Below are 115,343 nucleotides of genomic sequence, written 5' to 3' on the forward strand. Positions count from 1 at the left end.
CTCGTTACGTATAATTTGAATTGCTTTATCGAGCACTTCGTCTCTTCCTTCTTTTATTCCCTTGATAGTTGGTTTTACTTCCACATCTGGAATAATTCCGATACGTTGCGTTTCTTCTCCATCAGGATAATACACACCAATACCTGAAATCCCTGTACGCAATCCGCCTGGCAAGTATATATAAGAAACATTCCCATCAGCACCAGCTGTAGTACTTCCCACAATAGTGGTATTGTCACCTGCACGAAAAGCCATTGCCGTAAATTCAGATCGACTTTGCGATCTTTCATTTACTAACACTACCAATTTGCCTTTGTACGTTTCTGCATCTCTTGGAATTTCTAACTTTCGGGTCATTACAAATTCACCCGGATTTTTATAATTCATTCGTGTAAACTTTACAAAATCTGTAGGTTTCGACACAAAATAAGAACCTAAAGAATATGGGACAAACGTAGCAGGATAATTGCGAATGTCAATAATGATTCCTTTAGTATTTTTAAAGAGTTTTTTTATCTCTGGCACATCTAGTTCTTCAATAACTTCAAGTGTTACATATCCAATATCTTTTCTTAATAATTTATAAGATTGTGTAGCAACTTTTTTGTAAACATTAAGTTCCTTAAAAGGATATAAAGGAAGTGCATGCTGTTGCGTTTTTCCGTCTGAAATATACGTAATTGCTATTTCTCTATCAGATGAACGTAATATATTTCTCGCAATATTTCGATCTTTCGTAGGCTCATTAGAAGCAGGATTGTAGTTGTACTGTTCTTCTTTTAATTGTGCTACAGTTTTACCATTAATATGAGTAATAACATCGCCTACTTTTACTTTTGAAACTTCTTTGTGTTCTGGATTGTAATATCTAACAACTACCAATTTATTTTCTACAAACGATACCTTAAATGGCGCTGTATTCGCTCCGATCATTGCTTCAAATTTATCATCACCGCTATATAAATTTGCATGTGTATCTTGTACATCTCCAATAATGTGAAGTGCGGCTATTTCAAATTCAAGTTCGGTTGAAGCATTGATAAATTTTGGAATGTATTCTTTTAAAACCCTGCTCCAATCTTTGTCTGTTAACTCCTTATATGGAAAATAATAATGTATCATATTCCAATAACGATACAAGGTCAATAAGCGAAAACCTGCATCTGGATAATTCATATCCGCATACTTTTTTTCGTTAATAAATTCTGGGTTTTCAATCCTTGGTGTTAATTTTACATAATAGTGCCTTCTTTGAAAACGATTCTTGTAAATGTATCTTAGTTTTGCTCGTACACTCGAACCAATATTCAATTCATCCATCCAAGCCATGTCTGGTTTTAAAATTGCCTTTTCATCTGTTTCTTTACAGTTTGTACACTTCTCAACGGTTCCTAGCTTTTCTATCCAACTAATTAGCACTTTATCTCTTTTTCCTTTTGAATTGGCTTTTAAAAACTTCGGTAGCACTCTAAACAATTCATAATCCCAATTGTAGTTTCCTTTTCCTATTTCTGGGTGATGATACTTTAAGAATCCCCAAATTTTCCCTAAAACTTCCAAATCATTAATCTTTGCTTCGGTCAATGCTGGAAATGTAATTTTAGAACCTTCATCAAATTCAGTATCTAATCGTGCTTTATATACTTTTTCTTTGGCTTTTTCGAGTGTTTGCACATCTTTCCCATCAATAGTTACTACAAAATCGTCAAACCATGCTACTCCTTCTCCTGAAAGGATACCAGCTACATAAATTTGTTCAGCATCTTCTGGATACTTTAAGGTAACTGTATATTCTCCCCAATCTTTAGTACCTTCAATTTTTCGCTTTTTCATATTGTCAAACGCTAAAACCTCACCATTTCCGTCTATACGTAATAACAAACCTGCATAGCCTTTTACATCTTGTATTTTCATATACCCAGTAAGCTTTATAGTAATTCCTCTATAATTCGCTGGAATTTTATACGTAATACAGCCGAAAGAGTCTTTTTCTCCATTAGAAACTACCTTTCCTGCATACGCGCCCGAATGTGCTATTGCTTCTTTTGTTACAGTATATTTTCCCCATTTAAACCATCCATCAGGTAAACTTTCTCCCGAATCATTCTTCTCAAAATTAAGATTGAATTTTGCTGTATTAGTAGCATTTTGAGCTGTTGTGTATTCTTGACAATAAATAAATAGCAATAGAAATACGAAAAAAGTGTTCTTCATAATCTGTAGTATATGTAATTTTTGGTTTGTGTAATTGTTTTTTTTGTGAGGGAACGACGAATATACTTAAAAATATGAAAATGCCTTTGGAATCAACACTGTTTTATTATGTTTTCAATACTATTGAAACGACACGTTTGTAGTATATATTCAGTGAAATTGAAAACTCTAACTGCTTTACTTCTTTAACGTATTCCACTCGTCTATTGAAAGTATATTAGAAAGTTCTAAAATCACGCTGCTTCCATCCTCAAAATTCTTCTCAGAACGTATCATACCTATATTTTTTGCATAGTGTATAATTTGATTGAATTTAAAACTTTCTTTTGTAGAAACCAATGTTGTTTTATATTCATCTGTAAATTTTAAAACATCATAGGTTTTCGAATTCACAGTCAATTTTTCTTTATCTGCAAATGTGCGCTTTTTTTGAAATAAAATTTCTCCATAATCTTCATCTATCATTGTAGAAGAATACATATAGGGTTTATCCGTTTTCCACAAATATACAGCTGTTTCAATCGGCTTGCGAACAAGTTTTCCCGGTTCTCCTCTTTTATTTCTTTGAATATAGGTTACAAATTTTTCCATTTGAAAACCTGTGTCGGTACGCTTTTCTTGAAAAAATTCAAATTGAAAAAAATGTGAATCAAAAGCTTCTGTAACAAACGTACTATCTGTTGGATTGTAAGTCAATTTCCAATATTGCGTTTTTGATGGATCTTCTTTACATGTATACGTGTAAACTTTACTTTCGGTAAGTTCTTTCACAGGGAAATAATACTCCTCAGCATTTTCGCTAGAAAATATAAATGACACTAAAATGACTGTGATGAGCTGTATGTATTTCATAAATTATGATTGAACGAATTAATTATTTACAAGTGTAGCCTTCGCAATAAAATCTCCATCCAAACTTTGAAGACGATAAAATGTTCCTGCGCCTCTACTCGCTTTTTGTATTCCTGAAGTATCTTTAGGAACTATTGTTTTGACTAAGATTCCCGTAGCTTTTCCTGTTTTAGGTGTATAAGTATCTCCTGTATAATCAATATCAATGCCTAATATTTGTGGAGTTTTGGTGTTTGAAATTTTTCCCATGATCGTAATTTTTTGTCCCACATATGCTTCAAGATTAGCTATAGAAGTTAACACACTTGTCTTTTCAGATTTTTCACCTACTGAATTACAACCTATTGCAAAAAAAATACAGATTAAAAATAAGTGTATATACTTTTTCATGAATTCGGTTTTAAATCTTTAAAATACAGAAAATATTTTATTTATGTTCAAAAAAAACCTCAACCAGTTACGATTGAGGTTTTTAGATATAGAGAATATGTTTTTATTTCTTTTTAGACTTTTTAATCGCCTGATTCAAATCAGAAATGATATCTTTTCGATCTTCAATTCCGACTGAAAAACGAATGAGTCCATCCGCAATTCCTTGCTTTTTGCGTTCTTCTGGTGTTAGCAATGCATGTGAAGCTGTTGCTGGTCTTAACACAGTACTTTCTACACCTGCCAAACTCATAGATGGTTTGATTAGTTTGAGGGATTTGAAAAATTTAGAAACATCATATTTAGGTTTTAATTCAAAAGACATCATTCCGCCAAAACCAGACATTTGCGATGTTGCCAATTCATAGTCTTCATGCGACTTTAAACCTGGATAGTATACTTTTACAACCGCTTCATGCTTTTCTAGATAGTTTGCGAGTTTTAATGCGTTTTTATTCTGCGCTGCAACCCGAATTCCCAAGGTTTTCATGCTTCTTTCCAACATCCAAACGGTAAAGTCACTTAAGCTTCCTCCAAGGTTTTTTCCTAGTTGAAAAATACGGTTTATATGTTCTGCGGAAGCGGCAACAGCACCAGCCAAAATATCACTATGTCCGCCAAAATACTTCGTTGCACTATGTATCATAATGTCAATTCCCATAGCACCAGGCAACTGATTTACTGGAGTTGCAAAGGTATTATCGATCATAGAAACCAAGTTGTGTTTTTTGGCAAGTTTGGCAACCTTTCTGATGTCTGTAATCTTCAACAACGGATTGGAAGGTGTTTCTATATAAATGACTTTGGTGTTTTTTCTAATTTCCTTTTTGAAATCTTTTATGTCTAAACTTTTCGTGAATGAATATTCGATTCCGTATTTATCAAATTCTTCCAATACCAAATTCATCGTTCCTCCATACAAAGCATTTTGCAATACAATATGATCGCCTTTTTGTAAAAACGCCAATAAACTCGTACTCACTGCTGCCATTCCACTTCCAAAAATCATGGCAGCTTCTGTATGTTCTAACGTAGCAATTTTTTTGGTTAGTGCTTCTTGATTTGGCGTATTAAAATATCGCGGATAACGCTTTACATCTACATCATCAAAAGCATACGAACTGCTTAAATAGATTGGCGAAATAGCTCCTTTAAATTGTGTATCTTTTACTTCTCCTGTATGTGTGCAAACTGTATTGAGACCTAATTTTTTATTTTTCACAGGTTTAAATTTTATTAATTATGAATGTTCGTTTTGCATCATAATTTTCGTTGCTCCTAATTTACAAAACTGCGCAATATAAACCTAGACTTTAACAGTCTTCCATTTTCCTCTTTTGAAAAGAAACATTCCTACAATGGCGATTAAAACTTGTGCAGCAGTAATTGCCCAAAATACACCTTTTGGACCCAATTCTAAACTGATTGCCATGAAATATGCAAAAGGCAACTGAAATAACCAGAAACAAAATAGATTAATATACGTTGGTGTTGTAGTGTCTCCTGCTCCATTGAACGATTGTATCACGACCATTCCGTATCCATAAAAGATATAACCTGCCGCAATGATTTGTAAACACAAAGCTCCGTTTTCGATCACAATTGTTTCATCTGTAAAAAAACCAATGATTTCTTTCGCAAATACTAAGTAAACAATAGAAACAATTCCCATAAACCACGCATTGTATTTTCCTGTTTTCCAAACAGATACTTCTGCTCTTTCCGGTTGCTTTGCGCCTAAGTTTTGTCCCACTAAAGTGGCTGCTGCATTACTCATTCCCCAACAAGGCAATAAGGTAAACATTACGACACGAATGGCGATTGTATATCCTGCTAAAACATCACTTCCAAATTCAGACATGATACGCATTAAGACAATCCAGCTTGAAGTTGCAATAATCAATTGTACAATTCCGCCCAGCGAAATTTTTAAAAGATCGATCATTATTGCAGTGCGCAATACCAAATCTTTAAACTTAATTTTAATAGTACTCCAACCGTAAAACAGTATAAACAACTGAAATAGAACAGCACTTCCACGTCCAATAGTTGTAGCAATTGCAGCTCCTTCTACTCCAAAAGCAGGAATGGGTCCGAAACCAAAAATAAATAGTGGATCGAGAATAATGTTTAATACATTAGATAAAATAAGTGCTTTCATGGCTACAGAAGCATCTCCAGCTCCTCTAAAAATGGCATTGATTAAGAAGAGTAACATAATAGTTATGTTTCCTCCTAACAGAATTTGCGTATAGCCAAAACCTTCTTCAATGAGTTCAGGTTCGCCGCCCATGAGCCCTAAAATTTCTTTTGGATAAATGATTCCGATGACACTCACAATACTCGCGATGAATACACCTAAAAAGATGGCTTGCACAGCTACTTTAGAAGCTCCATCTGGGTCTTTTTCGCCAATTCTACGCGCAACTAAAGCAGTCGCAGCCATACTCACACCTATAGCAACAGCATATACTAGTGTTACTACAGATTCTGTTAGTCCGATCGTTGCAACCGCATTGGTGCTAACTTGTGAAACGAAAGCAATATCTACAATGGCAAATATCGATTCCATCACCATTTCGAGAATCATTGGAATGGCAAGCATAAAAATTGCTTTTCGAATGCTTCCAGTAGTAAAATCGTTTTGTTTGCCTTTTATAGCGTCTTTAAAATTAGAGTATAGTTGTTTGATTGATAATTTATGGTCTTGTGACATGTTGTAATTTTATATATTGAAATGTAGCAACCTCAAGAAGATTGGGCTACTTAAAAGGGTCGAAGTACATCGACAGGTTCCGAATATATACTACTTACAGTTCCATAATGACACAAATATCGCTTTTTTTTCCGAATCTCCAAATTCTTTTAAAAAAGCGATATGTAAGTTTTTTTAGTTTATTATTACAAAATATCAGTTCGAGTATTATCGTAGATACCGAGTGTAACTCACGAGAACTCTTTGAAATATATAGCCATCTCGACTGCGCTCGATGTGACAATAATTCTTAAACTGACATATTGAAAAACTTATACTATTGTCCTTCAATCCAAGCTAAAACAGCTTCATCGTTTGGTAAGGTTTTTGGCGAAATTACTTTTTCCAATTCACCATTTTCGTTTACTAAATACTTCTGAAAGTTCCAAGCTACCTCAGAATCTTCCAATCCGTTCTGTGATTTTTGTGTTAAGAATTGATACACTGAATCCATGTCGTCTCCTTTTACAGAAATTTTACTCATCATTGGAAATGTGACATTAAATTTTGTTGTACAGAATGCTGCAATTTGCTGATTGCTTCCTGGTTCTTGCGCACCAAAGTTGTTTGCTGGAAAACCAACAATGGTAAAGTTTTTATCTTTATATACATCGTACACTTCTTGTAATTGCTCGTATTGTGGTGTTAATCCACATTCGGAAGCAGTGTTTACAATCATTACTTTTTTTCCTTTTAAATCGGCTAATTTAAAATCGTTTCCAGCAATATCTTTTACTGTAAATTGATGAATTGATCCTTTTTCCATAGTCTTTTCAGGTGTTGTTTTTGTTGCTATTTTTTCCTTTGTAGTTTCTTGAGTAGAAGCGGTTTCTTTTGCTTTTTCTTTCGGTTTCGATGTACAACTTACAGCACACACAACCAATAATAGCATGAATATTCTCATGAGGTTTTTAGTTTTATGTAAAAATACGAAAGTATTTAATTAGATATTGAATACTTCTATCACTTTACAGAAGAATCTTGTGATATTTATTTTTATGGTTAGAAAGTATTTGGTTAACTTTAGAATTAAATCGCCATTATGAAAACAGAACATTATATAACGGTAGCCAGTCTTATAGTTACTATTTTTCTTTTTTATATAGGACAGCGAAATCAGTTAAAGACGTTAGCAAAGCAAATTCAAACTCAGACAGAAGAAAATAAAGTACAGCATTTGTATTCTTTTCAAAATTCTTTTTGGCAAAAACAACTTGAACTGTATGTAAACACTACTACAGCTGCTGCTGAACTCACTCAGTTTGAATTAAATTCAGAATCCTATAAAAAGAGTCGTGAAACTTTTTACACCTATTTTTGGGGACCAATGTCTATTGTAGAAGATACAGACGTAAAAAAAGCGATGGAAAACTTTTCTAGTGCTTTGCGTGATTATGAAGAAAATACTTCTAAAAAATCTTTAGACCATTTAAAAAGACAATCCTACTTACTGGCAAAAACCTGTAGAAGCTCATCTATTACACGATGGGAATTAAAAGATTTTAAATTAGAATCTGATGAAAATTAGTTGAAAAGTTTAGATAGATTTAAATCTCCAAAAATCATGATTAGGCAAAGGCGCTTCGTAAGTTAGTGTTTCTTTTGTGCCAGATACTTCAAAGGTTAATTTCCAAGCATGAAGGCAAATGCATAGTGGCGCATATGTTGCATCCGATCCGTATTTTTCATCTCCAATAATAGGAAGTCCTATGTTCGATAATTGCGCTCGTATTTGATGGAATCTACCTGTTTTAGGCCTAACTTCTAACAGATATCCGAAATCATTTTTATCGATCACTTTATAGGAAAGCATACAATTCTGCGTGTCTTTTGATTTCGATTGAACAATCTCTGCTCTTTTTTCTTTGTTATTTTTTATGAGAAAGTTTACTAAGTTTCCTTTGTTCTTAGCGGGTTTGTTTTTAACAACTGCTAAATACGTTTTTTGAACTTTACGGGAACTAAATAGATTATTAAATTCGACTAGAATGCTTTTTTTCTTGGCAATAATCAATACGCCACTTGTCACACGATCTAATCGATGAATGATTCCGACGTATGGTTTCCGTTTACTTTTTAAAAGGTGATTAAAAACTTGTGTTTCAATAGTGATAGCCTCGTACGGACTTTGTTCAGTTATGAGTCCAGCAGCTTTGTTTACAACTAAATAATCGTTGTTTTCATGTATAACTTCAAGCGTAGGCATTCCTAATTTTCTTTTCAAATTTCAAAATAGTAGACACATTTAAAATAAAAACAAGCTTATAATTTAACGTCGCTTCTTTCTTGGTTTATGTTTCTTTTTACGACGTGAAGAATGCTTTGAAGGAACCGCATCATCAAAGGTGTTTTTTACAGCTTTAGGCTTAATACTTTTCCAAGAACTGTTTTCTTTTTCGGGCACTAACGCTTCTACCAAATCTTTTCTACCAAGTTTGTTCAACGTTTTTGTAATCCAACCTTTATTTTCCTTTTTATACCAAAAGAAGAAACGATGCTGTTCTTCCTTTTCTTTTCTAGATTTTGGAGTTTTGGTTGGTTTTAGTGTATATGGATGATATCCGCTATAATAAATAACCGTTGCAACCGTCATCGGCGTTGGAGTAAAACCTTGTACTTGCTCTAACTGAAAGCCCATTTCCTTTGTTTCCGCAGCTAAGTTTGCCATATCTTCTACTTCGCAAGCTGGATGATTTGAAATAAAATAAGGAATTAACTGAAGTTTCAATTTCTTCTTTACGTTAATTCTATCAAAACGTTCTTTAAACTTATGAAAATATTGAAATGAAGGTTTTCGCATCAACTTTAAAACAGGATCAGATGTATGCTCTGGAGCTACTTTTAAACGTCCAGAAACATGTTTTGTCATCACTTCTTCTGTGTAATCATCTAATTCTTTTGGATCTGCGTTCTTATTGAATTCTGGAACCAACATATCATGACGAATTCCACTTCCAATAAATGATTTTTTTATTTTAGGATGCTTATCTACAGCTTGATATAACTTTGTTAACGGTTTGTGAGATGTATCTAAATTACTACAAATCACAGGTGAAATACATGAAGGCGCTACACATTTATCGCAAATGGATTGTATCTTCCCTTTCATCTTATACATATTGGCAGATGGTCCACCAATATCTGACAAATAACCTTTAAAATCGGGCATGTTTGCAACTTTATCTACTTCTCTTAATATGGATTCTTCACTACGACTTGCAATAAATTTTCCTTGATGTGCAGATATCGTACAAAAACTACAACCTCCAAAACAACCACGATGTATGTTTATAGAAGTCTTAATCATTTCAAACGCAGGAATTGGTCCACGCTTATTATATTTTGGATGTGGTAAACGTGTGTACGGCAGATCGAAAGAGGCATCAATTTCCTTTTCTGTCATTGTAGGATATGGTGGATTTATCACCAATGTCTTGTTGTTTACCTCTTGAAAAATTCGTCTTGCTTTAAGCTTGTTCGATTCTTGCTCTATGATTTTAAAGTTAGAGGCAAACTTCTTTTTATCCTTTAAACAAACTTCATGTGATTGAATTTCGACATCGTCCCAATTTTTATTTTTAGGAATGGTTTCATCTTTGTTTACAAAAAAAGCGGTTTGCTGTATGGTTCTTAAACTTGAAAAAGGCACTCCTTTTTGCAATAACTTTACAACTTCTCGCAAAGGCTGTTCGCCCATACCATACACCAACATATCTGCTTTAGAAGTTTCTAAAATACTTGGCATTAGTTTATCGCTCCAATAATCGTAGTGTGTTACACGACGTAGCGAAGCTTCAATTCCTCCTATTAAAACAGGAACATTTGGAAATTTATCTTTTAAGATATTTGAATACACCGATGTGGCGTAATCTGGTCGAAATCCTTTATCACCATTTGGTGTATAGGCATCTTTATCTCTACGCTTTTTACTTGCCGTATAATTACTTACCATTGGATCCATACAACCACCTGTAACTCCAAAAAATAATTTTGGTGTTCCTAGTTTTGTAAAATCTTGCAAATCATCGGTTACACTTGGTTGTGGAACAATGGCAACTTTTAGTCCATAACTTTCCAAAATACGACCAATAACAGCTGGTCCAAATGAAGGATGATCTACATAAGCGTCTCCACTAAATAGAATAACATCTAATTCTTCCCAACCTCGAATTTTTACTTCTCTGTTCGTTGTTGGTAACCAATCTGAAAGTTTATTTGTTTGCATATCGGTGCAAAGATACGGTTAATTTAGTTTTACAACTCAATACTAAAATTCATCTTCTCAAATTTGTTGCATAATTGATTTAGAGTTTTAAAAAATAGAAGGAAAATATTTTCATACAGTTTCTATTTTCACTCCTTTTGTTATTACTTTAGATGAAATGAGAATTAACTATTTTTCAGCATGAAACGAAAACTCCTTATTATATCACTTTTGCTCATATTTTGTGTTGGCATAATGAAGTTATCGTTACATGTAAACATGAATCCATTTAGAACAGTTGGTGAAGAATTAGATTCTTTCAACAATGTTTCAGTCTATTATAATGGCGCAGTGAACAACGTGGAGAAACGAAATGTAACCAAAGACGGTTATAATTTAGGATTGCAATATCAATGTGTAGAGTACATAAAACGTTATTATTACGAACATTTAAATCATAAAATGCCTAATAGTTACGGGCATGCAAAAGATTTCTTCAATTCAACTGTAAAAGATGGAAAACTGAATACACAAAGAAATTTGATTCAGTACACAAATGGAAGTATTTCTAAACCAGAAACTCACGATATTTTAGTGTTTCAAGCTTCTTGGTATAATTCATTTGGACATGTAGCAATTGTTACAGAAGTCACAGAAAATTCAGTTACTATAATTCAACAGAACGCTGGTCCATTTAGCAGTACACGTGTTTCTTATGATTTGATTCTAGAAGATAATTCTTGGGAAATTTTAGATAATAAAATTGTTGGTTGGTTGCGAAAAGAATAATTTTACAGCAATGAAAACTAAATACCTAGAAGAGTTTAGACATAAAACAAAATCCGAACTTGTTTCTATCATTAACCATTCAGCTCAGTATAATGGTTATGAATTGGAAGCTGCGCATGAATTATTAAGAAAGAAGACTGCTACTTTTTCTGAATATAAAACATTAACAGGCGGGAAAAGTGATACTAACGACAGTTCTCCTAGTGCATTCTTAAATGTATTAAAATGGATAGGAATCATTCTTTTCTTTCCAGTTTCATTAGTAATTATTGGTTATTACAAAAATAAAAAAGCTAAAAAAGAATACTACGCAAACAATCGCCCGCATAGCGAGCGGAATAATTCATTTTAGATAAGATTCTTGTTGATTTAGACTAACCATAAAAACTTGTAAGTACTTCTCTAACTTGTATAGTTAATAATATTTTTTATATTTGCATAGGAAAATATTACCTATACAATGAAAAACAACAAAAACGTATATCAAAATGTTGCTGTAGAATTACTAACAACTCATAGTTGGTACATGCATCAATTGAAAACAGTTTTGAAACCCTACGATATTTCTCCAGCGCAATATAATATTTTAAGAATATTAAATGGTGCCGAAAATACGCCTGTATCTGCTTCATATTTAAAAGAACATGTTATTGATAAAGGAAGTAATATTACACGATTAATTGACAAAATGGAAATTAAGAACTGGGTTACACGTTGTCTTTGTGAAACAAATAGAAGACAGATGGATATTGATATTACTGCTGATGGTATAAGCGTATTACGTGAAGCAACGAAAGAAATCAATGAACTTATTAAAGTCCTCTACTCTATTACAGAAGAAGAAGCTGAATTAATTTCAAAAATTTTAATAAAAATTAGGAGTTAAAAAAATTTGATTAAATATTCTCCTATGCAAATATTACCTATACAATTATAATCATAAAATTAATATCATGAGTACAAACAACAGATTTACAGAGTTTTTAACAAAAGAAAATGCAGTACTAACCTTAATAGACCATCAAACTGGTTTGTTGGCAAGTGTTAGAGACATTGATCCGCTCCTACTTCAAAACAATTTAAAAGCATTGGCAACAATGGCTAAAGTAGCTGGAATACCCGTAATTATAACAACAAGTATGGCAGATGGTCCAAATGGTCCATTTTGGCAAGAAATAGTAGATATCGTACCAAACGCAACTATTGTTGACAGGCCAGGGGAAATAAATGCTTGGGATAATCCAGATTTTAAAGCAGCGATTGACAAAACAGGAAGAAAGAAAGTAATTATGGCAGGTATTGTAACAGATGTGTGTTTATTATTTCCAGCAATTTCAGCAGTACGTGATGGTTATGATCCGTATGCCGTAATTGATGCTTCTGGGACTTGGAATAAAATGGTACAGGATGTTACTACGCATCGTTTATCGCAAGCTGGTGCAAAAGTTTCAACTTGGGCTTCTGTAAATGCTGAATTAATGCACGATTGGAGAGATGAAAAATCTATGGAATTAGGTGGTGTTTTAGGTCAGTTTACGTCTTACGGATGGATTTACGAAAGTTATTTATCTTCCGTAAAACAACGAAAATAAACGAAAATGAAACGAAGGCATTTTCTAAAATTGAGTTCAACCATTGGAGTTCTATTAGGAGCTTCTGGTTGGACTTTAGCAAACATTTTTAATTCAAAAAATTCATCTAAAATGAAATTACATATAAAATCAAAACAGGAGCAACATAGTGTTTCACTTTTTGGTGGTCGTCTCCTTGAGAATAAGCCTTTATCTGGAGCGCCGGTATATTCCAATCTTATCTATTGGGCTAATTTAGAAGCCGTTGAAGAAGGAGCATTTCCAATGCATCCACATGAAGGTATCGAAATACTCACGTTTATTTTTGAAGGTGGATTGGAACATTATGATACTGCTACTAATAAATGGACTCCTTTACCTTCTGATGGTGTACAACATATCCAAGCTGGAAGTGGTTTACAACATTCAGAAAAGTATTGGAAAGGATCAAGAGCTTTTCAAATATGGTTTGACCCAGATTTTAGTAAATCATTGCATAAAACACCGTATTATAAGGATTATCAAGCAACTGATTTTCAATGGGAGCGCAAAAATGATTTTGAAGTAAAATCTTATGTAGGACAAGATGCGCCTATACAAACTGATGCTCCAGATATTTCTGCAAAACGATATAAATTACCAAAAGGAAATCACAGTATAGAGCTGGATAAAAATAGCTTTTCATCTTTATATTTAATGGAAGGTGGAATTGATATTGAAGGAAATGAAATACTAAAAGATAGTTTTACAAAAATAAGTGGTATCGAAAGAATTCACTTTAATGCAATTGTAAATAGTGAACTCTTCATATTACAATCTCCAATTAAAATCAATTATAAAAAAATTACGGATAGATAGAATGACCACAAATAAAGAACCCAAAAGATGGAAGATGGCAATCATAATTTGGATTGCCATTGTTCCTTTAATTTTTACTATTATGCCGTTTTTTAAACCAAGATTAGTAGCATTAGGATTGCATACAATTGTATCAGAATTACTTTTAACAACCGTTTTAGTACTCTTAATGGTTTATATAGCGCAACCATTACTTATGAAACTATTTAAGAACTGGTTAGATAAATAACTATAAGTACGCATAAAAATAGCAAGTGGTTTTACCTTCCTGGCTCGCAACATACATGATCTCCATCATCTTGAAACAAACAAAAAAGAGCAAGATTTACAAAACAATCACACTGATCTGGATCATTACAATTTTTATAACCTCCATTAATTGTTTTTTGTTCAGCTTTACTTAAAACTTTCCCAATACTTAAAAGTTGTTTTTTCATGAGTAAATAAATTTAAAATTATTTCCACAATGAACAATTAAAGACACTCATTGCTTGTGTCTATTTTTTTAAAATTCATTTTAGATTGCAATCATACTTAAAACCTTCTCTTTAATGGAGAAGGTTTTTATTCTATTTAGAATGGAAAAATGTCATCACATAATAAGATGTAATTACATGTTCCAATAACACGTCTGTAATAGCATCCTACTGGCGGTGCAGGTAACTGTGTTGGTATACATGGATCGGGCGCTCCTCCACTAATTGCTTTTTGTTCCGTTTTGCTTAAAGCTTTTCCAATACTTAAAATTTGCTTTTTCATGATTATAGTAGGTTTGAAATTATTGCTACAACGAACATTTAAAGACGTCCATTGTTTCCGTCTGTTTTTTTAGGAAATGATTGAGTTATCTTCTCGTTTAGATCGCAAAAATATCATTGCATATTAAAATGTAAGTACATGGTCTGATGCGTCTGTAGTAACATCCTTCTGGTGGTGGAGCTAATTGTGGTTCTTCACATGGAACTAATGGTCCTGGACTCACTGCACCACCATTAATTGCTTTTTGTTCCGTTTTACTTAAAGCTTTTCCAATACTTAAGATTTGTTTTTTCATGATTAAATAGGTTTAAAAATTAGTAGTTATCAAAACATTTGATCTAACAAATCAACACTCTAGAAAATGATTTTGCAATTTAAAAAAGCCCATATTCATGAATATAGAGTAATATAAAAGCTAGAAATAGTATTCTATTTAAACCCTGCTCCTAGTTTACGCCTAAAACTTTATATTTATATTTTGAATGAAATCAAAACCAATACCTACCAATGTGTTTTTATAATTTTAGTACGCTAAAAACTGACTTAACTATCCCGATTCTTAAGAAAACTCTATTTCAATTTATTTTTTTTCAATTCATGTTTTTTGCTGTTTTTGGGTATGGACAAGAGAAAATTGATGCGTTTCAACAAAAAACATTTAAGGAATTATATACGCTTATTAAACAATCTAAGACTGTCAATGAAAAAGAATTTTATACGAATGTATATGTAAAGAAAGCTAAAGAAGAAGCTAATACGAATGAGTTGATTAAAGCATATTATACATTATCTCGCATACACGGAAACAATGAAAAAACAGTATTGTATTCAGACAGTATTGTAGGCTTAACTGAAGCAAATGGAAATAAAGAATATCCTGCAAAAGCATATCAAAGAAAAGGAAATTACTATTATACAATAAGAGATTATAAAAATGCAATAGACAATTATCTCGTTTTTGATTCTTTAGCTAGAAAGTATAATTATAAAAAGAATATTTTTTACTCAAACTTAAACATTGGGAATTTAAAAAGACAAATTGAAGACTTTGACAAGGCGTTGAATTTATATCGAGAAAACTTTTCTTATACTCAAAAGGAGCAAGCTTCCACAAGCAATCGCAACCATTTAGCTTCTATTATTTCGTTAGCGAATGTGTTTAATGATTTACATAGTGTTGACTCTGCAACGCATTACAATTTGCTCGGAGTTAAGGAATCACTTAGATTAAAAAACAAATTTTATTTTGCGCTGTTTGCGCTGAATCAAGGTGTAACTCATTATTATACTAAAGAATATATAATTGCAATTGACAGCATAGAGAAGCATATTCCCTATTTTGAAAAAGAAAAACACCTCGAAGAACTTTCATTTGCGTATTTCTATCTTGGGAAGATTTATGTCGAGATAAATAATGAAGAAAAAGCGATTGGATATTTTAAAAAAGTAGATACTATTTTTCAAAAAACAAAAACTCTATATCCAACCATCAGAGAAGCGTATAAACATCTTAACAAGTATTATAAAAAACAAAAAGATTCACTACATCAAATAACGTATTTGACTCAAATTCATAGAATTGACAATACTTTAGATTCTATCAAAACATATTTAAACAGTGAAATAACTGAGAAATATGACATTCCAAAACGAATAGAACCTTTGCGTTCAAAAATAGAATTACAAAAAAGTGTTTTTAAAAAGACTGTTATAGTACTATCTGTACTCATTGGAATTTTATTGATTGCTTTTGGTATTCAATTTAAAAAAAGACGCCAGTACAAAAAACGCTTTCAGGAAATTCTTTCCAAAGAAAAAGAACTCAATAGCGAAACTAGAAATGTTGTAAAAGAAACAGATCCTACAACTATAAATGTTCCTGATAAAATAATACAAGAGATTTTATTAAAACTGGAAGTTTTTGAAGAAAACAATGCATTTACTGCTAATGGTATTACATTACATTCTTTAGCAAAAAAGCTGAATACAAATGCTAGTTACTTATCTAAAGTAATCAATCATTATAAAAAAACTTCGTTTACAAACTACCTTAGTAAGTTAAGAATAGAATATACGATAGAAGCGCTTCAAACAAACCCAACATATCGAAAATATACAGTGAAAGCTATTGCTGAAGAAGTAGGTTTTAATAACGTCCAATCTTTTGTGAAAGCATTTTATAATACCAAAGGGATTAAACCTTCTTTTTTTATTAGAGAATTAAAAAAGTTAAGTTGAATCCTAGTTTTGTATTTCTTAAAATTAGCACATATTCATGAATATGTGCTAATTTAAAACCTTATGATATTTTTTAACATCATGAATTACATACTTTTAATTTAGAAACCTATTTTAAAACTAATCAACATGAAAAATAGCAAATTAGACCTCAACAAAATCACCATCGTTCAATTGACAGATTCTTCAAAAATTAAAGGTGGCGCTGTGATAACATATACGCCCTGTTCTCCAATACCAACTAACTCTTGCAATACAGCGTCTGTACTTACAGAAGATGAAGACCCTGGAGATATATAAGATCCTTGTGAAGTTTCTGTTTTATAATTGCACGTGAATGTGATCGTCATGACGAACTGCATGACAACCGTGAAAACGTATTTTGGAATTCGTTAAATTCATCCGCGCTTTAAGGTGTGGCTCAATGAAAATCTTTTTGACTTTTGAGAAAGCTGTAAATTTTTGAAGCACTGCTTTTGTGTGCGCTCTGTCGAAAACATGATTTCCTTTTATTTCATGTTGATTGCTTTTTTCTTCCAGCCTATAAACGTATTACGACGTTTCAACCATAAATAGACAAGATACGCTACTCCGCCAACTTCCGTTAATAGTGTCAATATAATGACTATTAGAATCTTTAATACTATATAAAAATAGTACATCTGGCAAATTACAAACTGCCGACAAAGCCCTTAAAACCAACACCTTATAACCTTTTTCGGATTTAATATAGATCCTAATTTTGAATTCGTTTCATCAATTTCTCCAAATTAAAGTCTGCAAAAACTTAACGGTAAAAAATCCCCAATTCACCCTTTTTTAATCCCAATTCGGCAGAATCTGCTTTTGTAAAAGTTAATTCTGAAACATATTTGTACTATCAAATTAAACGAACAGTTATGTTAAAAACTTTACTCAACACTATTTTATTATTTGCAAGTTTCTCAATGCTTGCACAAAGTACCATTACAGGAAAAGTAATGGACGAATCAAAACAATTAGTAACTTTCGCTAACGTAGTCCTTTATGATAACGACAGCAATACAGCGTTGAAAGCGGTTATTGTTGAAGATAACGGAACCTATACATTTACCAATGTAAAAAACGGAAGTTATATTGTAGAAGCTTCCTTGTTTGGTTATAAAACCGAACGTTCTATTGTTTTAAATATTGATTCAAGCAAAAATGTCACTTTCGATTTTATCTTAAAAGAAGATATTCCCGAAAATTTAGGCGAAGTTGTAATCGTTGCTAAAAAACCTGTAATTACGCAAAATGCTGAAAAGTTAGTTGTGAATTTAGAAAACTCCGAAATGGTGAACTCTAATGTACGTGATGTCATGAAAAAAATTCCTGGTGTATTGATTACCAATGGAAATTTGAGTTATGCAGGACAAAGTAATATTCGCATTTTAATCAATGGAAAATCTACTAATTATATGGATATGGCAACACTATTACGTGAAATGCCTGCGGATAATATTGCCAAAATAGAACTCGTACAACAACCTGGTGCTGAATATGATGCAGATGGTTCTGGACCGCTGATTAATATCATTTTAAAGCGAAATGTAAAACTTGGAACTTATGGAACGGTAAAAACAATGGTTGGTCATGTAGATGATTTTATGTACAGAACAAGCGCTTCTATTGCTAGTTTTAAGGATAAAATTAATTGGCAAGCTAGTGCTAGTTATTCTAAATCTTCTTCTCGTGAAGACTTGCAACTTATTCGTCAGGTTGGAGATGAAGTATATGACCAAATTTCTCGCTCACCTTATGATCCAAATACATTAAGAGTTAGCGGAGGATTAGATTATTATATTAGTGATAAACACACTACAGGAATTAGCCTGCAACGCACAGGAAGTGACTCCGATAGAGTTACAGACAATGTGACCAACATTACAAGCAATGGAACTACAGAAATGTTAGTTACCGACAATAAATACGATAAAAACTGGTCATTGTATATTGTAAATCCATATTATGAATATGATGATGAAGTAAACAAGTTAACACTAGATTTTAATTATGTAAACTATAATTCTGATAATGAAAACAACTTGTTTCAAGTAGGACAAAGCAATGTTGCGTATGCGAATCAACGTTATTTTCAAGATGCTACTTATAAAATTCAAACCTATAAAGCAGATTATAAAAGAGTTTTAGGGAAAGACTTTACGATGAGCACTGGATTTAAATACTCGAATGTAGACTCTGATAGTGATTTACAATCATTGGTGCAGAATACTAGTGGCGATTTTGTAAATAATAGCAATCAAACCAATCGCTTTTTAATTGATGAAAGCATCATAGCAGCTTATTCAAAATTTAATTACAGTGTAGATAAATGGTCTTTTTCTGGTGGATTGCGTTGGGAACAAAGTAAAACTACAGGAACTTCTCAAAACCTAAATACTTCGTTAGATCGTACAATTTCTAAGTTCTTCCCTAGCTTGAGTGTTTCTCGCGAAATTACAGACGAAATTAGCGCAAACTTAGCGTATAGCTATCGCATACGACGTCCATCGTATGAATCACTAAATCCGTTTGTATATTACTATGATCCATTTACTTTTGAAGAAGGAAATCCAACTTTAAAACCTGCCTTAACAAATAGCTTGCGTTTTAACTTAACATACGAAAATCAACCCTTCTTTAGTGTTGGTTACAGTAAAACAGATGATGTATTGTTTCAAATTGTTTCTCAAAATGATGCTACTTCAGAAACCTCTCGTTCAACCATCAATTTAGCTCAAAACAAAAACTGGAGTTTTAGTCTTTTTGCGCCATTAAACTTTATAAAAGGTATTGAAGGATACACTGGAGTTATTGCAAATCATAACAGTTATACTTCTAAAAACTTAACTCCGCAATTAGACACGTCTAAATGGAGCGTAACGTGGTTTGCAAATGCTGAATACAAACTTCCTTGGAATATCAATTCGGAAATCTCTGGATATTATACTTCTGGCGGTTTAGACGGACAAATTGAATTTGATTGGATTGCAGGAATTGATATTGCATTCAGCAAAAAATTCATGAACGATCAATTAAAAGTTAGCTTAGAATTAGAAGAAATAGTTGATCGTAAGTTTATGGGAACTATCAATTATGACAATATCAATGCAAACATTATTAGCGATTGGCCAAGAAGAAACGTCTTTTTACAAGTAAGTTATAGCTTTGGTAAAAAATACAACAAATCTAAAAATAGAAAAAACAGTGCTGGTGATGAAGTTGATCGTATTAAAACGAAAAATTAATACTTTTTAACCTATTTTTAAAGTCTCATTATGGACACAAAACTGAACAGGTCGGATTTCATGCTTTTTGTTATTTATTATGGTATATCTACATTGATGACCGTATATGAATATTACAATGAAGAAAACTATCTAATCGAGTATTTTTTAGATATTTCAGCCTTTATTATACTAGATGTCGGAATGATTATGGTGTTCATGTATTGGTTGCTTCCTAATTATATTGTTAACAAAAAAAGATACATTCATTTTACTTTTTGGGCAATTATAACAATGGTTCTTGCAGGGTTTCTTGAACGTGTAGTGGGTATTTATAGTGGTGGTGGAGATTGGAGCAAGCTTCATTTTAACTTTCAATGGATGTTAAACTACATATCAAATACTGCAGAAAGTATTGGCTTGCCTTTTGGATTACTTTTAGCGAAAAAGTATTATGAAAATCAAATTATGTTTAGCACCATACAACAGAAGCAAAAAGAAAACGAATTGAAACTTTTGCGTTCACAGATCAGTCCGCACTTTTTATTTAATAATTTAAATACACTTGATGCTTTGATTGATAGCGATACGGAGAAAGCGAAAGAATATATAAATCGTTTGTCCTTAATATATCGGTATTTAATTCAAACCAAAGATTCGGAAGTGATGGAATTGACCCAAGAAATGAACTTGGCTGAAAATTATATATTTTTGATTAAGACTCGTTTTGGGAATGATTACGATTTTACAATCACCAAAAATGTATCGCTAGAAGATAAATTTGTTCCTACTGGCGCCATTCAAACCTTGTTGGAGAATGTTGCAAAACACAATCGTGCACAACATGGAAAAACCATCAAAGCACAATTGATCATTGATAAAGATTGGCTTACAATTTCCAACACAAAAAGTATGATAAAAACCAACAAAGATTCGTTAGGAACTAGCTTAAAAAACCTGGAATATCGATATCAATTACTTTCCGATCAAAAGCCTGTAATTACTGATACTTTGAACAATTTTTCAATCAAAATTCCAATTATTAAACTAAGTGACGAATCTTAAATTATAGTTTGATGCGTATATTAATTTTAGAAGATGAAATTCCTGCTTACGAGAAGCTTTTAGCCAATTTAGAAAGCTACTTTACCGAATCGTTTACACATGATTGGGCACGTTCCAATGATAAAGCACGTGAATTTTTAGCACAAGAAACTTATGACTTTATTCTGTCCGACATTCAATTGTTGGACGGAATTTCTTTTGATGTTTTTAATACCGTAAAAATAGAGTGTCCTATTATTTTCTGTTCGGCACATGATGAGTATTTGTTTGAAGCGTTCCGAACCAATGGAATCGCCTATATTTTAAAACCGTACACCAAAGAAGACATTAGTCAAGCATTGAACAAATTTCAATCATTCTTTAAAGCTGAGAGTTATCAACCAATTCACAATGATACAATCAACTTGTTGAAATCTGCGCTAAAGCAAGAAGAAGCGAACTATAAAAAACGTTTCGTTATAAAAAAATCAAAAGGAATTCAGTTATTAAATGTAAGTGATATTAGTTTGATAGAAGCTTCGGGTGATTTTTGTATGGCAATAGATGCTTCTGGTAAAAAACATCCGATTTCTCAGAATTTAGGAAGCATTCAACAGATGCTAAATCCTTTGAAGTTTTTTCGTATCAATCGAAGTCAAATTGCACATATAGAATACATTGAGAACATTGAAAGTCACTTTAAAAATCGTTTACTCATTGAGCTTACAGGAATCAAAGAAAAAGTAATGACGAGTTCGTCAACGACTTCCGATTTTAGGAAATGGCTTGAGTAGTTTGAAGTTTTAAATGATGAATTTTAAATGCTAAATGTTGAATTGCTGTGTTTTTAGAAACTCCTATACTTCGAATAACAAACCGTCTCTTTGAGTGAAATTCTAAATGCTAAATTTTAAATGCTAAATGTTGAATTGCTGTGTTCTTAGAAACTCCTATACTTCGAATAACGAATCGTCTCTTCGAGTGAAATTCCGAAAGAATTTTGTATCGAGAAGTACTTCGAAAACTAAACTTATAAACCAGTAAACTACAAGAAATCATAGTTATTCTCGATACAACAAATCGTAGATTTGCCACTCGAACTGACGTTATGAAAATTTTAAATGTTGAATTGCTGTGTTCTTAGAAACTCTTGAATTTCATAACTATTCTCAACTGCGCTCGAACTGACATTTGATAACAAATTAGGCTTTTAAAAACATAGAAATCAATCTCCGAAATAGTTTCATTACAGCATTAAATCTAGACTCATTTACTTTCTCGTAATGTACTTGATAACGCCAATACGCCAAAGCACCATACACAAGCCAAATGGTAGTTGCAGTGTATACAAATGGTAATCCTAAAACAGCGTCTCCTGTTGCATACGAGTGCAATCCGCTAAGGACAAAATTCACCCCAAAATACGTAAATAAAATAGAAGCAAACGCCGAAATAGACATCCAGTTAAAGAACCAACGTCCACGTAATCCTGGTACCAATCGCATGTGCAATATAAACGCATATACCATGATACTAATTAACGCCCATGTTTCTTTTGGATCCCATCCCCAATAACGTCCCCAACTTTCATTTGCCCACATTCCACCAAGGAAGTTTCCAATGGTTAACATGACCAAACCAACAGTAATCGCCATTTCATTAATGATAGTGATTTCTTTTAAGTTGATTTCCATACGTTTTTTGTTCTCTTTAGTTGTTAAAATAATCAACAATAAAGACACTACTCCAAGAATCATAGCCAACGCAAATGGTCCATAACTCGCTACAATCACGGCAACGTGAATAAGTAACCAATAACTGTCTAATACAGGCTGTAAGTTTGCAATATCTGGATCGAGCCAATTCATGTGTGCGCCCCATAAAATCATGGCAACGACAAACGTTGTCGCAGAAATAGTTAAATCAGATTTTCGTCCAAATAACAATCCAAATAACATGGTTGCCCAGCCTACATAAATCATTGATTCATAAGCATCACTCCAAGGTGCATGTCCAGATAAATACCAACGAACAACCAATCCTGCCGTATGCGCTACAAATAGTGCTATAACTAACCATTTAAAGACCGATATAGCAACGCGAATTCGTTTTCCATCTTTAAAAATTTGAGCAATGATAAGTACAAACATTAAGAAACCTATTAACAAATAATACATCATTAAGCGCTCAAAAACATTGACTTTGTTGTATAAAATTTCTACTTCTATTTGCGTATCAGAAGGCAGTACTGCGCCTCCCATTTCTTTCTGACGTTCACGCAAGTTTTTCACCATATCATCGGCCTGTTTGTAATTGCCCGATTTATGTGCTTCATTCAACATAAAGACATATACTTTCATCGCGTTTTTCACGTATTCCTCGTAACGCGCATCTTTTGGTTGAAAACCTACTCCTGGATTGTCAGTATACTCCTTATCAGAAATCCATTTGTTATTTTCATGATCTGGAAGCGGAAAAAGTTTAATGATATCACCTTGAATGGCTCTACTCAACAATCCTAACTTTAGATCGTATTCTTTAATTGCCTTTTGATATTGATTTGGTATGTTGGTAGCATACGCATCTTGTGTATATGCATTCAGTTTGTATTCGTTTTTTGGTGTGAAAAAATCCAACATGCTCGCATATTTATCACTTTTTTCAATACCAATGATGTTACGAATACTATCGTGTTTTTGACTTTTTACACTGATGATATTTGCACTATACCACATTTGTGGATATTGAATTATTGAGAGCAATACTTGTTCTGCAGATAAACCGTTGTACGTATTTGATTTGCTCAACTTACGAAGCAATTCTCGTGAGTACGTATGTGCTGGTTTCATTCGACCGTCTGTATCTTGAATGACCAAACGTGCAAATTTATCGGCGTGTTCTTGCGGAACTGCATTTGCAACAATGATAGAATCTATCTGCTCATCTGTGTATGATTTTATTTCATGTTCATGTCCTTTTCCTGGCGCATGATTGTGTCCTGCATGTTCATCTTTGACTTCTTTCGTAACTTCTGTTTGCGTAGTGTCTTTTGCTTGCGCTGAATTGTCTTGCGCAAATGTTCCCAAACTAAAGAGCAATGCTATAGTTGAAAGCAATTTTGCCTTTTTACTTTTGATTTTGTCCAATTGTTTTTTCAAAGCGCCAAAGCGTGTATTTTTATCAAATAGAATAACCATTAATGCTAAATACAGTAAAAAGTATCCTAAATACGTAATGTTTGTTCCCCAATAATCATGACTTACAGAAAGAATTGTTCCTTTTTCATCTCTATCAAATTGTGCTTGAAAGAAGCGATATCCTTGATTATCTAATACGTGATTCATGTAAATATCATAATCGTACGCTGGTTCTTTTTTATCTATCAACGTAACTCTACTCATAAACGATTTATAATTTCCGTCACTAATTGCTCCTGGATGACGTTCTGCTATAAAGTCATTGAGTTTAATACTGAATGGAAGTTTTAATCTTTCAGCTCCGTAAAACAGCCAAAAATCAAGTCCAGCCATGGTTATTTTCACAGGCTTCATGTCATATCCTTTTCCGCCCATTACACGTACTTCCTGTGTTTCGCCTTTACTAGAAACTTCTAAGATGACAGCATCAGCTTGGTCTTTTAGTTTCCCTGGAGTTTCTATAACACCTATTTTTCCTTTTACCGCTGGTTCAGGAATTACAAATTGCAATCCAGCTAAGTTGTATAGTGAAGCCAATTGAAATGGTTGCAAACTGTCTTTGTATACCGTGTTTTGCATACGAGTTCGCATCATCATATTTGTACCTTCAAACGGACTTTTTATGGTATAATTTCCATATTCATCAGCCATAATATTGATGGCACCATCTACAGGATTGTTGAACGTAATAAGAATATTATGTAAACTTTGCGCTTTTGCGCCTGCTTGTATGAAGTGATTGTGACGACTTCCTCCACCAGATTCAACAATCTTCAATAACTCTTGACCGTTTTCATCAGGTATAATTCCTTCTTCTGCACCTTCAATAAATCCTTTATAGTCAATCGTAAAATCTTGTCCATTAAAATCTCTATTCCAAGGAAAGCCTTGCTGTAACCAAGTTGTAGGTGCTATTCCTTCTGGAGAAATTAAATAATCACCTTTTAACGTACGCCTTTTTGGTTCACCATTAATTTCACCATCTACCCAAGCCTTGATGTATGTTTTTTCGGAAAGAAACGTGTTTTCTGTAGCTCCTTCACGAATTGGCATTACACCTTCATAACTAATATAGCGCGTAATAAACGCTCCTAGAATGATAAAAATAAATGACAAGTGAATGAGCAGTGTTGCCCATTTTTCTTTTCGAAGTAAGCGATATCGGAAGATATTTCCGAAGAAATTAATCATAAATAAAAGTATGATTAACTCAAACCACCACGTATTGTAGACATATATTTTTGATGTTATTGTACTGTATTCACTTTCAACAAAAGTTCCTATTCCCATGGCCAAAGCGAATGCAAAGAAAAGAAGTGCCATTAATCGTGTAGAGAAGAGAATATTCTTAATGAAATTACCCATTGTATAGCGTTATCGTTTAGATCAAAATTTCAGTATGCAAAAATACGGTATTTTACATAATTTAAAGTCTATTTAACATTGAATTTGCGCTTACATCTATTATAACTTGAAATTCCCTGAATAAAACACCCTTTTTCACTTTCTTCTTACTAAAAAAAGAAAGTATAGTATTAGCTATGCTTTCTTTTTGAAACTTGAAATCTTCTTTTACAGTAATTTAAAATTATAACTGGTAATCGTTACGAATATTTTAAGTGGAAGTATTTTATTTTGTGCTTCTAGCTTCAAACAATTTGATATAAATGAAAGTTCCAATTTTACGAGCTCTGTTTTTTGCAATGCTTACTTTTTCACCTTCAAAGAGTTCGTCTAAGGTTTGAATCCAGTAATTAAGCCATATTCCAAAGTGATGTTCATTTATAACATTACCAACTGCTACATCGACCTCAACATGCTTTTCTAAAGGATTTCCTTTGTATTTGTTGACAAAGAACAAGCTGCTTTCCCAAAAATCTGTCAAATGCTCTAAATGCGAGTTCCAATCATGAATACGGTTGTTGAATATTGGTCCAAGAACTTCATCCTTTCTAATCTTCACATAAAATGTAGTCACCAATAGATGAACATCTGTTCTGTTTTGTATGTCGTGCTTCATGAGCGCTTGGCTTGTTTTTTTATTTCATAAATACTTACCCACAATAATACAATTACTTTTATAATTTCTAGCAATACATAATTGATATGTAAAATTGAATCTTCTACAGGTTGATGCGCTACAATTTGTATAGCTCTATCGTCTAAAAAAGGAAGTAGTATAAATGTTTGAATCACTATAATAGCAATCAACATATGCAGTAAATAGCTTCTTTTAAAGTTTCCAGAAACCAATGTTAAAATAGTATAGATTACTAAAAAAATCACTTCTACTCTATTGAGCATCGTAAAAATGATTCTTCCAATACTAACACCTACACGTGTATCTACCAATTCAGATTGGAATTTGAGTGGCGCTTCCATAAAACTAATTGCCAATACCATTCCAACCCAAATTAGTGTAATTATGTATTTATGCACTTTTAAAAAATCCCACATTAGATGGATTGTTTTGTTGTATATATAACTACGTTGTTTTCAATTTGAAAAAACTAAATCGTATTAATCACAATGAACAACATATTAAACAACAAGCTCATTAATAATAAGTTAAATACAATTTTACCTTTTAACTGTGCTAAAATAGCTGCATTATAAAACGAAGTAAGTATCACACATAAAAATAGCTGTGCAAGACTTGAAATGGTGTCTAGTCCGTTCATTAAAATATACATAGTTGCAATTCCTCCTATACAACTTTGCAGTATAATTGTTAATGGGATGTACATAGTGTACTTCTCTTGAAATTCGTTGTAATATTGCGTATATAGTGTCATAATATTATATTTTTGTTTTGTTCTTGACAAATATCTACACTCTCAAAGTCTTAAAATATGATATTGGTCATATTTCGGTTTTTTACATGGTGAAATGTTTTGTGTTTGAGTTGCTTTTACAATCAATCTATAGAAAAGTAGGGTACGAATGTTTTGAAAACCACAAAGTGTTCTTATTTTTGCGGAATGGTTAAAGTAGTTATTTTAGGTGCTGGAAATATTGCACAACATTTATATACTGTATTTCAAGCTACAGAAAACATAACGGTTGTTCAGGTATATAATCGATCTGAAAAAGCACTAAAATATTTTAAAGACATGCAAACGACAATGAGTTTGAAAGATCTTGTTGAAGCGGATGTGTATGTAATCGCTGTGGCGGATGATGCCATTGCAAGCATTGCGAATAAGTTGCGATTTACAGATCGTTTGGTAGTGCATACGTCTGGAAGTGTTAGCATGCACGAATTACACAAAAAGAATAGACGTGGTGTGTTTTATCCACTACAAACCTTTACCAAAGGAACTAAAGTCGATTTCTCTAAGATTCCAATCTGTTTAGAAACAGGCGAAAAAGCTGATTTTAAAATTCTAAGAGCAATTGCAGATGCCATGGGAAGTACTTGGTATAAAATTAGTTCGGAACAACGTCGTGCATTGCATGTTTCCGCAGTATTTGTGAATAATTTTAGCAATCATTTATACCGAATTGCACATGAAATTTGTGAAACAAACAATGTTCCTTTCGAAATTTTAAATCCACTCATTCAGGAAACTGCAAACAAAATTAATACGTTAACGCCGTATATGGCACAGACTGGACCTGCAAAACGCGGCGATGATAAAACGATTAACGATCATTTAGCAATATTAGATACAAACATTCACAAAGAAATATATACATTGCTCACACAATCAATTTCAAAAACCTATGGAAGATAAAAGCTATAAAGAATATTTAAACCACATTACTACGCTTATTTTTGATGTAGATGGCGTTTTAACGGATGGAACTGTAACGGTAACCTCATCTGGAGAAATGCTACGTCGTATGAACATTAAAGACGGTTATGCATTAAAAGCTGCTGTAACTAGAGGTTATAATGTGTGTATCATTTCTGGCGGAACCAATGAAGGTGTTCGCAAGCGTTTACAAGGTTTAGGTATTACAGATATTTACTTAGGTGCGCATCAAAAAGTGGTGCAATTAGAAGAGTATCTTACCCAAAAAAATGTGAGACTTGAAAATGTATTGTACATGGGCGATGATATTCCAGATATTCCTGTACTAAAACAAGTTGGTTTGTCATGTTGTCCGCAAGATGCAGCCTACGAAGTATTGGAAATTTGCAAATACATTTCGCATGTCGATGGCGGAAAAGGTGCTGCAAGAGACGTCATTTCTCAAGTAATGCGTGTACAAGGAACTTGGGATAAGAATTTTGACGCTAAATACGATTAAATCAACAAGTCATGGCGAAGTTTCTTCAACTCATTCGTTTTCCAAACTTGGTCATGATTGCATTGACGCAATTCCTTTTTTATTACTATTGGATTCTTCCTTTTAACGATTGCTATATATCAACTAACTTATTTTCCTGTGTGGTATTTGCGACGATTTTGATTGCTGCAGGCGGAAATATCATCAACGATATTTTTGATGTAAAAACAGATCGCATCAACAAACCACACAAACTATTTATTGGTACATTTATCTCTAAGAAAAGTGCATATGTACTCTATTTATTGTTCACTTTCGTGGGAGTTGGCTTGGGAAGTTACGTTGGTTTCACAATTGATCGTTCGTGGATTTCTCTGATTTTCATCGGAATAGCCATATTGCTATTTATATACAGTTCGCATTTAAAAGGAATTCCTGTAGTCGGAAATATTGTAGTTTCGCTTTTGGTAGCCAGTAGTTTATTAATCTTGATTGCTTTTAACAAAGAACATACGGTTCGTGGTAAACACATGAATCTTTTCATTCCAGTTTCGCTCATCGCTATAAATGTGTACGCAAACTTCGCATTTTTAATCAATTTAATGCGAGAAATGGTGAAAGATATTGAAGACATTAATGGCGATTACAATGCAAATATTACAACTTTACCAATCATTTTAGGAAGAAATAGAGTCAATAAAATAGTAGCGGTATTGGCAGGTGTTTTAATCTGTTATATTTTATACATGACAAGTATTTATTTGGAGGGAAAAACGGTGACTACAATTTATGTGTTGTTTACCATATTATTACCTCTACTCTACTTTATCATTAAAATTTGGCAAGCAGATACCAAATATGAATACCGAATGTTGTCATTACTATTAAAACTAATTATGCTGTTTGGAATTTTGTCTACGCTTGTACTTTATTATTTTGATTCTGTTGATAAAATTGCGCTTTTATTACCATAAATTATGTTAGACACACTTTCTTCAACATACCATATCATTTTAGCTTCTGGTTCGCCAAGAAGGCAACAGTTTTTTAAAGATTTAGGATTGGATTTTGAAATTCGTCTAAAATCAGTAGATGAAATCTATCCTGAACAGTTGCAGCACCACGAAATTTCAGATTATTTAGCCAAATTGAAAGCGTCTGTTTTCAAAGAAGAATTAAAAGACAACGAAGTTTTAGTGACTTCTGATACGGTTGTTTGGCATGAAAATACTTCCTTAGCAAAACCACAAGATGCACAAGAAGCGTTTGACATGATTAACCTCATGAGTGGAAAAACTCATGAAGTCATTACCTCTGTTTGCTTTACCACTGCGACTTCGCAAAAAGTAGTGTATGAAGTTACCAAAGTGACTTTTGAAACCATGACAGACGATGAAATTTGGTATTACGTCAATAACTTTAAACCTTTCGACAAAGCTGGCGCCTACGGCATTCAAGAATGGATTGGTTATACCAAAGTTTCACGCATAGAAGGTTCGTATGCAAATGTGGTTGGCTTGCCAACGCATTTGGTATATAAAGTTCTTTCTGAGATTGAAACATTGTTTTAACGAATCGTCTATAAAAGTAAAAGTCGAAAGTAAAACTTCCGACTTTTATGAACTAAGGTATTTATCATATTATTTACAAGTACAAGCTGGATGTCCTAAAAAAGGATGGGAATCTTGTAGTATATAATATGTTGAATATAAATCGAAGTTCTTATTCCTCCCACTAGTTATTACCCTATAGCCAAGTTGGAAACTTTTTTACAATTATATTTTCTAATTAAATACAGCGTAAAATTAGTTGATAATGAATGCTTAAAAAAGAAAAGTCATTTACAATTCATAAATCATAAGCTCATAAAAACAAGTTTGTAATCGTTATTTATGAATTACGGTTCTAGTTTAGTATAAAAAAATGAAAGAGTTTCCTGTTTATTTTAATTTACTTTTTAACACGCTGCGTTCCTTGTTTTTAAAGGTAGTTTCAAGAGTATCCAAATATTCCAAGGCTTTTAAAGCTTTCTCGTTTTCGTCAAATTTGATATGAATCAACGCGCCATACCAATAAATTTGTGGTGCAAATCGTGTTTTTTTATGTTTTATTTCTCTAAGAATATCTAAAGCTGCTGTTTCCTTACCTAAATTGAGCAAACTCATTGCTTTGTAAAACAAAATGTCTGTACTTGGATTATCTAAACCAGCCAAGACTACATCAAACAACTGTACCGATTTCTCATAATTTCCTGATTCATAAGCTTGTGTAGCTTTAGAAAATACATCAGCATCTTGCTGCCCGCGTGTTATAGGTTGTAATGCATTCGGATACGGTTCAAAATACGTTGCATACAAGGTTTCATTCATATTTGCTTGCTGAATGATATAGTTTCCGATCAATCCAAAAAACAATAGTAATACAACAGCAATTGCCAAACGTATATTTTTATTGAATGGCTTTTTTGAAGTGTCAGATTCGTTCTGAGTTGCTTCCAATTGTTGCAAATGTGCCTTTAAATCGTCTTTTTCAGTTGCTTTGATAGCACTGTGCAAATTTTTGTGTTCAGTTACTTTTTGAGCAAAATCAAGATCGTTTTGTAACAATGCATCAAATTGTACTTGCTCCGCTGTATTCAACGTGCCTTGAATGTATTTTTGAATCAATTCTTCCTGTTCCATCAATCTTGTTTTATCAATGCTATTAACTTTTTCATACACCTAGATTTATGACTCTTTACCGTATTTGCATCTTTGTATTCTGTTTGACTCACTATTTCTTTGATGCTCAAACTGCGATAATAAAACAGTTTTAAAACCTGCTGACAGCTTTTGCCCAAATGACTAAAATATTTGCGCAATAGTTCTTGTTCATTAGTCAAAGTCGTTTCGTTCAAATCTATTTCCTCGTAATCATCTTCCACAACAATTCCGCCTACTAAAAGTTTTCGTTCTTTTAATCGATCATAAATTTTATGTTTTCCAATACTAAACAAATAGGTCTTTAATGTACTATTTTCAATATGTGTTTGCTTGGTAATAAAGTTTTGATACATGGCAATCACACTGTCTTGATATACGTCAATAAGGTCTTCTTTATCCAAATTGAATCGCAATCCATAATTCACAAAAGCATCTTTATAAGTCACGTACACTTCTTCCAATGCTTTTTTATCATCATTGCGCAGTCTCGATTGTAAACTTAATTGTTGCTTTTCCATTCAGTGTAAAATCAAATCAAAAGGTTAACGAAAAAATTTAAAAATGAGTTTTGTTAACCTTTTCCATTGTAAATATATAAAGAGGAAACGAAACGTAATAAATCATGAACACAATTTTTAAAACTTGCACTTGTATAGGCTTCTTTTTAGTGGCACAAAGTGCGAATTCGCAACTCTTAAAACGAATTCAAAACAAAGTAGAAAACAAAGTAGAGCAAAAGATAGAACAAAAAGCAACGGAAGAAGCTGAAAAAGCAGCCGACAAAATGCTCGATAAAGTATTGGGAAATAAAAAAAATAACAAAGGCAGCAAGGCTAGTAAATCGTACACATTCAATCAAAGCATTACACTAGAAATGCAAACAGAGGACAATGAAAAAGCGCAACTCGATTTTTTATTTGATAGTAAAAACGCAGAAGTCATCTGTATGAAATTAAACAATGATGGCGATGATTCTGGCGGAAAAGTATATGCAGTCATCACGCCTACGTCTAGTACAATGTTTATGGACATGCCAGGTATGAAGATTAAAAAGAAAGTTTCACAAGAAGAACTTGGGCAATTGGACTATTCAGATAAAATGCCACAACACGATGATTTGAAAAAAACAGGAAACACCAAAACGATTCTCGGATATACCTGTCACGAATATTCTTATGAAAATGAAGGTGGAAAAGTGCATGCTTGGGTTGCAAAAAACTTTCCGATCAAACAAAAATTTGTGCCAATTCTAGGGATGAAGAAAGAAGGTCCATTTGAAGGTTTTGTATTAGAATTACACTATAACGCATCCAACGAAAGTGGTACTATCAAAGTAATTAAAGTTGATACGAGCGCAACTGTAAAAATTGACGCAGACGCATATACTTCCATGTAAAACAAAACTTATGAAACATATATTTATAGCATTCCTATTGTGCAGCACAATAGCGTTTTCGCAAAGTAAAAAACATTTTATCACTATTACTTTTAGTGATGGACCTTTACAAGGAACACATACTTTTTATCCTGAAAAAGGAAATTACGCAAGTCAAGCAAATTTGGAATTATTTAAAGACGCTAGCAATGTAAACGCCTCTAAATTGATGACTAAAGATGGTTTTCAAGTACATTACATCAATCGTTATTTTATGGGCGAAGCTGTCGCTGGAACGCACAATCCTAAAAAAAGTACTTCGGGTTGCGGAAGCTTAAACTTTATTGACCTCAACAATAGCAAATCGTACAAACGTATTGATGGTGATTTTACTGGTTGCACGCAAACAACCATCACTAACGTATCTGCATGGAAAGACGGAATTGTCAAAAAACGCAGAACCGTTTCTGGTCATTTTGAAGATACACTTACCATGAAAATTAGAAACGACGATGGTTCCGAGCAAACGATAGAAACTACTGTAAAAGTTGAGTTTACCGTAAACGAATCTAGACGAAAATAATCTCAAAAAATACAAAATGAAAAAAACACTACTCGGATTTCTATTTCTTTTCGGGCTACAGGTAAACGCTCAATATACGTTTGAGCAAATCGATATCTGGTCTGGAAGCAATGGAAGTTCTCCAAAATATATAACCGAATTTAATGGCGAATTGTACTTTCAAGCTTTTGAAATAACGCCATCATTCAAAAAACTATACAAAAGTGACGGAACTGACGCAGGAACACAAATTATAGCTAGTAATTTAAATAGCGGTGCTGGTTATTCCCCTGAATCTTTATACGTAATGAACGGCGAATTGTACTTTACAGCTTTTGTTTCTGGCGTTGGTACAGAATTATACAAAACGGATGGAACTGATGCAGGAACGATTTTATTAAAAGATATTCGCGCTGGCTCATCTAGTGGTTTGGATTTTAATTCGAATGACGACAATCAATTGTTTGTAGAATACAATGGTGAATTATACTTTCGCGGAAGCACCAATTCTTCTATTGAACTTTGGAAAACTGACGGAACACCAACTGGAACAGTTTCCGTAAAGAATTTTGAAGATGCTACCAATGGTGCGCCTTCGTTTATTAGCACTTCTGGAAAAAGCATCCTTGGAACTGTGTATAACGGATTGCTTTATTTTTATGTGAATCGTGGCGGAAATGGCGAATTGTGGAAAACTGACGGAACAACTGCCAATACAGAACTTGTACGTAGCAGTTTGAAAAATATTGCGGAAATGATGGTGTTCAATAACGAATTGTACTTTGTTTCTGGTGATGATACTTTTACAGAAGGACGCGAATTGTGGGTTTCTGATGGAACTTTTGCAGGAACAACCATAAAGCATGATATTTTCCCAAACAACCTAAATCCTGCATTTGGTTTTGGAAGCAGCCCTTCTGATTTGACCGTTTTTAATAACGAATTGTATTTTAAAGCGAGAAGTTATAGCGGAACTTCTGGACAAATTATAGGATCTGAACTTTGGAAAACCAATGGAACAACCGCAAACTTGGTAAAAGATATTGATACCGACAATCTTGCTAGCGGATTGAATATGCCAAACTTCACCATCTACAACAACGAATTGTACTTTGCTGCTTCCGACAATACAACATCTGACTTTGAATTGTGGAAAACTGATGGAACAGAAAGTGGAACTGTAAAAGCCGTAAGTTCAACAGACACAGGAGAATCCATCGATTTTTCAAAAGCAATTAATTATGCAAACAAGCTATTTTACTTTGATTCACAACAATTATGGGTTACAGATGGAACTCCAGCAGGAACCGAAGTATTAACTGGAAATTCAGAAGAAATCTTATTAATTTCTACTTTCTCATTGATTGAATTCCAAAATAAAATTTGGTTCTCAGGAACAAAATCTGGAAACGGAAATGAGCTTACGAGTCTGCAAGATGCTAGTGTGTTAAGTAGTACCGATTTTAAGGTAGAAACGATGTCTATGTATCCAAATCCTGCTTCAAATACTATTCAGTTTTCGGGTATTAGAAATCGTTTGCAATATCGAATTTACAATACACTTGGAAATTTAATTGCTCAAGGCAGCATAGATAACTCTCAAAAATCTATTGATATTTCTATGATTACTTCTGGAATGTATCTAGTTGAAGTTACAGCCAATACACAATCAAAAACATTCAAATTATTAAAAAACTAGCTCACAAATGAAAACGCGATATTTAGTACTATTACTGATCATTTTTCATGTTGGAAATTCGTTTTCACAAACACGCGGAATCAATTACAAAGCAGTAATTACAGACAATAATGGTTCACATTTGGTCAATCAATCCATTACAATTCAGTTTACCATTCTGGAAGGAAGTATGGCAACCAATGAAGTATACAAAGAAACACATACAACAACTACGAATGCAAACGGAATTGTGATTGTAAATATTGGTGAAGGTGTAAATATTTCTGGAGATTTTCAAACTATAAATTGGGGATTTGATACACATTTTGTAAAAACAGAAATAAATATAGGAAGTGGTTTTGTCGATTTTGGTACAACCGAATTTAAAACAGTTCCATACGCATTACATGCAGAAACGGTAAGTTCGACAGAAGATGCGAGTCCTTTTTCAGAATCTACTCCAAATAGAATTACTGCCTCCAATACAAATGCAGATTTTGTCATAGGAAGCACAAACACTGAAGATGAAAATAATATCAATTTAGATAGTCGATTATTTTTTGACAAATCGAAAGTAGCGTTTAGAGTTGGTTCAGTAGATGGCACACAGTGGAATGATGCAAATCGTGGTCTATATTCATTTGCTGCTGGAAGAAATACACGTGCAAGTGGCGTGGGAACAACAGCTTTTGGAAAAGATACGCAAGCACTTGTATCGTATGCTACAGCTTTAGGTGATGGCACAATTGCCAGTGGATATGCTTCATTAGTTGTGGGTGTTGGTACAAAATCGAATAACTCAAGTCAGTTTGTAAATGGTACATATAACATAGAAGACACAAATGCTTCCTTAATTGTGGGAAATGGAACAAGCGATACAGAACGTCAAAATGCATTTGTTGTAAAAAGTAATGGAAGTATCATTGTTGGCTCCAATCAATTTGAAAATGATTTTTCTACAAATACAGATGACTCACGCTTATTTTTTGATAAAAGCAAAGGCGCTTTAAGATCGGGAACAACACTTGGTGGACTTTTTGATTCATCTTATTGGAACGATTCAAATATAGGCGCAAACTCTACTGCTTTTGGATTGAATACCATTGCTACAGGAGACAATTCTGTTGCTTTAGGGGAACGTACGATCGCTTCTGGAAATTCGGCTGTTGCTGTAGGAAGACATAATGTAGATGATATCAATGCAGTATTTATGGTTGGAAATGGATCTCCTGGACCTTTGGGCGCTTCGTTAAGAAATACAGCTTTTAAAGTAATGCGAAATGGTACTGTCAATATTGAAGACTTGTCTGGTACAGGAACGCGTGATGTAAAAGTAAATGCTAATGGTGATTTAGTAGTCACAAGTTATGTGACAAAACATTATTGTTTAAGTCCATATGACTTTGAAGCTAGTTTTCCTGATGCGGAAATGCGAAAAAGTTTAGTATCAGTATACTTACTAGACAACCTCCCAGAAAGAGCGATAACTTCAGCTATCCATTTACCAGATGGAGCTACTATTACTGGATATACTGCTAACTATTTAGATAATTCGACAAGTACAAATTTACAGTTTGTTTTATATCGCGTTCCAAATGATACTGGTAACTCAATAGCTACGCTAGACATATTTACAACTTCTGGAAATGTAAATAGTAATAGATCGGAAATTGTAACTGGACTCTCAGTAGTTATTGATAATGAAAACTATTCATATGTTTTAAGAGTTGTTCCTTCAAGTGGACAAAATTGGGATGTACCAAATACTCATGTACGATCTGTTCAGATTCAATATCAAGAAAACTAAAGTATGTATAGCATGAAAAATATAATACTCATAAGTACATTCCTAGTTTCTTATACTGTTTTTGGACAACAATTATTAAAAAGTAGTATTGACAGTGGTGGTGATTTGTATACTACAGGAAATCATCAAATAGTATACACTTTAGGAGAAACCTTTACAGGAGAATTTCAAGGAAACATCAACATTTCAGAAGGATTTATAAATGCACGTTTTCAAATTAAAATAAGTCCAATTGTTTTTTTGCAAGGCCCTTTATTCAGTCCAAACATCGCGGGCTTAATGAATGACGATTTACGTTCAAATAATTATATTCCAACGACAAGTCCTTATGCAGACAATGCTACCGTAGATGCTTCGGTATTTACCGTTACGGGCAACAATGCTATTGTAGATTGGGTTTGGGTAGAGTTAAGACAGGGAGATGATACTACAAAAATAATAACATCAACATCGGCATTATTACAACGTGACGGAGATATAGTTGCAGTAGATGGCAGCTCTACATTGGTATTAAATGCAGCATCAGGCAATCATTATGTAGTTGTTAAACATCGTAATCACTTGAGTGTAATGTCTGCAAATCCAATTGCGCTTGTAGAAGCTACCACAACGATAGTCAATTTTACAAATAGTACATTTTTAACCTTTGGATCTCATGCACAAGTACAATCAACCAATAATACGATGGCACTTTGGGCAGGAAATGTAAATGGAGATGATATTATACAATATTCAGGAACGAACCCAGATGTTCCTAGCATTTTGTCAGAAGTATTAAATGCTTCAGGTAACTTTCTTAATTTCCCAACATATATTGTAAGTGGATATAATACTCACGATATAAATATGGATGGCAAAACACAATACACAGGAACCGAACCTGATTCACCTTTTATTCTTCAAAATGTATTAGCGCATCCAGGAAACTTTCTAAACTTTAGCACTTATCAAATACAAGAGAGATTGCCAGAAAACTAAAAAAACATAAAACTATTACAATTATAAAAAACTAGCAATGTCGGTTTTTTACGTTTCGAGTTGTTACTTATATGAGCGGTTTTGAATTGAAAACAAACAATTCATTTACCGTTCATATAAAATTTAGTGCAATTCATACATTAAAAACGCAATCTCAGAAATAAAATTCGGAATCTTCGCTAACATTCTGTAAATTAGAGGAGATTCCCTAAAAAAAACAACCCCGTAAGTGAAAAAATTTATACCCTGTATTATTATTTCATGTCTTTTTTCTTCCTTGCAATTTGTGCATTCGCAAGAAAGCATACAAAATACACCCGAAATTGCAGAAGTTTCGTTTGATCCTGCGTTTGCATTTCCTGAACCTAGCGCATTGTTAGATAATGCAGTTGCATTCAATACTGCAAGTACTATTCAATTACAAGCAGAAACCTCTACTAATTTCGTGTATGTCATTGCAACAATTTTATGTCTTTTGATTATTATTATCATAAGTTTCAGAATTAGAAAAAATACATTGAAATTGTTTTAACACATTGTTAAAGCGTTGGCGATATCATCGTTTTTAAATATCTTTATAAAAAAACGATGAAATCTATTTCCCGACAACTTGTTTTAGCAGCAATTACTGTAGTTGGAACCGTTATCGCATGTTCTAATGTGAAAAATGAAAATGTAGCTTCAACTCCTACTACTCAAAAAGTAGAAATAAAACCAGCTGCACAAGCAACTTCAGAAGCATTCAATAAATATTGGTATGCTGGCAAAGCAGAACTTACTTCTTTTGAATTGGAACAAGTGCGCTACGGCGAAATTCACAAAGGAAAAGCTGTATTGGTATATGTTACCGAAGATTTTAACCCCGAAAAACAAGTGAAAGCTGATCAGCAACGCGCAAATAACGTTCCTGTTTTAAAATTAAATACTACCAAAAAGTTCTATACAGGTATATATCCATATAGTGTAATGACGAGTACATTTTATCCAGTTAGCAACAATGTACATGCTATTAAAGTGACTTCTTCTATGCAAGAATGGTGCGGACATGTATTTACACAATTGAATAACAGAGAAAAATTTGATATACAATCGTATTCGTATTTTGAAAGTGAATCTGACCAGAAGTTTTCTATCGAGAAAGAAATTTTAGAAGATGAATTGTGGACAAAACTCAGAATAGATCCTTCACAATTACCACTAGGAACTCTACAAATAGTTCCTGCTTTCGAAGTATTGCGCATGAAACATATTCCGCTAAAAGCGTATGAAGTCAACGCTACTATGAATACCACCGGAAACTATTCGATCTATTTATTAGACTATCCAAAATTGAAAAGAAAACTTGCCATAAAATTCAACTCTAGCTTTCCTTATGACATTATTGGATGGACAGAGACTACTACGGTAGGTCATGGAAAATCAGAAAAAAGAATGGCTACTAAAGCAACGAAGATCAAACAGTTAAAAAGTCCATATTGGTCTAAAAATAGTGCAAAAGACAGCATTCTTAGAAAAGAACTAGGGTTATAATCCTACAAAACAACAAAACATATCAATGCAATCAAGTAGTGGTTGTACGGTAAAACCGTAATTAAAAGTTTAGGAATTTCCCGAAATTGAAAGTAATAATCTGATAAATTATTTACTAAGTATATTTAAGTCATAATTCCACGCTTAACCTGCTGGCTTAGATATCATCTCATTAAAAAAAGGATACAATATGCCCTTATTGTATCCTTTCTTTTTTTTATAGATTTTTGAGCTCACCTCAATTGATTATACGAATTAGAAATTTCCAATATTTTATTGATAATCTATTACTACAATATATAGATCCATCATGCTAACTATGATTAAGAGTATCCAAAATTCATGAGATAAATTTGACTTTGAATAAGAATATTGTAGTTTTAACTTCAACTAGGCTCATAACTTTAAGAAACGAAGTAACAACGGAATCATTAAGAAACATATCTGTTACTTACTATTGTACAGCTGGCTAAAGCAATCTCTTTAATGAAAAAAAGTTTACAAATTATACTCCTATTCTCAGTATTGCTAACATGTATGTGCAAAAGCACCGTTGTCAGCGATCAACACACGGAAACCATTTTAATGGATATGGAATACCTAATGCGCACAAAAACCCGAATTGATGCTAACGATCCAAAATTAAAATATGCTTTTAACCAACTCATAAAGGAAGCAGAAGCTGCGCTTCTAAAAGGACCATTTTCTGTAACTGATAAAGAAAAACTTCCGCCTAGTGGAGACAAACATGACTATGCGAGTTACAGTCGTTATTGGTGGCCTGATCCTACTAAACCTGATGGATTACCTTATATTTGGCGTGATGGTGAAACCAATCCTAAAAGTCAAAGTTTAAAAAATTCTGACAGGCAAAGAATTGGAGCTTTAAGCTCTTGTACTGAAACTCTTGGACTCGCCTATTATTTAACTGGAAAAGAGAAATACGCTGTAAAAGCGGCTGAATTACTTCGTGTTTGGTTTCTTGACGCAGCGACTCGTATGAATCCAAATGTTAATCACGCACAATGTAGACTTGGTCATAATAACGGAACTAAATCTGGTGTACTAGATGGTCGTTTAATGATAGGCGCTTTTGAAGGTGCTATTCTTATTAAAGGTTCTACAGCGTTAAGTAATGCCGAACATAAAAAATTGAAAGATTGGGCAGCAGCATATTTTGAATGGTTAACAACTAGCAAAATGGCACTTGAAGAAGCCGCTTCAAAAAATAATCATGGTTCGTTTTATGATGTTCAAGCTATGTACTTTGCACTGTATTCTGGAAATAATGATGCAGCTACTCAAGTGGCGCAAAATTTTATTCGCAATCGCCTTTTTTCACAGATAAAACCAGATGGTTCAATGCCTGAAGAAATGGCGCGTACTCGACCACTTTTTTACAGTATTTATAATCTACATGCCATATTTCTTGTAGCACATTTAGCTAAAAAAGTTGGTGTAGATATTTATAATGCAAATGATGAAAATTCACGTCTACGAACCGGACTTGATTATCTTATACCATATACTGATCCGAAAAAACCATGGCCACATCCATCGATTAAAAAAGCTGATAGAATGAAAATGTTTATCATTCTACAGATGGCTGATCATGCGTATCCAAACCAAAATTATTTAAATGCAGCAGAAACACTACCATTTGATAAGCGTAAAATTCAGCGTAATAATCTAGCTTTTCCACTTATCAGATAATTTTTCGTCAATTGTTTTTAGAATAAAAACCTAAAAATCAATTAATTCAATCTAATATTCAGTAATTCTCCTAATTCGAAATTCCTAACATATCATCAATCGTATTTGCAGTAACCGAATGATAATTTGCACGTGCTTTTTCATAAATACGTTTTGCATCTTCCAGTTTATCATTACGCTTAAATGCTTTGTATAGCGTAGAAACATACCAACGACGACCAACTGTCATCAAAAAGTTTTCTATGTGTTGATCTACATTATTTGCATGATAATCATGATTAATAGCTTGTTCAAACCAAACCATTGCGATGTATGAATTTGTAGCTGTTGAAAATTGGCAAGCAGTATCTAAAGCTGTAAATTTTTCAATAGAAATTTCTTTTGGAATGTTTCGTATAAAGTGAATTTTTTGTTGAATATTCCAGTCTTTTTTACACAATTCCGTTTCGTTCAGTGTTCCTTTTTCCCATTTTGCAATAGCTTCTTCTACTTTTTGAAACTTATCGGATGTAATTGTAGCGGCATTCTTTGGAACTCCTGCTTTATAAACCCAATCTTTTACATTAAACTCTACATTATTTTTTTCTAACAATTCAGTATTCAAATACTTCAAAAACTTTTCTGTAGTCATAGTCGAAAACGAATGTCTATTAAAATACTCTTTTAAGAAAACATCCATTTTATCGCGCCCAACAGTTTCTTCTAAAGTGCGCAAAAACAAATATCCTTTATCATAAGCAATACTATTCATTCCATCATCAGGATTTTTCCCTTTCAAGTCTAGCTTTAAATGTGTTGCTTCTGGCTGATCGTGAAAACCTTCAATTTCTTCTGCTAAATCTTGTCTACCAATAGAAGCCAACATGTTTGCGTGTTCCTTTCCATATAAAGCTTCCATAATGCGCATTTCAAAATACACTGTAAATCCTTCATTTAACCAGAAATCGTTCCACGTAGCATTCGTAACCAAATTTCCAGACCAAGAATGTGCCAATTCATGTGCTACCAAGCTTGTCAAACTTCGATCACCAGCAATTACAGTTGGTGTTGCAAAAGTCAATCGCGGATTCTCCATTCCGCCAAACGGAAAACTAGGCGGCAATACCACTATATCAAATTGATCCCAAGCGTATTTACCATATAAATTTTCGGCAGCATTCACCATTTTTTCCATGTCTGCAAATTCGTAATGCACTTTATCAATCATTGACTTTTCGGCATATACTCCAGTTCGTGGGCTAATTTCTTTATACACCAAATCACCAACTGCCAACGCAATTAAATAGGGTGAAATTGGTTGTTTCATTTCAAAACTATACTGTCCAGTTTCATTCTTTTCTTTCGGGTTTTCAGCACTCATAATTGCCAACAATTCTTTTGGCACTTTTACTCTGGCTGTATATGTTAATCGTACTTGCGGACTATCTTGAATAGGAATCCATGTTCGTGTTAAAATTGCTTGTCCTTGCGTTAACAAAAACGGATGTTCTTTATCGGCCGTTTGCTGCGGATTTAAAAACTGCAATGCTTCTGTTTTATCGGTAGTTTCGTAAGTGATTGAAACCGTTCTGGAGTCATTTTTAATAGGAATCGACAATGGTTGTCCCAATACAGGATCATTCGCGCCAAGCGAAAACTTCACCTTTTCTCCATCGACAAAAGTTTCCTGAATTTTTAAATGTTTCGCATCAAATATAATTTCGGTAGCATTTGTACTTTCAATTGTATACCTCGCGGTTCCTTTGATGATTTCTTTTTCAAAATCTACGTTAATATCTAACAATAAATGTTTCGCTACAGCTTCGTTAGGTTTTGCATACGAATGCGTATCGTTTGCATACGAACTCGTTTTTCCCATCTCTTTTTCGGTATTTGAACAACTTACCACACATAAAGCAAGTAGTAAAAAAGCAGTTTTTTTAAAAATAGTCATGAATGTCTCTGTAATTATATGGTTTAATCGATTTTTTCAAAACTACATAAATTATTAAGAATATAACGAAATCAAAGCTGCTCAAATGTTAAGTAAGGCATTCCCATACTAAGTTTAAGTTCATTTTTTTTAAATTTTAAACGTTAACCAAAAAATTATAATCATGTTAAAAAACATTTCAAATTTAAAAGGAACGAAAGTTCTGAGTAAAAAAGCACAAAAGGTAGTAGGTGGAATGAGACCTAGGCCTATTTCACAGCCATGTGGTGGAACAGGTGGAATACCGATTAGCTGGCCGCAAGATCGTTGTTTTGGCTGGGGAATTGTTTGGTATAATAACCAATGTTATGCATGTTACTAAAATTATTTAACTCATTTAAAACAGTTTACCATGAAAAAAAGAAATTTAAAAAATTTACAACTTAACAAGAATTCAATTTCAAGCTTAGAAACTAAAAGCATTGTAGGAGCTACAGGACGCGCTTGTCATGCCGAAAGTATTATTATCTGTGATGAAGGAAAAACTGAAACAAACTGTCTGTTTAACTCTAATTGCATTTGCTAATTTTAAAAAAAATGAATCATGAAAAAAAAGAATTTAAAAAGTTTAACGCTTAATAAGAAATCAATTTCAAGCTTAGAAATGAATACTTCAAAAGGAGGATATCAATCTGAAAATGGTTCTTGTTTTTGGCAAGATTGCCCATCTAGAGATCCTGATTTTATGAGTGATTGCTACTGTCCATACAATGGCGGTGGCGGCGTTGGAAATAACACCAATGGTTGCCCTACACAAGCCGGTTGTGGCTCTGGCGGTTCTTGTGACTGGGAAGATTGTGAAGCTTAGAAAAAGTCACAGATACTAATTGTTAAAATCATAAACTTATGAAAAAAAGAAATTTTAAAAGTTTACAACTTAGTAAAAAGTCTATCTCTAATTTAGATACTTCCGCTCCAAAAGGTGGACGTGATTCTAATAATAGACAATGTTACTCAGAAAATGTAGGAACTTGCTATTGGCTCGACTGTCCATTTCCGGAAAGTCGTCGTCCAACACTTTGTTGTGAATAGATGAAATATACATTCTGTATACATAAGCGGGCTTCGGTCCGCTTTTTTTATTAGAAAAAAGAAAAGTGACCCGAAGATCACTTAAAAGTTACTCACACAAGAAGCAGGTTGCTTTTCCTCTACAGGTTTTATTTTTTGTAGGACCAACTCCTCCTGTAACAAATTGATATTCAAACTTAGACACGCACTTTTTGTTAAGGTTCAAATTTTTTAACACTCTTTTTTTCATACTATATATTTTTAAGTTATGATAAATATAGAAGTCAAAAAAAAGCGAAGCAAATCATCGTACTGACTTTAGATATATTGTCTAGTAATAAATCTGTTGGTTTCTCAACTCAATTTCGACGAAAGTTAAAGAACGTTAAAAATAGGCTTCAATACATGAACTTTTCTATTTTTGATGCTAACTGAACCAAATATTTCCTAATGAGAAAATTATTACTGTTTATTTTAGTGAATTGTGCTTTTATTTCTACAATTTCTGCTCAAAAACCTGATAAACTTTCCTCCAACCAAATCTACGAGAAAGTACAAAAATTGAACTTTTTAGGTTCTGCACTTTATATCGCAGCGCATCCCGATGATGAAAATACACGACTCATCGCCTATTTGTCTAATAATGTAAAAGCACGTACAGCCTATTTGTCATTGACACGTGGTGATGGTGGACAGAATTTAATTGGACCTGAAATTAGAGAACAACTTGGCGTTATTCGTACACAAGAACTACTTGCAGCACGTCGTGTAGATGGCGGGCAGCAACTGTTTACACGTGCAAATGATTTTGGATATTCTAAGCATCCAGATGAAACGTTAGATATTTGGAATAAAGACGAAGTATTAAGCGATGTGGTTTGGGCAATTCGAAAATTTAAACCAGACGTAATTATCAATCGTTTTGATCATAGAACGCCAGGAAGAACGCACGGACATCATACAACTTCTGCCATGTTGAGTATGGAAGCTTTTGATTTGGCTGGCGATAAAACAAAATACACTTCTCAATTAGGAACATACGATGCTTGGCAACCAACTCGATTATTTTTTAACACGTCTTGGTGGTTCTATGGAAGTCGTGAAAAATTTGAGAAAGCTGATAAAAGTAAAATGTTGAATTTTGATATTGGTGTGTATTATCCACTAAAAGGATTGTCAAACAACGAATTGGCTTCTATTGCAAGTAGTCAACATTTATGTCAAGGTTTTGGACGATTGACTTCGCGTGGAACGCAACAAGAATATGTAGAGTTTTTAAAAGGTGATTTCCCTAAAGATAAAAGCAATATATTTTCAGGAATTGATACTTCTTGGAGTCGTGTAAAAGGCGGAAAGGCCATTGGAAACATATTATATGCTATTGAAAAAGATTTTGACTTTGTAAATCCTGCTTCACATTTACCACAATTGATGAAAGCTTATGGAATGATTCAAAACTTAGAAGACGATCATTGGAAAACGATTAAGCTTGCTGAGATTGAAAATATTATTCAGGCTTGCGCCGGATTGTACTTAGAAGCTTCTGCGACAGCATCAAGCGGAACGCCTAGAGCAAATGTAGCCGTGAATATTGAAGCGCTAAACAGAAGTAATGCAACGATCAAGTTGATTTCAATGACTTCAACTAGCGATCAAAAAACTACTCCACAGAACTTAAATTTAGCAGCAAACAAAAGAGAAAACCTTTCACTAGAAGCAAATTTAGCAACAGATACGTATTCTGCACCATATTGGTTATTTGAAAAAGGAACTTTAGGAATGTACAACGTAGCCGATCAACAGTTACGCGGATTACCTGAAACACCAAGGCCAGCAATGGTTAAGTTTAATCTAGAAATTGAAGGGAAATCAATTACAATTACAAAACCTGTTGTCTATCGTTATTCAAAACCAGATAAAGGAGAATTGTATCAACCATTTGAAATTTTACCAGAAGTTACTGCTAACTTTAAAGACAAGGTAATTATTTTTTCAAATGATAAAACCAAAGAAATTCCGGTAACGGTAAAGGCAGGAAAAGATAATGTTGATGGCTATGTATCTATCAAACATCCGTATAGCTGGAAAGTGTATCCTGCAAAGCAAAAAGTGAACATTCAGCAAAAAGGAGACGAAGTTACCTTAATGTTTACCGTAGTGCCGCCTTCAACGCAAAGTGAAGGTGTACTAACTCCAGAAGTATATATTGGGGATAAAAAATACACGCAAGCGTTAAACGAAATTGAATACGATCATATTCCGAAACAATCAGTTTTATTACCTTCAGAAACGAAAGTGGTTCGTTTAAATATTCAGAAAGGCGGACAGTATATTGGGTATATTCAAGGTGCTGGAGACGCCATTCCTGAAAGTTTACGTCAAATTGGATATCATGTAGAAATAATTGATCCATCTACAATCAGTGGCGAATCGCTTGAAAAATACGATGCAGTTGTCGTAGGAATTCGTGCCTACAATACTGTTGATGAATTAAAATTCAAACAAAAATACATTTTAGACTACGTTAAAAATGGTGGAAATGTAATTGTTCAGTACAATACAAATCGCCGTATAAAAGTAGAGCGCGATGAATTGGCACCATTTAGCTTACAACTTTCTAGAGATCGTGTAACAGACGAAAACGCCAAGGTTGAAGTAATTGCAAAAGACCATTCTATTGTAAACTTTCCAAACAAAATAGAAGCCAAAGATTTTGACGGTTGGGTACAAGAACGTGGATTGTATTTCCCAAATAGTTGGGCAAATGAGTTTACACCAATACTTTCCATGCATGACAAAGGAGAAACTGCTAAAAAAGGAAGTTTGTTAATTGCCAAATACGGAAAAGGAAACTACATCTATACAGGATTGAGTTTCTTCCGCGAATTGCCTGCGGGCGTTCCTGGTGCATATAAACTCTTTACAAACATGATTTCTGTTGGAAAAGAACAAGTAATCACTAAAAAGGAACTAAAAAACTAAGCCATGAATACTGAAAAATTTGTCTGGAAAAAAATGTATACAATCATTTTGGTAGCCAATTTGGCGTATATCCTTTTCTTTTACCTAATCATGAATATTTTTTCATAACCCCACAAATCACATGCAAGCATTAGACTGGACTGTATTAATAGGAACATTGGCCGCAATTGTTGGTTATGGAACTTGGAAAACACGCGGAAGTAAAAACGCAGAAGATTATATACGAGGTGGAAGTACTACTAAATGGTGGACTATCGGTTTGTCAGTTATGGCAACACAAGCAAGTGCCATTACCTTTTTATCAACCACAGGACAAGCATTTAGCGACGGAATGGGATTTGTACAATTCTATTTCGGTGTTCCAATTGCAATGGTAATTATTTGTATGGTGTTCATTCCACTGTATCACAAACTCAAAGTATATACCGCATACGAATTTTTAGAAAATCGTTTCGATTTAAAAACCAGAAGTTTAACAGCAATTTTATTCCTTATTCAACGTGGATTGGCAGCTGGAATCACGATTTTTGCACCTGCTATTATATTATCAATTGTTTTAGGTTGGAATTTAGTGACCTTAAATATTATCATTGGTGTTTTAGTGATTATTTATACCGTTTCCGGAGGAACTAAAGCTGTAAGTGTTACTCAAAAACAGCAAATGTTCGTAATTTTTGCAGGAATGTTTGCGGCGCTTTTTATCACCTTAGATTTAATTCCTGATGATATAAGTTTTACAAGTGCGCTTGATATTGCTGGTGCGAGTGGAAGAATGGAAGTATTAGATTTTTCATTCGATTTAGATAATAGATATACGATTTGGACAGGAATTATTGGAGGAAGTTTCTTGGCACTCTCCTACTTCGGAACCGATCAAAGTCAAGTACAACGTTATCTTTCGGGGAAATCTGTAAAAGAAATGCGTTGGGGAATGATGTTCAACGGATTGTTGAAAGTACCAATGCAGTTTTTTATTCTTTTGGTAGGAATCATGGTATTTGTATTTTATCAATTCAATCCTGCTCCGTTAAACTTTATTGATGCTTCTACAGAAAAAGTATTGGCTTCAGAATATAGCGACGAATACAAAACGTTACAAGAAAAGCAAGCTGTATTATTCGAAAAGAAAAAAACGGTGAGTTTACAATTGGCAAAGTCATACAATGATGCTGACAAGAAAAATTTATTACGTTTAGATAGTATTGAAAAAACATACAGAGCAGAATCAAAGTACTTAATAAAACGTACAATTGATCCTGAATATAGTGCGGATTACGATAAACTATCAGCAGAAGTACTTGCACTCGCAAAGAATCCAAAAAGCGAGGAATACATTGCTAAGAAAGCTGAACTTAAAACATTGTATAAAAGCTCAGCAAAAGATAGCGAAACCAATGACCGTGATTATATGTTTATCTCGTTCATTTTAAAATATTTACCACACGGATTAATTGGATTATTACTAGCCGTAATTCTATCGGCAGCTATGTCGTCTACAGCTTCAGAAATTAATGCATTGGCAACTATTACTTCTATCGATTTATACAAGCGAAATTTAAAAGAAGAAAAAGACGATGCACATTATGTAAAAGCAACAAAAATGTTCACCTTAGGTTGGGGAATTGTTGCTATTATTATTGCTTGTTTCGCTAGTTTGGCTGAAAATTTAATTCAATTAGTAAATATTATCGGTTCTATCTTTTATGGAAATGTATTGGGTATTTTCTTATTAGCTTTCTTCTTTAAAAAGATAAAAGGAAACGCTGTTTTTACAGGAGCCTTAATTACGCAAGTGCTGGTCATAGGCATTTGGTATATTGACATTATGCCGTTTTTATGGTTAAATTTAGTAGGCTGTGTATTGGTTATTTTATTGGCAACAATATTACAAATGACGCAGCGGAAAGTAGTTTAAATTTTGTGTTCGGTAAAAAATAATTTGCGTTTTCAACGCAACCTTTTGTATTTTCAGACATCCAAGATGTATAAACCGTAACCAAATTATGAAAAAATTAACGAAACTGTTCATTGCATTTACCTGTATTGTATGCTTACATAGTTGTAATGAAGATGATTTTGACACACGAACTGTCCCAAATCTACAAACCGAAGAGGACATTTTACGTGACGAAGAATTCATTGCTGAAAACTTTGGAGGATTTACTACTGGAAACTTCTTTGGAGTTGTTGAAGATATAAATGAAGGAAGACTAAACAATGTACAAGTTACTATTGGAAACAAAACTACATATACAGATCGTAATGGTATCTTCTTGATCAAAGATGCAGATGTCTACGAAAACTTCGCATACATCAAAACAAAAAAAGAAGGATATATTAATGGATCGAGAGTTGTTATTCCTAAGCTTAATGGAGAAAACAGAATCATAATTTCAATGCATAAAAAGGAAATTGTAGCTTCTGTAAATTCTGGGGAATTCTCTACCGTATCCTTACCCAATGGAACAAAAGTAAACTTTAGTGGCGGTTTTGTTCGACAAGATGGAACTACTTATAACGGACAAGTAGATGTAGTTTTGCATTATATAACTCCAAATTCAGTAAATACATTTAGACGTATGCCTGGAAGTTTATTTGCACAAACTACAGAAAATGATGCCGTAAACTTAGAGACCTTAGGCATGATGTCTGTCAATTTATTTTCTCCTTCTGGAGAACAATTAAATATAAATAAATTCAACCGTGCTACGCTTGAATTTCCTATTACAACAGTTAATGCTCCTGACTTTATTCCTTTATGGTATTTTGATGAAGAAAGAGGCTATTGGAAACAAGAAGGACAGGCAGTGAAGTTTTCTAATATGTATGTTGCCGAAGTTTCTCATTTTACTTGGTGGAATTGTGATTTACCATTAGAATTCGTAAATGCCTGCTTTTCATTATCATTAACCAATACAGATGATGCAGTACCATATCATGTTATTATTAAACGTGCGGTAGGTTCTCCAATTTTATATTATGGAATCATGACTGCTAATGAAGGAATTGAATGCGGTTTAATTCCAAGAAATGAAGAAATTAGAATTGAAGTATACAGGTCATTAGGTATTTGCGAAGGAGCTTTAATTCACTCAGAAACGCTTGGCGGATATGCTACAGACACAAATATCAATGTTTCTTTTTCGCATCATGAAGGTCAAGTTACAAACGTTACCGGAATGGCGACTAGTTGTGATGGCGATCCTATTACAAATGGTTATATCTATATAAATGACATAAATACTTTTGTGATAGACGATGGAATCATAGACATATCTGTTCCTTATTGCGACGATACTATAGCAACGATTCAACTATTTGATTTTGACACAAATTTATGGACTATTATTGAAGATATAACACTTACTCAAGAAGCCATTAACTTAGGAAACGTGAGTGTTTGTGATGCTTCTGGAGGAATATTTAACGGAAATCTTATACTATCTACACAACAAGAAGTAAATGATTTTGGTGCCTTTGGAATTACAACAGTTAATGGTGATTTAACAATTGGAAATGAGAATAACTACACAGACATTGTAGATTTAAGTTTATTATCTTCCATCACATACATTACTGGCGATTTAACTATTGCTGGTAATGAAAACCTAACGAGTTTACAAGACTTAGGAAACATTGCCCAAGTTGATGGTCATGAACTTCTTATTAAAAACAATCCTTCTATAACATCACTCGCTGGATTCAACAATTTGACAACTATTCCTACCTTAATAATTGACAACAATAGTGGGCTACAATCCCTTACTGGTTTCTCAAACACCTTTTCTATTGAACAAGCTCTTCGTGTTTATAACAATGCAAATTTAACTTCATTAAATGGAATCGAGAACTTTGGCTGGAGTTCAGAAAAAAGTTTGAGTATTCATAATAATGATGCGTTGACTTCTTTGCAAGGTATAGAAAGCATCACTACACTACGTTTTTTAAATATTCGTTACAATGACGCACTTGCTTCACTTGCACAATTAGAAAATTTAACTACGTTATTAGATATTCTTATTGATGACAACGATTCGTTAATTAATTTACAAGGTCTAGAACAACTTACACAAGCTAGAAGTCTAATTGTTGCAAACAATGACGCTTTACAAAGTTTAGACGGAATTGAAAACTTGAGTCTTGTTCCAACTTCATTCACATTGATTAATATTGGAGTCATACAATGGGAAGGTGACTGTGGCGGACATACTGATGGTCCAAATCCGAATTTAACCGATTTTTGCGCACTAAGTAATGTACTAACTACTTACGACTGGATTAATAACTGTGCTGTTATCGAAAATAACGCCTATAATCCTACTCCACAAGACATTCTTGACGGCAACTGTAGTCAGTAAAATAAATTAGTTTGGTTAATTTACGCAACCATTTGTAGGTTTTTGCATCTCATGTGTACATACCTAACAATAACTATGAAAAAACTAACCAAACTAATCTTTGTGTTTGTATGCATTTTATCTATCCAAAATTGTAAGGATGATGACTTCAACAATGCTGGAGATACTACAAATCCAGAAACGGAAGCTGTCAGAGATGAACAATTCAAATCAGAAAACTTCGGAAACGCCACTACTGGAAAATTCATTGGTACAATTACCGATACTTCTGGAAATAAATTAGAAAACGTACAAATTACTATTGGAAATACCACAACCGTAACAAATAACAACGGACTCTTCATTTTAAATGATGTAGCTGTTTTTGAAAATTTTGCCTACGTAAAAGCTGAAAAAGATGGATATATAAAAGGATCTAGAGTTGTATTACCAAAAACTGATGGTGTAAATATTATAAATATTGCTCTCTTCCAAAAAGACGTCATCGCAACAGTTAATTCTGGAGAAACTTCACAAGTATCATTACCAAATGGTGCAGAAGCAAACTTTAGCGGTGATTTTATTACTGCTGCTGGAGAAAGTTATAATGGTCCAGTAGATGTAGTTTTACACTATATAACTCCAAATTCAGAAGAAACATTTACACAAATGCCAGGAAGTTTATTTGCGCAAACAGCTGCCAATGAAGCCAGAGCTTTGGAAACGTATGGAATGCTTTCTGTAAATCTTTTTTCTCCTTCTGGGGAAGAACTAAATATAGATAGTAACAGTCCAGCAACGATTGAATTTCCTGTTGATGTAAGTCAAACTAGTATTGCTCCAGAAACTATAAACTTATGGTATTTTGATGAAGAAAACGGATACTGGAAAGAAGAAGGACAAGCTATAAAAGAAGGTAACAAATATGTTGCAGAAGTAACACACTTTACATGGTGGAACTGTGACATTCCTTTTGATTCTATTGAATTCTGTTTTTCAATATCTCCATTACATACAGATACTACAATTCCATATTATGCAGTGATTACGCGTGTATCAAACAATCAAATAATTTATAATGGAGCTGTGTATGCTTACGATATTGAATGTGGCTTAATTCCTAGAAATGAAGAAATTTTAGTACGTATTTATAGTAGCAGTGCTAGTTGTAACGAGCAATTAGTACACTCGGAAACATTTGGTGGTTACGCTACTGACACTTCAGTTAATATTTCTTTTACCGAAGAAGTTACTTCAACATCCATAACAGGAATCGCAACAAATTGTGATGGCGATCCTATCACAAATGGATACGTTTACATAGATAACGACAATACATTTAGTATTACTGACGGGACTATTAATTTTGCTTATTTAAATTGCTCTCTAGAAACAATCACATTTCAAATATTAGATTTTGATACAGGTTTATGGGCAATTATAGATAATGTTTTTATAGATGGTAATGCTGTCAACCTAGGAGCCGTTAGTACATGCGAAACTGGAGGCGGCACCTATGATGGTGACGTTGTTCTACTTACTCAAGAAGATGTAAATGATTTTGGAATATTTGATTATGCTATAATTAATGGAGATCTTGATATAGGTAGCAACTCTAGTTCTGACAATATTCTTGATTTAGCTCCTTTAGAATCTCTTGAGATGATTAACGGTAGGTTTACCATCATAAACAATACAGCGTTAAGTTCGTTAAATGGATTACATAACTTAGAAACCTTACACAGTTTGGCTATCCTTAATAATGATCAATTAACATCACTTTCGGGCTTAGACAATTTAACAGCTATTACCGCATTTACACACATTTCATCCAATGATGGATTAATTTCTTTAGAAGGATTAGAAAACCTTACTAGCATAGATCATTTTTTACTTACCTCTAATAGTGCACTAACTTCGCTGAGCGCATTAGAAAGCTTAACAGAAGTACACTTGTTATTGGTCGATCATAATGATTCGCTCATAAATTTTGAAGGCTTAGAACAAGTTACTTCCATAGCTGTTTTAGCCATAATAGAGAATAATTCTTTAGAAAGTTTAAATGGATTACAAAATATCACCTCTTTAATAGAAAGTCAATATGCCGAAGCAATTTCTATTGGTGTACGTCCAACCTTCATAACAAATACAACAGAAGTTGAACCTGGTCCAAATCCAAACTTAGTAGACTTATGTGGGCTACAAAATTTATTTGTAAATGGTAATACATCAGATTTTCAAATAGCTATTGAAAATAATCCTATCAATCCTACAACACAAGATTTTATTGATGGCAATTGTAGTCAATAAAAACGAATACATATAGAGTCTTAAGAAAATCCTTTCCCGTTGGAAAGGATTTTTTTTAGTAATTTTCTGAATAATTATTGAAAATAGGATACCTTATGACCAACTTTGCTATCATATTATACATTTCAGATTTATTAAAATACTTTGCAGTTCCGGCGGCGGCTTTTGAATTTTTAAGTGACGAAAAAAAGTTGCAACTAGAAAAATGGATTCTTAAAAAACTTCCTAAATTTTTGTTATATGCCGTAATTTTTTTCTTTGGAATATCACTTACAATAACAGCGCTGGCATACGGAAGTATCTTTTTAGTTGCTGGTTTAATCGTTATTGCGATTGTAGGTTCTGCATTCTCAGAAACCATCTCAGATTATCGGTTTGCCATACTTTTAATTGCACTGATTTTTGCCGCAATTCAACAATGGATTCTTCCCGAATCATGGACAATTGCACTGGCATATCCGTTGGAATTCATTTGCGATATTTTTCAAAAAGTGCCAATTATAAATAGTTTCTTACCAGATTATGATGCAGTTCAATTTGTAACCAGTTTCCAAAGTTTCTTTGATAAAATGAATCTTGATTTTAGTGGTTGGATATACATTGTAAAAGTGTATGCATTTGCTACTAAAGGACTTTTACTAATGATTATTTTGTCGCTGGATATTTTTGCTATTCTATTTGTTTGTCTTATTGTTTTCTTAGTGCTTTTGGTTCCACTAAACGCCGTTATTAAACTGTCAGATTTCATCAAAAAAATCTTCAAAATAAAAGAAAAAGCAATTCCAATTGGAGCTTTCATTATCTGGTCATTAGGAGAAACCATTGCAATTATTGTGAATTCATATATACTTTTCTCGTAACCAACACACTATTGTTGAACTATATAAAAACAAAAAAGCCTTTCTACAAGTAATAGAAAGGCTTTTATATTTTATAAAATGTATTATTACTGTGAAAGATCAAAAGTATTTACAGCATTCGAAATTTCATAACCTAAGCGTAAACCTTCCGTACAATCCATTCGTAAATGTACGCCTAATGGCACACGTGAAAATCCATTTTCTTCAGCCATATCTGTAAAGGTTGAATACGTTCTTGGATCACCTCTAAACTCGGTTCTTCCTTCGTGAGAACGATCTGTAAAATTTGTATTGTTTCCAAAATGATGGATAAATATTCCCGCTGCAGCGGAAGCAAACGTTGAATGCCCTGATGGATAACTTGGAAATGTCGGATTTGGCCAAGAGATAAACGGAAATAAGTTCGTTTGAAAAGCTGGATCAATAAATTCTTGAATGTACACACTTGGGCGCATTACCATGTATTCATACTTATCTGCCCAAGTAGAAACCGCAGCATCATTTAGTGAAAAGCCTAATTTTAATAGTATAATTAATGCTGTCTGATGATCTACATCGTATTGTTCAATCAATTGATTAGCGATAGAAATTTGCCTTCCTGGAGGTCCCATCATTAAATTTTCTACATCATTTGACCAAAACTCAGCAATCCACAATCCTTCAGTGTCCGTTGTTCTTGCTGCTTCGCTTGCTGTATACACTTCTTCCATTGCTGCATAATAATCGCTTGTAGCATCTTCACTATAGGTTAATGATGGTGGAACTGTAGAAGTTTCTTCTGTAGAAATTACAAACGTACGTACGGAAGACCAATACGGAAATAATCCTCTCTCCAATTCGTCACTATACGTCCAAAACCCTACTCCTACTGGCGGTTCATAAGTAGTTGGTTGTGGATTTAAAATTTGAGCCTCTGCTTCTATATCAGTTTGGCTATACGTAATAACTTGTTGTGCTATATAATTTCCCCAATCTTGAGAATTTGCTACAATAGTCGCATCTATTCCTTGTGTCAATTCTGCTTCTTTCTGTTGACGTAGAATGTTAATTTTAGCATCAATATCTGAGCGTACATTGTACATAAAGTGATCCATTGCAGTTGCATAACAAGCATTTAAGGCAATCGCAATATTGACATTGGGTTGTCTTTGGGTAAAATCAATCACCAATTCTGCGTATCGATCTTTATTAGACGTATAGCCCAACATATCTTCCACACACACTTCAAAAGCTGCCAAATGGATGTATGCTAAAGCACGTGTTGTTGCGTTTGGTCGCATGCCAGTTGCATAGCGATCTAATTCACACCAAAGCGTATTCCAATCAAGAATAACTTGTGTAATTTCATTTGTAATCACAGGAGTTGTTGGCTGTATTGTCACATCTAGTTGTTCATCAGAACAAGAAGTTGATACAATAGCGGTAATAAGCACTAAAAATAGTACTCGTATAGAAAGTTTCATGTTAATAGGTTGTTTTTAAGAAGCTCAATTTAATTTATTTTTAAAAACTATGCACAAAAATCGTTGAGAATTCTACTTAAAAACTTAAATACATAAAAAAAAGCCTTTCTGAAATTTCAGAAAGGCTCTTATATTTTATAAAGTATGTGGCTTATTTAGACCACTCTTTGATAGAATCTTTGTTCATTTTTACATAATCTTTGTTTCCTGCTTTTTCAGCTAATGCTAATGATTCTTTAGCAATTTTAACTGCATCTGCTTTTTTACCCATCTTAGCGTAAATTAAAGATTGTTGTCTTAAGTACCAGAATCTTGGCTGATCTTTTGTCATTTCGATCGCTTTATCAATCCACATCTTAGACTTGTCCATATCTTTTCCTTCTTCTAAGTAATATCTAGCAGCAGAAAAATAATCACCAGCAGAAGGTCCGCCCATCATTTTTTCAATACTAGCTGTCGCTTTCTTATCAGTTGGCACTACAAAAGGAACAACTACTAAGGTTTTGTCCCACTTAAATTCGATATCAGCTCCTGTGCTAGAAAGGTTTGCAATATCAATAGTAAATGATTCTGTCTTATAAGGCATTTTATTTACAGGCGCTACTGCTTTTGCAACAACTTTTGAATCGTCCCAATTTCTTGGAGTTCCCCAGTTTGAAGCGTCACTGTATATAATAACTTCCCATGTTTTAGCACTTGGCTTTGTAAAAATAGCGTATGTTCCAGCTTTCACTGCAGATCCACCAATAGTTACGTCGTCACTAAATGTAATTTTCGTATTTGCATTTGCTCCAGTTCTCCACATTTTATCGTTAGGAACTAATTCACCAAATATTTTTCTTCCTTTCATTGCTGGTCTAGAGTACTCAATAGTTACTTCTGTTAATCCAACAGTTTGAGTTAATTTTGCACTTGGGCTAGGTTGTGGCGTTTCTATTTGTGCTTGAACACTGATTCCTGCTGCTAAGAAACACGCCAAAAGTAGTTTTTTCATCTTTACTGATATTTTAGAGTTTTTTATTTTGACGAATTTACGCAGAAACCTTACGTGTAAATGTTAACAAATACTTAAAATAAGAAATAGTATTTTTGCTTCTAGCTAAAGAATACCAAACATGAAGAATTATATTTCGGAGTTTATAGGAACATTTACAATGGTTTTTTGCGGAACTGCTGCCATGGTTGTCAATGATATTACTGGAGAAATTACGCATCCTGGTGTTGCAATTACTTGGGGTTTGGTTGTTATGGGAATGATTTATGCATTTGCAGAAATTTCTGGAGCACATTTTAATCCAGCTGTGACCATTGCATTTTCGTATGCCAAAAAATTTCCTTGGAAGGAAGTTCCAAAATATATTCTTTCACAATGTTTAGGCGCTATTTGTGCTAGTTTGCTAGTATATATGTTCTGGCCACAAAGCGAAACGCTTGGCGCAACCATTCCAACAATTATAGCTTGGAAAGCGTTGATTTTAGAGTTTTTCCTCACATTCTTCTTAATGGTAGTCATTATTAATGTATCTACAGGAAGTAAAGAAACAGGAACGATGGCAGGAATTGCTATCGGTGGTATTGTGCTATTAGAAGCTATGTTTGCAGGTCCTATGACCAAAGCTTCTATGAATCCTGCACGTTCTTTGGGTCCTGCATTGGTATCTGGACAATTAACGCATTTATGGCTATACATAGTTGCTCCAATTTTAGGCGCTTTGGCTGCTGTTGTAAGTTGTAAGCTTGTAAAAGCTGAAAACTGCTGTGAAACAGACTGTTAAGATCAAAAATATTTCATTTCTTCTCTATAATTTAAATTTCTTAACAAATTCTTTAAGAAAACTTTAACAATGCTTTCATTTTTTTTGTTCAACTAATGTCAAAATAAGTTAAACAGTAGTCGTATTTTTATGCTGTCTTAAAAAGTACATCATGGCAAAGAAAAAAAATATAACTGCACTCTCCATCATTTCGGTATATATGGACCACATATTGGAACATGGAGAACAACCCAAAAACGTATATGCATTTGCGAAGAACAATAATTTTGAAGAAGCAAAATTCTACGAGTTTTTTAGCTCTTTTAAAGCATTAGAAGAAGCTATTTTTACAACCTTTGGTACAAATACTATAGAAATTTTAGCAGGAAGCGAAGAGTTTGCAACATTTGATGCACGCAACAGGCTACTCAGTTTTTATTACACTTTTTTCGAACAATTTACTGCTAACAGAAGTTATGTAGTACATAGTTTGACAATGCATAAAAATCAAATTCAATCATTGAAATTGCTTAAAGGACTTAAACATGTATTCAACGATTTTGTAGAAACACTCGATTTAAAAACGCTCGATTTGAATGAAGAGCGTTTAGAAAAGATACAGAACAAAGCCATTAAAGAAACGGCTTGGATACAATTTATAATGGCTATGAAATTTTGGTTAGATGATACATCTCCAAGTTTTGACAAAACAGATCAATACATTGAAAAATCTGTGAATGCCAGTTTTGATTTGATCGATAATACACCTTTGAAGAGTATTATTGATTTCGGAAAATTTATTCTTAAGGAAAAATTAGACATAAGAGCTTAATGAAAACAATTGACAAAATTCCTATCACCAAAATTCAACGCGCCAGTAAAATTGTAACTACAGGTGCAAAAGTTGGTGTAAATTACTTAAAGTATTACGGTGATAAACTCATAAATTCTGAAGAAAAAGCAAAAGAACGATTGAACGAATCGAATGCAGAAGATATTTATGATGGTTTAAAAAGTTTGAAGGGAAGTGCTTTAAAAGTAGCACAAATGCTGAGTATGGAAAAGAATATTTTACCACGCGCTTATGTGGAGAAATTTTCATTATCACAATTTTCGGTACCGCCATTATCACCGCCTTTGGTTATAAAAACATTTAAAAAGTATTTTGGTAAACATCCAAATGAAATTTTTGATACATTCAACTCTACTTCTGTTAATGCCGCTAGTATAGGACAAGTACACGTTGCCAAAAAAGATGGGAAGAAACTTGCTGTGAAAATCCAATATCCAGGAGTTGCGCAAAGCATCTCCACCGACTTGGCTCTTGTAAAACCTATTGCTACTCGAATGTTTAACATTACTGGAAAAGGTTCTGATAAATATTTTAAAGAAGTAGAAGAGAAATTGATTGAAGAAACTGATTATTTTCTTGAAATTAAACAAAGTAAAGAAGTTTCGGAAGCATGTAAGCATATTCCAAACCTACTTTTTCCAACATATTATGATTCGCTTTCATCAGAACGAATTATTACGATGGATTGGATGAATGGTGAACATTTATCTGAGTTTACGGCTAAAAATACCGATCAGGAGAAAGCAAATTTATTAGGACAAACACTTTGGGACTTTTATATGTTTCAAATTCATGAATACCGAAAAGTACATGCCGATCCGCACCCTGGAAACTTTTTAGTTTCAAAAGATCATGAATTGATTGCACTCGATTTTGGTTGTATGAAAGCCATTCCAGAAGATTTTTACATTCCGTATTTTGAACTAGCAGATCAGGAAACAATTAATAATCCTGAATTGTTTACGAAGAAATTATACGAATTAGAAATTCTTCGCGAAGACGATTCTAAAGAGGAATTAGACTTTTTCACTGAGATGTTTCACGAATTACTCGGATTGTTTACCACACCATTTAACACTGAAGTTTTTGACTTTTCTGATGAAGAATTCTTCGGTAAAATTGCGGACATTGGTGAGCGTTATTCAAAAAACACACAACTGCGTAGCATGAATGCAAATAGAGGTTCAAAACATTTTATTTATATGAACAGAACATTTTTTGGGTTGTATAATTTATTACACGATTTAAAAGCTGAAAATGTAATTATTAACAATTATAAAAGTCTCTAATGGCTACAATCACGAGTACTGACATTGATGCAATGGAAAAGTTGTACCGAATTAACTTAATTAATAGTTGCTCGGGGTACAAATCGGCAAATTTAATTGCAACCCAATCACAAGAAGGTTTTACAAATGTTGCTGTTTTTAGTTCTGTGACACATTTAGGATCAAATCCACCTTTACTAGGTTTTATTTTGAGACCAAATGTTGTACCGAGAAATACGTATGAAAATATTCGAAAAACAGGAATATATACGATCAATCATATTCATCAAAAAATAACAAAAGATGCGCATCATACATCTGCAAAATATCCAAAAGAAGTTTCGGAGTTCGATCAAACAAATTTAGAAACTGAATACAAAAGTGACTTTGCAGCACCGTATGTAAAAGGTTGCCATGTGCAAATAGGCATGCGTTATATGAATGAATATTTAATTGAAGAGAACGATACAATTTTAGTGATTGGTAAAATTGAACACATACACATAAATGATGATATTTTAGAAACGGATGGTTTTATAAATCTTGCCAAAGCAGAAACTGCCGCCATCAATGGACTTGATGGATATGCAATTCCGCAACAGCAAACACGCTATCCGTACCAACGTCCCAAATAAAAAAACCATGCGAATTCTACTTACAGGAGCTACAGGATATATAGGAAAACGACTGATTCCAATTTTATTGGAAATGGGACATTCTTTAGTTTGCTGCGTGAGAGATAAACAACGTGTGCCTGAAGAAGTTTCAGCTCACGAACGCGTGGATTTGATTGAAGTTGATTTTCTGAATTTGGAAAGTTTAGATCAAATTCCCACAGATATTGACGTTGCTTACTATTTAATTCATTCCATGTCTTCCTCAACAGCGTTTGAACAATTGGAACGCGATTGTGCCGTGCATTTTAAAACGTACATGCAAACCACACAAGTAAAACAAGTTATTTATTTGAGTGGAATTGTCAATGATTTGCAATTATCTAAACATTTACAATCGCGTAAAAATGTAGAAAACATTCTGCAATCTAGTACGTATAAATTAACAACGTTTCGCGCAGGAATCATTGTCGGTAGCGGAAGTGCATCCTTTGAAATTATTCGTGATCTCACCGAAAAGTTACCAATTATGGTAGCTCCAAAGTGGATTAAAACGAAATCGCAACCCATTGCCATTCGGAATGTTTTGGAATACTTAACCAAAGCTATTGGTACTAAAAAAGTATACAATCAGTCCTATGATATTTTTGGACCAGATACGTTGACTTATAAAGATATGATGTTACAATTTGCAGAAGTACGAAAGTTAAAACGTACTATTATTTCTGTTCCTGTGATGACACCAAAGCTTTCCTCCTATTGGTTGTATTTCATCACTACAACTTCCTATAAACTTGCCATCAATTTAGTAGATAGTATGAAAGTGGAAGTGATTGGAAAACCAAGTGACATCAATAAAATATTGGACATTCAACCAATGCCGTACAAAAAAGCAGTACAAAAAGCATTCATAAAAATTGAGCAAAACAGTGTAATTTCTAGCTGGAAAGATTCGTTAATTAGTGGTCGTTTTCGCGAAAAAATTTCACGTTATATCAAAGTGCCTGAATATGGTTGTTTTAAAGATATTAAAAGACGTACAGTTATTGATGAGCAACAAACTATCGATAAAATTTGGGCTATTGGTGGTACTAACGGTTGGTATTATGCAACCTATTTATGGAAATTACGCGGTTATTTAGATAAAATATGCGGAGGCATTGGATTGCGCCGTGGTCGTAGAAATCAAAAAACACTCAACGCTGGAGATCCTCTTGATTTTTGGAGAGTTTTATACGCTAATAAAGAAGAAAAACGATTGTTACTTTTTGCAGAAATGCGTTTGCCAGGTGAAGCTTGGCTAGAATTTAAAATTGAGAAAGGTCAACTGTTACAACGTGCTATTTTTAGACCTAAAGGAATTTGGGGACGCGTGTATTGGTATGCCGTATTGCCGTTTCATGGTTTTATATTCAACGGAATGATAAGCAAACTTGTAAAAACAGCATAAATATATATGAACACTTCAAACAAAATAGAAATTAACGTCGTACTGTTTAAGCGTGATTTGCGTCTTCAGGATAATGAAGCAATTCACAATGCGCTTTCTACTGAACGAAAAACGTTGTTTCTTTTTGTATTTGAAGATATTCTCCTGAATGATCCGCATTACAGTGAACGTCACTGGAACTTTATTAAAGAATCTTTAATCGACTTAAATAATTCTTTGACTGCATTCAATAGTGAGATATTAATTGTAAGATCAAATATTAATAGAACATTGCAGATCATTCAGGAAACTTATAAAATTACACACTTATATTCGCACCAAGAGACAGGCATAAAATCAACGTATGATCGTGATAAAAGACTGAAACGCTTTACACTAAACAACATGATTACTTGGGTTGAAAATGTAAATAATGGTGTATTTCGAGGATTGACAGATCGTACCAATTGGGTAGAATTGTGGGAAGATTTTATGAATAAACCCCTACTTCCGTTCAAACCAAAAAAAGGACAATTATTTACACCAGAAGAAATAGCACATTTACTCACTTTTTTTCAGTTGCCTGATTTAGAAACTGATCCAAATTCGCCTTTTCAAAAAGGAGGAACTACGATGGCATATAAGTATATGAATACATTTTTTAAAGATCGTGGAAAAAATTACAATGCGCACATTTCAAAACCTTTATTAGCACGTAGAAGTTGCAGTAGATTATCTCCGTATTTAGCTTGGGGAAATTTATCTGTGCGACAAGTTATTAAAGAAACAACACGTTGTATTGAACAGAATATTTACAAAAAACAAATGGAATCCTTTGGTTCACGTTTGCGTTGGCAAGCGCATTTCATACAAAAATTTGAGATGGAAGACGAAATGGAATTTGTAAGTCTTAATAAAGGATATAGAAAACTAAAAAAACGAGTTTCTGATCAATATATCAAAGCTTGGCAAAACGGATTAACAGGCTATCCGCTAGTTGATGCCTGCATGCGCTGCTTAAAGGAAACAGGTTATTTGAACTTTAGAATGCGTGCGCTTATTGTCTCTTTTTTTACGCATAACTTATGGCAACCTTGGCAAAAAGCAACAGTTATCTTGTCACAATACTTTTTGGATTTTGAGCCAGGCATTCATTTTCCGCAAATACAAATGCAGGCTGGCGAAACTGGAATTAATTTATTACGCATGTACAATCCGACGAAAAACGGAATAACACATGATCCTGAAGGTATTTTTATAAAACAATGGGTTCCTGAATTGGCAGAATTAGACATTACTTTTGTTCATGAACCATCGCGAATGACGCCAATGGAACAACAAATGGCAAACTTTTTTCTTGGTAAAAACTATCCGAAACCAATTGTTGATCTTCAAAAAACAAGAAAACATGCAAGTACTGTTTTATGGAGTATGAAAGATGAAAATACCGTAATTGAAGAAAATTTTCGAATCTTAAAAAGACACACTTTAGCAAATAGAAAAAGAAGTTCGTAATGATTATCAATACTACATATACAAACAAAGAAACTGCTAAATTGATCGATTCGCATTTAGGAGAGGCCTTTCCATTATTAAAACGCATCAAACTAAAAGGAATTGGTTCCAAGCGAATGATCATCAATAATGTAAGTCCAAAAATGAAACAATACTTAAATGCGGTTGATGATCTCAATTATGGAAATATCGAATTACGACCAAAAGGCATTCTAATTCATATCCACAAAAAATTAAATAGTTTTTCTTGGATTGTTCCATATTACAAATTACACATATATACATCTGCTTATTTTAGCATTCATGCAGATGGCAATTTTATTCAATTCAAAAAAAATAAAAGCTACAAAGAAAATAAAGCGTTCATTGAAAAAATGCAAGCACAAAAAAATTCTATATTAAACATTACTGATTATTACCAAGGATGAAGCACGATTTAACCCCAATACAGATAGACAGAATCATAGAAATGGCGTGGGAAGATCGCACTACTTTTGACGCAATAAAATTTCAATTTGGACTTAACGAACAAGATGTTATATATTTGATGCGAAATCAGATGAAAATATCTAGTTTCAAACTTTGGAGAAAACGTGTTTCTGGTCGTAAAACCAAGCATCAAAAAAAGCGAAATTTTATAGACGGACGCTTTAAATGTTCTCGCCAAAAAAGCATTAGTAATAACAAAATATCAAAGCGATAAGCCAAGTATAGTTTTTACTTATAGAAGCATCAATAAAAAAGAAAGAGAATCTTTTGATTAAACTTTATTTTGTTTAACTTTAAAATCAAATAATTAAACATTTTAAAAATACATGAAAACTGCTGACGTTTTAAACCAATTGAGTGATACTTCCATTTCTTTTAATGGATTTGATCATGATGAAATTGGGGATGAACACCTACTAACAGGTATGGAAACTCCTATGCGTTCAGATGCTTTCAGAATAACTGACGAAGAAAAAAAGCAAAAAATAGCCTACCACTTCTCAGAAATTATGGAAACGTTAGGTCTTGACCTAACTGACGACTCATTAAAAGGAACTCCTAAACGAGTTGCTAAAATGTACATAGAAGAAATTTTTTCAGGGTTAAACCCAAGAAACAAACCAAAAGTTGCATTGTTTGATAATAAATATCAATACAATCAGATGCTTATTGAAAAAAATATCCAATTCTACTCTAATTGTGAACATCACTTTGTTCCCATCATGGGAAAAGCACATGTGGCGTACATCTCTTCAGGGAAAGTAATTGGACTATCGAAACTTAACAGAATTGTTCAATATTATGCAAAGCGACCTCAGGTTCAGGAACGACTGACCAATCAGATTGCTACAGAATTATGCAAAATATTACAAACTGACGATGTGGCGGTAATTATAGATGCGAAACATTTATGTGTTTCATCAAGAGGAGTTAAAGATGACTCATCTACTACAATTACGTCTTATTATGGAGGTGTTTTTAATACGTCCGAAAAAATACTAGAATTACAAAACTTTTTAAACAATTAAATTATGGCAACCATTTTTTCAGAAGTAACGGACTTTGAGGAAACAAAGTTCATATCAAGAAGCGATAAAATTGCTGCAAGTCGTGAAGCTAAACGTCTAATCTTAGGATTAAATGAAATCTATAAGCAGAAAAAAGACCCTGCAATTATGGAAATTATGAAACGGCTAACTACGCTAAAAAAGAAATACGAGAAGCGTTTAAAATAAACATACTCTAAAATATAATGTTATGCAATGCTAATAGTTGTATGCTATTAGCATTGTACTGTATTGAATTTATACATACCCAAATCTATTTAATGAGCAATATAGTCGTAATTGGAGGTAGTAGAGGAATTGGCGCTGCTATTGTAAAATCACAAGTAAACAATCATACTGTGATTAATATTAGTAGAACAACTCCAGAAATAACTTCCAATAATTTAACGCATTATAACTGCGATATCCTTGAAGATGAGCTTCCCGAATTAGAAGCAATAGATACACTTATTTATTGTCCTGGTAGCATTAATCTAAAACCAATAACACGACTAAAAATTGAGGATTTCAAAAATGATTATGAAATCAATGTTATTGGTGCAGTAAAAGCAATTCAAAAATACCTTCCTGCTTTAAAGAAAGGAACAGATCCAAATATTTTATTATTTAGCACAGTTGCAACGCATTTAGGAATGCCTTTTCATGCTAGCATTGCTGCAGCAAAATCGGCTGTAGAAGGTTTGGTAAAATCATTGGCTGCGGAGTTTGCTCCAACAATTCGTGTGAATGCTATTGCTCCAACTATTACCAATACTGATTTGGCTAGCAAGCTGCTACGAAATGACAAAATGATTGAAAATATTACAGAACGTCATCCCTTGAAAAAGTTTTTACAACCACAAGAAGTCGCTGATATGGCTGACTTTTTAATTTCTAATAAATCACGTTCTACATCAGGACAAATTTTTACAATGGATTGTGGCATTGTGAGTGTTAAACTATAGTCTATGAAATTTTATACTCGTCTGATACTATTCTTAATCATTAATTTTGGTGCGCTTGGATTAGGCATCATTTTAATGAACGATGGACCAAGAGCTAGTTGGTATTTAAGCTTAGATAAAGCTCCATGGACACCTCCAGGCTGGGTATTTGGCTTTGCATGGACAACTGTCATGATTTGTTTTTCAGTCTACATGGCAAAACTCACAGAAGCAAAAAACAATAAAGTAATCTTGCTTTTATTTACAATACAATTTATACTAAACGTTAGTTGGAATTATGTCTTTTTTAATCAACATAACATTTCTTTAGGAATGCTTAATTTGATTGTATTATTGATGTTAATTGCTGTGATGACATTTAAATTTAAATCACAATTAAAAATATATAGCATATTCATACTTCCCTACTTAGTATGGATGCTCGTCGCTAATTCTTTGAACGGTTATATTTTATATACTAACTAATGTATTATGCAAAAATTTAGCACAAAAGGAATTGTGTATAGACTACACAGTAAACAAAACTTTCCCATATCTCTTGAAGAGGCATGGGATTTTTTATCGGATCCAAGGAATTTAAAGACTATTACGCCCGATTATATGAGTTTTGATATTCTCACAGAAGATCTTGGAAAAATGTATCCTGGTCAAATTATACAATACATTGTCACTCCTATCTTACACATAAAAACACATTGGGTTACTGAAATTACACATGTTGAGCATCAGCATTATTTTGTAGATGAACAACGTTTTGGTCCTTATAAAATGTGGCATCACAAGCATTTTATCAAAGAAATTCCTGGCGGCGTAGAAATGGAAGATATTATTGACTATAAAATTCCGTTTGGCTTTTTGGGACGACTCATGCATCCCATACTCGTAAAACCAAAGCTTACAGAAATATTTGAATACAGAACTAAAAAACTAACCGAATTATTTGGAGCTTATGAAGGATAATTATGTACTTTTTTGGCATAGAAGAGACTTACGCATCGAAGATAATATTGGATTGCACAAAGCGCTAACTTCTGAAAACAAGGTTATTCCGCTATTCATATTTGATGAAAATATTTTAGATAAGCTTCCAAAAGACGATGCACGTGTCACATTTATTCATGAACAACTCGAAAAAATGTACAATACGCTGCAAGAAAAGCATGGTGTTTCATTGCTTGTACAACATGGAAATCCAATTGAAGTTTTTCGTGAAATTATCGGAAAAATCAATATTGTAGCGGTCTATACCAATCATGATTATGAGACGTATGCGATTGCAAGAGATCAAAAAGTAAAGGAATTCTTGGAAACGGAAAACATTGCTTTTCACACTTTCAAAGATCAAGTTATTTTTGAACGTGATGAAATTGTAAAAGCAGATGGACAACCATATTCCATATACACTCCATATTCAAAAAAGTGGTTGGCTAAACTAAAAAATTCCGATTACGAAAGTGTAGATTGCGCCTCGCATTACAAAAACTTTTCGAAACTACATTTTGATTTTCTTTCATTGGAAGCTATTGGATTTACAACTTCCAACATCAAAGTACTTCCGCATACAATGACAGAAAATATCATTGAAAATTATGAAGCTACTCGAAATTTCCCTGCAATTGAAGGAACTTCAAAATTAAGTCCACACTTGCGATTTGGAACTATCAGTGTTCGGCAATGTGTACAAAACGGATTGCAATCAGAAGAAAATACATTTTTAAAGGAATTGATATGGAGAGAATTTTTTATGCAGATTCTTTGGCATTTTCCTAAATCAGTCACTAACAATTTCAAATCAAAATACGATGGCATCAAGTGGCGAAATAATGAAAAAGAATTCAAGGCTTGGTGTGAAGGAAAAACAGGATATCCATTAGTAGATGCAGGCATGCGCGAACTCAATGAATCTGGCTACATGCACAATAGAGTTCGTATGATTACTGCAAGTTTTTTATGCAAACATTTATTAATCGATTGGAAATGGGGCGAAGCATATTTTGCTGAAAAATTACTTGATTTTGACTTGGCTCAGAATGTTGGAAATTGGCAATGGGTTGCAGGAACAGGTTGTGATTCTGCTCCGTATTTCCGAATTTTCAATCCAACTACACAAATTCAAAAGTTTGATAAAGCACATAATTATATAAAAAAGTGGGTTCCAGATTATCAGGAGTTTAGCTATCCTCAACCTATAGTAGAACACAAACACGCTCGCGAACGTTGCTTAGCAACATATAAGGAAGGTTTAACATAATTTTTTCCTGAAAAACTTCTACACCTTTACATTTTTATTTTCCATGATTTGCTTTGGTTAAGTCAATTTTACTAATGCTAGCAGTTCACTGACAAATGCAACACTTACAAGCGTGTAGCTATACTGACATGAATAGCGACCAATTAGACAATATTATACGACTTAAAAACCAGTCATCTCTATAATGAATACCAACAAGCTTATAGAATCAACCCTTCATTTTGTTTAACGTTTTTATCAATTTAACAAACAATTAACTGTTTTGTTTAACTATTTATAATTTTGTTTAAACAAAATCATTTATATTTGTACCGATCGTTATAAACAACTAATCATATAAAAAGCAATAAAATTGTTATGAAAAAGAAAACAACATTTATCATTATGGCTTTTGTTTTATCATTATTTACACTCACTTCTTGTAGTGATGATGACAACAATGTAGTCGCCCCAAGTAACACGATTGCAGACTTCGTAGCTGCAAACGCTGACTTTAGCTCTTTAGGAGCTGCATTAGACAGAGCTGGTTTAACAAGTGTATTAGCTGGAACAACAGATTACACTGTTTTTGCTCCAAACAATGCTGCATTTGATGCATTCTTAACAGCAAACGACTTTGCTAGCTTAGAAGCAGTACCAGTAGACGTTTTAACTCAAGTCTTATTAAACCACGTTGTTAGCGGAGTAAATACTTCATCAGATTTAACTACTGGTTACATTAAAACTTTAGCAATAGAGGCAACAACCGAAAGTACCCTAAGTATGTATGTAAATACGAGCAGTGGCGTAGTTTTAAATGGTGCTTCAACAGTAATAACTGCAAATGTATCTGTAGATAACGGAGTAATTCATGCAGTTAATACAGTTATTGATTTACCTACTGTGGTAACATTTGCAACAGCAGACGCAACTTTTGGCTCTCTAGTATCTGCTTTAACAAGAGAAACTTCTTTTACATATGTAGCTACTTTGAGCACAAAATCATCACCAGCTCCATTTACAGTATTTGCTCCAACTGATGCAGCATTTACAGATTTAGTTGCAGAATTAGATGGCGTAGACTCTTTAGCTGATATTCCAACAGCAACTTTAGAAGCCACATTAAACACACACGTAGTAACAGAAGCAAACGTATTAGCATCAACATTAACAGATGGAATGATGATTAGTACATTAGGAGATAGTTTTACAATCAATACGTCTGGTGGAGCAAGTTTCACGGACTTAAACAATAGAACCGGTAATATTATTGTTACCGATGTTCAGGCAGTGAATGGTGTAATTCATGCTGTTGATAAGGTTATATTACCGAATCTAAATTAGGTGTATTAGGTTCATAATAAAATCCTTTATATGACCAATAAGGACAACTATATTTTAGTTGTCCTTATTTTTTTGATATAATTTTGTACCTTTTTCATCCCAAAGAATGATTAATGAAACATCTACTTGTCATATTCCTATGTTCTATCAGTTTTTGTCAAGCACAAAACATTGAGTTTGATATTTATTTTGATTCTGGCAAATTTGTATTATCTAAAAAACATACCAAGAAAATCAATCAGGAACTTGCTAGTTTAGACAGTACTACAACCTATAATTTTGTCATTAAAGGATACACTGATTTTGTAGATACAGAGAATTTTAATCTAGAATTATCTAAGAACAGAGCAAATTCGGTAACTACATTTCTTAAGGAGAATTATGAATTATTGATAAATTCTATCGAGAAAGAAGCTAAAGGAGAATTACCTACCTTAACGAAACAACAAAATGAGCGCATTGGTGTAAAAAAACACCGAAAAGTATCTGTAGTTGTTTCTAAAAACGATCACAAACCAAAAGTTGTCAAACGAAAAGAAAATATTTTTGTGATTCCAGTAAAGAAACTTCAAATTGGAAGATCATATTCTTTTGGTAAGATTAATTTTAAAACAGGAAGAGTCACACTTGTAAAGTCATCAAAAAAAGAGTTAGAAAAACTCGTTCGGTTTTTAAAGAAAAATAGAAATATTCATATTGAAGTACAAGGACATGTATGTTGCGGCGGTAATGATGATTCTGATGCTTTGAATAATGCTAAAGGTACAGAGACACTTTCTGTAGATAGAGCGCGTTTTATTTATAAATATCTTATTAGTAGAGGAATTTCTGAAGAACGACTTACTTACAAAGGCTACGCGTTTAAAGCACCATTGTATTTTCCAGAAAAAGGAGCTCGCGATCGCAGTGCTAATAGACGTGTAGAGATTAAGATTACGAAAGTGTAATAATAATATTCTTCTTATTTTCTCTTAAGTACGTTTTAATTTAACAATCAGTCGTTTACTTTTTATACTTTTCACTTGTTCATTTAGCAACCTCAATTCTTCAAGCTTTTCTTTTGGAATTAAATTCTTTAAAATTTTATAGTTTGAATGAAATTTAAGTTGGTTATCCTTACTTTTTTCTAGTTTGAAATAGTATTCACCGTACTCATTTTTAAAATCTACATTTCCTTTTTCAAGACCTAAAACCTCGATATCACAAGGGAAGTTTAGGTAAAATAAAAAATTATCAGAATAATTATAATCAAGGTAATAGTTTAGATCGGAAGCCGTTGATGTATTCTCTAATTTACTGTGTTTAATCAATTTGCCAATTGAAATACTGACTAGACTATCATTTATAAATGTCACTGCATTGTTTAATGTACCTTTACCACTCATAGCAAAAGAGAATGGCTTTTCTTTACTTTGTACTCTACTGGTAATTGTATCAACCTGTATCGTATTATCCTCACCTTCAAACTCTGTTAAAGCATCATAATATTCACTAGCTTCTTTATTTTTATCTAGCATACCAAAAAAGCTTCGCAGCTCTGTAGAAAATCCGCCAGAAATTTTAAATCGATATCTAAAAGAGGTTTTCTTTTTATCAATATCTACAGTACTGGAAATAGTTTGTTGTATATAATTACGATTATAGTCAATTCCAGGTAACTGAACAGTAGCTACAGAAACTGAGTCAACAGTAGCGAGTTTTAAATCTCTAGAAATAAACTTATCCTTTTTTCTTTTTTTCTTTTTTTGATAAGGCTTTACCAAAACGGCTTTAGTATCATACAAAGAAGTTGGTATTTCATCTATTTGATACCTGTAAAAATCTTCATTTGGATATAAAAATTTCAGGTTTCCTTTTTCATCTTTAAGCGCAAAAAATATGTGATCAAACTCACCTTTTCTAATATAATCCATATCAATAGGTCCTGCTTGTCTGTCTTTTCCAAATACAGCCCAATACTCAATTTCTAAATCTTCCAACAATTGTCTGTAAAACCTTCGAATGCTTATTGGATCAAATCTTTTTTCTTTAAGAAAATAGCCTGTAGACTTTATCAATTCTCCTCTTCGAGGCTCTTCCATTTTAAAATTTTCCAACACCTCGTTGTACAATAATGTAAATTTATAGAACTTAGTACTGTCTTTGGCTTCTCCAATTACTCTTCGCTTCCATCGTTTATAATATGACGATCTTTCTCTGTCAATATTCATTGGTTGCGTAAGTATATTAAACTCTTCATTATATACTTTTTTCCAAGTTCTTAACTTACTATACTTATTTTCTACAGAGTAATATAAATATGGTTTTTCACAAGGCAGGCAGTTATGTTCATTTAACTCTAAACCTTTTAATTTATCAGCTGAGAATTGCAAATACACTAAACTATCATTAGAGACAACTTCAGGTTCGGGAAAATCATTATACGTCTTATAGCGAACAGCAAAACCTTTACCCGTTTTTATAGTGCATTGAGTATTCATGCTAGGTAGATCTGAATATAAATTTACATATCCCATTAAGTTTGACTTACTTAAATCTTCATAAAAAACGTAATTTGTTTCAATGGTGTCACCTGGTTCTACAGCAGGAATAGGATAATTGATTGCTCCAAATGGTTTCCTTTTAGAGTTTCGTTTAAACACCAAACTAGAATCCAATTCAACTACAGAACCGTCAGCTTTAAGAGTTCTTATCTTAATACTTTCTATACGATTACTTTTATATTCATCTAAATTTAAAAAAGCATGATTTTCTACACCTTTCGTTGTATTTACAACCAATTTATTATTTATAGAAATATACCTCTTATAACCAAACACATATTTGGCATACGTGACATCTGTGTAGGTATATTTATAATAAGCATCCGAGTTTTTACAAAGTTCTGCAAAGGGATCTTCTTTTATAAAAGTTTTAAAACTGTAAAAAAGAATAGCCATGCATATAATAATCAGGCTAGCTTTTTTGTTTTTTGAGAACGATAGGTTCATTTATTATTTTTTTAAATGATTTTAAAATTTCATTTGTCTTGCTACTATTTTCTTTATTTATGAATATATGATCAAAAATAAAGTCATAATTACATTCTATTTCCAAGTTAGAAATAGCTTTTATGGTCATAGTCAGCGATATTCCTTCTCCTTTATACGTATGCTCAATAGGTTGAAACGTTACAATAGGCTCGTCCATTTTTATTTTGGCGCGCATTTTTTTGTAAAATGGATTCCTTAAATAAGTACCTTCTATCAATTCTTCTCTGGCTTCTGTCTCAATAAGTCTTGGTAAAAAATCAATAAACAAATATTTACTTTCACCATCATTAAACGTTTTTCCATTAATAGCAATAGTACCTTCTAGATGAAGTTTTTTAGGTTTATTTACTACTTCTAAATCAGAGATCGATTGGTTTCCAAAAACCTCATCAAAGAAAGTTTTTCCAAAATCTTTAAACTTTTTTTCTCCTTCACTTTTTATATATCTTTTAAAATAATTACTAGATATTCCGTCATAATCAACAGTAAAAATTCCATTTACAAGCATACTCTCGGAGTCAACTTTTAAATCTAACTGATACAGAATTTCATTTTCTTGAGGACTAAATCGTTCTACTTTAAAAAATGTAGCTCCTTTCGGGTTTACAATTAAAATGGTTCTATCTTGTAAACTTTGCACTGGACTTCCAGCATAGTGAATAGGATCGGTAGGATCTAATAGTATTGTTTTACCATCTATATAGGCGACACCTATCACATGATTTGCAGAACTTAATGCAGGAAAATCACAATCACTAATATGATCAAAAGTTGCAGCTAGGGCAATATCGCTTTCAATACCTTTATACCGTAATGCTTCTGATAAAAAGTTTGAAAGATCTTTACAATCACCCTGTTTGTTAGCATACACTTCATTCGCTGTAAAAGGAATGAATGCTCCCATACCAGTTTCTATAGCGACATATTTAAAGTTATTTCGAACATAATCATAAATGATATTCACAATTTCTGATGGATCTGTACTATTTGCCGTCAATTCATCAATTTTCTGTTTTACAGAGTCATCTATACCTTTTTTGGAAGCTAAATTTCTTGTATACCAATCGTTCATATAATCCATTGGTCGCTTTTCATAAGAACTAGGCATGACAAGTGTTCGCATCATTGGAACTTTCATATTCTTATAAATACCAAAAATCTGCAATGGATCTGATTCTACTTTCCTTGGAACTACTTTTATATTCCATACAGAACTTACATCCGTTGAAGTAGAATCTATGGCGTAAGAAGAAAGTAAATCTTTATGAATTGTATTATGTACTAATTTGAATTCTTTAGGAACGTTTATTTGATATGTTAACATACCTATTTCATAATATGAAAAAAAGTGTAAACTTGTAAAATACATGAGCTCTTTACAGGAAATCGAATATTTTAACTTCACTTCTACATCTGCAGGGATTTCAACAATTTTAATCTTTTTGCTCGTTATATAATCTAGTTCAACGTTTTCATCGTACGTTCGTACTGCTACTATATTTTTAAAACGCTTCCTCTTTTTTCCAAATAATAAAATATCAGATACTCTTTCTAACTCCGTATCATAAAAAATTGGATAATAGCGTAGTTCATCACTTTTTTCAAATGTGATTGCAATTTCCTTTACAAAGGAAGAATCTTTCTGAATTTTAATATTTTCTTCCTTCGATTTTAAATAGAGATCCTGAGTAAATCCTATTAAACTGTAAAAAATAAAAAATAGTAACGTACATGTATTATGGATACGCTTCATGCAGTATATTTTGAGTATTGTATTTTTCTGGGGGAAAGATTATTTTAACTTTAACAATATAATACTTTCAAATGAAATTTTGAAGCGATTAAAATAAAATTGTAATTATTTTTTTGAACTGTATGCTTCAGACAAATTTTAAAAAATAAAAATGAATCATCTTACCAAAATAAAATGATTCATTAAATATCTATTTTTATGAGATTACAAACGGACAATCTTCGCTCCAATGGCGCGCAGGCGTTCGTCTATATTTTCGTAACCTCTATCTATTTGTTCTATATTATGAATAGTAGATGTTCCTTTAGCTGATAAAGCCGCAATTAATAATGAAATTCCAGCTCTAATATCTGGAGAAACCATTGTAGTTGCTTTTAATTGTGATTTGAAGTCATGACCAATAACGCTGGCTCTATGCGGATCGCACAGAATAATTTTCGCGCCCATATCAATCAATTTATCTACAAAGAATAAACGACTTTCAAACATTTTTTGATGCACCAACACACTTCCGCGTGCTTGTGTAGCTACAACTAATATAATACTTAATAAATCTGGTGTAAATCCTGGCCAAGGTGCATCGGCAATAGTCAAAATAGAACCATCAATATAGTTTTGAATTTCATATCCGTCTGCATGTGCAGGAACATAAATATCATCACCTTTACGTTCTACTGTAATTCCAAGTTTTCTAAATACATCTGGTATCTGACCTAAATCGTCCCAACTTACATTTTTAATTGTAAGTTCACTTTTAGTCATTGCAGCCAAACCAATCCAACTTCCAATTTCAATCATATCTGGAAGCATTCTATGCTCAGTTCCGCCCAACTCTTCTACACCTTCTATACGTAATAAATTAGAACCAACGCCGCTAATTTTTGCGCCCATTCGGTTCAACATTTTACATAACTGCTGTAAATATGGTTCACAAGCGGCATTATAAATGGTTGTTGTTCCTTCTGCTAATACAGCAGCCATTACAATATTGGCAGTTCCTGTAACTGAAGCTTCATCCAATAGCATGTACGTTCCTTTTAGCTTTTTAGCTTCTACTCCATAGAAATAATCTTCTCTGTTGTATCTAAATTTCGCACCAAGCTTTATAAAACCTTCAAAATGAGTATCCAATCTTCTACGTCCAATTTTATCACCTCCAGGTTTTGGAATGTATCCTTTTCCAAATCGTGCCAATAATGGACCAACAATCATAATAGAACCACGCAAACCGCGTCCTTCTTCTTTAAATTGTTCAGACTCTAGGTATTTAAGATTGATATCATCGGACTGAAACGTATACGATCCTGGTCCGTTTTTTTGAGTTTTCACACCTAAGTTTCCTAAAAGCATGATTAATTTGTTGACATCAACGATATCAGGAATGTTGCTTATTGTCACCTTTTCTGGCGTTAATAAAACCGCACACAATATTTGTAACGCTTCGTTTTTTGCGCCTTGTGGTTGAATACTTCCTTTTAACTGATGACCACCTTCAATCTTAAAAGTCCCCATAAAATATGATAATGAATTTTGTTAGTAACGTTTTCTGTTGTTACGATGATTTTTATTATTTCGCTGCTGATTTTTGTTATTGTTGTTGTGTGAAAACTTCTTTTTCTGTTTCAGTAAGTTTGAAGCATCAGATAAGTTTTCTTCTTTAGCAGCTAAGTCAATTTTTCCATTACTCAATTCGAGCAAATGCTTAAAAATTACATAATCTTCAACAGTATCTTTATTCCAGTTTAGATAACACTTTTTCATATGATTTGCGATCGCAAACTCTAATGCTTCCTTCATTTCTCCTTCATCCCAACCGTTTGCCACATCAATCATTCGCTTAATATTATTTCCATAGAAACGATATTTAGGAAAGTTTTGAGGATATCCAAGTGGTTCTGGACGTTCTTGTAATAATTCGCGTGAAGGCTTTGGATATGGAGATTCAACATCTAGTCGAAAATCTGACATGATGAATAATTGATCCCATAATTTGTGTTGAAAATCGGGAACATCACGCAAATGCGGTTGTAAATTCCCCATGACACCAATGATTGATTTTGCAATTTTATTGCGTTCTACATCATCTTCTGTTTCTACGGCATGGTTGATCATTTTTTGAATATGTCGTCCATATTCTGGAATAATCAATCGTTTACGCTCTGTGTTATACTCTAACTGGTCAATCAAAATAAAATTTGTTTGTAAGGTAAATATTGAAGTAAAATAAAGTTCTTGTGAAGATTATTTTGTGATTGCAAAATAGTAAAAAAAATCTATATAACTCTGTAGTTATAGAGAAATTATACCTTCTACCTGACTTGCTTCCTTATATTTTTCAATTACAGCGTCGGCACTTTTCATATTTGCCGTGATTGTAACGCTTGTATACGTTCCTTTAGAAGACTTTTTAGTATTAATTACCGCACCAAGATTGTCAAAAATTTGGTGTACTTCTTTTATCTTTTCTTCACTAGATGGTACAATAAATTTGTACATGTATAGTGCTGGAAATTGCGTAGTATCTTCTAATTGTATTTTCAGTTTTGCATAAAACGCTTCAGGGTCGTTTTTTAAACTCATGCTCTCTTTTTTTCTTAATGAACGGCAAAGATACAGCTTCTTAGAAAACTTTTGCTGTTTCTGTTATTTGATTACTTTTTTAATGAATGTTGTATTAGCAACTTGCACTTTCAAAAAGTATGTTCCTGAGCTTAGTTGCGATACATGTATAGTCGTTTCTTGGAGGTTGAAAACTTCTTTTTGCATTACAATTCTACCAAAACTATCCAATAAAATAATAGAATTTAGCGGTTTTTCTGTTGCGATATAAATTTTATCTTTTACAGGATTTGGAAAGATTTTCACAGAATTTTCAGTCACTTCATCTACACTTAAAATACAATTAATTTGTGTTCCTGCTTCCGTTACAAGTGTTCCATTAGTTACATACCAATGTTCCCAAGTTCCGCCTGTTCCAGTTTTCCAATCAGTCAAACTAAATGCATTGCTTCCAGTAGTTGTTCCTTTGACTTTATACACTTTTAAAGCTTCGCCACCTCTATTCCAATGCAATGGTGTATTTGGCTCACAAGTTTCTGGTACTGTCTCTGTTAACTCACAATTTGATTGAATAAAATACGCGTTGTCATCATAGGTAGGATATCCGCCATAAACACGCGCCGAACCTTCGTCGTCAATACAAACTGCAGTATATTCATCGCAGGCAATTCCTTTGATATCTAAAATACCAGCATTTACATTATCAGTTAAAATTCGTGCCATAAAAGCTGCATGACGACCTCTCCTATCAGGATCATCATAATGTGTATCTGTAATGACATCGGTTAGATAGTAATTTTCTAAAAAAGGTGCGCTCGAAACTGTTGCGTCGGTTGCATACGGGTTTGCCAATGCTTCCGCAGAAGTAATCGTTCCGTTTTCCGCTGAAAAATAATGTCCTCCCAAAATCGCCATTCCAGCACTTGTTCCGCCAATCACCACATTTTCAAAATTAACTGCATGATTGATTAAATTTTGTACTTCTGTATCTCTCCAATACGAAACATAATTCCATTGATCGCCACCAGCTAACCAAATTGCTTCTGCTTCCTGAATCCTTTGCAATACATACGCATCTGAACTTGCACTACTATTATTAAAAACGATGGTTTCCACCGAATTGATCGTAATCCCCAAATCCGAATACATATATGTATTATAACCATCTGAACCGCTTGCGCGCAATACCAACACATCACCGCCATTGGCGCGTTGCAAAAACCATTGCATGGCTTCGTCTGATTCTGAAGCACCGCCCATTAAACACGATCCGCCTAACGGAGTTACATCAACACTAGTAGCACTTCCTGTTCGATAGGACGTGTACGATTGTGCAAAACTATTTAGCACAAAAAATAAAGATAAAATGTAGGTGAAATTAGTTTTCATAAGTAAAGTGGTATGTTTCAAATGTAGGTAAAGTTTCACAACTTGCAAAAGGTTATTTATGAGATGATTTGTATTGAATTTTAAATCACTTTCGTTTTAAAAACTCTAGAATCAAGATTTTTTGATTTAATTTGATAAAAAAACAAGAATGGGAAAATTATTTTTTACATCCGATCATCATTTTGGACATGATAATATTATAAAATTCTGTAATCGTCCGTTTGAAGATGTTCGGGAAATGAATCAAGTTCTGATTGAGAGATGGAATAAAAAAATTAAAAAGAATGATTCCGTATATCATTTAGGCGACTTTGGATATGGATACAAAGAAAATATTGCTTCTATTTTAGACCAATTGAATGGAAAGATTCATTTAATTGTGGGAAATCATGAAAAGCCAGCACTACAAAACCCTGATAAATTTGTTTGGATAAAGGACTATTTTGAATTGAAGGTGAAAGATGCTGATTGTAAAAACGGATATCAGAACATCATTCTATTTCATTATGCCATGCGCGTGTGGAGAAGTGATTCGAGAGGAAGTTGGCATTTATATGGACATAGCCACGGTAATTTATCAGACTTAGAAGATCGTTTGTGTTTTGATATTGGTGTTGATTGTCATGACTTTTATCCGTTATCTTACGATGAAGTAAAAACGATTATGAAAACTAAAAACTGGAGTCCACCTTCACAAAAAAGAGAAATTTGAGTTAGCTTGATTTTTTTCACAGATGAAGGTGTGAATTTAGAGTCTAATGGAAGTAAATAAACTCTTAAAAGAATTTACCGCAGTAATAGATCACTTTTATTAATGGTTTCACATTATATCCTTCAAATACTAACCAAAAACAGATTGCAAAATACTGAAGTATTATATGCAATCTGTCTTTAAACTAAATTTAATTCTATTATAATCTTATTTATTGTTGTTCAATTTGAAACCAGCCATTCCATACACCGCCAATTTGATAGCATATAAAATATTCGCCAGCTTCTGTAACAGCAACTACTTGAATTTGACCTTCACCATTTGTTGTTGCGGCTACTCTAGCAGCATTATTCAATGGTCCCGTTGAACCTTCTGCTGTTCCATAAAGTGCGCTTGCTTGTGACCATACTAACTTATCTCCTGATTCTATTTGCCACGTATGTGCTACCATCTTTGCCTCATCAATATAAAAAGCTTCTACACGTTCATCTGAATTCGTTGCTATAACAAAATTATTCATAATTTTTAATTTTATAATTTCCTACTCTATTTAAAATTGGCTTTTCGGGTTTCGCCTACAAAAACCAAAAAGAGCTAACTAACTTCCTCTTTATTTGATTTTTACAACAATACAAATCTGCAATAGTTCTTTGTTTTATTCTAAGTAGAAACTACCTGTTTGTATAAAACAGATAGAATTACCACGATGTAGGTTTTAACTTAATTAAGATTGTTTCAAAGTTATTTTCTGTAATTCTGTTAAGTTTAATGAAGTCATTTTTGCCAAAAATACTTTTACATTTAAAATTTAGCATTTTACATTTATAATTTCATTAGTTAGCAACCAAAAACAAAAATTTCATATTCCTATGATTTTGCGTAATTTTACGCCATAAATTATTCAGATTGAACACGAAAAGAGTACTTATTATTGGTGGACCTGGCACAGGGAAATCTACATTGATTACAGCTTTAGAAGACAAAGGACATGTTTGCTTTCATGAAATTTCAAGAGAAGTTACAGCAGCTGCACAGAAAAAAGGCATTGAACAATTATTTTTAACGCAACCGTTATTGTTTAGTGAGTTGTTATTAAAAGGTAGAATTCAACAATTTGAAGATGCCAAATCGCTCGATACTGAGTATGCTTTTTACGATCGTGGAATTCCTGATGTAGCAGCATATATGGATTATACAGGAGATGAATATCCCGATATGTTTCGCGAAGCTTGTAAAGAACATCAGTATGATGTTGCCTTTATGCTAGCACCTTGGAAAGAAATTTACGAACAAGATAACGAACGTTACGAAAGTTTTGAACAAGCAGAAACCATTCAGAAGTATTTGACAACGGCATATGAAAGCTATGATTACAAATTAATTGATGTACCGTTTGGAACGATTTCCGAACGTGTTTTATTCATCCTTAATACACTTAAAAACTACGAATGACCAAACCGCTTGCACTTCTAGAAAAATATTGGGGACATACTTCGTTTCGTCCTTTGCAAGAAGAAATTATAAACGCGGTTATTCAACAAAAAGATACTTTAGCTTTGTTACCAACTGGTGGCGGAAAATCTATTTGCTTTCAGATTCCTGCTTTGGCTATGGACGGAATTTGTATTGTGGTTTCACCTTTGGTTGCCTTAATTCAAGATCAAGTTGCCAATTTAAAAGCCAATGGAATTAAAGCAATTGCCTTAACTGGTGGATTGAAAGCGACAGAAATTAGTGACTTACTAGACAATTGTGTTTATGGCGATTATAAGTTTTTATATCTATCGCCCGAACGTTTACAGCAGGAAATCATTCAACAACGCATTAAGCAAATGAACGTCAACTTAATTGCTGTTGATGAAGCACATTGTATTTCGCAATGGGGAAACGATTTTCGTCCAGCATATAAAAACATCAATACACTTAGAGAGTTGTTGCCAAACATATCTTGTATTGCATTGACGGCAACTGCAACGCCAACAGTTGTAAAAGATATTGAAGCGAGTTTACATTTAAAAGATGTACAGCAATTTCAGCAGTCGTTTACGCGTGAAAATTTAGCATACACGGTTTTAGAAACCGAAAATAAAATTTTGACGATCGAAAAAACCTTGCGCAAATATCCGCAATCGTGTATTGTGTATACACGCAACCGAAAAAGCACGGTAAACATTCATGAAGCACTTTCACGAAAAGGATTTACTAGTGTATTTTTTCATGGTGGACTTTCGTCAGAAGAGAAAAAAAAGAACCTCCAGAAATGGTTGAACGGAAAAGTGCAAACAATCGTAGCTACGAATGCTTTCGGAATGGGCATTGACAAACCTGATGTTAAGAATGTAATTCATGTGCAATTGCCTGATAGTTTGGAGAATTATTACCAAGAAGCTGGACGTGCAGGACGAAATGGCGAATATGCAAACGCTATCATTCTAACTGATGCAAACGACGTTGATATTTTACAGAAACAATTTATTCATAATTTACCAAGTGTCGATTTCTTGAAACTCGCGTTTAGGAAGTTGTGTAGTTTCTTTCAAGTTGCCTACGGTGAAGGATATGATACCAAACACGCATTGGCTTTTTACGAATTTTGCAAAGCATACAAATTCCCCACACAAAAAACATATACTGCTTTACAACTGTTAGACAGGCATAGTGTGATTCAGCTTTCACAGCATTTTCACCGAAAGACTTCTTTACAATTTAGTGTAGATCAATTCAATTTGATGAAGTATCTTGATAACAATGCTAACGTAAGTTTAATTACACAAGGAATTTTACGCACGTATGGAGGTGCTTTTGAACAGAAAATAAACATCAACACACATTTTTTAGCTCAAAAATTAGGATTGCCAAAACATAAAATTACCGAGACCATTCAACAGTTGGCAAAAGATGAAATTATTACGCTAGACGAAATACAAACGGATGCCGAAGTTACTTTTTTAGTTGCTCGTGAAGATGATAAAACCATTCATCCTATTGCAAAAGAAGTACGACAACAAAACGAATTGAAAAAGAAACGTGTACAAACCGTTATCAATTATATAAAAGATTCGGAAACGTGTAAAAACATACAGCTTCTCTCCTATTTTGGAGAAGACACCAAAACACCTTGCGGAATTTGTTCGGTATGTAGAACAAAAAAAACCGCGGCTCCCGATACGGAAATGCAATTACTCATTAGAGATGATATTTTAAAAGTTTTAAAAGAAAAGCCAATGACCTCAACGGAAATTTGTGCTGTTTTACCCTATAGAGAAAACTTACTATTATCAATAATTCAATTACTTTTGGAGGCTGAAAAAATTAAATTAACAGAAACAAATACTTATACCATATAATATATGAGAGATCTTAGAATCGTTTTTATGGGTACGCCCGATTTTGCAGTTGCAACATTAAAAGCATTATTGGATGCCAATTATAATGTGGTTGGCGTTATTACAGCGCCAGATAGACCTGCTGGTCGTGGTCGTAAGATGCATCAATCTGCCGTGAAAAAGTTTGCGCTGGAAAATGATTTGAATGTTTTACAACCTACCAACTTAAAACGAAAATCTTTTGTTGCAGAATTAAAAGCGTTGAACGCGAATTTACAAATTGTAGTTGCTTTTAGAATGTTGCCTAAAGTTGTTTGGCAAATGCCCGAATACGGAACGTTTAACTTACATGCTTCATTACTTCCAAATTATAGAGGTGCAGCACCAATTAACTGGGCTATTATTAATGGAGAAACAAAAACAGGTGTGACAACGTTCTTTATTGATGAGAAAATTGACACAGGCGCCATGATTTTCCAGGAAGAACTTCCTATTGATCCAACCGAAAATGCAGGTTCATTACATGATAAATTAATGACTATTGGAAGTGGCTTGGTTGTAAAGACAGTTCAACATATAGAAAAGGATGAAGTTACGACTACCATTCAACCAACTTTAGAAGATATACGAACGGCTTATAAAATTCATAAAGACACTTGTAAAATTGATTGGACAGATACCATTGACAATATATATAATAAGATTCGTGGTTTGAGTCCATATCCTGCTTCTTGGACAACCTTATATAATGGTGAAGAAACCTATAACATTAAAATATATGAAGTAGAAAAAGTAATTGAATCACATTCTGATATTGTGGGAAGTATTATAAGTTCTAAAAAAGAAGTCAAAATTGCGGTTAAAGAAGGATACATTATTGTAAGAGTTTTACAGCTTCCAGGAAAGCGTTCTATGGAAATTAGCTCCTTGTTAAATGGTTTTACTTTCGAAAAAGGCGCAAAAGTCTCGTAAGCCCTATATTCACTGATACGAGAGAAAAACAATAAAAAATGACCATGTTTATTAACAATCGCATTAAGTTATTAACAAAAACGGGGTTTTCCCGCGCTATTACTTGCATGACAAAGAAATCCGTATAAATTTGTATTGCTTTTAAAAATAATGTTTAACCAAACAATTAATAATTCAACGATTATGAACAAAACAGAATTAATTGACGCAATGGCTGCTGACGCAGGAATTTCTAAAGCTGCAGCAAAGAAGTCATTAGAATCATTTTTAGGAAATGTAGAAGGAGCTTTAAAAAGCGGAAACAGAGTTTCTTTAGTAGGGTTCGGATCTTGGTCAGTTTCAGAAAGAGCTGCAAGAGAAGGAAGAAATCCTCAAACTGGAAAAACTATCCAAATTGCTGCTAAAAAAGTAGTAAAATTTAAAGCAGGATCTGATTTAGGAAAAGCAGTTAACTAATTATATTTATTATATAAGTTAGACAAAAAGCACTCAAATTTGAGTGCTTTTTCGTTTTTTAGGAGGTCTTAAAAAAAGCAGTATTTGATTATTCCGTTTTTTTTTAATAGATTTAAGTAACCTAAAAAATCGTAAATGATAGCCTTAAAACCCAATAAAGGACATCTTTTAGTTGCAGAACCATCCATTATTGGAGACGTATCTTTCAACAGATCAGTTGTTTTACTTGCTGACCATACTGAAGAAGGATCTATTGGCTTCATTTTGAATAAACCACTAAATGTTCATCTTTCGGACTTAATTCCACAATTTGCTAACGTTAAAGCAACGTTTAAAGTGTATAATGGAGGTCCTGTAGAACAAGATAATTTATATTTTATCCATAAAATACCACATTTGGTACCAAATAGTATAGAAATTTCGCTGGGGATTTATTGGGGCGGCGATTTTTCTTCTATTGCAAAACTTTTGGAAGAAGATAAATTACAACAAGACGACATTAAGTTTTTTCTTGGGTATTCTGGTTGGCATGCCAATCAATTGAGTGAAGAATTGAATTCTAATTCTTGGATTATTGTTGAAAATGAATTTCAAAAAGAAATCATTTCTAAGTCATGCAAGTCAATTTGGCGTAATAAAATGATGGAATTTGGTGGCGAATATTTGATTTGGTCAAATGCGCCTGAAGATCCTAGTCATAATTAGGTGTTTGGTTATTTGCCTTTGGGTCGCTTCGCTCTTGGCTTTTTTATTGTTTGTTTAGTTCTAAAACTCATACAATTTATAACTATCGAACTATCCTAAGCGAATTCGCATATTTAGTTTTGCCATTAAATCACGTGCAACAGTAGCTTCAAATTGCTTTTTGCGGTATTTTGTGATGGGAACAATTCCTCGAATTACATTTGTAATAAAAAATTCATCTGCTTTTTGAATTTCAAAAGGTGAGATACTTTCTTCTTTCAATTCATAATTGGGCGTTTTTTCAAGAATTTCTATCAATTGCTTGCGTAAAATTCCTTTTAAACATCCATCTGTAATTGGTGGCGTTTTGATTGTGTTTCCTTTTACTAAGAAAATGTTTCCATTTAACGCTTCTACAACGCTTTTATCCTCATTGACCAACAAACAGTTGTCTAAATCATTTTCTTTCGCGTAAATGCTTCCTAATACGCTTATGATCTTGTTATTGGTCTTTAATGTAGACAGCAATCCTTTGTTGATATAGAAATCTTTGTATAAATCGGCTTCATATGTTGACTCTGAGAGTAAATAAAAAGGTGATTCTAGCGAGTCTGCTGAGATTACATATTCAACTTCATTTGTATCTGGCAAATACAATCCGCCGTTTCCTCTGTAAATTGTTAAACGTACACGAGCATTTGTTAATTCATTTGCTTTTAATGTATTGAGCACTTCTTCTTCTAAGAATTCCATTGTAAAATTCATCGGAATTTCCATTCGTAAGATTCGCATTGATTCCATTAATCGAAAATAATGGTCTTCCCAAAAGAGGATTTTATTAGCTACGACTCTTAGGGTTTCAAAAAGCGAATCTCCATATTTTAGTCCTCTATTTTCAACATTCAGTATTGTAGTTTCTGCACTGATGTTTCCATTAAAATTTACCATAAAAAAAGCCTTGATTATCTCAAGGCAAATATACTTTTTAAAAATGGTTTTTCTTAGCGAGAACCTAAAACTTGTTTCAAACTTCCAATTTGGTTTTCCCACAACATTTTACCTTCTTCTACTTCGTCATCGTCATCTGCATGATCGATTACAATAAGAGAAACATCTTTAGTAATTTCATCGACTACTATCTTCATTTCAAAATAATACGATGTGTCTTCATCTTCTTCCCATTGAAAGCGGATACGTTCATTATTTTTCTTTCCTAGGAGCTTTGCCGTTTCTTCTTCACCGTCCCATATAAATATAAAAACCTCACCTCTAGAATTCACATTATCTGCGTACCATTCAGATAATCCTGAAGGTGTAGATAGATATTGGAATAAAAGCTGTGGAGAAGATTGTATAGGGAACTCAATTTCGTATTTTACTTTATCTGACATGCTTTATTTATAATTATGTTGTTGACAATATATACATTAATTGCTAAGTTTAAAAGAAAACAATAAAAAAAATAATTTTTACTTAATATTTGCTCAAAAAAAAATAGTTGTTATATTTGCAGCCGCAAAGAAGGCGAGGTAGCTCAGTTGGTTAGAGCGTCGGATTCATAACCCGGAGGTCTCGGGTTCAATTCCCGATCTCGCTACAAAGACAATCATACACGCATTGTCAATGTTTACAAGGTTTTCCATCATTTGGAAAACCTTTTTTTTATGTCTAAATTACATCTCCTTTTAACAAACGCATATATTAACGCATATACTTTGAGTGAGAATTTGTACACAGAACCGAAGATTTATGATGCTGATGGAGACCTTTCAAAACGATGGTATGTGTATTTCTATTATCGAAATCCAGCCACAGGAAAATTGGTTCTCCAACCGCCTTTATACATGGGAGTCAATCGTTTAAAGACGAAAAGCGCTCGTATGGAGCGATTAGTTATAAACAAAACGGCTCTACATGAATTACTCAAAAAAGGGTATAATCCGTATGAAACCTATAAGGAAACTGAAAAACGCATAGAACAACAGAAAATACAAGAAGAAGGCATTCAAATTGACAGTCAACGAAAAAATTATACCGTAAAAGAAGCCTTATTTTTTGCTTTAAAGCAACGTAAACCGCATTGGAAGAAAAAAACTGCGGGAACAATGGTCGGTCATTTTAATAGATTTATTGAGTGGCTTACTACAAATAAACTTCTTGATAAAGATATTTCTGAACTTAAAAAACGTGATGTTTCTACATTTTTAAATTCACTAACTAAAATTCAAACGAAAAAACAAAAGCTGTTAAAGTTACCTTTAGAACCTGTAAGCCCTAAAACTCGTAATAACTTTAGACTTACCCTCTCTACCCTATTTAGTCAATTAGAAGAAGATGAAATTATTGAGCGAAATTTTATTTCCCAAATAAAAGTCAATAAAAGTATACCAAAAAAGAATAAGCCATTTTCTAAAGAGCAGATTATTGATATTAGAGATTACTTGGATAAAAATGATCCTTATTTACGCATATTTATACAGTTTATGTCGTACGCTTTTTTGAGAAATGTAGAAGTATGTCGTTTACAAGTAAAGGATATTGATTTGGCTTCAAAACGATTGTATGTACGTTCTAAAACTGCTCCACTTGCCATAGTTCCTATTATTGGCGAATTAGAGACTGTTTTGCGAGACATGAAACTTGAAAACTACGCTCCTACAGATTTTGTGGTTACTCGTTATGAAAAGCCTGCAAATTGGGATATTGATGAAAATAATAAAACCAATTATTTTTCTAAAAAGTTCAAAAAAGTAAAAAAGGCTCTGGAATATTCTGATGATTATTCACTCTATTCCGTTCGTCATACCGCAGCTACTAACATTTATAATTCTCTGTTAGCAGAAGGAAAAAGCGAAGAAGGTGCTTTGATGCACTTAATGTCAATTACTCGACACAGATCGAAAGCAGGATTGAAAAATTACTTGCGTGAAATTGGCGCAACACTTCCGAAAGATTATTCGGATAAGTATACTATTCATTTTTAAGCTGGAAACTTGAACTTAAGTTTTAATAAATGGTTTTAATAATTTCTTCGCTTGTTAAAATATTGAACCAATATTTTATCCATAGCTTCTGTAACTTTGCTTTTCTTGTTTGTGCTTATATTTTGTTTCTTTATTGGAATTTCAACACCTAACAGACTATACAGGCGATTCTTCTCATCAGAGGAGAGCGCTTGAATCACATTATATGCTGTTTCGGCTTTCAATTTTAATTCTTAATTATGAGCTTGTTCTTGATTAGACAAATAGACTTCTGTTTTAATATTTTACACAAATATTAACCAATGATTTATACTATCATTTGCACACTTTTGTCGCTCGCGACAATCGTTTTAGAATTTATTTTTTATAGTAATTCAAACTTGTTATTAGCTTATTTGAAAACAAAGATTTAAAAGATAATTGAAGAATCATTTGTTCAGTTTTGTAACTTGAACCTACAGCCATTAAACAAACTCCTTTTATGGTTTTATTTTTAAGAATAAGCAATCCGACATAGTACTAGCTATGAAACAATATTTCTCGTTATTGTTACCTCTTTTACATATAAAGCGCATTCTTTTTTCTTTTCTACTGTTTTGTATAAGTTTTTAATGGGTTAATAATTCTTATTAGGAATAGGAAGCAATATATATGATGATTGCTGTGCTAAACACTATTCTATAATACTCTCTAAAGTATCAAGAGTGTAAAGATTTGAATTAATTTTGAAGAATCATTTGTAAAATTTTGTGTCCGACACACAGATTGTAAGAAGAAATTGTAAGATTCTTAATAAAGAAAGATTTATCCTAATATAATTGCGGTTTAATTATAGAATAATCAATATATAATTTGAGAATTATTTTTAATTTAACAAATATTTTCTGATTTCATATTTTCGTTTAAGATATCGCTCAACAAGTTAGTGAAAAAGAGGATAAAATAATTTTTCTATTAGTTTTTAAATTATTTCCGAAAATTTACTCATCACTAAGGGATAAGTAAAAAAATGATAAAAAAAATCAACTTATCATTAAGCGATGAGTTCATAATTTGATTCTGAAAAAATTACTCATTGTTTAGCAATCAATAAAAAAACGATAAAAAAAATCAACTTATCCTTAAGCGATAAGTTGATTTTTTATTTTTAGAAAATTTGCTCATTACTTAGTGATTAGTTGGGGAATTGAACTTATCGTTTAACAATTAGCTGAAATAAAGATCAAAAACGAATTCATTGCTCTATGATAAATATACAAAACTACTATTGAAAATCTGCTCATCGACTTAGTGATTAGTTGTAAAATTGAACTTATCGTATTCTATGATAAGCTGAAAATAAAATTAGCAAGCAAACTAATATGATTAAAACCGATTTTGAAAGCTAACTTGAATATTTCAAAACTAGAAAGTTTTATTTTAATATTTAAAGAGAATATTACTACTTTTATTTCTGTATATTCTACATGAATTACCAAGCTTAATATAGAATAATTACCCTAACTGAATATGATAGAAATTCTAAACAATCATTGCAATAAAGAAAATGGACTTTTATTATTTAATCCACCAACTGGTTCTGGAAAAACACATAGTGTTTTGACTTGGATATTTGAAAATTATAAAAAATATTGCAAGGAAAATAGAAAGATTTTTTTCGTTACAAATCTTAAAAAGAATCTACCTTATGAAGAACTAAGAGATAATTTCTTTATTCCCCAAAAAAAATTATACGATTTTGAAAAAGATATCACATTTTTAGATTCAAATTCCGATTGCCTAATTAATAGGTTTAAGGATATAGAAGAATCTATAAATGATTACTTCAAAAATTTCAAAGTATTTTATTCAATAAAAAGCAATGTAACCGAAATAAATAATCACAAAGAAAATCCAAAGTTAAAGACATACGTTAAAAAACTCAAAGATGAATTAAGAACTGACTTTGAACCGAAATTTAGACGAATAATTGAAAAATATCTAAAAGAAAACTTTAAAAATAAACAAGAACGGATTAGAGCTATTCAAAATAATGATGAACTTAAATGGATGGGGGAATTATATCCTGCTGTTTTTACGTCTAAAAGAAAAGTATTTTTTCTTAGCGTAAATAAATTTTATGTTAAAAATAGTACTTTAATTGAACCCTCTTATTCTTTTTTAGAAAATGATATAACAAAAGATGCGATCATCTTTATTGATGAATTTGATGCTACAAAAAGTAATATACTTAAAATTATCATCGATAATGGTAAAAATCAACGTATTGATTTTATTCATCTTTTTACAGAGATTTATTGGGCATTATCTAAAAATATATTACCCCAAAAATTTATTACTCACTCTGAAAAAAGACAAGAGTTACTAGATAATGAATATGGCTTACCGCTTACCGATATTCAAAAAACATTATTAGATAAGTCTGAAGAAATCGTACAAAAATATCAACTCAATTATAGTTTTAAAACTACAAACACCGAACAAGAAAATATAAATCAAAGGAATTTATTATTTCACGATTTTCAATATCATTCTGTATATAGAAACGATAAAAAATTTATTCGTCTCAATCAAAATGACTTATCAAAAACAAATGAAATAATTTTTGAGAACACCAAACCAAAAGGAGAGAGTATGGTTCATCTTCTAAATGATATAAAAGGTTTCGTAAATTATTTTAGTGGAAGAATAAAAAGTATCGCAGAAAATTACCAACAATTAGAAAATGATGATAAAGAGAATAATACAAAGAAGTCAGAATTTACATTTGACTCAGCGTTGAGTACAGTTATTGAAGAATTTGCCTTAGACTCTAAATACAAAAACTTCATAATTAATAATATTCTAAGTGCTAGAGAAAAGCCTAAAAAAAATAAAAAGGGCAAGCCAGAATTAAACTATGATTTAAGTGTTTATGAAAATGGTTTCAGGTATTACGATTTTGTGGATGATGATTCTCATCAATCAAAAACAAAAACTTTCATTTATAGTTTTCAAAACACACCTGAAAAATTCTTATTAAAACTAGCTGAAAAATCAAAAGTAATTGGAATATCTGCTACGGCATATATGAAAACTGTAACGGGTAACTATGACATCAATTATTTTAAAAGACAACTTGGCACTAGATTCATTGAGCTAACAAAGGATGAAAACAAGAAACTTTTTGATTTATTTGAAAAACAAAATAAGTACTACTCAAAAATCAATATTCATACAGAGTGGCTAGATTTTATTGATAAACAAAATGACTTTGAATTATTGTTTGGAAATAAAGAATTAGCTGATGATATTTTAGGAAAGTTAAATGCTTTAAAAACTACTGATTACGAGTTCAATAGATATCTAAAGATTTCTCATTCATTCAAGCAATTTTTACTTAAAGAAGATATTAGAGGGTTTTTATGTCTTTTAAATAAAGAACCAAAATGGAATGATAGAGCGCTGAACTTAAAAATATTAGAAGAAATATTTTCTAACTTAATACTAGAAACAAATCAAAAGGATCATTTTATAATCTATGGTAATGAAGAATTTAATGTAAAAAACTCATACACTGTCGTAAATAGCAACGATTTTGAAAATAAAAAATCAGCTTTTATAGAGAAACTAGAGCAAGGAAAAAAGATTTTTATTATTTCTATGTATCAAACTATGGGAGCTGGTCAAAATATACAATTCATTTCTCCAAATCCAAAAAAAATGATAGATGTTAGAAGTGATGAATTAACCAATTGGAATACAGAAAACAAAACGGATATTAATGCCATATATTTAGATAAGCCAACTCACATCTTTCAACAAATAAATAAAAACTTAAATGAAGAAGGTTTTATAAAGTATTTGTTTCAGTTAGAGTTTTTAGCACAAATTGGTGTTATTTCAATTTATCAATTAAATGCTGAAGTATCAAGAGCTTTTAAAAACCTATTAGCATCGTTTAACACAAAAGAGAGTTTAGGAAATCCCAAAGTTGATTTATACAAAGGAGAAAACATAAAACAACACTATGCAAAATTTATTATCCAAGCTATTGGTAGAATTTGTAGAACCAATTTAAAATCTCAAAATATTTATATTTATGCAGATAAAAAAATAGACGAATATATCTGTGATTTTGATGTTGAAAACAACTTGGTTCTTAACGAATTTAAGGCTTTGGTTAAATCGAGTAAGCAACTAATTCAAAATAAAAAAGAGAAAAACGCTAAGTTCAAAAATCTTGCAACTACAACTAATAGAAAAGTACATTTTATAATTCAAAAATTTATTTCTAATAAAGATTGGGGATGGACTCTGAAGCGTTTATATGAATGGGAAAACCTAAGAGAAATGTGTTTGCGTTTTCCTACTGTTTCAGAAGATCAAATAAATAAACACAACTTAAATCGCATTTTAGATTTATATATTGAACTACCACACATATCAAACAATTATCACTTCAACATAAAAGAAACTGAGTTTTATAATGACTATAAAAATATTTCTGTTGATTTCAATACTAATAAAGGAAGTAAGGTTTCTTCTGAATCAGCAAGGTTAAATGAACTTTTGGAAATAGATGGAGTTCGAGATTTTTTTAAAGAAAAAAAATGGGCAACTGAGTTTAAAATTAATCAATACATTATAACACCAGTAATGTTTAATAACATATACAAAGGCGCTTTAGGAGAACAGATAGGGAAATTTATTTTTGAACGACACTTCGGCATCCACTTAGAAGAATTGGAAGTTGAGTATTATGAGAATTTCGATTACAAAATTAAAGAAACAGATATTTACATAGATTTTAAGCATTGGAAAGAAAGTACTGAGATCAATTTTGATGAGCAAGAAAGTAAAATCCGAAAAAAACTTGAAAAAGTCAAAGGAGAAAGAGTGTTTATAATCAATATACTTTCATCAAGTGAGAAACGAATCATAAAATCAATAGATGAAAAAATTATTGAAGTTCCCTTTTTATGGAATACAGAAACAAAAGAACTAAATCATTCAATTTTAAAAGATATTAATGCTTATGCAACTTTGTAAAACCAACAAGCTTGTTATTCAAATTAATTACAATCAATTACTAACTGACTATTCAATAGTAAAATTTTCAACAACTGAAAATTATATAAAATACGGAGCTTTAATTCTTGATGAAGTAGGTCTAAGATTAAGAGCAAAAAGTATTGTCTTTGAAAGAGGGAAATCATTTTATGTTCTTTTTGATAAAAATTTCATTTCAAATATTGACTTATTCAAACAACTTGAAAAAATTGAAGACGGAGATAAGCTGTCATTTAAGATTCTTGATCTAAATGAAACTAAAGAGGTCAAGCAACATTCGATTACTCAATTAGTTGTTAACTCAATAGCTACACCGAAGCATGAAAGACTTACATATAATAACTTAACAGGAAAACTATATTTATTCAATACCAATTATTTAAGAATAAGTAAATCAAAAGATAAAGAACAAATTTTCAAAATTATTGGATTAGAATTTTACATTGATCCTAACAGCTGTTTACAATTAAATGTAAAAACTTTTTCAAGCTTATTGTTAAATAAGTCAATGGACTTTTCTAAGAAAAAAATGGGTGCTTATCCTAAATATACTTTTGTTCATTCAACAAATACACTTAGAAGAATTTTACCATCGGAGAAGATAAGCATTGATAATCAATACATTTTAAAGCAAAGTATTAAAAAAGGGACTATTGAGAAAAGTAATATCTCATTCTTGGACTTTAGTAACTTTAAAGAATTTAAAAATAGTAAAATTGGAATCTTAAATGATGTTTTGAATACTATCAATCAAAAGCTATCAAATTATCTTCAACTTGATTTTAAATATGCTAACATAGACAAAACCATTAGACATTCAAACTCATTTGATTTCAATAGTTTTAATGAAGATATACTATTTATTAATAGTATTAAAGATGAGAGTTCCGAAGAATATTCTTCTAATATAAAAACAGAATTAAGAAAAATAATTCCCAATTCAAGAATAAAGGTTTCTAAGGCGGAAGACCAAAATGGTTTTAATATTAAATTAATACATAATAAATCATTCTATTTAAAATACGAACAGAAAGACCCGTATAAATCTTCCCCATATATTCAACATATTACTTTAGAAGACTTCAAAACAAATTCTAAAGCTAGTTTGAAGGCTATTGTAAAGGAATTAGTTATTAAGAATGATATTAATAAGAACCAAGTTTCAATAATTGATTGGTCAAGTTTCAACTTTGAAAATAATTGGATTTTTGGCATTAGAGATAAAACCGATTTCTATTTTTTGACTATTGAACCAAACGGTAAAATTGAGTTTGAAAAATTTGAATCAGATTTATTTAATCAAAATGAATACGATGAATTATGCGATATTTATAATGAGAATACTAATATCGAATTCATTGTTAAGGATGATATTGGGAACGTTAACATAATAACAAGAACTAATAATTATACTATTCCAGATTATCAAAAAATAAGTAGCGTATTAGACAAAGAAAGTAGAGAAATTTCTATTACAAAATCTCAAGTTATAAATGCAGTCAATCAAGTCTTTGATAAAGAAAAGGCAAGTGAATACGAAACTCAAATAATTTCACTTGAAAATTGGAATAAGGATAGTCTACTAAACTGCTTTAAAAATAGAGTTGAAAAGAAAAAAGTAGTAGAGAAAATTCAAAAAGATACAGGAGAAATTCTAAAGTCATATTTTAGAGATATGACACGATATGAAATTTTAGATAGTCAACTTGATATTCATTCCTTCAAACAAGATAATAGCTATTACTACTTTGTCGGAATAAAAGGGAAAGGTATTCAGCAAACTATTTCAAGAGCTTCTGTAATTAGAGAAATTACAGTTTATAAAAACTCCGAATATATCTTTGATAAGTTACTACCGCTTATGAATGTTGATTTTGTTAAAAATGGAGATTTAACTGTCTTACCATTTCCTATCAAATTTTTGAGAGAATGGATAAAGTATTAGGTTTAACATAAAAAACACCTAAAAAAAAGAAGCCCCAATCATTACAATTGAAGCTTTCGGGTAAAAGAATAATTCTAGTTTTACGATAATTTAGGTTTTCTATGTAATTATTCTGTTTATCTATAGTAAATGTAGAATCCAATAATGGTTATGAGTACCACAAAACAAGCACATGAGCAAAACCCAATTATAAACCATCTGAAACGTTCTAATTTTTTTAAAGACATTATTTGTTTAAATTTGTTAAAATGGCAAGGCGATGAGTATTAAGCCTCTCGTATATCGCCTTGCACTAAACAACAAAGTTCAATGAAAACTTCGTTAATAATACGTCAAGAGTAATTAACACTAAAGTTGTATAAGTGCTTTTTAGTAGATACTTAAATTGAAAAAATGATATTATTCTTGACGTATTAATTTTAGTTTTTTATTCGTCATTAAAACGAGTCACATATTTTTTTATGTAAGGGAACAGCCAAAAAATTGATATGCAAAATGTTATTATTCCTAACATATAAAAAACTGTCTCTACTATTCCAAGTATATAATCCATCATCATATCTTTTAGAGTTTATATGAGATTTTTAATAATAATATTCTAGGTTGAATGAACGTTCTTTCGTCTGATACCAAGATGTTGCTAAATGAGTTTCGTTGTCTAAAGTCTACACCAAATAAGTTTGATGCTGATATCTCAAAACCCCATGCGCTGTTCTCTTTTTGGTAGAATAGAGAACTGTTAGCTACATCAAAAGTATTTGTATTATCTAAAGTTGTATTTTGAAATGCTTCGCGCTTGTAGTCAATTTTGAAAATAAAGTCATTCAGAAAGTCATAACTAAGATTAATATTGAATACATCATTTTCAAACTTAGCACTTGTATTCGCTTTGTAGCTTGAAAATGTTTTATTGTAACCAACACCTATATTTGGATAGTCTTTGAATCGTGTACTTATTCCACCGCCAACGGTATAATTGTTTGAAGTGTTTTCAATCAATTCATCATTTACGGACGTAAAGAAGTTTGACAATGAAACATTTGTTTTTGCTGATAGCTTTACCTTTCCGTAGCCTTTTTTTAGCGAACCTCTGAAATTTATAGATTCGTCAACCGCATCCAGTAGAATAGGTGTTAACACATTATCAATTCCCTGTATCACATTTGCAGTTTTTAAATTTTGGGTACTCTTACGATAGTTTACAGATAAATTGTATTGTATGTTTTTAAACATACTGAAACGATAGTAGCTAATACGTGCGTTGTGGTATAATTCATTTTCTAGCGTTTCGTCTCCTCTGTATATGTTATTGAAATTTGTAAGCGTAAAACGATTTGCAAATTGTGTAACAGTTGGGAAACGTGTTTGTAAGCTATAATTGAAACTTAACACTTTTGAACTGTTAAACTCAACTTTAGTTGTGAACTTTGGAAGCAGAACCGCTTTAGTTCGTTTGTTCTGTTCCGTAAATTGTTCAACGCCCCAAAAAAAGGTGTGATACGTCAAGCTTGGTTTTATCGTAACGATTCCGCTTTTGAATTTGTAATCGACACCAAAATATAAATCGTTGAAATTTACCCTTGATTGATTCCCAAAATTACTGTCTGTAAAATCGTTAGTTGTACCATCTTGCAATAGTTGAAAATCAAACGTAGAATAGTTGTCATTTACAACATTTGCGCCCGTGGTAAAGTATAAGTGATTCAATTTGTTAAGTACATAGTAATATTTACCCACAACTTTAAAAGAATGTGTTTTCCTTAGTTTGTTACTATTGATGTCTAAAATAGCTTCATCTTCAATCGGAAGTAAACCGTTTAAAAATGATTCATTTGTACGCCAATTTGTTTTGGGTTGCGATCTCGTGAAATTGTAATTTAAAACAACACTAATTGTATTTTTTTTATTGAATTGTTTGTGAAGCTCTACACTTTCACGAAACGTAAAATCGTCAATACGTTCGTTTTGATTGATTGATGAATTTATAAAGCTTGAAGCTGTTACAATGTTTCCCTGTATGGTGTTCTTTGATGCTTTTATATTTGACTCGAAAAGTAATTCGGTGTTATCATCTGGAGCGTAATTAAACGCAAATTTCCCAATTCCAAACTTGTTTGTATTGTCAAATTCATTTCTTCTGTTTTCAATAAGATTGTCACTTGCAATATAGTTGTTAGTAGTTGTTGTAAGTGTTTGAAGCTTGTCGTTTGATAGAATACTATACCCTGTTAAAGATAGTTTATTGTTGAAGTCATGGGAAATGTTTATTGCGTTAAATTGGTTGGTATTCTCTACAAAGTTTTGATTATTCAAAAAGCGTGTAAAGTCATTATCAAATAAAGATAAATAAGATTGATTATTTGAAAAGAATTTACTTATGCCACCGTTAAAATCTAAGTAGTCTTGAAATGTAAAAGACTTTTTGCCCGTATTATTAAAATCCGTTATCATATTTAGTGATGTTTTAGGACTGTAATAGTATAATTTTGGATTCAAAATATAACGTTCCTTAATACCCGTAGCGGCTTCAACGTCTCCGAAAACAAACTTTTTTTTATCTTCTTTTAGTTTGACATTCATAACCATTTCGTCACTATCTTCCAAACCTTTTAAAAAGGCAACATCTGAATAGTTGTCAAGTACTTCAACTTTATCAACTACATCAGCAGGAATGTTGTTAACTGCAAGTTTGCTATCTCCTGTAAAAAATTGTTTATTCTCAACAAGCACACGCGAAACCTTTTTCCCTTTTACGGTAACGTTTCCTTGCTTGTCAACTTCAACAGTTGGCAAGTTCTTTAAAACGTCTCTTAGCTTACGTTCGTCTCCTGTTTTAAAGGCATCTACTTTAAAAGACATCGTATCTTTTTTTATCACAATAGGCGGCGTATAGTTTAGTGTAACTTCTCCTAATGATTCAGTATCTTTTTTTAATGAAATAGCTATCGTTTTGGATTCAATAGCCTTATATGTGATTTCCTGTGGAATGTACCCAAGATAACTAATAGTAATTTTATAGGTTTCATCCTTTTCAAGCTTCAACTCAAAATATCCATTATCGTTAGAAATTGAAAATTTCATCGCACTATCGCCTTGCGGTTCTGCGATGATATTTGCATTCGACAAAATCAAATTGGTTGTACTTTCTTTAACTGTACCCGACAATTTCATATTTTGACTTATTGAAATTGAGGTTGTAATCAAGTATATTAAGATAAAGTATGTTAGTAAATTTTGCTTCATTAATTCTTTTTATCAAGCATGAGAAAGCCGCTAGATTTTTCGACTTGTTTTAGATATTCTTCTTCTGTTATTGCTTTTCCTTTGATTGGTTTAATTACAATTTCATTTTCGTTTACAAAAGAAATTTTGCTTGCATAAAAAGTATATCTCTGATCTTTTAATTCTAAAATTAAACCAGGCAACCCATTGTATTCTTTTAACCCAAATCTTACAGGAATTTGTGGAGCGTACCAAGCAACAACCTCATAAGTGACTTGATGCCCTAAAGCGGCTTTATAAGTTCTGCTTGTAGTTGCCTTGAAGCATTTATATTTTCCAATCATTTTACTTTCCTTACTAAGTTTCCAATCAGATGATAACATTGTTTTGGAAGAAACTAAAAAACTTTCGCCTAACCCTTTATAATCTCTAATAACTTGTTTTTTCTTTAGGTCAGTATGATAATTACCTTTTACAACAAGACTCCTTGCAAAATGCAAACCTAGTGGTGTATCATCATTTTCTAAGGTGTTTTCTACGTAAAAAAATGAAACATTTTGTTTAAACTTTAAATTGAAAGTAATTGTTTTAGATTCTTTAATAAATCTATCTTGTAGTTTTTCAAATTCGTTTTTTTCACTATTATTTTTTTTACTAACTACGTTAGGACTAAATTTATAAACAACGATTCCCGCTAAATTTGTTTTTGATTGGGCATTTGTTGCTAGTGAGTAAACAAAAATTGTTATTATTAAAATTAATATTTTTTTCATGTTATAAGTCTTTAATTAAGGCTATCGTAAAGATAGCCTTTTTGAGTAATGTTATACCTTGATTAATTTGCGGCAACAATTTCTTCCATTGTATAACCTTCACATAATGCATAAGCAATATTCATAATTTGTGTGAGTTCTCCAATTGTAAGATCGGGAATTGCATTTGAGGCTTGATGCATTACAATAAATGATCTGTCTTCACATTCTTCCGAATCCTCATTGATAAACATTTCACTTGAATCCTCATTCACTAATGCTTCATTTGAAGCTAACAGGGTAAAACTCATGGTGCTAAACATCAACAATAACACCAAACTAATTGAAAAGATTTTTTTCATTTTGTAAATAAATTAAATTATGCCTACTCTTAATAATGGTTTTCGGCGTTTCCCATGAATTACTGCAACACAACTCTACGAGAATAGGGGGAATTTACACTATGAATTAACCTTAAAACTATAACTATGAAAAATTGAAAAAATTTTATTTTATGTTAAATTTACTCTTTGTTAATAGTTGACTGAAAATAGGACTATCTTAGTTTTTTACTATATTAGTTGCGTGAAAAACTATAATAGAATTGTCTTTGACAGTCCTATTAGATTGCTTTTACTTTCGATTGAACAAAATTTTAATCTTTAAAAAACTCTTTCGTCAGTAAAAGACTATAAAACTGAAACAAATATAATTTATTATTTTATAAAATCAACTAAAACTTTATAAAATGATGAATTATTTTATATTACTTAATGGAAATCAAAGAGAAAATAAAGGACATTTTAAAGTTTTACAATCTAAGACAAAACAGCTTTGCGGATAGAATTGGTGTTACTCCGCAAACAGTTAGTGATGTTTTAAATGATAAGAAGAAAGCAGGCGATAAAATCATAATAGGAATTTTAGATAATTTTCAAGATATTAATCCTCTTTGGTTATTTAGAGACGAAGAAGAAATGCACGCTAGTAAAAACGAAAAGAAAAATCTTTCCGACTTTTCAAATGAAGAAATTGCATTGCACGTAATTAACAGAGAATCCGAGTTTTTAAATATTCCTATTTTTTCTAATTTGATTGAGAAAAAAGCGGCTATGAAAGCAATCGAAATCTTAAATAATGTTTAGCTTATGTTACACATCGCTTTGTAGTAATCAATTGCATCACTTTTATTTCCATTAAACTTGGAATCAATCAATTTTTTTAAAGTTTCTGAGAGCTTTTCAATTTCATTTTTCTGTTCTATTGCTTTTTGAATAGTTAATAACTCTAAATCACTTAAATAATCATCATAAATAGAACTATCTATATATCCCGAATTTTTCACGCTAACTTTATTCTTTTTAGTTTTCATTATCCAAGATAGTTTTATGCGTTACTGTTCCTCTTTGTTTTTTGTATTCAATTAATTTTTCGTCTTTTATAAATCCTTCTTTATCTAAAGAATATAAAAAGGAAATTAAATTCCTTATTGATTGTTTTGTTTTTTCAATCCCTAAATGATATCTACTATATATCTTATTAGAAATCAATATTGGTATTAAACTTAGTATTGCTATTGAACTGTAATATGCAGGCTTTGGCAAATCACTTGCCGCCCAAAAAATCCAAATGAATTGATAAATAGAAGAATATAGAAATATATGTCCGCAGATTTTAAAACAAATTTTTGGTACTCTTTCAAATATGTATTTGGAAGCAAGTATCAATAATGATGAACATATAAGTAATGAATAGGGTGTACCAGAAGCATAAGTAAATGCCCTTAAATTATTAAAACCAAAAACTTTGTCCTTTGACGTTTTGCTTAAAAAAATATGTATGTAAGGTGCAATAAAAGATATTACAATTATCGCACCCACTAATACAATAAGTACTTTAGTCTCTATCGGCAGGGCTTTGTACTTCTTCTTTATCAATTCCGAATTGTTCGTTTTCATTTTCTACTGTTGGAGGTGTACAAGCTACAAATGTTAATACAGCCATGATTGCTAATAATTTTCTCATAAATAATAAGTTTTTAAAGATTAAAATTTAATAAGAAAAATACTATAATGCTTGCAATTGATTAGCTTGTTGAAAAATTAGTTATTTACTATTTATCAACATTTTAAAGCATAAATAAACTAAAAACAAAAATAATAAAGTAACATAGTTCAGATTACTGTTAAACCATAAAAGACTTACGGTTTATGATTATAGTTTAGCATCTGTATAATAAAAATGATTTCCTTACGGTTTTCCGTAAATAGGTGCTTTCTTCGATATCAATTAAATTATATTGAATATGATTTAGATAGTTTAAATCATAATTTTTCCTACAAATTAAAATTCTTATTGTAAATTTCAACCAAGATTTTATTCACTATGAAAACTCCAAGAAATCCCCTTATAGGATATACTTATCAACAACAAATTACATTTCTATTCTTAATAATGATGGATGCTAAAAGAAACTTCAACTCATTAGAAATGGAAGCTGAAGTGAACCATAATTTTGATGACCTTAAAATTAGTTGTGATGATGGAGTTTTCTATTTTCAAATCAAAGATTTTAAGGATATAAAATTGAAAAATTTGACTTTTTTAAAAAATCAAGTTTCTATAAAAGGTAAAATTCATAAGCTATCAACTCAAGGAGTTAACATAATATTTTTCAAGAACATAGAATTGAATACGAATAGTAGTATTTTCGGTTTAGATTCTTTCCTCACAAATAATATACACATCATATCATTATCAAGACTAGAACTAGACGAGATAATAGATGATTTATATGGTCAAAATAATGAGAGAAGACTCGTTATTGAAAAATTTTTCAAACAGTCTTTAGATGACAGAAAACTTTTGATAGAACGACGAGACTTACCTGTAATCAAAGTCTACGATACAAAATTAATTGAAGAAACAATTAATGTAGGTAAAGAACATTTAGAATTTTCAAATATACTTTTTATTGAAGGTAAACCAGGCATTGGAAAAAGTCATTATGTAGATAGTCTAGCTGAAATTTATGAAGAAAATATTTTATATCGTTTTTGGATATCTAATCAAGATAAAGATTATAGAAACCGATTATTATATGATAAATTTTTATCAGATATCTCCAAAAAAATATACCGAGACTATACTTCAAGAGATGAAAACGAAATTATTAATAAAATTAAAGAAAAAGGAAAGTTAATCATCATTGATGGTTTAGATCACGTTGAGAATTACAATAAAACAGACTTAACAAAATTTATTTCATTTATTAATTTACTGTGTAAAAAATGTAAAGTTATTGTTTTGTCAAGACCCTTAAAAACAAATATTACTTGGAAAAAACAGATATTAACAAATTGGAATAAAAAGCAAACTATTAAGGTTGTCAAGGAATTATATCATATTGAAAATTATAGAATAGGTAATAGAATCTTTGAATTAACAGATGGTTATCCTATTTTAGTTCGATTCATTTGTGAACACTATAAAAAAAATGATGAGATTCCAGATTTAAAAAAACTAACAGGAATAGACGATTATTACAATCAAGTTCTTGAAAATGTTGAGACAAAAACTGCCTTAACATTGTTCTTAACTTCAAGGAGTTTCTTTATGAAGTCAGAACTGAAACTATTTCTAAAAGATGAATTATTTGACTTAGCTAAAGAATTTATAAAAGCTTACCCTTATTTGTTTGAAATAAGACTAAACAGAATTTCTTTATTTCATGATAGTTTCAATAAATATTTGAGAGAACTTAATATCAATTTCTTAAACAGAAAGGAAAAAGTAAATGAGATAGTTTATTATTCTATTCTTAATCAAGAAGCAAAATTTATATCTCGATATTCTTATTTTGATCTTGATAATAAAATGAAGCTAGATATTATTAAAAAGTTTTGTTCAATAAAAGTTTTTAAAGAAATCGCAACCAAGTGCATTGATTACGAAGCTTTACGATCATTTTATAACCAAATAAGAGAAACTTTAAGCTATGTGTCCTGTAATGATTTAAGCGTGCAAAGTTACTACGATTTATCTTTAATCTTAAATACTGTTATAAGAGATCATGTTTCCACCAATAACCAATTTTTATATACTTATGTAAAGTCTTTGTTATTTAATGGTTTTACAATTAAAGACATAACAAGCTCTGGGTATTTATTTGGTACTTTCTATTATATTATGGAACAGGATTTTACTTTTTTATATAATTTAAAAAGCAATGACCATTATGGAACTTCACGTTTTCTTGAAGAATTACGTAAACATATTGATAAAGAAAATTCTTTTTTTGAAATACATGAAAACCCATTAAAATTAAATGAACCAATAGGTCATTATTTAGATAGCAAAAATCTACATTTGACACAAAATCTTATTGCTATTTTAACTAATTTATACATTTACAAAACATCTGAAGAATCATTGCTTGAACTACAAAAATGTATAGTAGAATTTATTGATGGAGATGAACTCGAAGGTATTAATCAGTTAAGGATTATATTAAAAAAGAGAAGTCTTAATACAAACTTATACCATCCTAAATCAATTCTTAATAAAATAAAAAGAGAACTATTTGCTTTAGGAAAACTGAAAAATGTAAATCCGTATCTGCATAATAGTTTGAAGGCTTACATTCAAGAAAATAATCATATTGGTTCTTTTGAAATGTGGGTTAATGTCTTGAATTATTTACGATTATCTTTAAAGGAAAAAAGAAAAATTGATATTACAGATATAGGTCATTTTTGGTATATGTATCATGAAAGAAAGGACTACACAATTATAAATATTTATGATGCCTATAAAGTATTTGAAGAAAATGAATTAATAAAAGAAAAGCAGTCAATAAAAAATATAGTTTTTGCACAAAGCATATCTGAGAAAGGAATACAATATATTTTGAGAGACTACATAAACGATCATTCTCCCAAAATACTAGAAAAAATAGAAACACATTTTGACTTAGATGACTTACAAGTAATTTGGTTCGATTTATCTACAAAACATATCAATGCTTTTTCAGATAATCTATTTGAACACGCTTTAAGTGAGTTTTTATATAATCATCAGTATAGTCGAAAAATTGAATTTAAGGATATAAAGAATGTTTTCGCATCTTCAAAATGGGTTGATTTACTAAAGATTTTAAAATTTGTAAAACACGATATCCGTATTCCCAATGATGCTCCAGAACTAAATGAACTAGAAAAACATGATATTGTAATATGTCCCTACGATACAGAGGATGATTACTCACCTATGTCTAGTAATGAAAGATATAATGATATGATTTTAGATTCTAAAGACAAAGATTTTATTCTTGAAAAAAAATTAAGTATTCTTGAAATTTCAAAATGCTTAGATGGTAATTATTCTTCGCTAACGGATTTAGAAATCTATAAATTATACTCAAAAGATGTAGTGTCTAAGAACTTAAATGAGATTTTATATAATGCCATGACAGCTAAGACATTAAGAACAAATAGTTTTGGAAATCTTTTCCATTTTGTTGGTAATCTACCTAGAATTGTTAATGATTATCACGAAAACTCCAACATCGAAAAATTGTTTGAAAGTTTCAATATATTTCTTGAACTATCATTGTTAAACGAAAATAAGTATTCAAATTAATGTTAAAAATTATTAAATATGAGCATCGAACAATCATATAAAAAGTTTCAAACGATTAAGGATAAAACATTCAATCACATGATTGATGTGTTGAAACATTTTGTAAGTATTAGTGGAGTCTTACTTGCTATTTTAATTTCATTCAATTCCAATCCAACGAATAAGGCTACTCTTTTTTATTGTGTATTGTATTGCTTGATTATCTGCATCTTTTCGGGAACAATAGGTCTATATATCTTTGATACAATTAAGGAGAATTAACAAAGATTTTGCAAAAGCTGTAATGAAACAAATTAGGGAGAATAAGAATACTCACGATCCATTGATTACTAAATACAATAAGTTAGCCTTATTGGTTGAATTTATTTGTTTTCTTTCATTCTTGACTTCTATGATTCTATTGGCTATTTATGCAATGCCGTAATTTATACCTAAGATAAAACCAAACATTTTTGATAGTTTAGAATTATTTTATGATATTATAAATAGCGAAAGAGTAATCTTTCCAGTACAACGGTTACCGGTGTTGTTTACAGTTTTTTTACCAATTCAAATGAAAATTTCCTTCTATCATTTTATGATTATACTGAATTTCATTTCTACAATCTTCCGTTCTCAATACATACATAGTTTTTTGACTTTCTATATATTTCGGTTTAATATTTATCGTTAATTCTCCTTCATCGTTAAAATCTCTTGCTAAAAGTGTCCATTTAATTTTGATTTCTCCTTCTTTAGCTAATTTTGGTGTTACTATTATCTGTTTACTACTAGAAGTGTCTTTTTGGATTATGAAGTTTTTTGAAGGTTCAAATAAACCAAATCGTTCATTAATCCAAGTAGTGGCATTGTAAGTCTTTAATTCATTAATTCTGGGTGGATTTACTTGTATGCTCTCAAAATCTCCTTCTATTCGAAATGATAGTTTAAAATCATCTATTCCTGAACGACCATCATTCTTAATTTTGAGCTTAAAACTAAATTCTTGTTTATCTTTTATTAAGTTATTTAAAATTCTCGGAACTATATTTGTGTCTAGTTTTTGCTTTGGATAAGTACTTTCAATATATTCTTGACTTTTGATGTCAACTCCATTAATTAAAATTTTGTCACTTGTTAGAATATTGTCAGATATTTTATTTGAAAAGTTAAAGATTCTATTTATAAAACTCGATTTGTTTTCGTTCTGAAATTCTTTAAATGCCTTTTGAAAAGCAGTTTTTTCTTCAAGTTTTTCAGTATCTGTTTGTAAACGATAAGTCACATTATTTTTGATGAATTCAGGCGAAACATTTTTTTCTGATTTGTCATTTTCAAAACTTATATATACAGATTTTTGGCTCGCGAAATTTTGATTATTAAGATACCAATTTTCAATATTATCGTATTCTTGAATTTTTCTTGAAAAATATTCCCAAAAACATATTTGCACTCTGAAAATACCACTTTTAATATGTTTTAAATTTATTTCTCGAACGTATTCTTCCAAGTCTCCATCTTTTTGAAAACTTGTTGCGATAACTAATTTCTCTAATTTAGGTGTAAATTCTTTTGCCTTTTCTATTTCTTCATCAATAGTTGCTTTGGTTAATTTTTGAATTTTACCATATTTACAGAATAGTTTTGTGTTTTTACATTGAATTCCAAAATAATTTTTTTCGTTTTTTGGTACACAACAAATATCTACACCTTTTTGTTTTGAGCCACTTTCAGAATTAAATTCGATATCGTCTGGAACATTCCATATTTCTCCCCAAAGTTTTAAAGCCAAGTGTTCAAAACTTTGCCAATTTTGTGGTGGGTGAATTCTATTTTGTTCAATCATTTTCTATATTTCAAATGGTGCTCTGAAATTGTACACAACGTATGCATGTGGCTGTCAGAAAAGTGTATTGAAACGTCATTCTGAGCTTGACTCAGAATCTCATCATGTTGATTTTCAACTGTTATGAGAAACCGAATCAAGTTCGGTTTGACGAAATATGTACTTTTCAGACAGCCTCATTTCCACTATAACCAAACCTATTTATTTTTAAGAATTTAGTTATTTTTAAAACTACAATTTTCTTACTCAAAGTCAAAGTCATCTAAAGGATTTTTTATGTTTTCAATACTCGTTTGTGTGATATGCGTATACATTTCTGTAGTTTTAGAACTTTGATGTCCTAATATATACCGTATATATCTTAAACTTATGCCTTTTTCTAATAAATGCGTTGCGAAGCTATGTCTTAGTGTGTGTGGTGTTACGTTTTTAGTAATTTGAGCATCTGTGATATATTTATGTAGAAATTTCCGAATACTTGATGCAGTACATGCACCTCCTCTCTACCCTTCAATTAAATAGTGTTTAGGAGCATACTTTTTAGTATAATTTTTTTATTTTTTAGTTCACTCATAAACAAGCTAATAGATTTTAAATCCTCAACCAGAAATTTCAAATTTCAAGCCTGTTAATTGAAATTATCTGATAAACAAACTAGAAAAGTACAAATCAGAAAAAAGCTGTTAAAACACAACTATTTTTCAAAAAACGTATCACTTTTACTGCTAAAAACTTGAATTTCGCCCTCATTTTATCAAAAAACCACCTTCTTTAAAGACTTCCTACAATTTCTTCTTACAATCTACGTGCAATGCACAAAATTTTACAAAGGATTTTCCAATTTCCCTTCGTAGCTTAGTGTTTTAAACACTAAGCAGAAAAAAGCATGAATATTTTTTTGATGTAAAATATCGAAAAAATAGGATTTGGAATTTATTTTTTGTCGTCACATTAATTTTGTTTTGATCAAAAATATTTGATGAACTCAATGTTTGCCAATCACTTGAATACAGTTTCTTTTGCTGAATCAAAAGTAAAACCGAACATATTGTTCAAGTACCAAAAGTTGACAAATGATATTGAAATGGTGCTTTGTAGCTTGGTATTTTCAATACTAATTTATTAAAATATGAATGTACAAGTAATACAAAATACAGCTAAAAACGGAATTGAAATTGTATTTTCGAATCCTATTGAAAAAGAACTAATTGTATTCTTACAGAAATTAGGTTTTAAGCACTTTTTTAAAAGTGAAACCAAATGGTATGCAGAATATCATCCTTCGTATGTTCGTTTTGCGCATGATCTAAAAGAAGCAATAGAAAATGATACCGATTGGCGCGTTATTCCAATTTTCCCATCTTTTGAAGCATCTGAACTACGTATAGATCAATTAAAGTTTTGCATTGTTAAAATGAAATTCAAGAACGAAGATTATTTTATAGAAGATGAATATATCATTTTTGAAAATTATAAACGAATTGCAAATGTCATTGCAGAACGATTCGTTTTGAAACATTTTAATACGTCTCCTGAATCCATTACCATACATCCGCGCAACTATAAAACAAGAGCTAAGGATTTATTTGAAATTGGTGCTGTTATCAATGTAGATGCCAAAGGGCAGTTTTTGCCTGTTGACATCCCTTTTTATTTATGTGCGTATTCTAATGACAATGAAGATATTGTTGTTAATGAAAATTCAGAGGATAGTATTGGTATTGATAACACACATCAAACAATCGAAACAGGTATTTTGGATGATCAAATTGATTTTGATAAACTTCTAATTTTAGAGGTCATCGACAAATTAGTATCTATTGAACAAACTACCAAGGTTACTGACACGCGCCTCATTCAGACACTAATTACAGAAATTGAAGAAGCTTCTACTATTGATTTAGAAACGCTTCGTCAAGATAAACTCAAACACATCATCCGATTGTATAAAGAATGGTTTGAAGAGTTTCCAAATTGCTTTAAGGCGAGTGTGGCTATCGCGATGCATCCACTTGTTGATCTTACCAAAGAACGTTTTGAAATAAAATCGTTCGCTACTGATCTTGTCTTTACCAATTATCAAGTAAATAATGTACTTGCGCCTTTATACGTGCATGAATGTTTTCAAAAAGGTGCAATTCCCTTGCAACACATACCGAAGCTAAAAATTCAATTCCCACACTTATTTGAAGTCACTATTGAAACGTTAGATACACTATCTGAATGTGAACTTTTTGAAGTATCACAGTTAAAAAAGGATGACGATTTAGATATGAATATAAATTGTCGTGAACTTAATAGATATTGGCAAATAAATGGTTTTGACATTTTGAATAATATTGGCTATCCTACTGATTTACAGTATCCTTATATAAGTTTAATTGAAGGGTATGTTTCTGTGCAAACATTACAACAAATTTTAGACGATAAGAAACAAAAGTATCGCTGGCTATATCTGATACAGAACTTTAGACCAATAGCTGATCTTTCCACAGGAATGGATATCATTGATCGGAAACTACAAAAGCTTGCTGAAAAGTTGACTGATTTGAAAACAGGACAAAGTTTACTAGATCATTCATATACGGAACTTGTCAAAAAACGTGAATATGTTCAAGAACAAATAGACGCTTTATTTGTGTCGAAAAAGTGTATTGAATCCTATATTGAAAGTATGCTCTCCAAACAACTGGAAGAAACTGATTTTGTAGATACTGATGAAGTAGTAATAAAACCTATCGTTCCTAAGTTTGATATTGATCGTTTTGTAGCTGGCGTGGCACTAATATATCACACTCATAAAAAACCAACGCTTGAACAAATTCAAAGCTTACTAAAGTTGTCAAATATCCCAGATCAACAAACACTACAAGAAGCTGTAGAAGTAAGCACAATAGATTTTTTCAGAAGGAGATATAACAATGATAAAGACGAATTTTGGTTAGATCGCATGGAACATTTTTGGAGACATTTACATTTCGATAGAAACTTTATAGATGATAAACAGCGGTTTGAACATAGTCACATTCTCCCCTTACCCATTGCCGCTATGATTGCAAGATATTTACAAATGGATACAACCACTTCTATTTTCAATCCCACCGCAGGAAGTGGAAATTTATTAGTTGGCGTAAGTGATTGTGTTATTCATGTTAATGAAATATCTAAATTAAAACGCAAATCACTTAAATTTTTGAATTTCAATAAAATAACCAACTACGCCCCTACGTCAGTCTATCCAAAAGAAATGCATAAGTCTTTTGATGTTGTTGTCTGTAATCCACCATTTATGAAATCTACCAAAACAAAAAATGAAAAGTTGGATATCATTGAGGAGTATTTAGATAATGCCTATTTTATGGCTAATGATTTTCAGGTACGAGAATTAATTTCTGCACTAGCACTCTTAACTATGAAAGATGATGGTAAAGCGGTTATTGTACTAAATTCACATATTGTATTTGATAAACAAGGACGAATCAAATATAAAAGAGATTTTTTCAATTGGATTTATAAGCATTATACTATTCGTGATATCATTAACCTAGATACTTCCATCATTACAAAAGATTCAACCAAAAAACAGAAAAAAATGTTGATTTTGATTGATGGACGAAAAATAACACCATCGCATAATACCCCTACAAAAGAAAGCCAACCACAACTTGCAGACGTGATTGGTACTTTGAATAGACTTTGGGAGCGTCTTCTTGTAAATAAAATTCCAATGATAGAAATTATGATAAAACAGCTTAAAATTGCTATAAAAAAAGTTTAATATAAACTAGTGAAGCATAAAGATCGTCAAATAATTTTTGCACAGCGATTGCAACAAATAATTCATATATTTGACCAAATGAAATTTTTAGCTGCAATATTATCAATATACATCTTTACACTAAACTTTCTCCCATGTGGAGATAGCAGTAATGCAGATAACGAAATCAAAATAGAAATTTCCCATGATGTTAATGACGATCATGGGCATCAAGATTCTGATTTGTGTTCACCGTTTTGTCATTGTAATTGTTGTCACATCAATGTTATGCAATTTAAAATTGTTGACTTTACTTTAGCAACAATAGATATTTCTACGAAAATTTTTCATTATTCGGATGGATTAATTAAAAATTTCAATCCAACTATCTTACAACCTCCACAAGTATAATTTAGTTTTTACAGGATAACTACACCCTTTTTTAAGCAAAAAAGGAATTTTCATCACTTCGTATTACAACTATAATCCGTTGTAATTCGGACTGTTTTAACTAAATTAATACATTTTCTATGATAAATAAAATCATTGATTTTTCAATCAATAACAAGTTTATTATTGGTTTGTTAACCCTTACCATTATTGGAGCAGGAATTTGGAGTATGACTAAAGTACCCATAGATGCTGTTCCTGACATTACTAATAATCAAGTACAAGTAATTACCCAATCTCCAAATTTGGGAACTGAAGATATTGAGCAAATAATTACCTATCCCATAGAGATCGCAATGAGTAATCTTCCAAATGTGGAAGAAATACGTTCAATCTCTCGCTTTGGTTTATCTGTTGTTACAATAGTTTTTGATGATGATATGGGAACATATCTTCCTCGTCAATTAGTTTCAGAAAAACTAAATGAAGTAAAAGAACAAATTCCCGAAGGTTTTGGAGAGCCATCAATGGGACCAATTTCAACAGGATTAGGAGAAATTTATCAATATACTTTAAAGGTAAAACCTGCATACAGCAACAAATATTCTATTGCCGATTTACGTACAATGCAAGATTGGATTGTACAACGTCAAATGGCAATGGTAGATGGTGTGGTGGAAGTAAATGCTATAGGTGGTAAGGTAAAGCAATATGAAGTAGCCGTTGATCCCAATGAGTTAAAAGCAATAGGATTAACAATTATAGACATTTTTGAAGCACTTGAAGCCAATAATCAAAATACAGGAGGTGCTTATATTGAAAAAAATCATCAAGCCAATTTTATACGTGGAGAAGGTTTGGTACGTAATTTTGAGGATATTAAAAAAATTACGATTAAAACCATAAACAATATTCCCATTACAATTAGTGATGTTGCAACTGTTCAGTATGGCTCAGCTATCCGTTATGGTGCTTTAACACAAGATGGCGAAGGCGAAGTTGTTGGTGGTTTAGTAATGATGCTTAAAGGTGCTAATTCTAATGAAGTTATCGACAATGTTAAAAAACGAATGGAACAAATCCAAAAGTCGCTACCTGAAGGTGTTGTCATAGAGCCACTTTTAGATAGAAGTAAATTAATTGGCGAGACAACTTCTACGGTAGCAAATAACTTAATTGAAGGTGCGTTGATTGTAATATTCGTACTTATATTCTTATTAGGGAATTGGAGAGGAGGATTAATTGTTGCTTCAACGATACCTTTATCATTACTTTTTGCTTTTATATTAATGAATGCTTTTGATGTTTGGGCAAACTTGATGAGTTTAGGAGCTATTGACTTCGGAATCATAGTGGATGGCGCAGTTATCATTGTTGAAACTACAGTATTCTTAATTGCTTCACAGATACTCAAAAAGAAAAAAATGTCTTCCAAAGAGAGAAATGATATAGCATCTTCAGCTTCAAAAAAAATGATGAATGCAGCATTTTTTGGTCAGTTAATTATTCTAATAGTTTTTTTACCAATTCTAGCGTTACAAGGTATTGAAGGAAAAATGTTTAAGCCAATGGCATTAACTTTTATTTTTGCAATGATTGGTGCAATGGTTTTGTGTCTTACTTATGTACCAATGATGTCAGCTTTGATATTGAGAGCGCCTAAATCCGATAAAAAGTCGTATGGAGATAAATTTGTGCATTGGGTAGAACGTAAATACCAACCATTGTTAGAAAGTGCCTTAAAAAAAGGGAAACTCATCATTGGTCTTGCTATTGGTTTGTTTGCACTAGCGGTTTTTATATTTACTCGAATGGGTGGCGAATTTATACCACAACTCGATGAAGGTGACATTGCATTTCACGCTATCTTAAAACCAGGGAGTTCTTTAACTGAAACTATTGAAACAACCACTAAAATTGAACAAATTGTAAAGGCAAAATTTCCTGAGGTCGATAAAATTGTAAGCCGTATTGGTGTTGCTGAAATACCCACCGATCCAATGCCAATGGATATTGCTGATGTTTTCGTAATTCTAAAACCAAAAAGCCAATGGACAACGGTTTCTTCTAAAGATCAACTCATAGAAGAAATGAAAGATGTAATTGAAATTGTTCCAGGTGTTAATTATGAATTCACACAACCTATAGAAATGCGATTCAATGAATTGCTTGAAGGTGTACGAGAAGATATTGCCATAAAACTCTATGGCGATGATATCAACCTACTTTCTCAAAAGGCGCAAGAAATATCTAAAATTATAGCAGGAACACAGGGTATTGGAGACATGAAAGCCGAAGCCACAACAGGATTGCCACAAATGACGATTACTTACAATAGAAATAAATTAGCACAATACGGACTTCAAATCAACAACCTCAACAAGATGGTGCAATCTGCATTTGCAGGAGGTAATGCAGGTGTCATTTTTGAAGGAGAAAAACGTTTTGACTTAGTAGTTCGCTTAAATACCAAAAGCAGAAAAGATATTACAGATATTCAAAATCTTTTTATCAATATTCCATCAGGAGTCCAAATACCACTTCGAGAAGTAGCGGACATATCATACAAATCGGGTCCAATGCAAATTAGTAGAGATAACACTAATAGGAGAACCTATGTAGGAATAAATGTTAGAGGTCGTGATGTGAAATCATTAGTAACTGAAATTAAATCAAAATTGGATACGCAATTAGAACTACCATCAGGCTATTTTATTCGTTATGGTGGCGCATTTGAAAATTTGGAGCGTGCAAGCAGTCGTTTACTAACCGTTGTTCCTATTGCATTGTTGCTTATTTTTATATTGATCTATTTTGCACTAAAATCATTACCTCAAACATTAATGATTTACATTGCAATTCCAATGGCTACTATCGGTGGTGTTGTAGCATTGTGGCTAAGAGATATGCCATTTAGTATATCGGCAGGTGTAGGCTTTATTGTACTCTTTGGTGTTGCTGTTTTAAATGGACTTGTAATGATTAGCGGACTTAATGAATTAAAGGATGAAGGCGTAACCAATCTAAAAGACAGAATTATTGAAGGTACAAAAAGAAGAATTAGACCTATTATGCTTACAGCATTTACAGATGTTTTAGGTTTCTTACCAATGGCTATTTCAGCATCTGCGGGAGCAGAAGTTCAACGTCCATTGGCTACCGTGGTTATTGGCGGACTATTGACCGCTACTTTACTCACATTATTTGTTTTACCCATATTATATCATTGGGTAGAAAATAAATCTTTCTCATTGAAACCAAATAAAAAATTAGCTACACCAACAATCGTAATAATTATGTTATTTAGTTCTTTAGCACAAGTAAACGCCCAAAAACGCAACGATGTACTTACAGAAATAACATTGCAAGAAGCCGTAGAAATTTCAAAAAATAATTATCCTTTATTAAAACAAAGACAACTAGAAGTAACCAAACAGGAAAAACAAAAAGCAACTGTTTACGAACTTGGAACAACTAGAATCTTTACAGGAGGAGAAGAAATAAATAGTGATAATGGAATATATACAACTATTGGCATTGGACAATCCAATATAGATATATTCGGTATTGCTCCAAAAAAGAAGTTACAGCAACAACGTATACAGTTAGCTGAAAAAGCATATCAATTATCTGAACTTGAATTGGAATTGGAAGTAAAAAAGGCATGGTCTAATTGTTACCAAATGAAAAGAAATTATCTACTCTACAAAGAATTAGATACTATTTATTCAAAATTTGAACAAGCAGTTGCTTTGAATTATGAAGTGGAAGCTATTTCTAAATTAGAATATTCAGCAGCTAGAAATCAATATTTTCAAATTAAAAATAAAAAAGAACAAGCATATAGTAATTATCTAATTGCTTTACAAGAGTTAAACCTATGGTTGGCTTCGGAAAAAGTATTTACAGTTTCAAAAGATTTTGATATTGAGCCATTTTCTAACGTAGATAATTTTACAATAGAAAATCATCCTTCGTATACTATCTCACAAAATATTGTGGCAGAAGCAAATGCAAAGTATAAAGTTGCCAAAGCTAATAACTTACCTAAATTCAATATACAAGGAGGTTTACAAAGAGTCAATGGCAATTCAGGATTCTACAGTTATCAAGCTGGTATTTCAATCCCTTTTTTATCAGGTACGAATAAATCAAGAACACAAACAGCAAAAATTGATACAGAGATTGCAGAAATCAATGCTAAATTTAGAAAAAAAGAAGTTGAGTCAAAATTTATTCAGGCTAAAGAAAATTATTTAAAATGGAAAAAAGCTTGGAAGTTTTATGAAAGCCAAGTGTTACCATTAACAAAAAATCAGAAATCAGGTGCTTTGTTGGCATACAGAGAAGGTGAAATTGATTATACAGCATTTACACAACTCATAAAGGAAGCCATCGAATCTGAACAGCAAGCACAAACGGCTTTATCAAATTATTTAGAAAGTACTTTTCAATTACAATATTTTAATCAATAAGACAATGAAAAAAACATCCTATATATACATCATATTTATTTTTACAACACTATTAATTGTGTCTTGTGATAGTAAAGAAAATCATACTGAAAATGATGGACATTCACATGAGCAAGTTAAAAAAGCTAATGATAATGAAGAACATCACCAAGAAAATGAAGTAATGCTAAACGCACGACAGTTTGAAGCATTGAAAATGAAAATAGATACGCTTACTTTACGAAATATGAGTGGCTATGTAGAAGCAAACGGAACGTTAGAAGTACCACCACAAAACGAAGCCGCAATTACTGCTGTAGTAGGTGCTAATGTAGTGTCTATTAAAGTCATTGAAGGCGACAAAGTTAACAAAGGACAAGTAGTTGCTTATTTATCTCATCCAGATATCATAAAACGACAAACTGAATATTTGAATGCCTACAGCAACAGTAATTTTTTAAAGAAAAACTATGAGCGACAAAAAAAGTTATACGATGCAGGAGTTGGCTCTGGTGCTAATTTCCAAAAAGCAGAAGCAGAATACAAAGCATCAATGGCATTGGTTAATGGATTGGCTGCTCAACTAAAAATATTAAATATCAACGCTACTTCTGTTGGTAACGGAAATATTGTACAACAAGTACCTTTGCGAAGTCCAATAGAAGGTTTTGTTCAAAAAGTAGAGGTAAAAACAGGACAATATGTAGCACCACAAACCGAATTGTTTGATATTGTAAATACACATCATATTCATGCGGATTTAATGGTTTTTGAAAAAGATGTATTTAAGATCAAAAAAGGTCAAAAAGTAAGTTTTTCAGTACAGTCAATTCCTGATACAGAACTTACCGCAGAAATATATTCTGTTAGTAAAACTTTTGAACAAAATCCAAAAGCAGTTCATGTTCACGCTGAAATAGAAAATAAAAAAGGAAATTTAATTCCTGGAATGTACATTCAAGGTAAAATTCAAGTAGATAATAGCAATACAAAAGCATTACCTGAAAATGCTATCATAAAGGAAGGGGAGAAATTTTATGCTTTTACAGTAACAAAAGAGAATGATAAATGGAGTTTTATACCTATTGAAGTGATTACAGGGACAAAAGATGGAGATTGGATAGAAGTTACTTTTGTAGAAGAAATTAAAAATAACACCCTATTCGCTTATAACAATGCTTATTATCTAATTGCTGAAATGAAAAAAGGAGAAGCAGAACACTCACACTAATTATGAAAACGATCGAAGAAGTATTAG

At 32.1% G+C, this 115,343-nt stretch carries 103 protein-coding genes and 1 tRNA gene (1 of these 104 running past the window's edge); 67 read left to right on the forward strand and 37 right to left on the reverse strand.

The features are described 5' to 3' along the window. The 6 genes from ACRBBL_RS04250 to ACRBBL_RS04275 all read right to left on the reverse strand — a co-directional run. Positions 1 to 2,214 (reverse strand): S41 family peptidase (locus ACRBBL_RS04250; protein WP_431367776.1); only part of this gene is annotated, 2,214 nt, incomplete at its 3' end. Between the two features lie 177 nt (positions 2,215 to 2,391). Further along, on the reverse strand, positions 2,392 to 3,066 hold the full coding sequence (locus ACRBBL_RS04255) for a hypothetical protein (protein ID WP_431367777.1): 675 nt from the start codon (positions 3,064 to 3,066) through the stop codon (positions 2,392 to 2,394). Between the two features lie 18 nt (positions 3,067 to 3,084). Beyond that, positions 3,085 to 3,456 carry a hypothetical protein gene (locus ACRBBL_RS04260; RefSeq protein WP_431367778.1) on the reverse strand — a complete coding sequence of 124 codons (372 nt, stop codon included), beginning with the start codon at positions 3,454 to 3,456 and terminating at the stop codon, positions 3,085 to 3,087. Positions 3,457 to 3,559: 103 nt separating this feature from the next. Continuing rightward, a complete protein-coding gene (locus ACRBBL_RS04265) occupies positions 3,560 to 4,717 on the reverse strand; it encodes a trans-sulfuration enzyme family protein (protein ID WP_431367779.1) in 1,158 nt (385 codons plus the stop codon). An 84-nt stretch (positions 4,718 to 4,801) separates the two neighbouring features. Then, positions 4,802 to 6,211, reverse strand: a complete 1,410-nt coding sequence (locus ACRBBL_RS04270; protein ID WP_431367780.1) for an MATE family efflux transporter — start codon at positions 6,209 to 6,211, stop codon at positions 4,802 to 4,804. A 316-nt stretch (positions 6,212 to 6,527) separates the two neighbouring features. After that, complete coding sequence (locus ACRBBL_RS04275; protein ID WP_431367895.1) at positions 6,528 to 7,016, reverse strand: glutathione peroxidase; 489 nt, start codon at positions 7,014 to 7,016, stop codon at positions 6,528 to 6,530. 276 nt (positions 7,017 to 7,292) lie between these two features. On the opposite strand from ACRBBL_RS04275, the gene ACRBBL_RS04280 reads away from it, so the two are divergent. Continuing rightward, entirely contained in the window at positions 7,293 to 7,778 is a 486-nt protein-coding gene (locus tag ACRBBL_RS04280; protein ID WP_431367781.1) for a hypothetical protein, read from the forward strand. Positions 7,779 to 7,787: 9 nt separating this feature from the next. On the opposite strand, the gene ACRBBL_RS04285 is transcribed toward ACRBBL_RS04280, so the two are convergent. Beyond that, positions 7,788 to 8,474: an RluA family pseudouridine synthase gene (locus tag ACRBBL_RS04285; RefSeq protein WP_431367782.1), complete on the reverse strand. Its 687-nt coding sequence runs from the start codon at positions 8,472 to 8,474 to the stop codon at positions 7,788 to 7,790. A gap of 45 nt (positions 8,475 to 8,519) precedes the next feature. Continuing rightward, positions 8,520 to 10,475, reverse strand: coding sequence for a YgiQ family radical SAM protein (locus tag ACRBBL_RS04290; protein ID WP_431367783.1), 1,956 nt, complete (start codon positions 10,473 to 10,475; stop codon positions 8,520 to 8,522). Positions 10,476 to 10,655: 180 nt separating this feature from the next. Here ACRBBL_RS04290 and ACRBBL_RS04295 point away from each other — a divergent pair, with 180 nt between their 5' ends. The 6 genes from ACRBBL_RS04295 (at position 10,656) to ACRBBL_RS04320 (ending at position 13,901) form a co-directional block, all read left to right on the forward strand. Further along, positions 10,656 to 11,243: a CHAP domain-containing protein gene (locus ACRBBL_RS04295; RefSeq protein ID WP_431367784.1), complete on the forward strand. Its 588-nt coding sequence runs from the start codon at positions 10,656 to 10,658 to the stop codon at positions 11,241 to 11,243. Between the two features lie 10 nt (positions 11,244 to 11,253). Beyond that, entirely contained in the window at positions 11,254 to 11,595 is a 342-nt protein-coding gene (locus tag ACRBBL_RS04300; protein ID WP_431367785.1) for a hypothetical protein, read from the forward strand. Between the two features lie 108 nt (positions 11,596 to 11,703). Then, a complete protein-coding gene (locus ACRBBL_RS04305; RefSeq protein ID WP_431367786.1) occupies positions 11,704 to 12,129 on the forward strand; it encodes a MarR family winged helix-turn-helix transcriptional regulator in 426 nt (141 codons plus the stop codon). A 67-nt stretch (positions 12,130 to 12,196) separates the two neighbouring features. After that, a complete protein-coding gene (locus tag ACRBBL_RS04310; protein WP_431367787.1) occupies positions 12,197 to 12,835 on the forward strand; it encodes an isochorismatase family protein in 639 nt (212 codons plus the stop codon). Between the two features lie 6 nt (positions 12,836 to 12,841). Then, entirely contained in the window at positions 12,842 to 13,672 is an 831-nt protein-coding gene (locus ACRBBL_RS04315; protein WP_431367788.1) for a pirin family protein, read from the forward strand. Positions 13,673 to 13,706: 34 nt separating this feature from the next. Then, positions 13,707 to 13,901: a hypothetical protein gene (locus ACRBBL_RS04320; RefSeq protein WP_431367789.1), complete on the forward strand. Its 195-nt coding sequence runs from the start codon at positions 13,707 to 13,709 to the stop codon at positions 13,899 to 13,901. A gap of 31 nt (positions 13,902 to 13,932) precedes the next feature. On the opposite strand, the gene ACRBBL_RS04325 is transcribed toward ACRBBL_RS04320, so the two are convergent. The 3 genes from ACRBBL_RS04325 to ACRBBL_RS04335 all read right to left on the reverse strand — a co-directional run bounded on the left by ACRBBL_RS04325 (position 13,933) and on the right by ACRBBL_RS04335 (position 14,726). Next, positions 13,933 to 14,109, reverse strand: a complete 177-nt coding sequence (locus tag ACRBBL_RS04325; RefSeq protein WP_431367790.1) for a hypothetical protein — start codon at positions 14,107 to 14,109, stop codon at positions 13,933 to 13,935. Between the two features lie 136 nt (positions 14,110 to 14,245). Then, a complete protein-coding gene (locus tag ACRBBL_RS04330; RefSeq protein WP_431367791.1) occupies positions 14,246 to 14,431 on the reverse strand; it encodes a hypothetical protein in 186 nt (61 codons plus the stop codon). Between the two features lie 97 nt (positions 14,432 to 14,528). Further along, on the reverse strand, positions 14,529 to 14,726 hold the full coding sequence (locus tag ACRBBL_RS04335; RefSeq protein ID WP_431367792.1) for a hypothetical protein: 198 nt from the start codon (positions 14,724 to 14,726) through the stop codon (positions 14,529 to 14,531). A gap of 302 nt (positions 14,727 to 15,028) precedes the next feature. Here ACRBBL_RS04335 and ACRBBL_RS04340 point away from each other — a divergent pair, with 302 nt between their 5' ends. The 5 genes from ACRBBL_RS04340 to ACRBBL_RS04360 all read left to right on the forward strand — a co-directional run bounded on the left by ACRBBL_RS04340 (position 15,029) and on the right by ACRBBL_RS04360 (position 21,755). After that, a complete protein-coding gene (locus ACRBBL_RS04340; RefSeq protein ID WP_431367793.1) occupies positions 15,029 to 16,669 on the forward strand; it encodes a helix-turn-helix domain-containing protein in 1,641 nt (546 codons plus the stop codon). A 129-nt stretch (positions 16,670 to 16,798) separates the two neighbouring features. Continuing rightward, the gene (locus tag ACRBBL_RS04345) at positions 16,799 to 16,969 is read left to right on the forward strand and encodes a hypothetical protein (RefSeq protein WP_431367794.1); all 171 of its coding nucleotides are present in this window, start codon (positions 16,799 to 16,801) and stop codon (positions 16,967 to 16,969) included. 599 nt (positions 16,970 to 17,568) lie between these two features. Then, a complete protein-coding gene (locus ACRBBL_RS04350) occupies positions 17,569 to 19,938 on the forward strand; it encodes an outer membrane beta-barrel protein (protein ID WP_431367795.1) in 2,370 nt (789 codons plus the stop codon). Positions 19,939 to 19,968: 30 nt separating this feature from the next. Beyond that, the gene (locus ACRBBL_RS04355; protein WP_431367796.1) at positions 19,969 to 20,982 is read left to right on the forward strand and encodes a sensor histidine kinase; all 1,014 of its coding nucleotides are present in this window, start codon (positions 19,969 to 19,971) and stop codon (positions 20,980 to 20,982) included. 11 nt (positions 20,983 to 20,993) lie between these two features. Next, positions 20,994 to 21,755 carry a LytR/AlgR family response regulator transcription factor gene (locus tag ACRBBL_RS04360; protein ID WP_431367797.1) on the forward strand — a complete coding sequence of 254 codons (762 nt, stop codon included), beginning with the start codon at positions 20,994 to 20,996 and terminating at the stop codon, positions 21,753 to 21,755. A gap of 408 nt (positions 21,756 to 22,163) precedes the next feature. On the opposite strand, the gene ccsA is transcribed toward ACRBBL_RS04360, so the two are convergent. The 4 genes from ccsA to ACRBBL_RS04380 all read right to left on the reverse strand — a co-directional run bounded on the left by ccsA (position 22,164) and on the right by ACRBBL_RS04380 (position 26,953). Beyond that, positions 22,164 to 25,523, reverse strand: coding sequence for a cytochrome c biogenesis protein CcsA (gene ccsA / locus ACRBBL_RS04365; RefSeq protein WP_431367798.1), 3,360 nt, complete (start codon positions 25,521 to 25,523; stop codon positions 22,164 to 22,166). A gap of 265 nt (positions 25,524 to 25,788) precedes the next feature. Further along, positions 25,789 to 26,178, reverse strand: a complete 390-nt coding sequence (locus ACRBBL_RS04370; RefSeq protein WP_431367799.1) for a group III truncated hemoglobin — start codon at positions 26,176 to 26,178, stop codon at positions 25,789 to 25,791. Next, on the reverse strand, positions 26,175 to 26,615 hold the full coding sequence (locus ACRBBL_RS04375) for a hypothetical protein (RefSeq protein WP_431367800.1): 441 nt from the start codon (positions 26,613 to 26,615) through the stop codon (positions 26,175 to 26,177). The genes ACRBBL_RS04370 and ACRBBL_RS04375 overlap by 4 nt, the downstream gene beginning before the upstream one ends. Positions 26,616 to 26,668: 53 nt before the next feature. Continuing rightward, on the reverse strand, positions 26,669 to 26,953 hold the full coding sequence (locus ACRBBL_RS04380) for a hypothetical protein (RefSeq protein WP_431367801.1): 285 nt from the start codon (positions 26,951 to 26,953) through the stop codon (positions 26,669 to 26,671). Between the two features lie 153 nt (positions 26,954 to 27,106). On the opposite strand from ACRBBL_RS04380, the gene ACRBBL_RS04385 reads away from it, so the two are divergent. Genes ACRBBL_RS04385 through ACRBBL_RS04400 form a run of 4 tightly spaced genes read left to right on the forward strand, consistent with a single transcriptional unit; the run spans position 27,107 to position 29,965 of the window. Then, complete coding sequence (locus tag ACRBBL_RS04385) at positions 27,107 to 27,895, forward strand: Rossmann-like and DUF2520 domain-containing protein (RefSeq protein ID WP_431367802.1); 789 nt, start codon at positions 27,107 to 27,109, stop codon at positions 27,893 to 27,895. Further along, the gene (locus ACRBBL_RS04390; RefSeq protein ID WP_431367803.1) at positions 27,885 to 28,415 is read left to right on the forward strand and encodes a KdsC family phosphatase; all 531 of its coding nucleotides are present in this window, start codon (positions 27,885 to 27,887) and stop codon (positions 28,413 to 28,415) included. The genes ACRBBL_RS04385 and ACRBBL_RS04390 overlap by 11 nt, the downstream gene beginning before the upstream one ends. A gap of 11 nt (positions 28,416 to 28,426) precedes the next feature. Further along, positions 28,427 to 29,368 carry a geranylgeranylglycerol-phosphate geranylgeranyltransferase gene (locus ACRBBL_RS04395; protein ID WP_431367804.1) on the forward strand — a complete coding sequence of 314 codons (942 nt, stop codon included), beginning with the start codon at positions 28,427 to 28,429 and terminating at the stop codon, positions 29,366 to 29,368. Between the two features lie 3 nt (positions 29,369 to 29,371). Further along, on the forward strand, positions 29,372 to 29,965 hold the full coding sequence (locus ACRBBL_RS04400) for a Maf-like protein (protein ID WP_431367805.1): 594 nt from the start codon (positions 29,372 to 29,374) through the stop codon (positions 29,963 to 29,965). Between the two features lie 369 nt (positions 29,966 to 30,334). Here ACRBBL_RS04400 and ACRBBL_RS04405 read toward each other — a convergent pair whose 3' ends face one another. Together ACRBBL_RS04405 and ACRBBL_RS04410 are read right to left on the reverse strand one after the other, a co-directional pair. After that, positions 30,335 to 31,075 (reverse strand): tetratricopeptide repeat protein, encoded by a 741-nt coding sequence (locus ACRBBL_RS04405; RefSeq protein WP_431367806.1) that lies wholly within the window; start codon positions 31,073 to 31,075, stop codon positions 30,335 to 30,337. Continuing rightward, positions 31,075 to 31,614: an RNA polymerase sigma factor gene (locus ACRBBL_RS04410; protein ID WP_431367807.1), complete on the reverse strand. Its 540-nt coding sequence runs from the start codon at positions 31,612 to 31,614 to the stop codon at positions 31,075 to 31,077. The genes ACRBBL_RS04405 and ACRBBL_RS04410 overlap by 1 nt, the downstream gene beginning before the upstream one ends. Positions 31,615 to 31,718: 104 nt before the next feature. Between ACRBBL_RS04410 and ACRBBL_RS04415 the strand changes: the two genes are divergently transcribed. From ACRBBL_RS04415 to ACRBBL_RS04450, 8 genes are all read left to right on the forward strand, one after another. Then, entirely contained in the window at positions 31,719 to 32,492 is a 774-nt protein-coding gene (locus tag ACRBBL_RS04415; protein ID WP_431367808.1) for a DUF4412 domain-containing protein, read from the forward strand. A gap of 10 nt (positions 32,493 to 32,502) precedes the next feature. After that, the gene (locus ACRBBL_RS04420; protein WP_431367809.1) at positions 32,503 to 33,054 is read left to right on the forward strand and encodes a hypothetical protein; all 552 of its coding nucleotides are present in this window, start codon (positions 32,503 to 32,505) and stop codon (positions 33,052 to 33,054) included. A gap of 16 nt (positions 33,055 to 33,070) precedes the next feature. Then, positions 33,071 to 34,732, forward strand: coding sequence for a T9SS type A sorting domain-containing protein (locus ACRBBL_RS04425; protein WP_431367810.1), 1,662 nt, complete (start codon positions 33,071 to 33,073; stop codon positions 34,730 to 34,732). A gap of 7 nt (positions 34,733 to 34,739) precedes the next feature. Next, a complete protein-coding gene (locus tag ACRBBL_RS04430) occupies positions 34,740 to 36,518 on the forward strand; it encodes a hypothetical protein (protein ID WP_431367811.1) in 1,779 nt (592 codons plus the stop codon). 12 nt (positions 36,519 to 36,530) lie between these two features. After that, positions 36,531 to 37,496: a hemagglutinin protein gene (locus ACRBBL_RS04435; RefSeq protein ID WP_431367812.1), complete on the forward strand. Its 966-nt coding sequence runs from the start codon at positions 36,531 to 36,533 to the stop codon at positions 37,494 to 37,496. Positions 37,497 to 37,725: 229 nt separating this feature from the next. Then, positions 37,726 to 38,028: a hypothetical protein gene (locus tag ACRBBL_RS04440; protein ID WP_431367813.1), complete on the forward strand. Its 303-nt coding sequence runs from the start codon at positions 37,726 to 37,728 to the stop codon at positions 38,026 to 38,028. A gap of 56 nt (positions 38,029 to 38,084) precedes the next feature. Then, positions 38,085 to 39,026, forward strand: a complete 942-nt coding sequence (locus tag ACRBBL_RS04445; RefSeq protein WP_431367814.1) for a septum formation inhibitor Maf — start codon at positions 38,085 to 38,087, stop codon at positions 39,024 to 39,026. A gap of 486 nt (positions 39,027 to 39,512) precedes the next feature. Next, complete coding sequence (locus ACRBBL_RS04450) at positions 39,513 to 40,739, forward strand: alginate lyase family protein (protein WP_431367815.1); 1,227 nt, start codon at positions 39,513 to 39,515, stop codon at positions 40,737 to 40,739. Between the two features lie 70 nt (positions 40,740 to 40,809). Here ACRBBL_RS04450 and ACRBBL_RS04455 read toward each other — a convergent pair whose 3' ends face one another. Beyond that, positions 40,810 to 42,672 carry a M1 family metallopeptidase gene (locus ACRBBL_RS04455; RefSeq protein ID WP_431367816.1) on the reverse strand — a complete coding sequence of 621 codons (1,863 nt, stop codon included), beginning with the start codon at positions 42,670 to 42,672 and terminating at the stop codon, positions 40,810 to 40,812. A gap of 163 nt (positions 42,673 to 42,835) precedes the next feature. Here ACRBBL_RS04455 and ACRBBL_RS04460 point away from each other — a divergent pair, with 163 nt between their 5' ends. The 9 genes from ACRBBL_RS04460 (at position 42,836) to ACRBBL_RS04500 (ending at position 54,211) form a co-directional block, all read left to right on the forward strand. Continuing rightward, positions 42,836 to 43,033: a hypothetical protein gene (locus tag ACRBBL_RS04460; protein WP_431367817.1), complete on the forward strand. Its 198-nt coding sequence runs from the start codon at positions 42,836 to 42,838 to the stop codon at positions 43,031 to 43,033. Positions 43,034 to 43,063: 30 nt separating this feature from the next. Further along, positions 43,064 to 43,237 carry a hypothetical protein gene (locus tag ACRBBL_RS04465; protein WP_431367818.1) on the forward strand — a complete coding sequence of 58 codons (174 nt, stop codon included), beginning with the start codon at positions 43,064 to 43,066 and terminating at the stop codon, positions 43,235 to 43,237. Between the two features lie 18 nt (positions 43,238 to 43,255). Next, complete coding sequence (locus tag ACRBBL_RS04470; RefSeq protein ID WP_431367819.1) at positions 43,256 to 43,519, forward strand: hypothetical protein; 264 nt, start codon at positions 43,256 to 43,258, stop codon at positions 43,517 to 43,519. A gap of 38 nt (positions 43,520 to 43,557) precedes the next feature. Beyond that, positions 43,558 to 43,743, forward strand: coding sequence for a hypothetical protein (locus ACRBBL_RS04475; RefSeq protein ID WP_431367820.1), 186 nt, complete (start codon positions 43,558 to 43,560; stop codon positions 43,741 to 43,743). A 429-nt stretch (positions 43,744 to 44,172) separates the two neighbouring features. Continuing rightward, positions 44,173 to 46,704, forward strand: coding sequence for a PIG-L family deacetylase (locus ACRBBL_RS04480; RefSeq protein ID WP_431367821.1), 2,532 nt, complete (start codon positions 44,173 to 44,175; stop codon positions 46,702 to 46,704). A 121-nt stretch (positions 46,705 to 46,825) separates the two neighbouring features. Continuing rightward, entirely contained in the window at positions 46,826 to 48,619 is a 1,794-nt protein-coding gene (locus tag ACRBBL_RS04485) for a sodium:solute symporter (RefSeq protein WP_431367822.1), read from the forward strand. A gap of 88 nt (positions 48,620 to 48,707) precedes the next feature. After that, positions 48,708 to 51,062 (forward strand): hypothetical protein, encoded by a 2,355-nt coding sequence (locus ACRBBL_RS04490; protein WP_431367823.1) that lies wholly within the window; start codon positions 48,708 to 48,710, stop codon positions 51,060 to 51,062. Positions 51,063 to 51,137: 75 nt separating this feature from the next. Continuing rightward, positions 51,138 to 53,351, forward strand: a complete 2,214-nt coding sequence (locus tag ACRBBL_RS04495) for a hypothetical protein (RefSeq protein ID WP_431367824.1) — start codon at positions 51,138 to 51,140, stop codon at positions 53,349 to 53,351. A 95-nt stretch (positions 53,352 to 53,446) separates the two neighbouring features. Then, positions 53,447 to 54,211 carry a hypothetical protein gene (locus ACRBBL_RS04500; RefSeq protein WP_431367825.1) on the forward strand — a complete coding sequence of 255 codons (765 nt, stop codon included), beginning with the start codon at positions 53,447 to 53,449 and terminating at the stop codon, positions 54,209 to 54,211. 86 nt (positions 54,212 to 54,297) lie between these two features. Here ACRBBL_RS04500 and ACRBBL_RS04505 read toward each other — a convergent pair whose 3' ends face one another. Together ACRBBL_RS04505 and ACRBBL_RS04510 are read right to left on the reverse strand one after the other, a co-directional pair. After that, a complete protein-coding gene (locus ACRBBL_RS04505; RefSeq protein WP_431367826.1) occupies positions 54,298 to 55,674 on the reverse strand; it encodes a vanadium-dependent haloperoxidase in 1,377 nt (458 codons plus the stop codon). Between the two features lie 151 nt (positions 55,675 to 55,825). After that, complete coding sequence (locus tag ACRBBL_RS04510; protein ID WP_431367827.1) at positions 55,826 to 56,668, reverse strand: DUF2911 domain-containing protein; 843 nt, start codon at positions 56,666 to 56,668, stop codon at positions 55,826 to 55,828. Between the two features lie 121 nt (positions 56,669 to 56,789). Here ACRBBL_RS04510 and ACRBBL_RS04515 point away from each other — a divergent pair, with 121 nt between their 5' ends. From ACRBBL_RS04515 to ACRBBL_RS04590, 16 genes are all read left to right on the forward strand, one after another. Then, entirely contained in the window at positions 56,790 to 57,449 is a 660-nt protein-coding gene (locus tag ACRBBL_RS04515) for an MIP/aquaporin family protein (RefSeq protein ID WP_431367828.1), read from the forward strand. Between the two features lie 151 nt (positions 57,450 to 57,600). Further along, on the forward strand, positions 57,601 to 58,260 hold the full coding sequence (locus ACRBBL_RS04520; protein WP_431367829.1) for a TetR family transcriptional regulator C-terminal domain-containing protein: 660 nt from the start codon (positions 57,601 to 57,603) through the stop codon (positions 58,258 to 58,260). Next, positions 58,260 to 59,570 carry an ABC1 kinase family protein gene (locus tag ACRBBL_RS04525; RefSeq protein WP_431367830.1) on the forward strand — a complete coding sequence of 437 codons (1,311 nt, stop codon included), beginning with the start codon at positions 58,260 to 58,262 and terminating at the stop codon, positions 59,568 to 59,570. Before ACRBBL_RS04520 ends, ACRBBL_RS04525 begins: the two co-directional genes overlap by 1 nt. Beyond that, positions 59,570 to 60,184, forward strand: a complete 615-nt coding sequence (locus ACRBBL_RS04530) for a flavin reductase family protein (protein ID WP_431367831.1) — start codon at positions 59,570 to 59,572, stop codon at positions 60,182 to 60,184. Before ACRBBL_RS04525 ends, ACRBBL_RS04530 begins: the two co-directional genes overlap by 1 nt. Positions 60,185 to 60,191: 7 nt before the next feature. After that, on the forward strand, positions 60,192 to 61,613 hold the full coding sequence (locus ACRBBL_RS04535) for an SDR family oxidoreductase (protein ID WP_431367832.1): 1,422 nt from the start codon (positions 60,192 to 60,194) through the stop codon (positions 61,611 to 61,613). Between the two features lie 6 nt (positions 61,614 to 61,619). After that, complete coding sequence (locus ACRBBL_RS04540; RefSeq protein ID WP_431367833.1) at positions 61,620 to 63,107, forward strand: deoxyribodipyrimidine photo-lyase/cryptochrome family protein; 1,488 nt, start codon at positions 61,620 to 61,622, stop codon at positions 63,105 to 63,107. After that, a complete protein-coding gene (locus ACRBBL_RS04545; protein WP_431367834.1) occupies positions 63,107 to 63,535 on the forward strand; it encodes a hypothetical protein in 429 nt (142 codons plus the stop codon). Before ACRBBL_RS04540 ends, ACRBBL_RS04545 begins: the two co-directional genes overlap by 1 nt. Then, on the forward strand, positions 63,532 to 63,810 hold the full coding sequence (locus ACRBBL_RS04550) for a TIGR03643 family protein (protein ID WP_431367835.1): 279 nt from the start codon (positions 63,532 to 63,534) through the stop codon (positions 63,808 to 63,810). Before ACRBBL_RS04545 ends, ACRBBL_RS04550 begins: the two co-directional genes overlap by 4 nt. A gap of 112 nt (positions 63,811 to 63,922) precedes the next feature. Then, positions 63,923 to 64,624, forward strand: a complete 702-nt coding sequence (gene folE / locus ACRBBL_RS04555; protein WP_431367836.1) for a GTP cyclohydrolase I FolE — start codon at positions 63,923 to 63,925, stop codon at positions 64,622 to 64,624. A 3-nt stretch (positions 64,625 to 64,627) separates the two neighbouring features. Next, a complete protein-coding gene (locus tag ACRBBL_RS04560; protein WP_431367837.1) occupies positions 64,628 to 64,831 on the forward strand; it encodes a hypothetical protein in 204 nt (67 codons plus the stop codon). Between the two features lie 92 nt (positions 64,832 to 64,923). Continuing rightward, positions 64,924 to 65,607 (forward strand): SDR family NAD(P)-dependent oxidoreductase, encoded by a 684-nt coding sequence (locus ACRBBL_RS04565; protein ID WP_431367838.1) that lies wholly within the window; start codon positions 64,924 to 64,926, stop codon positions 65,605 to 65,607. A gap of 3 nt (positions 65,608 to 65,610) precedes the next feature. Further along, a complete protein-coding gene (locus ACRBBL_RS04570) occupies positions 65,611 to 66,072 on the forward strand; it encodes a TspO/MBR family protein (protein WP_431367839.1) in 462 nt (153 codons plus the stop codon). A gap of 6 nt (positions 66,073 to 66,078) precedes the next feature. Further along, positions 66,079 to 66,567: an SRPBCC family protein gene (locus tag ACRBBL_RS04575; protein WP_431367840.1), complete on the forward strand. Its 489-nt coding sequence runs from the start codon at positions 66,079 to 66,081 to the stop codon at positions 66,565 to 66,567. After that, entirely contained in the window at positions 66,557 to 67,858 is a 1,302-nt protein-coding gene (locus ACRBBL_RS04580; protein ID WP_431367841.1) for a cryptochrome/photolyase family protein, read from the forward strand. Before ACRBBL_RS04575 ends, ACRBBL_RS04580 begins: the two co-directional genes overlap by 11 nt. A gap of 357 nt (positions 67,859 to 68,215) precedes the next feature. Further along, a complete protein-coding gene (locus ACRBBL_RS04585; RefSeq protein ID WP_431367842.1) occupies positions 68,216 to 69,181 on the forward strand; it encodes a fasciclin domain-containing protein in 966 nt (321 codons plus the stop codon). Between the two features lie 113 nt (positions 69,182 to 69,294). Further along, positions 69,295 to 70,128, forward strand: a complete 834-nt coding sequence (locus tag ACRBBL_RS04590) for an OmpA family protein (protein WP_431367843.1) — start codon at positions 69,295 to 69,297, stop codon at positions 70,126 to 70,128. 24 nt (positions 70,129 to 70,152) lie between these two features. On the opposite strand, the gene ACRBBL_RS04595 is transcribed toward ACRBBL_RS04590, so the two are convergent. The 6 genes from ACRBBL_RS04595 to ACRBBL_RS04620 form a co-directional block, all read right to left on the reverse strand. Then, positions 70,153 to 72,120, reverse strand: a complete 1,968-nt coding sequence (locus ACRBBL_RS04595; RefSeq protein WP_431367844.1) for a DUF3857 domain-containing protein — start codon at positions 72,118 to 72,120, stop codon at positions 70,153 to 70,155. Positions 72,121 to 72,136: 16 nt separating this feature from the next. Further along, positions 72,137 to 73,966: a transglutaminase-like domain-containing protein gene (locus ACRBBL_RS04600; protein ID WP_431367845.1), complete on the reverse strand. Its 1,830-nt coding sequence runs from the start codon at positions 73,964 to 73,966 to the stop codon at positions 72,137 to 72,139. 204 nt (positions 73,967 to 74,170) lie between these two features. Then, positions 74,171 to 75,478 (reverse strand): UDP-N-acetylglucosamine 1-carboxyvinyltransferase, encoded by a 1,308-nt coding sequence (gene murA, locus ACRBBL_RS04605; protein WP_431367846.1) that lies wholly within the window; start codon positions 75,476 to 75,478, stop codon positions 74,171 to 74,173. Between the two features lie 21 nt (positions 75,479 to 75,499). Further along, positions 75,500 to 76,153, reverse strand: coding sequence for a DUF4290 domain-containing protein (locus ACRBBL_RS04610; protein ID WP_431367847.1), 654 nt, complete (start codon positions 76,151 to 76,153; stop codon positions 75,500 to 75,502). A 102-nt stretch (positions 76,154 to 76,255) separates the two neighbouring features. Next, entirely contained in the window at positions 76,256 to 76,546 is a 291-nt protein-coding gene (locus ACRBBL_RS04615) for a DUF493 family protein (RefSeq protein WP_431367848.1), read from the reverse strand. A 63-nt stretch (positions 76,547 to 76,609) separates the two neighbouring features. Further along, on the reverse strand, positions 76,610 to 77,914 hold the full coding sequence (locus tag ACRBBL_RS04620) for a T9SS type A sorting domain-containing protein (protein ID WP_431367849.1): 1,305 nt from the start codon (positions 77,912 to 77,914) through the stop codon (positions 76,610 to 76,612). A 148-nt stretch (positions 77,915 to 78,062) separates the two neighbouring features. Between ACRBBL_RS04620 and ACRBBL_RS04625 the strand changes: the two genes are divergently transcribed. Then, positions 78,063 to 78,626 carry a metallophosphoesterase family protein gene (locus tag ACRBBL_RS04625; RefSeq protein WP_431367850.1) on the forward strand — a complete coding sequence of 188 codons (564 nt, stop codon included), beginning with the start codon at positions 78,063 to 78,065 and terminating at the stop codon, positions 78,624 to 78,626. Positions 78,627 to 78,837: 211 nt separating this feature from the next. Here ACRBBL_RS04625 and ACRBBL_RS04630 read toward each other — a convergent pair whose 3' ends face one another. After that, a complete protein-coding gene (locus tag ACRBBL_RS04630; RefSeq protein WP_431367851.1) occupies positions 78,838 to 79,146 on the reverse strand; it encodes a hypothetical protein in 309 nt (102 codons plus the stop codon). Positions 79,147 to 79,532: 386 nt separating this feature from the next. Here ACRBBL_RS04630 and ACRBBL_RS04635 point away from each other — a divergent pair, with 386 nt between their 5' ends. From ACRBBL_RS04635 to ACRBBL_RS04655, 5 genes are all read left to right on the forward strand, one after another. Further along, the gene (locus ACRBBL_RS04635; RefSeq protein WP_431367852.1) at positions 79,533 to 80,078 is read left to right on the forward strand and encodes an AAA family ATPase; all 546 of its coding nucleotides are present in this window, start codon (positions 79,533 to 79,535) and stop codon (positions 80,076 to 80,078) included. Continuing rightward, positions 80,075 to 81,973, forward strand: coding sequence for a RecQ family ATP-dependent DNA helicase (locus ACRBBL_RS04640; protein ID WP_431367853.1), 1,899 nt, complete (start codon positions 80,075 to 80,077; stop codon positions 81,971 to 81,973). Before ACRBBL_RS04635 ends, ACRBBL_RS04640 begins: the two co-directional genes overlap by 4 nt. 3 nt (positions 81,974 to 81,976) lie before the next feature. After that, entirely contained in the window at positions 81,977 to 82,924 is a 948-nt protein-coding gene (gene fmt / locus ACRBBL_RS04645) for a methionyl-tRNA formyltransferase (protein ID WP_431367854.1), read from the forward strand. Positions 82,925 to 83,074: 150 nt separating this feature from the next. Further along, positions 83,075 to 83,380, forward strand: a complete 306-nt coding sequence (locus tag ACRBBL_RS04650; protein WP_431367855.1) for an HU family DNA-binding protein — start codon at positions 83,075 to 83,077, stop codon at positions 83,378 to 83,380. 135 nt (positions 83,381 to 83,515) lie between these two features. Continuing rightward, positions 83,516 to 84,085 (forward strand): YqgE/AlgH family protein, encoded by a 570-nt coding sequence (locus tag ACRBBL_RS04655; RefSeq protein ID WP_431367856.1) that lies wholly within the window; start codon positions 83,516 to 83,518, stop codon positions 84,083 to 84,085. Between the two features lie 90 nt (positions 84,086 to 84,175). Here the strand turns inward: ACRBBL_RS04655 and ACRBBL_RS04660 are convergent, their stop codons facing one another. After that, positions 84,176 to 85,012 (reverse strand): aminotransferase class IV, encoded by an 837-nt coding sequence (locus ACRBBL_RS04660; protein ID WP_431367857.1) that lies wholly within the window; start codon positions 85,010 to 85,012, stop codon positions 84,176 to 84,178. 53 nt (positions 85,013 to 85,065) lie between these two features. Next, positions 85,066 to 85,455 (reverse strand): START-like domain-containing protein, encoded by a 390-nt coding sequence (locus ACRBBL_RS04665; RefSeq protein ID WP_431367858.1) that lies wholly within the window; start codon positions 85,453 to 85,455, stop codon positions 85,066 to 85,068. Positions 85,456 to 85,587: 132 nt separating this feature from the next. Between ACRBBL_RS04665 and ACRBBL_RS04670 the strand changes: the two genes are divergently transcribed. From ACRBBL_RS04670 to ACRBBL_RS04685, 4 genes are all read left to right on the forward strand, one after another. Continuing rightward, a tRNA-Met gene (locus ACRBBL_RS04670) sits at positions 85,588 to 85,661 on the forward strand. A 67-nt stretch (positions 85,662 to 85,728) separates the two neighbouring features. After that, complete coding sequence (locus tag ACRBBL_RS04675) at positions 85,729 to 87,048, forward strand: tyrosine-type recombinase/integrase (protein ID WP_431367859.1); 1,320 nt, start codon at positions 85,729 to 85,731, stop codon at positions 87,046 to 87,048. A 1,509-nt stretch (positions 87,049 to 88,557) separates the two neighbouring features. Then, positions 88,558 to 92,079 carry a hypothetical protein gene (locus tag ACRBBL_RS04680; protein ID WP_431367860.1) on the forward strand — a complete coding sequence of 1,174 codons (3,522 nt, stop codon included), beginning with the start codon at positions 88,558 to 88,560 and terminating at the stop codon, positions 92,077 to 92,079. After that, the gene (locus ACRBBL_RS04685; RefSeq protein WP_431367861.1) at positions 92,060 to 94,045 is read left to right on the forward strand and encodes a hypothetical protein; all 1,986 of its coding nucleotides are present in this window, start codon (positions 92,060 to 92,062) and stop codon (positions 94,043 to 94,045) included. The genes ACRBBL_RS04680 and ACRBBL_RS04685 overlap by 20 nt, the downstream gene beginning before the upstream one ends. A gap of 564 nt (positions 94,046 to 94,609) precedes the next feature. Here the strand turns inward: ACRBBL_RS04685 and ACRBBL_RS04690 are convergent. The 3 genes from ACRBBL_RS04690 to ACRBBL_RS04700 all read right to left on the reverse strand — a co-directional run bounded on the left by ACRBBL_RS04690 (position 94,610) and on the right by ACRBBL_RS04700 (position 98,381). Beyond that, positions 94,610 to 97,288 (reverse strand): carboxypeptidase-like regulatory domain-containing protein, encoded by a 2,679-nt coding sequence (locus ACRBBL_RS04690; RefSeq protein ID WP_431367862.1) that lies wholly within the window; start codon positions 97,286 to 97,288, stop codon positions 94,610 to 94,612. After that, positions 97,288 to 98,040, reverse strand: a complete 753-nt coding sequence (locus ACRBBL_RS04695; RefSeq protein ID WP_431367863.1) for a GLPGLI family protein — start codon at positions 98,038 to 98,040, stop codon at positions 97,288 to 97,290. Before ACRBBL_RS04695 ends, ACRBBL_RS04690 begins: the two co-directional genes overlap by 1 nt. A 62-nt stretch (positions 98,041 to 98,102) precedes the next feature. Next, positions 98,103 to 98,381, reverse strand: a complete 279-nt coding sequence (locus ACRBBL_RS04700; RefSeq protein WP_431367864.1) for a hypothetical protein — start codon at positions 98,379 to 98,381, stop codon at positions 98,103 to 98,105. A 411-nt stretch (positions 98,382 to 98,792) separates the two neighbouring features. Here ACRBBL_RS04700 and ACRBBL_RS04705 point away from each other — a divergent pair, with 411 nt between their 5' ends. After that, entirely contained in the window at positions 98,793 to 99,164 is a 372-nt protein-coding gene (locus tag ACRBBL_RS04705; RefSeq protein WP_431367865.1) for a helix-turn-helix domain-containing protein, read from the forward strand. Here the strand turns inward: ACRBBL_RS04705 and ACRBBL_RS04710 are convergent. Genes ACRBBL_RS04710 through ACRBBL_RS04720 form a run of 3 tightly spaced genes read right to left on the reverse strand, consistent with a single transcriptional unit; the run spans position 99,161 to position 100,044 of the window. After that, positions 99,161 to 99,391 carry a hypothetical protein gene (locus ACRBBL_RS04710; protein ID WP_431367866.1) on the reverse strand — a complete coding sequence of 77 codons (231 nt, stop codon included), beginning with the start codon at positions 99,389 to 99,391 and terminating at the stop codon, positions 99,161 to 99,163. The two genes, ACRBBL_RS04705 and ACRBBL_RS04710, sit on opposite strands and share 4 nt — an antisense overlap. Next, a complete protein-coding gene (locus ACRBBL_RS04715; protein WP_431367867.1) occupies positions 99,381 to 99,956 on the reverse strand; it encodes a hypothetical protein in 576 nt (191 codons plus the stop codon). Before ACRBBL_RS04715 ends, ACRBBL_RS04710 begins: the two co-directional genes overlap by 11 nt. Beyond that, positions 99,916 to 100,044 carry a hypothetical protein gene (locus ACRBBL_RS04720; protein WP_431367868.1) on the reverse strand — a complete coding sequence of 43 codons (129 nt, stop codon included), beginning with the start codon at positions 100,042 to 100,044 and terminating at the stop codon, positions 99,916 to 99,918. Before ACRBBL_RS04720 ends, ACRBBL_RS04715 begins: the two co-directional genes overlap by 41 nt. Before the next feature lie 360 nt (positions 100,045 to 100,404). Between ACRBBL_RS04720 and ACRBBL_RS04725 the strand changes: the two genes are divergently transcribed. Then, positions 100,405 to 103,659, forward strand: coding sequence for a hypothetical protein (locus tag ACRBBL_RS04725; protein WP_431367869.1), 3,255 nt, complete (start codon positions 100,405 to 100,407; stop codon positions 103,657 to 103,659). A gap of 18 nt (positions 103,660 to 103,677) precedes the next feature. Beyond that, positions 103,678 to 103,920 carry a hypothetical protein gene (locus tag ACRBBL_RS04730; protein ID WP_431367870.1) on the forward strand — a complete coding sequence of 81 codons (243 nt, stop codon included), beginning with the start codon at positions 103,678 to 103,680 and terminating at the stop codon, positions 103,918 to 103,920. Positions 103,921 to 104,200: 280 nt separating this feature from the next. On the opposite strand, the gene ACRBBL_RS04735 is transcribed toward ACRBBL_RS04730, so the two are convergent. Together ACRBBL_RS04735 and ACRBBL_RS04740 are read right to left on the reverse strand one after the other, a co-directional pair. Beyond that, entirely contained in the window at positions 104,201 to 105,484 is a 1,284-nt protein-coding gene (locus tag ACRBBL_RS04735) for a hypothetical protein (protein ID WP_431367871.1), read from the reverse strand. A 242-nt stretch (positions 105,485 to 105,726) separates the two neighbouring features. Continuing rightward, complete coding sequence (locus tag ACRBBL_RS04740; protein ID WP_431367896.1) at positions 105,727 to 105,960, reverse strand: tyrosine-type recombinase/integrase; 234 nt, start codon at positions 105,958 to 105,960, stop codon at positions 105,727 to 105,729. Between the two features lie 653 nt (positions 105,961 to 106,613). Between ACRBBL_RS04740 and ACRBBL_RS04745 the strand changes: the two genes are divergently transcribed. The 5 genes from ACRBBL_RS04745 to ACRBBL_RS04765 all read left to right on the forward strand — a co-directional run. Next, complete coding sequence (locus ACRBBL_RS04745; RefSeq protein ID WP_431367872.1) at positions 106,614 to 109,262, forward strand: N-6 DNA methylase; 2,649 nt, start codon at positions 106,614 to 106,616, stop codon at positions 109,260 to 109,262. Between the two features lie 9 nt (positions 109,263 to 109,271). Continuing rightward, positions 109,272 to 109,652: a DUF6660 family protein gene (locus ACRBBL_RS04750; RefSeq protein WP_431367873.1), complete on the forward strand. Its 381-nt coding sequence runs from the start codon at positions 109,272 to 109,274 to the stop codon at positions 109,650 to 109,652. Positions 109,653 to 109,771: 119 nt separating this feature from the next. Beyond that, complete coding sequence (locus ACRBBL_RS04755) at positions 109,772 to 114,106, forward strand: CusA/CzcA family heavy metal efflux RND transporter (RefSeq protein WP_431367874.1); 4,335 nt, start codon at positions 109,772 to 109,774, stop codon at positions 114,104 to 114,106. A 4-nt stretch (positions 114,107 to 114,110) separates the two neighbouring features. Then, a complete protein-coding gene (locus tag ACRBBL_RS04760; RefSeq protein WP_431367875.1) occupies positions 114,111 to 115,316 on the forward strand; it encodes an efflux RND transporter periplasmic adaptor subunit in 1,206 nt (401 codons plus the stop codon). Positions 115,317 to 115,318: 2 nt separating this feature from the next. Continuing rightward, positions 115,319 to 115,343: the start of a Fur family transcriptional regulator gene (locus tag ACRBBL_RS04765; protein WP_431367876.1), read on the forward strand. Its footprint extends 392 nt past the window's final position; 25 of the gene's 417 nt are visible here — the first part of the coding sequence; it begins with the start codon at positions 115,319 to 115,321; its stop codon lies beyond the right edge, outside the window.

Source organism: Kordia sp. (genome assembly GCF_050633145.1).
Lineage (GTDB): Bacteria > Bacteroidota > Bacteroidia > Flavobacteriales > Flavobacteriaceae > Kordia.

What these genes read in the sequence shown, in the direction of transcription:
- ACRBBL_RS04585 (WP_431367842.1), top strand. Translation starts at nt 68,216, where the DNA reads ATGAAAAAGAAAACAACATTTATCATTATGGCTTTTGTTTTATCATTA.
- ACRBBL_RS04595 (WP_431367844.1), bottom strand. Translation starts at nt 72,120, where the DNA reads ATGGCTATTCTTTTTTACAGTTTTAAAACTTTTATAAAAGAAGATCCC.
- ACRBBL_RS04495 (WP_431367824.1), top strand. Translation starts at nt 51,138, where the DNA reads ATGAAAAAACTAACCAAACTAATCTTTGTGTTTGTATGCATTTTATCT.
- ACRBBL_RS04640 (WP_431367853.1), top strand. Translation starts at nt 80,075, where the DNA reads ATGACCAAACCGCTTGCACTTCTAGAAAAATATTGGGGACATACTTCG.
- ACRBBL_RS04490 (WP_431367823.1), top strand. Translation starts at nt 48,708, where the DNA reads ATGAAAAAATTAACGAAACTGTTCATTGCATTTACCTGTATTGTATGC.
- ACRBBL_RS04320 (WP_431367789.1), top strand. Translation starts at nt 13,707, where the DNA reads ATGGCAATCATAATTTGGATTGCCATTGTTCCTTTAATTTTTACTATT.
- ACRBBL_RS04700 (WP_431367864.1), bottom strand. Translation starts at nt 98,381, where the DNA reads ATGAAAAAAATCTTTTCAATTAGTTTGGTGTTATTGTTGATGTTTAGC.
- ACRBBL_RS04735 (WP_431367871.1), bottom strand. Translation starts at nt 105,484, where the DNA reads ATGATTGAACAAAATAGAATTCACCCACCACAAAATTGGCAAAGTTTT.
- ACRBBL_RS04405 (WP_431367806.1), bottom strand. Translation starts at nt 31,075, where the DNA reads ATGGAACAGGAAGAATTGATTCAAAAATACATTCAAGGCACGTTGAAT.
- ccsA (WP_431367798.1), bottom strand. Translation starts at nt 25,523, where the DNA reads ATGGGTAATTTCATTAAGAATATTCTCTTCTCTACACGATTAATGGCA.
- ACRBBL_RS04485 (WP_431367822.1), top strand. Translation starts at nt 46,826, where the DNA reads ATGCAAGCATTAGACTGGACTGTATTAATAGGAACATTGGCCGCAATT.
- ACRBBL_RS04480 (WP_431367821.1), top strand. Translation starts at nt 44,173, where the DNA reads ATGAGAAAATTATTACTGTTTATTTTAGTGAATTGTGCTTTTATTTCT.
- ACRBBL_RS04455 (WP_431367816.1), bottom strand. Translation starts at nt 42,672, where the DNA reads ATGACTATTTTTAAAAAAACTGCTTTTTTACTACTTGCTTTATGTGTG.
- ACRBBL_RS04325 (WP_431367790.1), bottom strand. Translation starts at nt 14,109, where the DNA reads ATGAAAAAACAACTTTTAAGTATTGGGAAAGTTTTAAGTAAAGCTGAA.
- ACRBBL_RS04295 (WP_431367784.1), top strand. Translation starts at nt 10,656, where the DNA reads ATGAAACGAAAACTCCTTATTATATCACTTTTGCTCATATTTTGTGTT.
- ACRBBL_RS04540 (WP_431367833.1), top strand. Translation starts at nt 61,620, where the DNA reads ATGAACACTTCAAACAAAATAGAAATTAACGTCGTACTGTTTAAGCGT.
- ACRBBL_RS04705 (WP_431367865.1), top strand. Translation starts at nt 98,793, where the DNA reads ATGGAAATCAAAGAGAAAATAAAGGACATTTTAAAGTTTTACAATCTA.
- ACRBBL_RS04255 (WP_431367777.1), bottom strand. Translation starts at nt 3,066, where the DNA reads ATGAAATACATACAGCTCATCACAGTCATTTTAGTGTCATTTATATTT.
- ACRBBL_RS04755 (WP_431367874.1), top strand. Translation starts at nt 109,772, where the DNA reads ATGATAAATAAAATCATTGATTTTTCAATCAATAACAAGTTTATTATT.
- ACRBBL_RS04280 (WP_431367781.1), top strand. Translation starts at nt 7,293, where the DNA reads ATGAAAACAGAACATTATATAACGGTAGCCAGTCTTATAGTTACTATT.
- fmt (WP_431367854.1), top strand. Translation starts at nt 81,977, where the DNA reads ATGAGAGATCTTAGAATCGTTTTTATGGGTACGCCCGATTTTGCAGTT.
- murA (WP_431367846.1), bottom strand. Translation starts at nt 75,478, where the DNA reads ATGGGGACTTTTAAGATTGAAGGTGGTCATCAGTTAAAAGGAAGTATT.
- ACRBBL_RS04525 (WP_431367830.1), top strand. Translation starts at nt 58,260, where the DNA reads ATGAAAACAATTGACAAAATTCCTATCACCAAAATTCAACGCGCCAGT.
- ACRBBL_RS04690 (WP_431367862.1), bottom strand. Translation starts at nt 97,288, where the DNA reads ATGAAGCAAAATTTACTAACATACTTTATCTTAATATACTTGATTACA.
- ACRBBL_RS04270 (WP_431367780.1), bottom strand. Translation starts at nt 6,211, where the DNA reads ATGTCACAAGACCATAAATTATCAATCAAACAACTATACTCTAATTTT.
- ACRBBL_RS04360 (WP_431367797.1), top strand. Translation starts at nt 20,994, where the DNA reads ATGCGTATATTAATTTTAGAAGATGAAATTCCTGCTTACGAGAAGCTT.
- ACRBBL_RS04460 (WP_431367817.1), top strand. Translation starts at nt 42,836, where the DNA reads ATGTTAAAAAACATTTCAAATTTAAAAGGAACGAAAGTTCTGAGTAAA.
- ACRBBL_RS04275 (WP_431367895.1), bottom strand. Translation starts at nt 7,016, where the DNA reads ATGGAAAAAGGATCAATTCATCAATTTACAGTAAAAGATATTGCTGGA.
- ACRBBL_RS04465 (WP_431367818.1), top strand. Translation starts at nt 43,064, where the DNA reads ATGAAAAAAAGAAATTTAAAAAATTTACAACTTAACAAGAATTCAATT.
- ACRBBL_RS04675 (WP_431367859.1), top strand. Translation starts at nt 85,729, where the DNA reads ATGTCTAAATTACATCTCCTTTTAACAAACGCATATATTAACGCATAT.
- ACRBBL_RS04505 (WP_431367826.1), bottom strand. Translation starts at nt 55,674, where the DNA reads ATGAAACTTTCTATACGAGTACTATTTTTAGTGCTTATTACCGCTATT.
- ACRBBL_RS04435 (WP_431367812.1), top strand. Translation starts at nt 36,531, where the DNA reads ATGAAAAATATAATACTCATAAGTACATTCCTAGTTTCTTATACTGTT.
- ACRBBL_RS04450 (WP_431367815.1), top strand. Translation starts at nt 39,513, where the DNA reads ATGAAAAAAAGTTTACAAATTATACTCCTATTCTCAGTATTGCTAACA.
- ACRBBL_RS04445 (WP_431367814.1), top strand. Translation starts at nt 38,085, where the DNA reads ATGAAATCTATTTCCCGACAACTTGTTTTAGCAGCAATTACTGTAGTT.
- ACRBBL_RS04350 (WP_431367795.1), top strand. Translation starts at nt 17,569, where the DNA reads ATGTTAAAAACTTTACTCAACACTATTTTATTATTTGCAAGTTTCTCA.
- ACRBBL_RS04580 (WP_431367841.1), top strand. Translation starts at nt 66,557, where the DNA reads ATGAAGGATAATTATGTACTTTTTTGGCATAGAAGAGACTTACGCATC.
- ACRBBL_RS04390 (WP_431367803.1), top strand. Translation starts at nt 27,885, where the DNA reads ATGGAAGATAAAAGCTATAAAGAATATTTAAACCACATTACTACGCTT.
- ACRBBL_RS04470 (WP_431367819.1), top strand. Translation starts at nt 43,256, where the DNA reads ATGAAAAAAAAGAATTTAAAAAGTTTAACGCTTAATAAGAAATCAATT.
- ACRBBL_RS04545 (WP_431367834.1), top strand. Translation starts at nt 63,107, where the DNA reads ATGATTATCAATACTACATATACAAACAAAGAAACTGCTAAATTGATC.
- ACRBBL_RS04425 (WP_431367810.1), top strand. Translation starts at nt 33,071, where the DNA reads ATGAAAAAAACACTACTCGGATTTCTATTTCTTTTCGGGCTACAGGTA.
- ACRBBL_RS04395 (WP_431367804.1), top strand. Translation starts at nt 28,427, where the DNA reads ATGGCGAAGTTTCTTCAACTCATTCGTTTTCCAAACTTGGTCATGATT.
- ACRBBL_RS04725 (WP_431367869.1), top strand. Translation starts at nt 100,405, where the DNA reads ATGAAAACTCCAAGAAATCCCCTTATAGGATATACTTATCAACAACAA.
- ACRBBL_RS04305 (WP_431367786.1), top strand. Translation starts at nt 11,704, where the DNA reads ATGAAAAACAACAAAAACGTATATCAAAATGTTGCTGTAGAATTACTA.
- folE (WP_431367836.1), top strand. Translation starts at nt 63,923, where the DNA reads ATGAAAACTGCTGACGTTTTAAACCAATTGAGTGATACTTCCATTTCT.
- ACRBBL_RS04415 (WP_431367808.1), top strand. Translation starts at nt 31,719, where the DNA reads ATGAACACAATTTTTAAAACTTGCACTTGTATAGGCTTCTTTTTAGTG.
- ACRBBL_RS04680 (WP_431367860.1), top strand. Translation starts at nt 88,558, where the DNA reads ATGATAGAAATTCTAAACAATCATTGCAATAAAGAAAATGGACTTTTA.
- ACRBBL_RS04330 (WP_431367791.1), bottom strand. Translation starts at nt 14,431, where the DNA reads ATGAAAAAGCAAATTTTAAGTATTGGAAAAGCTTTAAGCAAAACGGAA.
- ACRBBL_RS04620 (WP_431367849.1), bottom strand. Translation starts at nt 77,914, where the DNA reads ATGAAAACTAATTTCACCTACATTTTATCTTTATTTTTTGTGCTAAAT.
- ACRBBL_RS04420 (WP_431367809.1), top strand. Translation starts at nt 32,503, where the DNA reads ATGAAACATATATTTATAGCATTCCTATTGTGCAGCACAATAGCGTTT.
- ACRBBL_RS04550 (WP_431367835.1), top strand. Translation starts at nt 63,532, where the DNA reads ATGAAGCACGATTTAACCCCAATACAGATAGACAGAATCATAGAAATG.
- ACRBBL_RS04530 (WP_431367831.1), top strand. Translation starts at nt 59,570, where the DNA reads ATGGCTACAATCACGAGTACTGACATTGATGCAATGGAAAAGTTGTAC.
- ACRBBL_RS04665 (WP_431367858.1), bottom strand. Translation starts at nt 85,455, where the DNA reads ATGTCAGATAAAGTAAAATACGAAATTGAGTTCCCTATACAATCTTCT.
- ACRBBL_RS04430 (WP_431367811.1), top strand. Translation starts at nt 34,740, where the DNA reads ATGAAAACGCGATATTTAGTACTATTACTGATCATTTTTCATGTTGGA.
- ACRBBL_RS04310 (WP_431367787.1), top strand. Translation starts at nt 12,197, where the DNA reads ATGAGTACAAACAACAGATTTACAGAGTTTTTAACAAAAGAAAATGCA.
- ACRBBL_RS04745 (WP_431367872.1), top strand. Translation starts at nt 106,614, where the DNA reads ATGAATGTACAAGTAATACAAAATACAGCTAAAAACGGAATTGAAATT.
- ACRBBL_RS04475 (WP_431367820.1), top strand. Translation starts at nt 43,558, where the DNA reads ATGAAAAAAAGAAATTTTAAAAGTTTACAACTTAGTAAAAAGTCTATC.
- ACRBBL_RS04500 (WP_431367825.1), top strand. Translation starts at nt 53,447, where the DNA reads ATGACCAACTTTGCTATCATATTATACATTTCAGATTTATTAAAATAC.
- ACRBBL_RS04260 (WP_431367778.1), bottom strand. Translation starts at nt 3,456, where the DNA reads ATGAAAAAGTATATACACTTATTTTTAATCTGTATTTTTTTTGCAATA.
- ACRBBL_RS04400 (WP_431367805.1), top strand. Translation starts at nt 29,372, where the DNA reads ATGTTAGACACACTTTCTTCAACATACCATATCATTTTAGCTTCTGGT.
- ACRBBL_RS04565 (WP_431367838.1), top strand. Translation starts at nt 64,924, where the DNA reads ATGAGCAATATAGTCGTAATTGGAGGTAGTAGAGGAATTGGCGCTGCT.
- ACRBBL_RS04650 (WP_431367855.1), top strand. Translation starts at nt 83,075, where the DNA reads ATGTTTAACCAAACAATTAATAATTCAACGATTATGAACAAAACAGAA.
- ACRBBL_RS04340 (WP_431367793.1), top strand. Translation starts at nt 15,029, where the DNA reads ATGTTTTTTGCTGTTTTTGGGTATGGACAAGAGAAAATTGATGCGTTT.
- ACRBBL_RS04630 (WP_431367851.1), bottom strand. Translation starts at nt 79,146, where the DNA reads ATGAATAATTTTGTTATAGCAACGAATTCAGATGAACGTGTAGAAGCT.
- ACRBBL_RS04730 (WP_431367870.1), top strand. Translation starts at nt 103,678, where the DNA reads ATGAGCATCGAACAATCATATAAAAAGTTTCAAACGATTAAGGATAAA.
- ACRBBL_RS04290 (WP_431367783.1), bottom strand. Translation starts at nt 10,475, where the DNA reads ATGCAAACAAATAAACTTTCAGATTGGTTACCAACAACGAACAGAGAA.
- ACRBBL_RS04300 (WP_431367785.1), top strand. Translation starts at nt 11,254, where the DNA reads ATGAAAACTAAATACCTAGAAGAGTTTAGACATAAAACAAAATCCGAA.
- ACRBBL_RS04720 (WP_431367868.1), bottom strand. Translation starts at nt 100,044, where the DNA reads ATGAGAAAATTATTAGCAATCATGGCTGTATTAACATTTGTAGCTTGT.
- ACRBBL_RS04600 (WP_431367845.1), bottom strand. Translation starts at nt 73,966, where the DNA reads ATGAAGCGTATCCATAATACATGTACGTTACTATTTTTTATTTTTTAC.
- ACRBBL_RS04760 (WP_431367875.1), top strand. Translation starts at nt 114,111, where the DNA reads ATGAAAAAAACATCCTATATATACATCATATTTATTTTTACAACACTA.
- ACRBBL_RS04520 (WP_431367829.1), top strand. Translation starts at nt 57,601, where the DNA reads ATGGCAAAGAAAAAAAATATAACTGCACTCTCCATCATTTCGGTATAT.
- ACRBBL_RS04590 (WP_431367843.1), top strand. Translation starts at nt 69,295, where the DNA reads ATGAAACATCTACTTGTCATATTCCTATGTTCTATCAGTTTTTGTCAA.
- ACRBBL_RS04515 (WP_431367828.1), top strand. Translation starts at nt 56,790, where the DNA reads ATGAAGAATTATATTTCGGAGTTTATAGGAACATTTACAATGGTTTTT.
- ACRBBL_RS04380 (WP_431367801.1), bottom strand. Translation starts at nt 26,953, where the DNA reads ATGACACTATATACGCAATATTACAACGAATTTCAAGAGAAGTACACT.
- ACRBBL_RS04575 (WP_431367840.1), top strand. Translation starts at nt 66,079, where the DNA reads ATGCAAAAATTTAGCACAAAAGGAATTGTGTATAGACTACACAGTAAA.
- ACRBBL_RS04695 (WP_431367863.1), bottom strand. Translation starts at nt 98,040, where the DNA reads ATGAAAAAAATATTAATTTTAATAATAACAATTTTTGTTTACTCACTA.
- ACRBBL_RS04535 (WP_431367832.1), top strand. Translation starts at nt 60,192, where the DNA reads ATGCGAATTCTACTTACAGGAGCTACAGGATATATAGGAAAACGACTG.
- ACRBBL_RS04355 (WP_431367796.1), top strand. Translation starts at nt 19,969, where the DNA reads ATGGACACAAAACTGAACAGGTCGGATTTCATGCTTTTTGTTATTTAT.
- ACRBBL_RS04410 (WP_431367807.1), bottom strand. Translation starts at nt 31,614, where the DNA reads ATGGAAAAGCAACAATTAAGTTTACAATCGAGACTGCGCAATGATGAT.
- ACRBBL_RS04560 (WP_431367837.1), top strand. Translation starts at nt 64,628, where the DNA reads ATGGCAACCATTTTTTCAGAAGTAACGGACTTTGAGGAAACAAAGTTC.
- ACRBBL_RS04685 (WP_431367861.1), top strand. Translation starts at nt 92,060, where the DNA reads ATGCTTATGCAACTTTGTAAAACCAACAAGCTTGTTATTCAAATTAAT.
- ACRBBL_RS04710 (WP_431367866.1), bottom strand. Translation starts at nt 99,391, where the DNA reads ATGAAAACTAAAAAGAATAAAGTTAGCGTGAAAAATTCGGGATATATA.
- ACRBBL_RS04375 (WP_431367800.1), bottom strand. Translation starts at nt 26,615, where the DNA reads ATGTGGGATTTTTTAAAAGTGCATAAATACATAATTACACTAATTTGG.
- ACRBBL_RS04510 (WP_431367827.1), bottom strand. Translation starts at nt 56,668, where the DNA reads ATGAAAAAACTACTTTTGGCGTGTTTCTTAGCAGCAGGAATCAGTGTT.
- ACRBBL_RS04335 (WP_431367792.1), bottom strand. Translation starts at nt 14,726, where the DNA reads ATGAAAAAACAAATCTTAAGTATTGGAAAAGCTTTAAGTAAAACGGAA.
- ACRBBL_RS04625 (WP_431367850.1), top strand. Translation starts at nt 78,063, where the DNA reads ATGGGAAAATTATTTTTTACATCCGATCATCATTTTGGACATGATAAT.
- ACRBBL_RS04655 (WP_431367856.1), top strand. Translation starts at nt 83,516, where the DNA reads ATGATAGCCTTAAAACCCAATAAAGGACATCTTTTAGTTGCAGAACCA.
- ACRBBL_RS04660 (WP_431367857.1), bottom strand. Translation starts at nt 85,012, where the DNA reads ATGGTAAATTTTAATGGAAACATCAGTGCAGAAACTACAATACTGAAT.
- ACRBBL_RS04345 (WP_431367794.1), top strand. Translation starts at nt 16,799, where the DNA reads ATGAAAAATAGCAAATTAGACCTCAACAAAATCACCATCGTTCAATTG.
- ACRBBL_RS04370 (WP_431367799.1), bottom strand. Translation starts at nt 26,178, where the DNA reads ATGAAGCACGACATACAAAACAGAACAGATGTTCATCTATTGGTGACT.
- ACRBBL_RS04615 (WP_431367848.1), bottom strand. Translation starts at nt 76,546, where the DNA reads ATGAGTTTAAAAAACGACCCTGAAGCGTTTTATGCAAAACTGAAAATA.
- ACRBBL_RS04570 (WP_431367839.1), top strand. Translation starts at nt 65,611, where the DNA reads ATGAAATTTTATACTCGTCTGATACTATTCTTAATCATTAATTTTGGT.
- ACRBBL_RS04315 (WP_431367788.1), top strand. Translation starts at nt 12,842, where the DNA reads ATGAAACGAAGGCATTTTCTAAAATTGAGTTCAACCATTGGAGTTCTA.